94 protein-coding genes and 1 pseudogene (2 of these 95 cut by a window edge) are annotated in these 115,343 nt (G+C 38.8%); 40 read left to right on the top strand and 55 right to left on the bottom strand.

The features are described from left to right. From J8L73_RS03490 to J8L73_RS03460, 7 genes are all read right to left on the bottom strand, one after another. Positions 1 to 1,386 carry the 5' portion of a sigma-54 dependent transcriptional regulator gene (locus J8L73_RS03490; protein WP_211014852.1) on the bottom strand. It extends 12 nt beyond the left edge of the window, so the window shows 1,386 of its 1,398 coding nt (coding positions 1–1,386); its start codon is at positions 1,384 to 1,386; its stop codon lies beyond the left edge, outside the window. 9 nt (positions 1,387 to 1,395) lie between these two features. Beyond that, positions 1,396 to 1,770, bottom strand: coding sequence for an Hpt domain-containing protein (locus J8L73_RS03485; protein ID WP_210999986.1), 375 nt, complete (start codon positions 1,768 to 1,770; stop codon positions 1,396 to 1,398). 126 nt (positions 1,771 to 1,896) lie between these two features. Further along, positions 1,897 to 2,709 carry an EAL domain-containing protein gene (locus J8L73_RS03480; RefSeq protein WP_247659554.1) on the bottom strand — a complete coding sequence of 271 codons (813 nt, stop codon included), beginning with the start codon at positions 2,707 to 2,709 and terminating at the stop codon, positions 1,897 to 1,899. Positions 2,710 to 3,052: 343 nt separating this feature from the next. Further along, positions 3,053 to 3,343, bottom strand: a complete 291-nt coding sequence (locus tag J8L73_RS03475) for a hypothetical protein (protein ID WP_211014850.1) — start codon at positions 3,341 to 3,343, stop codon at positions 3,053 to 3,055. Positions 3,344 to 3,669: 326 nt separating this feature from the next. Continuing rightward, entirely contained in the window at positions 3,670 to 6,480 is a 2,811-nt protein-coding gene (locus J8L73_RS03470; protein WP_211014848.1) for a PAS domain S-box protein, read from the bottom strand. A 10-nt stretch (positions 6,481 to 6,490) separates the two neighbouring features. After that, positions 6,491 to 7,084 carry an isochorismatase family cysteine hydrolase gene (locus J8L73_RS03465; protein WP_210999989.1) on the bottom strand — a complete coding sequence of 198 codons (594 nt, stop codon included), beginning with the start codon at positions 7,082 to 7,084 and terminating at the stop codon, positions 6,491 to 6,493. Between the two features lie 21 nt (positions 7,085 to 7,105). After that, on the bottom strand, positions 7,106 to 8,143 hold the full coding sequence (locus J8L73_RS03460) for a response regulator (RefSeq protein ID WP_211014845.1): 1,038 nt from the start codon (positions 8,141 to 8,143) through the stop codon (positions 7,106 to 7,108). Between the two features lie 255 nt (positions 8,144 to 8,398). On the opposite strand from J8L73_RS03460, the gene J8L73_RS03455 reads away from it, so the two are divergent. Together J8L73_RS03455 and J8L73_RS03450 are read left to right on the top strand one after the other, a co-directional pair. Beyond that, entirely contained in the window at positions 8,399 to 8,662 is a 264-nt protein-coding gene (locus J8L73_RS03455; protein ID WP_004587283.1) for a GrxA family glutaredoxin, read from the top strand. A 161-nt stretch (positions 8,663 to 8,823) separates the two neighbouring features. After that, a complete protein-coding gene (locus J8L73_RS03450) occupies positions 8,824 to 10,656 on the top strand; it encodes a DEAD/DEAH box helicase (protein ID WP_210999991.1) in 1,833 nt (610 codons plus the stop codon). An 802-nt stretch (positions 10,657 to 11,458) separates the two neighbouring features. Here J8L73_RS03450 and J8L73_RS03445 read toward each other — a convergent pair. From J8L73_RS03445 to prmB, 7 genes are all read right to left on the bottom strand, one after another. Beyond that, positions 11,459 to 13,015, bottom strand: coding sequence for an AbgT family transporter (locus J8L73_RS03445; protein WP_211014844.1), 1,557 nt, complete (start codon positions 13,013 to 13,015; stop codon positions 11,459 to 11,461). Positions 13,016 to 13,150: 135 nt separating this feature from the next. Continuing rightward, entirely contained in the window at positions 13,151 to 13,426 is a 276-nt protein-coding gene (locus tag J8L73_RS03440) for a YfcL family protein (protein WP_211014841.1), read from the bottom strand. 4 nt (positions 13,427 to 13,430) lie between these two features. Continuing rightward, entirely contained in the window at positions 13,431 to 14,561 is a 1,131-nt protein-coding gene (locus tag J8L73_RS03435; protein ID WP_211014840.1) for an ATP-NAD kinase family protein, read from the bottom strand. Beyond that, entirely contained in the window at positions 14,551 to 15,105 is a 555-nt protein-coding gene (locus tag J8L73_RS03430; protein ID WP_211014838.1) for an elongation factor P hydroxylase, read from the bottom strand. Before J8L73_RS03430 ends, J8L73_RS03435 begins: the two co-directional genes overlap by 11 nt. A gap of 308 nt (positions 15,106 to 15,413) precedes the next feature. Then, on the bottom strand, positions 15,414 to 15,797 hold the full coding sequence (locus J8L73_RS03425; protein ID WP_211014836.1) for a DUF4112 domain-containing protein: 384 nt from the start codon (positions 15,795 to 15,797) through the stop codon (positions 15,414 to 15,416). A gap of 121 nt (positions 15,798 to 15,918) precedes the next feature. Continuing rightward, positions 15,919 to 17,016 carry a chorismate synthase gene (gene aroC / locus J8L73_RS03420; RefSeq protein WP_211014834.1) on the bottom strand — a complete coding sequence of 366 codons (1,098 nt, stop codon included), beginning with the start codon at positions 17,014 to 17,016 and terminating at the stop codon, positions 15,919 to 15,921. A 61-nt stretch (positions 17,017 to 17,077) separates the two neighbouring features. After that, positions 17,078 to 18,013 (bottom strand): 50S ribosomal protein L3 N(5)-glutamine methyltransferase, encoded by a 936-nt coding sequence (gene prmB / locus J8L73_RS03415; protein WP_211014832.1) that lies wholly within the window; start codon positions 18,011 to 18,013, stop codon positions 17,078 to 17,080. A 149-nt stretch (positions 18,014 to 18,162) separates the two neighbouring features. Between prmB and smrB the strand changes: the two genes are divergently transcribed. Beyond that, a complete protein-coding gene (gene smrB / locus J8L73_RS03410) occupies positions 18,163 to 18,720 on the top strand; it encodes an endonuclease SmrB (protein WP_058547383.1) in 558 nt (185 codons plus the stop codon). Positions 18,721 to 18,735: 15 nt separating this feature from the next. Continuing rightward, positions 18,736 to 19,677 (top strand): AEC family transporter, encoded by a 942-nt coding sequence (locus J8L73_RS03405; RefSeq protein WP_211014830.1) that lies wholly within the window; start codon positions 18,736 to 18,738, stop codon positions 19,675 to 19,677. 2 nt (positions 19,678 to 19,679) lie between these two features. Here J8L73_RS03405 and J8L73_RS03400 read toward each other — a convergent pair whose 3' ends face one another. Genes J8L73_RS03400 through sixA form a run of 3 tightly spaced genes read right to left on the bottom strand, consistent with a single transcriptional unit; the run spans position 19,680 to position 21,270 of the window. Next, positions 19,680 to 20,417 (bottom strand): SDR family oxidoreductase, encoded by a 738-nt coding sequence (locus J8L73_RS03400; protein ID WP_211014828.1) that lies wholly within the window; start codon positions 20,415 to 20,417, stop codon positions 19,680 to 19,682. A gap of 5 nt (positions 20,418 to 20,422) precedes the next feature. Next, positions 20,423 to 20,776, bottom strand: coding sequence for a RidA family protein (locus J8L73_RS03395; protein WP_211014826.1), 354 nt, complete (start codon positions 20,774 to 20,776; stop codon positions 20,423 to 20,425). A gap of 23 nt (positions 20,777 to 20,799) precedes the next feature. Further along, a complete protein-coding gene (sixA, locus tag J8L73_RS03390) occupies positions 20,800 to 21,270 on the bottom strand; it encodes a phosphohistidine phosphatase SixA (protein WP_211000002.1) in 471 nt (156 codons plus the stop codon). 192 nt (positions 21,271 to 21,462) lie between these two features. Here sixA and J8L73_RS03385 point away from each other — a divergent pair, with 192 nt between their 5' ends. Then, positions 21,463 to 24,186 carry an insulinase family protein gene (locus J8L73_RS03385; RefSeq protein ID WP_211014824.1) on the top strand — a complete coding sequence of 908 codons (2,724 nt, stop codon included), beginning with the start codon at positions 21,463 to 21,465 and terminating at the stop codon, positions 24,184 to 24,186. A 54-nt stretch (positions 24,187 to 24,240) separates the two neighbouring features. Beyond that, a complete protein-coding gene (locus J8L73_RS03380; protein WP_211014822.1) occupies positions 24,241 to 26,502 on the top strand; it encodes an EAL domain-containing protein in 2,262 nt (753 codons plus the stop codon). Positions 26,503 to 26,994: 492 nt separating this feature from the next. Here the strand turns inward: J8L73_RS03380 and putP are convergent, their stop codons facing one another. Then, on the bottom strand, positions 26,995 to 28,473 hold the full coding sequence (gene putP, locus J8L73_RS03375; RefSeq protein ID WP_211000005.1) for a sodium/proline symporter PutP: 1,479 nt from the start codon (positions 28,471 to 28,473) through the stop codon (positions 26,995 to 26,997). A 334-nt stretch (positions 28,474 to 28,807) separates the two neighbouring features. Between putP and J8L73_RS03370 the strand changes: the two genes are divergently transcribed. Then, positions 28,808 to 30,031, top strand: coding sequence for an HDOD domain-containing protein (locus tag J8L73_RS03370; RefSeq protein ID WP_211014820.1), 1,224 nt, complete (start codon positions 28,808 to 28,810; stop codon positions 30,029 to 30,031). An 83-nt stretch (positions 30,032 to 30,114) separates the two neighbouring features. Here the strand turns inward: J8L73_RS03370 and J8L73_RS03365 are convergent, their stop codons facing one another. Genes J8L73_RS03365 through ccmA form a run of 10 tightly spaced genes read right to left on the bottom strand, consistent with a single transcriptional unit; the run spans position 30,115 to position 37,830 of the window. Next, positions 30,115 to 30,846: a VacJ family lipoprotein gene (locus J8L73_RS03365; protein ID WP_211000007.1), complete on the bottom strand. Its 732-nt coding sequence runs from the start codon at positions 30,844 to 30,846 to the stop codon at positions 30,115 to 30,117. Between the two features lie 9 nt (positions 30,847 to 30,855). Continuing rightward, positions 30,856 to 32,106 carry a c-type cytochrome biogenesis protein CcmI gene (gene ccmI / locus J8L73_RS03360; RefSeq protein WP_211014818.1) on the bottom strand — a complete coding sequence of 417 codons (1,251 nt, stop codon included), beginning with the start codon at positions 32,104 to 32,106 and terminating at the stop codon, positions 30,856 to 30,858. Beyond that, positions 32,106 to 32,567 carry a cytochrome c-type biogenesis protein gene (locus J8L73_RS03355; RefSeq protein WP_211000009.1) on the bottom strand — a complete coding sequence of 154 codons (462 nt, stop codon included), beginning with the start codon at positions 32,565 to 32,567 and terminating at the stop codon, positions 32,106 to 32,108. The genes ccmI and J8L73_RS03355 overlap by 1 nt, the downstream gene beginning before the upstream one ends. Then, the gene (locus J8L73_RS03350) at positions 32,567 to 33,136 is read right to left on the bottom strand and encodes a redoxin family protein (RefSeq protein WP_211000010.1); all 570 of its coding nucleotides are present in this window, start codon (positions 33,134 to 33,136) and stop codon (positions 32,567 to 32,569) included. The genes J8L73_RS03355 and J8L73_RS03350 overlap by 1 nt, the downstream gene beginning before the upstream one ends. Next, positions 33,133 to 35,103: a heme lyase CcmF/NrfE family subunit gene (locus tag J8L73_RS03345; RefSeq protein ID WP_211014816.1), complete on the bottom strand. Its 1,971-nt coding sequence runs from the start codon at positions 35,101 to 35,103 to the stop codon at positions 33,133 to 33,135. Before J8L73_RS03345 ends, J8L73_RS03350 begins: the two co-directional genes overlap by 4 nt. A gap of 1 nt (position 35,104) precedes the next feature. Beyond that, entirely contained in the window at positions 35,105 to 35,584 is a 480-nt protein-coding gene (gene ccmE, locus J8L73_RS03340; RefSeq protein WP_058547368.1) for a cytochrome c maturation protein CcmE, read from the bottom strand. Then, positions 35,581 to 35,784, bottom strand: a complete 204-nt coding sequence (gene ccmD / locus J8L73_RS03335; RefSeq protein ID WP_211000012.1) for a heme exporter protein CcmD — start codon at positions 35,782 to 35,784, stop codon at positions 35,581 to 35,583. The genes ccmE and ccmD overlap by 4 nt, the downstream gene beginning before the upstream one ends. Positions 35,785 to 35,786: 2 nt before the next feature. Beyond that, entirely contained in the window at positions 35,787 to 36,524 is a 738-nt protein-coding gene (locus J8L73_RS03330) for a heme ABC transporter permease (protein ID WP_058547366.1), read from the bottom strand. Next, entirely contained in the window at positions 36,524 to 37,210 is a 687-nt protein-coding gene (ccmB, locus tag J8L73_RS03325; RefSeq protein ID WP_104642252.1) for a heme exporter protein CcmB, read from the bottom strand. The genes J8L73_RS03330 and ccmB overlap by 1 nt, the downstream gene beginning before the upstream one ends. Beyond that, the gene (ccmA, locus tag J8L73_RS03320; RefSeq protein ID WP_104642251.1) at positions 37,210 to 37,830 is read right to left on the bottom strand and encodes a cytochrome c biogenesis heme-transporting ATPase CcmA; all 621 of its coding nucleotides are present in this window, start codon (positions 37,828 to 37,830) and stop codon (positions 37,210 to 37,212) included. Before ccmA ends, ccmB begins: the two co-directional genes overlap by 1 nt. Positions 37,831 to 37,933: 103 nt before the next feature. On the opposite strand from ccmA, the gene J8L73_RS03315 reads away from it, so the two are divergent. Further along, positions 37,934 to 40,138: a flagellar hook-length control protein FliK gene (locus tag J8L73_RS03315; protein WP_211014814.1), complete on the top strand. Its 2,205-nt coding sequence runs from the start codon at positions 37,934 to 37,936 to the stop codon at positions 40,136 to 40,138. A 2-nt stretch (positions 40,139 to 40,140) separates the two neighbouring features. Then, positions 40,141 to 40,449, top strand: a complete 309-nt coding sequence (locus J8L73_RS03310) for an EscU/YscU/HrcU family type III secretion system export apparatus switch protein (protein ID WP_211014812.1) — start codon at positions 40,141 to 40,143, stop codon at positions 40,447 to 40,449. A gap of 30 nt (positions 40,450 to 40,479) precedes the next feature. Here J8L73_RS03310 and J8L73_RS03305 read toward each other — a convergent pair whose 3' ends face one another. The 4 genes from J8L73_RS03305 to bcsE all read right to left on the bottom strand — a co-directional run bounded on the left by J8L73_RS03305 (position 40,480) and on the right by bcsE (position 46,714). Beyond that, positions 40,480 to 41,016 carry an acyl-CoA thioesterase gene (locus J8L73_RS03305; protein WP_211000016.1) on the bottom strand — a complete coding sequence of 179 codons (537 nt, stop codon included), beginning with the start codon at positions 41,014 to 41,016 and terminating at the stop codon, positions 40,480 to 40,482. Between the two features lie 605 nt (positions 41,017 to 41,621). Next, positions 41,622 to 43,178 carry a transcriptional regulator TyrR gene (tyrR, locus tag J8L73_RS03295; protein WP_211014810.1) on the bottom strand — a complete coding sequence of 519 codons (1,557 nt, stop codon included), beginning with the start codon at positions 43,176 to 43,178 and terminating at the stop codon, positions 41,622 to 41,624. 163 nt (positions 43,179 to 43,341) lie between these two features. Continuing rightward, positions 43,342 to 44,922, bottom strand: coding sequence for a cellulose biosynthesis protein BcsG (gene bcsG / locus J8L73_RS03290; RefSeq protein ID WP_211000018.1), 1,581 nt, complete (start codon positions 44,920 to 44,922; stop codon positions 43,342 to 43,344). Between the two features lie 169 nt (positions 44,923 to 45,091). Beyond that, the gene (gene bcsE / locus J8L73_RS03285; RefSeq protein ID WP_211014808.1) at positions 45,092 to 46,714 is read right to left on the bottom strand and encodes a cellulose biosynthesis protein BcsE; all 1,623 of its coding nucleotides are present in this window, start codon (positions 46,712 to 46,714) and stop codon (positions 45,092 to 45,094) included. Between the two features lie 116 nt (positions 46,715 to 46,830). Here bcsE and bcsR point away from each other — a divergent pair, with 116 nt between their 5' ends. The 12 genes from bcsR to J8L73_RS03225 all read left to right on the top strand — a co-directional run bounded on the left by bcsR (position 46,831) and on the right by J8L73_RS03225 (position 67,090). Next, a complete protein-coding gene (bcsR, locus tag J8L73_RS03280) occupies positions 46,831 to 47,034 on the top strand; it encodes a BcsR/BcsP family cellulose biosynthesis protein (RefSeq protein WP_211000020.1) in 204 nt (67 codons plus the stop codon). Positions 47,035 to 47,041: 7 nt separating this feature from the next. Further along, positions 47,042 to 47,755 carry a cellulose biosynthesis protein BcsQ gene (gene bcsQ / locus J8L73_RS03275; RefSeq protein WP_211014806.1) on the top strand — a complete coding sequence of 238 codons (714 nt, stop codon included), beginning with the start codon at positions 47,042 to 47,044 and terminating at the stop codon, positions 47,753 to 47,755. 2 nt (positions 47,756 to 47,757) lie between these two features. Then, entirely contained in the window at positions 47,758 to 50,433 is a 2,676-nt protein-coding gene (bcsA, locus tag J8L73_RS03270; protein WP_211000022.1) for a UDP-forming cellulose synthase catalytic subunit, read from the top strand. After that, positions 50,426 to 52,672, top strand: coding sequence for a cellulose biosynthesis cyclic di-GMP-binding regulatory protein BcsB (gene bcsB / locus J8L73_RS03265; RefSeq protein WP_211014804.1), 2,247 nt, complete (start codon positions 50,426 to 50,428; stop codon positions 52,670 to 52,672). The genes bcsA and bcsB overlap by 8 nt, the downstream gene beginning before the upstream one ends. After that, the gene (gene bcsZ / locus J8L73_RS03260) at positions 52,672 to 53,802 is read left to right on the top strand and encodes a cellulose synthase complex periplasmic endoglucanase BcsZ (RefSeq protein ID WP_211014801.1); all 1,131 of its coding nucleotides are present in this window, start codon (positions 52,672 to 52,674) and stop codon (positions 53,800 to 53,802) included. Before bcsB ends, bcsZ begins: the two co-directional genes overlap by 1 nt. Next, positions 53,793 to 57,611, top strand: coding sequence for a cellulose synthase subunit BcsC-related outer membrane protein (locus tag J8L73_RS03255; RefSeq protein WP_211014800.1), 3,819 nt, complete (start codon positions 53,793 to 53,795; stop codon positions 57,609 to 57,611). The genes bcsZ and J8L73_RS03255 overlap by 10 nt, the downstream gene beginning before the upstream one ends. A gap of 246 nt (positions 57,612 to 57,857) precedes the next feature. After that, positions 57,858 to 59,351, top strand: coding sequence for a peptide MFS transporter (locus J8L73_RS03250; protein WP_211014797.1), 1,494 nt, complete (start codon positions 57,858 to 57,860; stop codon positions 59,349 to 59,351). A 145-nt stretch (positions 59,352 to 59,496) separates the two neighbouring features. Then, a complete protein-coding gene (locus J8L73_RS03245; RefSeq protein ID WP_211014796.1) occupies positions 59,497 to 62,229 on the top strand; it encodes a metallophosphoesterase in 2,733 nt (910 codons plus the stop codon). 323 nt (positions 62,230 to 62,552) lie between these two features. Then, positions 62,553 to 63,599: a 4-hydroxyphenylpyruvate dioxygenase gene (gene hppD, locus J8L73_RS03240; protein ID WP_211014794.1), complete on the top strand. Its 1,047-nt coding sequence runs from the start codon at positions 62,553 to 62,555 to the stop codon at positions 63,597 to 63,599. A 129-nt stretch (positions 63,600 to 63,728) separates the two neighbouring features. Then, positions 63,729 to 65,042, top strand: coding sequence for a fumarylacetoacetase (gene fahA / locus J8L73_RS03235; RefSeq protein WP_211000029.1), 1,314 nt, complete (start codon positions 63,729 to 63,731; stop codon positions 65,040 to 65,042). Positions 65,043 to 65,451: 409 nt separating this feature from the next. After that, positions 65,452 to 66,615: a M23 family metallopeptidase gene (locus J8L73_RS03230; RefSeq protein WP_211000030.1), complete on the top strand. Its 1,164-nt coding sequence runs from the start codon at positions 65,452 to 65,454 to the stop codon at positions 66,613 to 66,615. Beyond that, on the top strand, positions 66,605 to 67,090 hold the full coding sequence (locus J8L73_RS03225; RefSeq protein ID WP_211000031.1) for a polymer-forming cytoskeletal protein: 486 nt from the start codon (positions 66,605 to 66,607) through the stop codon (positions 67,088 to 67,090). Before J8L73_RS03230 ends, J8L73_RS03225 begins: the two co-directional genes overlap by 11 nt. 9 nt (positions 67,091 to 67,099) lie before the next feature. Here J8L73_RS03225 and J8L73_RS03220 read toward each other — a convergent pair whose 3' ends face one another. Then, on the bottom strand, positions 67,100 to 67,573 hold the full coding sequence (locus J8L73_RS03220) for a hotdog fold domain-containing protein (protein WP_211014792.1): 474 nt from the start codon (positions 67,571 to 67,573) through the stop codon (positions 67,100 to 67,102). Between the two features lie 182 nt (positions 67,574 to 67,755). Here J8L73_RS03220 and J8L73_RS03215 point away from each other — a divergent pair, with 182 nt between their 5' ends. The 3 genes from J8L73_RS03215 to J8L73_RS03205 are packed head-to-tail and all read left to right on the top strand — an operon-like array spanning position 67,756 to position 70,097. After that, entirely contained in the window at positions 67,756 to 68,949 is a 1,194-nt protein-coding gene (locus J8L73_RS03215) for a multidrug effflux MFS transporter (protein ID WP_211000033.1), read from the top strand. Then, positions 68,946 to 69,590 carry a LysE family translocator gene (locus J8L73_RS03210; RefSeq protein ID WP_211014790.1) on the top strand — a complete coding sequence of 215 codons (645 nt, stop codon included), beginning with the start codon at positions 68,946 to 68,948 and terminating at the stop codon, positions 69,588 to 69,590. Before J8L73_RS03215 ends, J8L73_RS03210 begins: the two co-directional genes overlap by 4 nt. 42 nt (positions 69,591 to 69,632) lie before the next feature. Next, positions 69,633 to 70,097: a methylglyoxal synthase gene (locus J8L73_RS03205; protein WP_058547341.1), complete on the top strand. Its 465-nt coding sequence runs from the start codon at positions 69,633 to 69,635 to the stop codon at positions 70,095 to 70,097. A gap of 12 nt (positions 70,098 to 70,109) precedes the next feature. On the opposite strand, the gene yegD is transcribed toward J8L73_RS03205, so the two are convergent. The 6 genes from yegD to J8L73_RS03175 all read right to left on the bottom strand — a co-directional run bounded on the left by yegD (position 70,110) and on the right by J8L73_RS03175 (position 77,088). After that, positions 70,110 to 71,474 carry a molecular chaperone gene (gene yegD, locus J8L73_RS03200; RefSeq protein ID WP_211014788.1) on the bottom strand — a complete coding sequence of 455 codons (1,365 nt, stop codon included), beginning with the start codon at positions 71,472 to 71,474 and terminating at the stop codon, positions 70,110 to 70,112. 62 nt (positions 71,475 to 71,536) lie between these two features. After that, the gene (locus J8L73_RS03195) at positions 71,537 to 72,379 is read right to left on the bottom strand and encodes a DNA ligase (protein ID WP_211014786.1); all 843 of its coding nucleotides are present in this window, start codon (positions 72,377 to 72,379) and stop codon (positions 71,537 to 71,539) included. A gap of 33 nt (positions 72,380 to 72,412) precedes the next feature. After that, a complete protein-coding gene (locus tag J8L73_RS03190; RefSeq protein ID WP_211014784.1) occupies positions 72,413 to 73,069 on the bottom strand; it encodes an HAD family phosphatase in 657 nt (218 codons plus the stop codon). A 53-nt stretch (positions 73,070 to 73,122) separates the two neighbouring features. After that, positions 73,123 to 73,422, bottom strand: coding sequence for a hypothetical protein (locus J8L73_RS03185; protein WP_211000038.1), 300 nt, complete (start codon positions 73,420 to 73,422; stop codon positions 73,123 to 73,125). 105 nt (positions 73,423 to 73,527) lie between these two features. Next, the gene (locus J8L73_RS03180) at positions 73,528 to 75,807 is read right to left on the bottom strand and encodes a TonB-dependent receptor (RefSeq protein WP_211014782.1); all 2,280 of its coding nucleotides are present in this window, start codon (positions 75,805 to 75,807) and stop codon (positions 73,528 to 73,530) included. 420 nt (positions 75,808 to 76,227) lie between these two features. After that, positions 76,228 to 77,088: a mechanosensitive ion channel domain-containing protein gene (locus tag J8L73_RS03175; RefSeq protein WP_211014780.1), complete on the bottom strand. Its 861-nt coding sequence runs from the start codon at positions 77,086 to 77,088 to the stop codon at positions 76,228 to 76,230. A 194-nt stretch (positions 77,089 to 77,282) separates the two neighbouring features. On the opposite strand from J8L73_RS03175, the gene J8L73_RS03170 reads away from it, so the two are divergent. The 5 genes from J8L73_RS03170 (at position 77,283) to J8L73_RS03150 (ending at position 83,017) form a co-directional block, all read left to right on the top strand. Next, positions 77,283 to 77,489 carry a hypothetical protein gene (locus J8L73_RS03170; RefSeq protein ID WP_211014778.1) on the top strand — a complete coding sequence of 69 codons (207 nt, stop codon included), beginning with the start codon at positions 77,283 to 77,285 and terminating at the stop codon, positions 77,487 to 77,489. 214 nt (positions 77,490 to 77,703) lie between these two features. Then, complete coding sequence (locus J8L73_RS03165) at positions 77,704 to 79,839, top strand: M3 family metallopeptidase (RefSeq protein WP_211014776.1); 2,136 nt, start codon at positions 77,704 to 77,706, stop codon at positions 79,837 to 79,839. Between the two features lie 115 nt (positions 79,840 to 79,954). Further along, a complete protein-coding gene (locus J8L73_RS03160) occupies positions 79,955 to 80,818 on the top strand; it encodes a carboxylate/amino acid/amine transporter (protein ID WP_211014774.1) in 864 nt (287 codons plus the stop codon). A gap of 55 nt (positions 80,819 to 80,873) precedes the next feature. Then, positions 80,874 to 82,205, top strand: coding sequence for a glycerophosphodiester phosphodiesterase family protein (locus J8L73_RS03155; protein WP_211014772.1), 1,332 nt, complete (start codon positions 80,874 to 80,876; stop codon positions 82,203 to 82,205). Positions 82,206 to 82,282: 77 nt separating this feature from the next. After that, positions 82,283 to 83,017 (top strand): dienelactone hydrolase family protein, encoded by a 735-nt coding sequence (locus tag J8L73_RS03150; protein ID WP_211014770.1) that lies wholly within the window; start codon positions 82,283 to 82,285, stop codon positions 83,015 to 83,017. Positions 83,018 to 83,028: 11 nt separating this feature from the next. Here J8L73_RS03150 and J8L73_RS03145 read toward each other — a convergent pair whose 3' ends face one another. Further along, positions 83,029 to 83,952: a LysR family transcriptional regulator gene (locus J8L73_RS03145; RefSeq protein WP_211014768.1), complete on the bottom strand. Its 924-nt coding sequence runs from the start codon at positions 83,950 to 83,952 to the stop codon at positions 83,029 to 83,031. Positions 83,953 to 84,120: 168 nt separating this feature from the next. Between J8L73_RS03145 and J8L73_RS03140 the strand changes: the two genes are divergently transcribed. The 5 genes and pseudogenes from J8L73_RS03140 to J8L73_RS03120 all read left to right on the top strand — a co-directional run bounded on the left by J8L73_RS03140 (position 84,121) and on the right by J8L73_RS03120 (position 90,126). Continuing rightward, the gene (locus tag J8L73_RS03140; protein WP_211014766.1) at positions 84,121 to 84,804 is read left to right on the top strand and encodes a type 1 glutamine amidotransferase domain-containing protein; all 684 of its coding nucleotides are present in this window, start codon (positions 84,121 to 84,123) and stop codon (positions 84,802 to 84,804) included. A 122-nt stretch (positions 84,805 to 84,926) separates the two neighbouring features. Then, positions 84,927 to 85,508 (top strand): annotated as a pseudogene (locus J8L73_RS03135) (rhomboid family intramembrane serine protease). A gap of 73 nt (positions 85,509 to 85,581) precedes the next feature. Continuing rightward, positions 85,582 to 86,421 (top strand): glutathione-dependent disulfide-bond oxidoreductase, encoded by an 840-nt coding sequence (yghU, locus tag J8L73_RS03130; RefSeq protein ID WP_211014763.1) that lies wholly within the window; start codon positions 85,582 to 85,584, stop codon positions 86,419 to 86,421. Between the two features lie 222 nt (positions 86,422 to 86,643). Continuing rightward, positions 86,644 to 88,584 (top strand): bifunctional diguanylate cyclase/phosphodiesterase, encoded by a 1,941-nt coding sequence (locus J8L73_RS03125; RefSeq protein ID WP_211014761.1) that lies wholly within the window; start codon positions 86,644 to 86,646, stop codon positions 88,582 to 88,584. A 162-nt stretch (positions 88,585 to 88,746) separates the two neighbouring features. Next, complete coding sequence (locus J8L73_RS03120) at positions 88,747 to 90,126, top strand: VCBS repeat-containing protein (protein ID WP_211014760.1); 1,380 nt, start codon at positions 88,747 to 88,749, stop codon at positions 90,124 to 90,126. Between the two features lie 106 nt (positions 90,127 to 90,232). Here the strand turns inward: J8L73_RS03120 and J8L73_RS03115 are convergent, their stop codons facing one another. Continuing rightward, positions 90,233 to 90,685 (bottom strand): hypothetical protein, encoded by a 453-nt coding sequence (locus J8L73_RS03115; protein ID WP_211014758.1) that lies wholly within the window; start codon positions 90,683 to 90,685, stop codon positions 90,233 to 90,235. A 12-nt stretch (positions 90,686 to 90,697) separates the two neighbouring features. Beyond that, positions 90,698 to 90,973, bottom strand: coding sequence for an EF-hand domain-containing protein (locus J8L73_RS03110; protein ID WP_211000052.1), 276 nt, complete (start codon positions 90,971 to 90,973; stop codon positions 90,698 to 90,700). A 249-nt stretch (positions 90,974 to 91,222) separates the two neighbouring features. Between J8L73_RS03110 and J8L73_RS03105 the strand changes: the two genes are divergently transcribed. Next, entirely contained in the window at positions 91,223 to 92,077 is an 855-nt protein-coding gene (locus tag J8L73_RS03105; protein ID WP_211014756.1) for a PA4780 family RIO1-like protein kinase, read from the top strand. Positions 92,078 to 92,094: 17 nt separating this feature from the next. Here J8L73_RS03105 and J8L73_RS03100 read toward each other — a convergent pair whose 3' ends face one another. The 5 genes from J8L73_RS03100 to J8L73_RS03080 form a co-directional block, all read right to left on the bottom strand. Further along, entirely contained in the window at positions 92,095 to 92,769 is a 675-nt protein-coding gene (locus J8L73_RS03100; RefSeq protein ID WP_138612212.1) for a response regulator, read from the bottom strand. Positions 92,770 to 92,777: 8 nt separating this feature from the next. Continuing rightward, positions 92,778 to 94,232 carry an ATP-binding protein gene (locus J8L73_RS03095; RefSeq protein ID WP_211000055.1) on the bottom strand — a complete coding sequence of 485 codons (1,455 nt, stop codon included), beginning with the start codon at positions 94,230 to 94,232 and terminating at the stop codon, positions 92,778 to 92,780. Next, on the bottom strand, positions 94,232 to 94,762 hold the full coding sequence (locus J8L73_RS03090; protein ID WP_211000056.1) for a hypothetical protein: 531 nt from the start codon (positions 94,760 to 94,762) through the stop codon (positions 94,232 to 94,234). Before J8L73_RS03090 ends, J8L73_RS03095 begins: the two co-directional genes overlap by 1 nt. A gap of 9 nt (positions 94,763 to 94,771) precedes the next feature. Continuing rightward, entirely contained in the window at positions 94,772 to 96,361 is a 1,590-nt protein-coding gene (locus tag J8L73_RS03085; protein ID WP_211014754.1) for a YHYH protein, read from the bottom strand. 93 nt (positions 96,362 to 96,454) lie between these two features. Continuing rightward, positions 96,455 to 97,060 carry a flavin reductase family protein gene (locus J8L73_RS03080; protein ID WP_211014752.1) on the bottom strand — a complete coding sequence of 202 codons (606 nt, stop codon included), beginning with the start codon at positions 97,058 to 97,060 and terminating at the stop codon, positions 96,455 to 96,457. A gap of 189 nt (positions 97,061 to 97,249) precedes the next feature. On the opposite strand from J8L73_RS03080, the gene J8L73_RS03075 reads away from it, so the two are divergent. The 3 genes from J8L73_RS03075 to J8L73_RS03065 all read left to right on the top strand — a co-directional run bounded on the left by J8L73_RS03075 (position 97,250) and on the right by J8L73_RS03065 (position 99,487). Beyond that, positions 97,250 to 98,764 carry a deoxyribodipyrimidine photo-lyase gene (locus J8L73_RS03075; RefSeq protein ID WP_211014750.1) on the top strand — a complete coding sequence of 505 codons (1,515 nt, stop codon included), beginning with the start codon at positions 97,250 to 97,252 and terminating at the stop codon, positions 98,762 to 98,764. Then, positions 98,754 to 98,891: a DUF2256 domain-containing protein gene (locus tag J8L73_RS03070; protein WP_138540660.1), complete on the top strand. Its 138-nt coding sequence runs from the start codon at positions 98,754 to 98,756 to the stop codon at positions 98,889 to 98,891. The genes J8L73_RS03075 and J8L73_RS03070 overlap by 11 nt, the downstream gene beginning before the upstream one ends. A 158-nt stretch (positions 98,892 to 99,049) precedes the next feature. Beyond that, positions 99,050 to 99,487, top strand: a complete 438-nt coding sequence (locus J8L73_RS03065) for an OsmC family protein (protein ID WP_211000097.1) — start codon at positions 99,050 to 99,052, stop codon at positions 99,485 to 99,487. 69 nt (positions 99,488 to 99,556) lie between these two features. On the opposite strand, the gene J8L73_RS03060 is transcribed toward J8L73_RS03065, so the two are convergent. The 4 genes from J8L73_RS03060 to J8L73_RS03045 all read right to left on the bottom strand — a co-directional run bounded on the left by J8L73_RS03060 (position 99,557) and on the right by J8L73_RS03045 (position 108,178). Continuing rightward, entirely contained in the window at positions 99,557 to 99,736 is a 180-nt protein-coding gene (locus J8L73_RS03060) for a 2TM domain-containing protein (RefSeq protein ID WP_211014748.1), read from the bottom strand. Positions 99,737 to 99,981: 245 nt separating this feature from the next. Continuing rightward, on the bottom strand, positions 99,982 to 105,309 hold the full coding sequence (locus J8L73_RS03055; RefSeq protein ID WP_211014746.1) for a DNA repair ATPase: 5,328 nt from the start codon (positions 105,307 to 105,309) through the stop codon (positions 99,982 to 99,984). Between the two features lie 84 nt (positions 105,310 to 105,393). Beyond that, positions 105,394 to 107,496, bottom strand: coding sequence for a hypothetical protein (locus tag J8L73_RS03050; protein WP_138681258.1), 2,103 nt, complete (start codon positions 107,494 to 107,496; stop codon positions 105,394 to 105,396). A 61-nt stretch (positions 107,497 to 107,557) separates the two neighbouring features. After that, positions 107,558 to 108,178 carry a DUF1449 domain-containing protein gene (locus J8L73_RS03045; protein ID WP_211014744.1) on the bottom strand — a complete coding sequence of 207 codons (621 nt, stop codon included), beginning with the start codon at positions 108,176 to 108,178 and terminating at the stop codon, positions 107,558 to 107,560. A 255-nt stretch (positions 108,179 to 108,433) separates the two neighbouring features. On the opposite strand from J8L73_RS03045, the gene J8L73_RS03040 reads away from it, so the two are divergent. Then, positions 108,434 to 109,219, top strand: a complete 786-nt coding sequence (locus J8L73_RS03040; protein ID WP_211014742.1) for a putative porin — start codon at positions 108,434 to 108,436, stop codon at positions 109,217 to 109,219. Positions 109,220 to 109,294: 75 nt separating this feature from the next. On the opposite strand, the gene J8L73_RS03035 is transcribed toward J8L73_RS03040, so the two are convergent. After that, on the bottom strand, positions 109,295 to 110,782 hold the full coding sequence (locus J8L73_RS03035) for a dipeptidase (protein ID WP_211014740.1): 1,488 nt from the start codon (positions 110,780 to 110,782) through the stop codon (positions 109,295 to 109,297). Between the two features lie 176 nt (positions 110,783 to 110,958). Between J8L73_RS03035 and J8L73_RS03030 the strand changes: the two genes are divergently transcribed. After that, positions 110,959 to 111,117, top strand: coding sequence for a DUF2986 domain-containing protein (locus J8L73_RS03030; RefSeq protein ID WP_211014738.1), 159 nt, complete (start codon positions 110,959 to 110,961; stop codon positions 111,115 to 111,117). Positions 111,118 to 111,124: 7 nt separating this feature from the next. On the opposite strand, the gene J8L73_RS03025 is transcribed toward J8L73_RS03030, so the two are convergent. From J8L73_RS03025 to J8L73_RS03015, 3 genes are all read right to left on the bottom strand, one after another. Next, positions 111,125 to 112,081 carry a TDT family transporter gene (locus J8L73_RS03025; RefSeq protein WP_211014736.1) on the bottom strand — a complete coding sequence of 319 codons (957 nt, stop codon included), beginning with the start codon at positions 112,079 to 112,081 and terminating at the stop codon, positions 111,125 to 111,127. A 199-nt stretch (positions 112,082 to 112,280) separates the two neighbouring features. Continuing rightward, positions 112,281 to 114,446 carry a TonB-dependent receptor gene (locus tag J8L73_RS03020; protein ID WP_211014734.1) on the bottom strand — a complete coding sequence of 722 codons (2,166 nt, stop codon included), beginning with the start codon at positions 114,444 to 114,446 and terminating at the stop codon, positions 112,281 to 112,283. Positions 114,447 to 114,545: 99 nt separating this feature from the next. After that, positions 114,546 to 115,343, bottom strand: the 3' portion of a protein-coding gene (locus tag J8L73_RS03015; RefSeq protein ID WP_211000065.1) for a PAS domain-containing methyl-accepting chemotaxis protein. The gene runs 501 nt beyond the window's last position; the window shows 798 of its 1,299 coding nt (coding positions 502–1,299); its start codon lies off the right edge, out of view — the gene reads right to left on this strand; its stop codon occupies positions 114,546 to 114,548.

The following is a 115,343-nucleotide window of genomic DNA, read 5'->3' as shown; positions in this document are numbered from 1 at the left end:
CTTTATTTTTCTATAAATGGTTGAGGCACTCACTCCTAAATAAGCCGCGGCAAGAGGAATATTATCATCGCACACCTGAATTGCATTCTCGATGGCCCTTTTTTCTACCTGCCATAATGGTTCTATATCATGCACAGCCATAGGTGAAGGCATTGAGTTTGAAGAGCTCATATTCGCAGATGGCATTGACTTAGTTGATGGTACAGAAGCAGTTAAGCCAAATGAGCTTGGTAGCATCTCTCTTTCTATTACTTGAGCATCATTTATGACAACCGTATTTTCTATTACATTTTGCAGCTCTCGGATATTTCCTGGCCAATCATAATTACAAAACAAGGATTTAACGTCTTCAGAAAAGCTAATGAAACTTTTAGCGTTACTGTCACTTTTTTGTTTAAGTATGTAATCAGCTAAAAGCAATATATCGTTGCCACGTTCTCTCAGTGGTGGCAGTTTTACAGGTATAACGTTCAGACGGTAATATAGATCTTCCCTAAAACGCCCTTCTGCCACTTCAATAATGGGGTTTCTGTTTGTAGCACACACTAAACGTACATCACTGTGCAACACCTCACTACTACCTACGCGGCTAAAGATACCTGTTTGCAAAAAGCGTAATAATTTTGCTTGTAAATTAAGCTCCATTTCACACAGTTCATCTAAAAATAAAGTCCCTCCATTGGCAACTTCTACAGCACCTTTTCTGTCACTTAGAGCACCACTAAATGCCCCTTTAACATGGCCAAAAAACTCAGATTCAAATAATTCTGCAGGAATAGCCGCACAGTTAATTGCGATAAAAGGGCCTTTATTTCTGGGGCTTGCATCGTGCAAGGTTTGTGCACAGACTTCTTTACCTGTGCCACTTTCTCCCGTTATAAATACACATGCTTTACTTCTTGCTGCACTGTCAAGAAGCCTAAAAACAGTCTTCATTGCTAAAGACTCACCAACAAAGTCTTGATTTTTAGTGTTTTTATCCACAGATGGCTTTGTCTTTACATGCTCTTTTGGAGTTAACGCGCTCTCTACTGAGCTAATTAATCGCTGTCCTGTAAAAGGCTTTTCCAAAAAGTCAAAACCGCCTAATCTCATAGCTTCTACAGCTACATCAATAGAACTGTTTGAGGTGATCATTACCACATTCGCTGGGGTTTTCTGTTTGTTAACGAACTGAAGTACTTCTAGACCACTAATATCGGGTAAACATACATCTTGCACTATTACCGCTGGCATCTCTTCTTTTATACCGACTAAAGCGGAATAACCATCAGTGAAATGCTTGCATTCATACCCAGCTTGTTCAAGCTGACTCGCATAAAGAGCCCCACTTGCAATGCTATCTTCAACAATATATACAAGCCTTTTATCATTTATATTATTCATGGTAGCTCCTTAAATCCCTATATTGTTAATGATGATTTGATACGCATCGTGGGTTTTATCTAAATTGTGCTGAATAATAAGTGCTAAGTGAAGGTTTTCTGCCGTGGTGGCGGGCGGTGAGTCGTGAAGTTGAGTTGCTAATGCTGCTAAAGGAGCTGCCCCATATAAAGCAGCTGAATTTTTTAATATATGGGTTATTTCTTTAATCTTAACAGTATCTTCGTTATCAATTGCTATTTTTATTTGTTCACTCATGGTGATTAATTCATCAATAAATAGCTTTATTAATTTAGCTAAAACCTCAACCCCGACATCTTTCTCAAGCTGAGCTAATACATTGAGCTCTGTGATACTTTTATCAACAAATTTCTCTGATATGGGCATAAAAGTCCTTTAATTTTTATTATAATAAGCTTAACTAATACACTCTATTAGCTGATAAATTTAAATATTTATATTATAAGAGTAATTTGTTTTTTGCATTTTGCAAATCACAATGAGTGCTATATTTCATGGAGCCCAAATTTCTATACTTTTAGATAAGGTTTGCGGCCTATCAAGTAGGTAACCTTGAGCTATATCACACCCTAATTGCTCTAATATTTGTAACTGCTCATTCTCCTCTATGCCTTCTGCTACAGTTTCTAAACCTAACCTTTGGGCCATCGCAATAATTGCGCTGCATAGAGTAAAATCTTCATTGTTAATAGCAATACCACTTACAAAACTACGGTCTATTTTTAAACCATCAATATCAAACTGACGCAGTAAACCAAGTGACGCATAACCAGTACCAAAATCATCTATCCATACTTTCACGCCCTCTTTGTGAAAATTCTCGAATGCTTTTGCTATTTTGGTAGGACTATGAATTAGCGCAGTCTCTGTTAACTCAACTTTTATAGCTTGTGGAGGTATGCTATGTTTCTCAAGCAGCCCCATCACTTTTGAAAACACGTCTCCATCTAAAATTTGTACTGGTGAAATATTTAATGAAATAGTCAGATCGGTCATACCTAGTTGTCGCATTTGATTTAAGTCAGATAAGCTTTGTTCAAAAATCCAATCGCCTAAATCTAATATCATGCCAGACTGCTCTACATGAGGTATAAATTCGTCTGGTCCAACAATGCCAAACCGAGGTGAATCACATCTAACCAAGGATTCAAACCCTACGAGCTTACCTGATGCAAGTGAAACTAAGGGCTGGTAAACCATTTTAAAATAATTATTTTGCATTGCATCAGTCATGATTTGCTCAAGCTCATGCCACCTAGCTAAGTTTATTGGGTTTGTGGGTTCTAGGGTATTAAATGCATTCATTATTTGCTCCATAGTTCGACTGATATTCTACTTTAAATAGAGCAAGTTACAGACCATATTCACTGCATACAGGTGCAATTAAAAGCCATACAAATCAAACACTTAACTTATTAAAAGTAAAAACAAACTTATATCAATCTACATTTGCATTTTGCAATTCACATTGCAATGCAGTAAATCTGTTAACTGTATTGCTACCTAGGGGCTTATTAAAGAATGCTTAGAACAACAGATGAATCATATTAATTTTTTAGCAAATGATTGCGGCGACTTTATGTGCGGAGGGAGGAGATATCAGAGAGGTAAAAAAAACGCAGGCAACATAGTTACCTGCGCAAAAGTCTCAGTTTGAAAAAGTTACGTTTTCATCTCTTTTTGGAGTATCTAGGTGCTGTGCATAATTTATGTTTTTAGCGTCAAATGTTTCGCTTACAAGTTGGGTATTGTCAATGTCAGATTGTAAAAACGACGTTGAATTCACATCGACTAACGGCTCAAGTGAACTTGAATCTCTCAGTATAGTAATCGTTACAACCAAGGCTGCTACAAGCAGAAAAGATAAAACCATAATCTCCGGGGTTAAAACCCAGCTGATACTTTTAGGCTGTTGTTTAGCTTTTGTATTTGTTTGCATTGCGCACCTCTTAAAATGTAAAACATTTAAATCATATTTACTTAATAGGTATATTGCGAAAGCCATACCAACTAGTGCGGATAAAACACAAAAATAATTTAACCCTTTAAATCAGGAGCTTAGTGTGAATTAAGTATTAATAAAATTTCATACTAACAATATTATCAATACTACCTCCATATTGAATTGCAATATGCAATTCAATATGAAAATTCAAATGAAAATACAGCCTTTAAATACTACATAAACACTTTAATTAATTCAAAAGGATTAGTTTTTAAGGCTTAGAGAGTATGCTCACACATTGTGGATGTGACTCTGTATGCTTATTTTAGCTTTTCCCATACCTCAGCTAATCGAACAAGTTTTAAATGCTTTGATTCAGATACATGGTGCGGTGTGTACTTCTCGAGTAAAGAGAAAAGAGTGCCACTAACTATTGGCTTAGCTAAGTAGTCATTCATTCCGGCATTGATAAATCGCTCTTTATCACCATGAATAGCATTCGCAGTAAGCGCAATAATAGGCGTTAAAATACCAAGATCTCTTATCGCTTTTGTTGCGGAAATACCATCTAGAATAGGCATTTGAATATCCATAAAAATAAGATCTATTTTTTTACTTTTAACCATGGTAATTGCTTCTTGGCCATCATTTGCAATACTTACTTTGCAACCCTTTTGCTCCAAAAACTGCCTAATCACAATCTGATTATTAGTGTTATCTTCTGCTACGAGTACATTAAGGCCATTGAGTTCTGCAGGCTTGTTATTAAATTGAATAACCTCTTTATCTTCGCGGTTTGTATATATTATATCTAAATGAAATAGCTGCTCTTCGAGTAAACTCATAGCACGTGGTAAGTGCGATACTTTAAATGGCCCATTTATAGTTAGTACACTGTCACTTGCACTTTTTGGTAATAAACTTTTACCTTTTAAATCGATGTTAAGTAAACATGGGGTATGGAGAAAATTATACGAATCAATGCATTCACGTGTTTGAGTTAAAATTTTTGGTTCTATCAGCACAATAGCATCAGGTGGATCGTCAAATTTAGGTGTACTAGGAAATAACGCGTAGCAATCGAAAGAGATTGAGAATCGAGTTAAGGTATGTTTAAGAGCTGATTGTAGTAGTTTATTAGTGCCTATAATCCACACCTTAGGCTTTTTGCTTCTCGCTGCAAACCCTTCTCTTAAAATTGAATCAGTGGTATCTATTTTAAGTGGGTAGTTAACCACAAACTCACTCCCTTTAGTAAGCTCGGAAGTAACAGAAATATCACCTTTAACAACATCACAAATTTGCTTACAAATAGCAAGCCCTAGCCCGCTTCCACCATGTTGTCGGGTTATTGAGTTGTCAGATTGTATAAAGGGCATAAACATACTTTCTATTTTACTTTTTGCTATGCCGATCCCTGTATCTTTAACCGATAGCTGAAGAGTTAGGTCATCACCCGTAATATGCGTACACCTTAGCGTAACAGTAATAACACCCTGCTCTGTAAATTTAATCGCATTAGCTAATAAATTTATCGCTATTTGTCTTATACGTGCGTGATCACCAACTACCTGAGTTGGCACATCAGGGTAAAAATCAAAAATAACTTCAAGCCCTTTTTGCAAAGCACTTTCGGTGACAATATCTATCGCTTCTTCTATACATGTATCAATACTAAATGGTTGGTTGTCTAAAGAAATTGCCTGTGCTTCAAAGCGCGAATAGGTGAGTACGTCATCAAGAACACTAAGTAAAGCGTCAGAGCTTGTTTTAATCATTTGCGTATAACGCATCTGCTCGCTTGTTAAGCCTGTATTATGCAAAATATCAGCCGAGCCAATTACAGCATTTAACGGTGTTCGAATTTCATGGCTTATATTAGCCATAAAACGGCTTTTGGATTCGGCGAGCATTTCTGCTTGGTTTTTAGCCTCTAGCAAAATTTTTTCACCCTCAATACGCTCTTGTATATCAACAAGGGTCGCTGCGATGGAAGACAAGCTATTGTCGTAATCATTAAAGATAGGAGTTAGTGTTATTTCAGCCCAATTGTCACTGCCCTGAGCATTAATTAAACGCACATCAAAGCGGCAGATGTCGCGTTTACCCGTTTTATAGTTTGCCAAAATGCTTGATATTTTTTCTATATCGTCTTTAGCGATAAAGTTTATTAGTGGTAAACCTATGCTTTGCTTTACCTGAGAATTTAAAACCTTCTGCCATGCTTTGTTGATAAATAATAGTTTGCCATCAGTATCAAGGCGCAAAACAATATCAGGAATGTTATCAACAACAGAATGATAGTTATCTTCTGTTTCTGCCATAGCCTGCTCTGCTTTGACACGTTGTGTGATGTTGGTTTCAATTGCAATGAAATGTTTTATATCGCCAGCATCATCTCGAACTGGGTTAGCATCAATAGCCACCCAATAGAGATTTCCGTTTTTATCATAGTTAACTGTTTCAACCTGAAAAGGTAAACCATTAGTAATTGCATGAGACATTACTTTACAGCTCTCTTTACAGGTTTTTGGGCCCTGTAATAATTTACCAGGAGAAATGCCAATTACTTCATCACAAGTGTAACCTGTAAGCCTTTCAAAACTATTATTAACCCACTCTATTGAACCAAATTTATCAGTAATAATTACTAAGTTATTAGTGTGACTTGCTACAAGCGATAATCGCTTTACATATTTTTGTTGTTGGGTAAGTAGCAACTGAAAGTCTTTATGACGCTGAATATCGTATAGGGAACCAATAAATCCACTCGTTCCATCATAAACTAACCTAAGTTCAAACCAATTTGTTAATCCTGCTTTATTTTTGATTTGTATTTCTGTGCTTGGCGGCAACTTTCCTTCAAGTAAGCTACAACTATAGGCAACAAAATGCATAATATCTTCGCTATTCATTAGCTTAGTTATATTTGAGCCTATTAATTCATCCACTGAATAGTTGAGCTTGTTTTGCCAAGCCTCATTGATATAGGTAAGGTTTAAGTGTTTATCACATTCAAAAATACACTCGTCTAATATAGCTAATAGCTTTGCTTGTCGGCGATTACTATTAGACAGTTTTTCAACTAGTGCATATTGAATTTGTACTTGGAGTTCGTCATTTTTATCCATACCCTCTCCATTATTTTGTAAAAGCATGACTACTACTCACTCGCGCATACAAAGGAAAAACTTCTTCACAGTAAAACGTTTGCTCAAATGGAGTACGGCTCGATGTGCAGTCGCTTAAAATAGTAACGTTAAAGCCTAAATCAACAGCAGAACGCGCCGTAGAATCTATACAAATAGAAGTCACGGTTCCTGCTAATATAATTTCATTTACGTTATTGTTTATAAGCGTTTGAGCTAGGTGTGTATGAGTAAAAGCATTAAGTCCTCGTTTTCCTGGGATCTCATTAATTACATGTTTGTACTCTTTTAATTGATCGATAGTTTGCGCACCATAAGACCCTGATTTGAATGCTCCGGCATCAACAATTGATTTTAGTATGCCAATTGGATTCTTAAGCTCACTGTAATCTTGTGTAAAGTGGATTGGAGTATTTATAACTATCGCGAACTTTTCTGCGCAATGACTCAGTAAAGAAAGCGTATTCTCTACTACGCCAGTGACTCGTGACGACTCTTCCACCACGTCATACAAAACACCCTTAGGTGAAAAATAATCGTTTTGAAAACCTATTAACACAAGCGCGCTTTTAGATAAATCGTGCATAGTATCTCCCTATAGAGCCATTTATGAGGCAAGCTGCCAAGGTTTAATAAATTTTTCAAGTACCGCTTTTGTTACTGGTTTTTGTAAGTAATGCGTTATCCCTTTTTTAAATAACTCAGCTATTTGATCATCTCCAGTAATCCCCGTTAAAATTACTTTAGGTGTATCGTTATTGGGTGTGTTTTGACTAATTAATTGCTCAGCTACGTCACTGCCAAACATACCAGGCATACGCTCATCTAGCAGTAGTAAATCAAATGTCTCCTTTTGGGCAAGAGATAATGCACTCGCACCATTTTCAGCACACGTTACCGAGCACCCAAGCATTTCTAGCATTACCTTAGTTGCTATCTGGCTTGGCAGGCTATCGTCAGCAACTAAAATTGATAAACGCGTTTGTGTATGTAGCGTGGCTAAAATAGCAATTAAGTCAGTATCAAAAAAAGGCCAGCCAAGGACTCTTTTAGAGAACTTATGTTCCTGGCTTAAATTGTTAATATCATCTATGGAACAAAGCTTGATATGATTATTTAAACTGTCATTGTTTAGCTTATTTATTAAATCATCGCCATGTAAATGTCTCAAATCCTCTAGCTGTATCGACTCTCTCGTCATACTGTTAAATAATTTAAAATTTAAGCCAAATCGGTCATGAGTGTACGCTGACATTTTTAAGCAACTCTTAAATAAAAGTTCACAAAGAGTTAAAACATCTACATTTTGATTAATATCAAGCGCTAAATTTACTGACTCTTTAGTTGCTAAAAGGCCATGCACATCTAATGACGTGACTTGCTGATCATCATCAACCCAGTAATGAAAGCTTACACCTTGAATGTTAGCTTCCACTGTAAGCAAAAAGCTATTTTTTGCTGATGTTAAACCAGGTGTTAAAAACTCTTCACATTGCGCTATTATCTGCTCAGGAGAGACTTGCAAACACACATAATTGCATTGCAGCTTATTAATTAGAGTCACCGAGAAATTGCGTTTTTGGGTTACACAATATTTACCTATTACCGCTTGGATAATTTCTAAAACGTGACTGTTATTATTCATAAAGTACTCTACCTAAAATATCTATGAATATTATTCATCAAGTTATGTGCCACAAATGTACCTTTATAAAGTCGCTTATTTTCATAAGCTTAATTATCAAGAGTGTGAAATGCGCCTGTTTATTTGCATATTGCAAATCAGATTGCGAGGCATAACTTAATTAATGAATTTATTAGAATGGTCTAATCGCTTTTTTTGTCTTTTAATAATTTTTTAATCGCTTAAAATGATACTAATTAAATTGAGGAGACAACTATGCTTACAGTAATTTTTGGCCGTGAAGGCTGTCCATTTTGTGTACGTGCTAAAGACGTTGCCGAGCAACTATCAAATGAACGCGACGATTTTAAATTTCGCTATATCGATATCATCAAAGAAGGTATCAGCAAAGCTGACCTTGAAAAATCAGCAGGCAAACCTTGCCCAACTGTCCCACAGATTTTTGTAGACCAAACTCACATCGGTGGATTTACAGAATTTGAAGCATACGCTAAAGAAAACCTAGGTCTTTATAAATAAGGTTTGTAGCCAACCTGTTAACCAGTTTAATAAATCAAATAATTAAACTGGTTAAATTTCGACCAACATCAATCACATACAAATTAGTTGTAATTTATACAAGCATTTGCCTCGTGAATCCTATATAATGCGCGCCTCTTTAAATTCGTTGAGGCGTATTAATGTCAGAACCAGTCACGTTTGAATCTCTAAATCTTTCTCCTGCAATTTTGAAGGCAGTTGAAGAGTTGGGTTACAAGACACCATCTGAAATCCAAGCTCAATGTATACCGTTATTGCTAGAAAGAAAGGACGTACTGGGACTAGCACAAACGGGTACAGGTAAAACAGCAGCATTTGCACTGCCATTACTAAACAATATTGACCCGTCTGTGAAACAGCCACAGATCCTTGTACTCACTCCAACACGTGAGCTTGCGATCCAAGTTGCTGAGGCATTTGAACAATATGCAAAACACACTCGTGGTGTAGAAGTATTGGCACTTTATGGTGGCCAAAGCTACAGCATTCAATTAAGCGCACTTCGTCGTGGCGCACAAATTATTGTTGCGACACCTGGTCGCTTAATTGATCACATTAACCGTGGCACTATCAAGTTTGATGCTTTACAAGCACTTGTACTTGATGAAGCCGATGAAATGTTACGTATGGGCTTTATCGATGATGTCGAAAACATCATGGAAAAAACGCCGCGTGAAAAGCAAACATGTCTTTTCTCTGCAACCATGCCTAAGCAAATTCAAAACATCAGCAGCAAATATATGAATAACCCTGAACAGGTTCATATTTCTGCGCGTAACTCTACAGTATCATCTGTTGAGCAAGTGTTTTGGAATGCACACGTACACAAAAACAAAGCGATTGTTCGTTTCTTAGAAGCTGAGCAATATGAAGGTGCTATTGTTTTCGTACGTACTCGTAACGATACAGTTCAACTTGCTGAATTATTAGAGCGCGAAGGTTTCTCTGCTGCTCCACTTAACGGTGACATGAACCAGCAAGCGCGTGAGCGCACTGTAGATCGCTTAAAAAATGGCATGCTAAACGTTGTTATTGCAACAGACGTAGCAGCACGTGGTCTTGATGTAGACCGCTTAAGCTTAGTTATCAACTACGATATCCCACAAGATTCTGAAGCCTACGTCCACCGTATTGGCCGTACAGGTCGTGCAGGTCGTACTGGTAAAGCAATTTTATTCGTTAAGCATAACGAACGTTATTTACTTAAAAATATCATTCGTCATACTAAATCTGAAATTGCTCAGGTTGAATTACCTACAGCTAAAGTAGTTGAAGAAAAACGTATCAATGCATTACAAGAAAAGCTTACGCTTGCACTTGAAAACAAAGATATTACGTTCTTCAACGAAGTAGCTGCAAATATGGCTCAAAAACTTGAGCTTGCTCCTGAAGACTTAGCGGGTGCGTTATTGTGTTTAGCACAGCAACAATCACCAATTAAAGTTGAAGAAGTTAAAATTCAACCTCGCGAACGTAATGACCGCAACTCACGCAATGACCGTGGAGATCGCGGACGTCGTAACGAGCGCGGTGGCGAACGTGGTGGTGAGCGTGCAGAACGCAAACCTCGTGAACGCAACAGTCGTGATGCTGGGCCTATGGATACTTACCGTATCGAAGTGGGTCGCGAGCATGGCGTACAGGTTAAAAACATTGTTGGCGCTATTGCTAACGAAGCTGACATCTCGAGCAAGTTTATTGGTGACATCCGTCTTCACGACAGTCACAGTACGGTACAGTTACCGCAAAACATGCCTAAAGATGTACTTGATCACTTCCAAAAAGTGTTTATTTGTAAACGCCCTATGGGTATGACAATTACACAAGATCAAGGCCCTGCTGAGCCACGTGGCGAGCGTTCTGAACGCCCAAGTGGTGATAAAAAGCGTAGTTTTAACAAAGACAACCAACGCGGTGATAAGCGTGGCGGTCCTCGTAAAGAACGTCGCCCAGTGAGCTTCACATCTAACTAAGCTTTATAGCTTATGTTGTAAAAAACCTTGTCATGAAAGTGCCAAGGTTTTTTTGTTTTAAAGCCACTGCTTCAGTAAAAACAAAAATTCTATAAACTAAGCAAATGCTATAATTCACGGACGAATTAAAATTGAAAAAGATTTACGACAATTTGCTATTTGTAGCAATAGTACTCCCCATTTTATTATGCATCACTATACCTATTTTAATGGACTTTACAGACCCACCATTCATCTCAAATGGACTATACGACGTTGTTTGCTTTATAGTCTTTCCTGTTATGTCTGGTGCAGTATTTATCTACTTAAATATACTTATATTCAATAAATATAGACGCTGCAGTAAATACAGAGAGCATATTAAATATAGTGTTTCAGATACAAAAACAAAGTTATCTCTAATCTTCGCGTACCCATTATTCCCTTTGTTAATCTATGCAAGCCTCTATTTTTTATTCTCTGTTCCTATTAAATTATGGGCTTACTACACGCAAGGCGACTATTGGTATAAGGAATATATCCTCACAGATGTACAAGAGTGTGGCACTGAGTATGAAGATAGTTGTACTCGTTTATACTTTAAAGATCCTAAAACGAATGAAATTCACGATTTTAGATGGTACGACGATAAGTCTACAATAATGAACAACAAAAACGATTATGTGTATATCGTTGGTGAGGCCAGTTTGTTTGGCTATATAGTGAGAGATTTAGAAAGGTAATTAAAACTTCCTTTTACATTGTAGTATTTTTATATAAAAACCTCACTCAAGTGAGTGAGGTTCATAAATTAAGGTTTAAGTTAAAGTAACGCCGGATAAACGTAACTCGCATCTAACCCTAACGGAATACCGAGTGCCCAATACCCTAGCAAGAAAATACTCCAACCAATCATAAACGCGATTGAGTAGGGGATCATAAGCGCGATAAGCGTGCCTATACCGGTGGCTTTTACATACTTTTGGCAGTACACCACAACCAATGGGAAGTACGGCATGAGTGGGGTGATAATGTTTGAGCTAGAATCTCCTATTCTGTAAGCAGCTTGGGTTAAATCGGGTGATATACCTAGTTGCATTAACATTGGTACAAAAATAGGCCCGAGTAACGCCCATTTTGCTGAGCTTGAGCCAACAAATAAATTTACAAAGCCGGTTAGAAATATAATACCCACAACAGTTACAGCGCTAGGCAGCTCCATTGCTTTTAAAAGCTGTGCCCCTTCAATGGCCATTAACGCCCCTAAGTTAGACTTAGAAAACGCAGCAATAAACAGCGCACAAAAGAACGCCATAACAATGTAATAAGCCATACCACTCATCGCGGTGCTCATGGCGTCTATCATATCTTTAGACGTTTTAAAGGTACCGACGGTAAAACCATACACGGCACCAGGTATCCAAAATAATAAAAAGATTAACGGCACAATAGATTGCATAAGGGGCGATCTAAAATTAGTTAGTGAGCCATCGGCGCTGCGCATTGCTGAATCGGCTGGGGCAGACACAAATGCAAGTAATACAAGCCCTGCGATCATTACGCTACTGGCTATAAAAAAGGCGCGCTTTTCATCACTTTTAGCTTCATCAAACGCGGGTAAGTTTTGAGTATCTTCATTAAGCGGTGTATTTTTTAAACGTGGCTCAATTATTTTGTCAGTAATATACCAGCCTAATAACACAATAAATAAGCTCGACGCAGAGGTAAATGCCCAATTATTAAGGGGGTTAATCGACATATCGGGGTTAATAATTTGCGCCGCGCTTTGCGTAAAGCTTTGCAGTAATGGGTCTATCCCTGATGGAATAAAGTTAGCACCAAACCCGCCGCTTACGCCGGCAAATGCGGCAGCAATACCTGCTAATGGGTGTCGTCCAGCGGCAAAAAATATAACTCCCGCTAAAGGGATCACTAAAACATAGCCTGCATCGGTTGCTGTATGGCTTACAATAGCAACTAAAATTACTGACGGTGTTAGTAACTGTTTAGGCGTTACCTTTAGCATGAGCTTAAGGCCTGTATTGATATAACCCGAGTGCTCAGCTACACCAACACCTAACATAGCAACCAGTACCACGCCTAATGGAGCAAAGCCTGTAAATGTTTTTACCATAGAGGATAAAAACGAAGCGAGTGAGTCGCCCTCTAATAAGTTATTTACAACGATGGCTTGGCCTGTACGTGGATCAAGAGCTTCAAAACTTACACCTGATAACCACCACGAGCATAACCAAATAAGTAACATTGCAAATAAAAAGATAATAGCGGGATCGGGGAGCTTGTTACCTACTCGCTCCACAAAATTTAAAAAGCGAGCAATGAGCCCCGAAGGTACTGCAGCTTGATTATTGTTATTCATTAATAGCTCCCAAAATAGATTTCCGTAACAATATACCATTAAGATGCAACAGTAAATTAACCAATAAATCTATTTTGGGCACAAAAAGCGGCTTAATATATTAAGCCGCTCTAATGGATATTAGATGGATTTTAGTTAAGCAAGTGCTTTTACTTCTTCCCACAGGCGCACAACTAGTGTTTTATCTTCTTCATTGAGTTCACCATTACGGTAAGCTTTAACTAAGCTGTGCTCTACGGTTTCATTGAGCTCATCAATAGAAATTGTAAGCTCTTCTACTTCTGCATAACCTACGGCAAGGTCAAAATGACCTCGTAAATAACCGCCAGCAAACAGCTCATCATCGGTTGCTTTTGTTACTAAATCATCAAAGTATTGCTGCGCAGCATCAATATAATTCACTAAACTCATTGTGTTACTTCTCCTGGTTATCATAACCGACAGCATACATAATATGGTCGTTATAGCCGGTGGTTACTTTAATGTAACCTGTTAATTCGTCGTCTAAAGTGCTGTCGCCTGTATCACAAATAAGTGGACGGCCATTCAGCGCTTGTAATTTGGTTTTAGTAGCCACTACGATAATATTGTCTTTACCTATGCTGCGAATAAGCTCAGGGCTTAATTGCTGATTGCCTCGGCCAAAAATATGCCCTTGCCCACCAATAAGCGTAATAACAAGTTGAGTAGCGTGACTGCGGGTGTAATCAAGTAGTTGGTCAGCCGTTAAATCTTGCGCTATAAGGGTTTGATCTTTAATTAAATCTACGCCCAATAAAGTATTATCCAGCCCCATTTCTTGCATTATTGCTTCAACAGTTGAGCCACTACCCATAATGTAATAAGCGTCTTCATCCATTTCGCTAACCACATGCGCTGCAATATCGGCAAGCACTAATTCGTCTGTTTCTTTACCACCATTTTTAACTGCTTGTACATAACGTACCTCGCTTGGTATTTGCATTTCACCATAGCGTTTAGCTTTTACGGTGCCTTGCCTAAACGCCTCTTCGTCAATATCCATTACGTCAGCATCTGCAAGCGTAACAAGCTCGCCTTCTACTAGCATTTCTACTACGCGACCAGCAGCTTTAGGTGTAATAGCATATACTCCAGAGTGAATTTTACAGCCTGCGGGTATGCCAAGCACGGGGACAGTATCTTCTATCGCGTGGCAAATATTGCGTGCAGTACCATCGCCACCAGCAAAGAGTAATAGGTCTACGCCTAAGCTTTTGAGTACTTTGGCTGCTGTTTCAGTGTCATTAGGCGTTGTTATTGTATTTGCGTTATAAACAACTTCAACATTGAAACCCAGCGCTTTTGCTGCGTGCTCGCCCATATCGCCATTTACGGTGTAAATTGTAAGCAGACTTTTATAAGGTAATAGCACCTCAAGCGCAGCTTGAGTACGGCTGTTGGCCTTAGCTTGCGCGCCTAACTCAATAGCCTTTGCAGCTGTATTTTCACCGTCACTACCTTTTAAGGCAACACTGCCGCCAAGGCCTGCTACAGGGTTAATAATTAAGCCTAACTTAAACTGCATTTTTCAACTCCTGAGGGTGATGCCAATTAAATTGCTGAGCAGTTAATGGCCAAGGCGTGTTATAAAAATTACTTAGCGCTTTTAACAGTGTATGAGTGCGTGCGTTAACACCTTGCTCTATAAATATTAAAACCTGCTGATGGACCCTAGCCTGAAAATCAAATCGGCAAGTTTGCTCACCATTTAAATTATCTACCGATACATTAAATTCAAACCCTGCGGCCTTACTGAGTAACCACTCAATGGCTTGTGGTTTTACTTCTACGTTTTCAAACTCAGCTTGCTTTTGTTTGTCTCGCCCATCTGGGCAATACCAATAACCATAATCTTCACGCTTTCTACGCTCAGCCCCTGCAATAAGCCAATGGGCTATTTCATGCAAAGCACTCGCGTAAAAGCCATGGGCAAACACCACCTGATTAAATGTAATTGTATTATTGGCAGGTAAATAAATAGGCTCATCATCGCCTTTAACTAAGCGAGTGTTATGGCTTTGGTAAAAAGCAGTATCAAAAATTGAAATTAGATCAGCTATTTGGTGCATAAAATTTGATTAATTCGTCTCGGTTATAGCGCTAAAATAGCGCACTAAAAACGAAACGAATTGTACGGGCTTTTACCTTTAAAGTAAAAGTGGTGGGACTGTTAAATATCTTTCTTTGAATCAAGCAAACTAATATGCAGCCTTCGGTTTATGCCTGAGTAAACCATGCTAGCAATACACGTCAGCGCAACACAAAATGATAATATTGCTGTGCCTATAGTGAAAACGTAATTTGATAAGTTTTAATGCAGTAACCAAATACACATTGCATATACAATACTAAAATTTAAAGAACTAAAGAATAAATTTTAGTATTGGCTAACAAGTTGGCTATTCAAGTGCTTTTTTAAAAGCCGCGTGTTACGGGTATTGGCTTTAAAAAATGCATCGAATATATCACCAAAAAATGGCACTAAGCCGCCTACAAAATCAATGAGCATATTGATAATCATTTTACTCTTTATACGTTTACTCACGCCTAAACGCTGCGCTTCTACCAGTACATAGCTTGATAAAATAAACCCTGCCACATCTCCTATTACGGGTATTAAGCCAATCACCGCCTCTAGGCCTATGTTAAATTTAGTAAATGGAATACCAATGCTGCTATCGGTTAATTTACTAAAGCGCTCTAATCGCGCTATTGCTGCTTGAGTTTTAAGTTGTGAGTGTTCATTTATATTATCGTTCATGATTATTACCCTCCATGCTTACAGTATATAGGGCTTAGTTGAACAACTACTGAAAGGCTTTAAAGCAAATTACAGACATAAAAAAACGCGGTAGTCCGCGCTTTTTTATAATCATAAACAATTAAACAGAACCGTTAATTGGGCCATGTTCGTGGTTTACATGCGGGTTTTGCCCGCGCTGGCGCAGTAAGTGGTCCATTAATGTAATAGCCATCATTGCCTCAGCAATAGGAATTGCACGAATACCAACACACGGATCGTGACGCCCTTTGGTGATCATCTCTACTGCTTCGTTTTCAGTATTAATGCTTTTACCTGGGATAGTGATACTTGATGTAGGCTTAAGCGCAATTGAGGCAATAATATCCTGCCCTGTAGAAATGCCCGCTAAAACACCACCCGCATGGTTTGATGTAAAACCTTCTGGGGTTAACTCATCGCGATGCTCTGAGCCTTTTTGCTCTACTACATCAAAGCCATCACCAATTTCAACGCCTTTCACTGCGTTAATGCTCATTAGTGAATGTGCAATTTCAGCATCTAATCGGTCAAATACTGGCTCGCCTAACCCTACAGGTACATTGCTTGCCACTACTTTTACTTTAGCGCCTACAGAGTCACCTTGTTTTTTTAGATCGCGCATGTACTCGTCAAGTGCTTCTAGTTTGCTTGCATCAGGGAAAAAGAATAAGTTGTTTTCAACTTCATCCCAGTCGTAACTTTCTGCTTTAATAGGACCAAGCTGGCTTAAGCATGCTTTTACTTCAATACCATGAAACTGCTTTAAATACTTTTTAGCAATTGCACCTGCCGCTACACGGATTGCGGTTTCACGAGCGGATGAGCGACCCCCACCGCGATAATCGCGCAGACCGTATTTATGCCAATAGGTGTAATCGCCATGACCTGGGCGAAATACGTCTTTAATTTTGCCGTAATCTTGCGAGCGTTGATCGGTATTTTCAATCAGTAAACCAATACTAGTGCCTGTGGTTTTACCTTCAAAAACGCCTGCTAATATTTTTATTTGATCGCTCTCACGGCGCTGCGTTGTATAACGGCTTTGCCCTGGTTTTCTGCGATCTAAATCAATTTGTAAGTCAGCCTCTGTGATCTCAAGGCCTGCGGGAGTACCATCAACTACGCCGCCTAATGCAACGCCGTGGCTCTCACCAAAGGTGGACACTTTAAATAACTGCCCTATGCTATTACCTGCCATTAACTTTCCTCATTCCTAATGACTACCAAGTAGCCGAGCACATTTGGCTCGGCCTTAAAGTTTATTTTGCAAAATACGCGTCAAGCTGTACTTTAGTAATTACAAAAACACCTAACCCGCCTTGTTCAAACTCAACCCACTCAAACGGCGCACCTGGATATAGTGCATCCATATGTACCATAGAGTTACCAACTTCTACAAATAACAAACCGTTATCAGTTAGATGCTCGCTTGCTTCGCTTAAAATTGTGCGAGTAACATCGAGACCATCGTGCCCCGATGCTAAACCAAGCTCTGGCTCATGATGAAATTCACGCGGTAAATCAGCCATATCTTCGGCATCAACGTACGGTGGGTTTGCCACTATTAGGTCATATTTTTGACCTGGTACACCGCTAAATACATCTGATTGAATAGGCAATACGCGTTCACTTAACATGTAATCGCTAATATTTATATCAGCTACTTCAAGTGCTTCATATGAAATATCGACAGCGTCTACTTGCGCGTCTTCAAATGCTTGTGCAAGCGCGATAGCAATACATGCAGAGCCCGTACATAAGTCTAAAATTCTATTTACCGATTGCGGCTCTTCAAGCCAAGGTGCAAATCTGTTAGCAATTAATTCTGCAAAAGGCGAGCGTGGGATCAATACACGTTCATCAACATAAAATGGCATACCCGCAAACCATGCTATGTTTGTTAAATAAGGTACTGGGGTACAATCGTTAATACGCTCGGCTATTAGCCTTGCAAGTTGATTTTTTTCTGTACTTGTTAAACGCGCGTGCATTAATTCTTTTGGCGCATCTACAGGTAAACTAAGCGCAGGAAGTAACAAACTTACCGCTTCGTCCCATGCGTTATCGGTACCATGTCCAAAAAATATACCACTACTTGCAAATTGGCTTGTAGTCCAACGTAACCAGTCATGTAAAGTTGACAGTTCTGCAACAGCTTCTTCAAGTGTTGCTTCTTCTATTTGTAAATCACTCATATATTTTACCTGTTTTAGCTTACTGACTGTTTTAATCTTTAAGACGATTGCATTGCCTATATTGGCTTGGCAAATTACAATTGCACTTCATTTGATATTGTACCGCCTTTTGCGCTGCGTTTTTACGTTTTTTTGTTTAGGTAATAGTTATGAAAAAAGACACACCATCACAATCTTCCCTAAGCAACGACGACATAGACTTATTTCGTCAAACAATCACAGGCGCTAAGGTATTTAAACAAGATACTCATCGTTTTGATACAAAGCCTAAGGTGTCACAAGCAAAGCAATTTGCCCAGCAAAAAAAACAGGCACAATCTGAATTTTATTTCTCAGATGAGTATATTCCCGATATTGATACCCATGGCACTGTAAATTACGTAAAAGAAGGTGAAGATACCTTTTTACCTAAACAGTTACGCCGTGGTGATTTTGCTCCCGACTTGACCCTTGATTTACATGGATTAAATAAAGAAATAGCCAAAGATGAACTTGCTGGGTTAATACACGAATGTAAAAAACGCCATTATTACTGCGCTTGTGTAGTGCATGGTATTGGAGGCGGCATATTAAAGCATAAGATTCCTCAATATTTAGTGCAGCACCCTGATGTAATTGCAATGCACCAAGCACCATTAGAATACGGCGGTAAAGGCGCTGTACTTATTTTAATTAATTTACCGCAAAGCGATGAATTTAGACGCTAAATAAGGACTTAACCGGTGCATATTTTTTCAATTATATTCCCATTAATTTTTATAGTTGCACTGGGTTATAGCTGTTGCCGACTTAAATTTTTTAACGAGCAACATATAGCAGGGCTAAGTAAGTTCACTTTTTATGTCAGTTTACCCGCATTTTTAATATTAAACATGTCGCAAATAAACTTGCAGCAGAGCATTAGCCCGAGCGCATTTTTAAGCTTTTATATCCCTGTTTTATGCATATTTGGGCTCGGCATTTTAATTGACCGCTTCTACTTAAATAAGCCATCCCGTAATAATGAAGTCATAAACTATCAACAGCATAGCGTATTTGGTTTAGCAGGTAGTTATTCGAATATGGTATTGGTGGGCATTCCCATTGTAATAGCATCGCTTGGTAAAGAAATGATAGCGGTTGCATTTATGATCATTACCTTTCACAGCACATTATTATTTGCCCTTACCTTTTTAATTGGCGCAAAAGGAAATGCCAAAGACTTCTCATGGTATAACTTTGCAAAAAGTATGGTACTAAATCCTATTGTACTGAGTATTGGCTGTGGTTTAGTTATAAATGTATCGGGGATAACGCTGTTTGATGATCTAGCCAAGGGCATCGATTTATTAGCAAAACCAGCTATTCCATGTGCGTTATTTGTATTAGGTGCCAATTTAGTATTTTATACAATTGCCTCAAATTGGCTGCCTGCACTTATATCTTCCATATTAAAAATACTTATTTTGCCTGCAGGTGTATTTATTGTCGCAACCTATATTTTTCAATTAGATGAACAAATAAGAAATGTACTCGTGTTACTTAGTGCATCACCCGTAGGGGTTAATGCATACCTTATTGCGAGTCAGTTAAAGCAGCATCAAGCAACACTTGCAGGAACTGTCGTGCTATCTACTATATTATGTATGTTTAGCTTTACCTTTTGGTTAGCCATACTCTTGTAGTTTTACAAACCGCCAGAGACATCAATAAAGCTTCCCGTTGTAAATGAGGCATCATTAGAAGCTAAAAAGTAAATTGCTTTAGCAACTTCCTCTGCCTTACCACCTCTACCAAGCGGTAGTTTATGCTTTAAATTGTCAACTCTGTTGGGCTCACCGCCATCTGCGTGCATATCTGTATAAATCAGTCCAGGACGAACGCAGTTAACTCTTATATTTCGCGTAGCAACTTCTTTTGCTAAACCAATTGTCAATGTATCTATAGCGCCTTTTGAAGCGGCATAATCTATATACTCATAAGGTGCACCTGTTTTAGCAGCTCCCGATGATACATTTACTATACTAGCGCCACTATTCATTCTTTTAAGCGCTTCTCGACTACATAAAAATGCGCTTGTAATGTTTGTACTCAGGATATGATTTATACGCTCTGCATCCATTTCCAGTAACGTCATCTGACTTTTTAATATACCTGCATTGTTTATGAGTACATCAAGTCGTCCAAAGGTTTTATCTATAAATAAGAATAAAGCCAACACATCAGGCTCATACGATACATCAGCTTTAAATATCTCGGCTTTTGCGCCAAACATCCTTATTTTTTCTGCAATTAATAGTGCACTTGCTTGATCAGTTTTATAGTTTATACAAACACTATACCCTTGCTCTGCAAAATATAATGCTGTTGCAGCACCTATCCCACGGCTTGCTCCGGTTATAAGTACTACAGGCGGTTTCGTCATTTAGATTAAGCTTTTAAAGCCGCTACAACAGATATTTCAACGAGTAAGGCATCGCGTGCCATTTTAGCTTCTACACATGCTCGTGCTGGTGCATATCCTTCTGGTACCCACGCATCCCAGACAGCGTTCATATCGGCAAAATATTCCATGCTTTTTACATAAATAGTCGCACTTAACATATGCGCTTTTGAGCTACCTGCTTCATTTAATAACAGTTCTACTTTGTCGAGCATGGTTTGTGTTTGCTCTTTAATATCTTTTTGCGCATCTGCACATACTTGCCCGCACAAATATACGGTTCCATTATGTTTTACAATGCGGCTCATACGCGCACCTGTTTGAAGGCGTTCAATAGTCATTTTTACTTTACTCAATTATTTATTTAGACGTTTGCAGGGGCATTAATACTTAAATAACTACTGCGCCGGGTTTCCTCATCGTAGTTAATTACAGCAACTGCACCTGTATTAAAAATTGGCATATTACCTGGGCTCAACTGGTCAACTAAATAGCTAACAATTGGCATATGAGAAACTACAAGCCACGTATTACACTCAGGGTGTGTAGCGATAAGGGTTTCGAGATAATCTGCGGCAACTTGCGGCTTCCCTTGTGGAATAACATCAGATGTTGTTTCGCTAAATGTAAAAGCATTATTTTTAGCTACGCCATTTGCCGTTTGCTGTGCACGAATGTAAGGGCTAACTAACAGCGCATCTGGGTGGTAATTTCTACTGAGCCAAATACCCATTTTTTCGGCTTCGTCATGCCCTATCTGGGTTAAATTTCTAGCCGCATCATCAGCCTGCATTGGAGCTGCTTCACCGTGGCGCATAATTAGGATTGTTTTCATAAAAAATCAACCGATTAAAGAATATAAAACAGTAGCCAGTTTGCCCATTTGTCCGCTATATTAACAACATAAACCTATTTATTTCTTAAATAGTTCTTTCATGAGATTCAGGTAATTCTTTAAGCTGCATTTCGCTTTCCTGAAGCCATCATCTGTTGTTAACAAGTAAACGTTTAGTTTCAGGAGCATCATTTGAATATCAGTCGCAATGATAACAGAGCATACCGCGCCATTACACTGGACAATGGTCTAAAAGTACTATTAGTGCAAGATAAAGATGCAACAAAAGCGGCTGCCTCTATGGCAGTAAATGCCGGACACTTTGACGATCCCCTTGATAGGCAAGGCTTAGCACACTTTTTAGAGCACATGCTTTTTTTAGGCACAGACCAATACCCTGATTCAGGTAGTTTTAATAATTTTGTCTCTCAAGCCGGCGGCAACACGAATGCATGGACTGGTACAGAGCACACTTGTTACTTTTTTGATATTAATAACCAGAAGCTTGAAGAAGCGCTTGAACAATTTAGCCGCTTTTTTATTGCACCTTTATTAAACCCCGCAGAAACAGAAAAAGAACGCAACGCGATTGAGGCCGAGTTTAAGCTAAAAATAAAAGATGATGGCCGCCGCATCTACCAAGCACATAAAGAAACAGTCAATCCTGCACATCCATTTGCTAAGTTTTCGGTCGGTAACCTGCAAACCTTAGCTGATAGAGAGCGTTGTATTAGCGATGAGCTGCGTGACTTTTTTAATAATCATTACCAAGCCCAGTGGATGACACTAGTCATATGTGCAAATGAAGCACTAGACACACTACAAAGTTGGACGCAAACCTATTTTGCCGCAATCAGCGGTAATAAAAAGCTCGAAAAGCCGGAGATAAGCGAGCCACTTTATCGTAAACAAGATTTAGGTAAGGTATTACACATTGAACCTCACAAACATATGCAAAAGCTTATTGTTAGTTTTGCTATGCCAAATATTGACGACTTTTATCGCCATAAAACAGTAAGCTTTATTGCTCACCTACTTGGCTATGAAGGAGCGGGTTCCCTTTATTCAATTTTAAAAGAGCAAGGCTGGATCAATGCACTTTCAGCTGGTGGTGGTATTAATGGTAGCAACTTTAAAGATTTTAATATTAGTTTAGCCCTTACTGATGAGGGCATTGAGTACTTTGAAGATATTATTGAAATGGTATTTGAATACATTTGCCTAATTAATAACAACACTGAAAAGCTACCGCGCTTATACCAAGACAAAAAAAATCTTTTACAAATCGCATTCGATAACCAAGAAAAATCGCGTTTAATTGACTGGGTAAGTAATTTAAGCATTAACATGCAGCATTACGACGAAGCTAATTACGTGCAAGGCGATTACCTAATGGAAGGCTTTAATAAGCGTACCCATGAAATGGCCATGCAATGGTTAACACCATACAACATGCGTATTGTGCTGATTCATCCAGATGTAGAGCCGGAGCACAAAACGGCTTGGTACAATACCCCATACAAAGTTGAGCAAGTATCGCAAAGTTGGCTTGATGCATTAAGCGATATTAATACGCCCCTGAGTGAAATGCTGTTGCCTACAGCCAACCCTTATTTAACCAAAGAAGTGGTGCTTTACGATGTCGATAAGCCACAAGAAAAGCCTGAATTACTTGTTAAAGAGCCCGGCTTTGAGTTTTGGTTCAAACAAGACAACACCTTTCGTGTAGCTAAGGGGCACTTTTATTTAGCTATGGATTCAGATTTCGCGGTGAAAGACGTAAAACACATGGCGCTTACTCGGCTATTCACGGATTTATTTATGGATAGTGTTGGCGAGCAATTTTATCAGGCAGAATTAGCTGGACTTAGTTACCATTTAACATCCCATCAAGGCGGCTTGACGCTACATACAGCAGGACTTTCATCAAGCCAACTAGAGCTTGTTGATCAATTAATAGACGCTCTATTTAATGTAGAGATTTGTGCTAAAAGATTTGCTGAATATAAAAAGCAGCTAGTAAGACATTGGCGCAATAGCAATCAAAATAAACCAGTGAGTGAGCTATTTAGTATTATAGGCGCTAAAATTATGCCTTGGAACCCAAGGCCAAGTGAACTTGCATCGGCTTTAAAAAACACATGTTTTCAGCAGTTTAATGAATTTAGAACAGACTTTTTCAAAGCCCTGCACGTAGAGTCTTTTTTGCACGGTAACTGGCAGCAAAGCGATGCTATTGAATTTCAAAAAAAGGTCGCTGATCACTTAAAACATGCCACTATTATAGAAGATTTGCGCCGCCCACTATTTGAAATAAAAAAAGTGACACGGTACGAATTAGAACTCCCATGTAGCGACCACGCAATGGTTATTTACTACCAAGCGCAAACAGACAGCGTAGCCGAAAAAGTAAAGATGATGGCACTCAATCACTTAATTAATCAAGATTACTTTAATGAACTACGAACAACACAACAGCTTGGCTATTTAGTGGGGGCAGGCTACGCCCCTTTTAACACTCGAGCTGGTATAGCGTTTTACGTACAGTCGCCTAAATTTGATGCTAAAACATTATTACATCGACATAATAACTTCATTAACAATTACCTTGAAAATATTGATGCGCTTGATGAGCAAGACTGGCAACAACAAAAGCACGGATTAAGTACGCATATTGCCGAAAAAGATAAAAACCTGCGCTTGAGATCGCAGCGTCTATGGCTAGCTATTTGTAACCGAGATCATGAGTTTCATATGCAGCAACGTCTATTAGAGGCACTAAACGCATTAACTCTAAAAGATTTAAAATCATATGCGCTTACATTATTTAATGAAGATAGGCCAAGGTATGAGCTATTAAGCTCAGCAAAAGTGAATAAATCTCAAAATATGCCCCTTTACTCGCAATCTCTTTGACTCTCGGTCGAGCTTGTTTTAAATTATCATTTGTAAATTAGAAGTAATTAATAAATGATAAAAACAACAATAATAAAATTAAGCATGCTTGTAGTACTTGCTAGCTCATTTAAGCTTTTTGCCTTTGAGTCTTCACTTCATTACAACCCAAACGATACTCTTGTATTAGCAAGCGCCATTATTGCGCTTGCTTTGCCGTACCTGTTATTTATTATTTATAAGCTTAGACGTTCACGCCGCCAACTTCGACTGTCTGAAAAGCGCCTTAAAAGCACCGTAGAAGGCAGCGGTGACACGCTGTGGGACTGGAACATTAAAACAGGCGAAGTGATACGTATAAACGATAAATACTTAATGGACTCAACAACGTTAATGGGCTTTCCACCAAATAAAGGCCTTATACACCCCCATGACACTAATCAGGTTGAACATTTATTAAAAGTGCACTTTGCTGAACAATCAGCTTTTTTTGAAGCCACTTATCGTATAAAAGATACATTTGGTCGCTGGCATTGGGTTCTTGATCGCGGGAAAATAATTGAAAAAGATGCCAATTTGTCCCCTTTAAGGATGACTGGCACGGTACGCGATATTTCTCAGTTAAAATCCACAGAGGAACGTCTCAACCTCTTTGCTAAATGTGTAGAGTCATTGACGGATGCGCTTGCCATTTATGACAAAAACTTTAAATTAGTCGATATAAATCCCAGCTTTTTGACTTTATTTGGTGGCGTGCGCGAACAGTATTTAGGCAAAGATTTTAACCTATCTGGATATGAGCAAAGCTATACAGATAAAGTGATTGAAATTGTTAAAGAGCATGAGCATATTCAACAAGAAGTAAAACTACGTAACAGCGAGCGAATTTTATTGCCTGTTGAAATTTCTATAGATGAAATTAAAAATAATCAAAACCAAATAACTAACTATGTTGTTGTTTATTCAGATTTAACTGAACGCAAAAAAGCAGAGTCACAGCTACATAACTTATCTAACCGAGATCGTACTACAAGCCTTCCAAACCGAAATTTATTTTTTACTGACTTGCAAAAGCTTGTAAAACTGAATTCTCATCATGCCCTTTTAGTGTTTGATTTAGATAACTTTAAAAAAATAAACGACTCGTTAGGCCACCAACTTGGTGACAGTTTGTTAGCTAAATTAGCAATGCGATTAAACAAGCTCACACGTGAAAACGATGTGTTTTATCGCTTAGGGGGAGATGAGTTTGCACTCGTTATGTCAGATACAAACGATATACATGTAATCACGCGTATGGCAAAACAGTTTTTAGCTGCCATTGCTACCCCATTTAAAATGGCTGGTCACGAACTAGCAATTACCTCAAGCGTAGGCATCGTTTTGTTTCCCGAGGATGGCAATACACCAGAGCTTTTATTAAAAAATGCCGATACTGCGATGTATCACGCGAAAAAGAAGGGCAATAGCTACTTATTTTTCAACGACACCATGAACCGCCAAGCAGTTAAGCGCCTACAAATAGAAAACTTAATGCGCTTTGGTTTGAAAGAAGACCATTTTGAAGTGTATTACCAACCAAAAATGAATATCCGTACCGGAAAACTAACTGGCATGGAAGCGTTGGTGCGCTTTATCACGCCTAAAAAAGGTATTATCAGCCCAGGTGTATTTATACCTATAGCCGAAGAAACCGGACAAATAATTGAAATTGGTGAAGTCGTTTTAAATAAAGCATGTAGAGATGTAAAAAAGTGGCTAGATGATGGCTTATTTAGCGGCCGAGTCGCTGTTAACTTATCCGCAAAGCAATTTAGCTTACCTGATTTAACCTCACGTATTGATGTCATTTTACAAAAAAATGAATTGCCTTCATATTTTTTAGAGCTTGAAATAACCGAAGGTACAGTAATGGACGACCCTAAAGATGCTATTGCTATTATGCGCTCATTAAGCGCTCGTGGTATTCACTTAGCGATGGATGACTTTGGCACAGGATACTCATCTTTAGCATATTTAAAGCAGTTTCCGCTTAATACTTTAAAAGTAGACAAAGCATTTATTGATGATATGAAAACCGAGCGTGGCCGCAATATGGTTGACTCTATAGTCACCATTGCGCATAACTTAGATTTACATGTTGTTGCCGAGGGTGTTGAGCAAGCAGCTCAAATAGAAGTACTTAAAAAACTACATTGTGAAACAGTTCAAGGTTATTACTACTCTAAACCATTATCAAAAGACGAATTTACTGAGTTTTTAAAACAACAACAAACCAAAGCAGCGCCTAGTTTAATTTCAAAGCCCAAACAAAAAGCAATTTCAATTGTTAATTAAGGGCGCCAAACACACGCACTAAAACCAACAATACGCATCAGAACTCTTCTTTAGTGTAGGTCAAACAAACACCAAATTATTGGGTTTATAGCACCTGCTAAAAAGAACTAACGCTTTACAGGCATACCTTTTCTAATGACTTCAAAATACATTACAGCAATAAATAAACAGCTTATTAAAGCGAATAGTAAAGCTAAACCTCTTGTTTAATAGCTCAAAATAGGTGTTATTTAGTCGTTCTAGACAATTGCTTCTGAATTGTTCTACTTCCTATATCCATACAGTCGAATATCAAAGATGTTTAACGCAATTAGCGTCAGATTTAATCACTCAGATTGACTAAATATTTATTGCGGATTGGAATTAATTGAGCAAGTAAGTATCAATATTTCGCAGATTGATATTAGCAAATATTGAGTATAAAAAAGGCCAGAAGTTTTCACTTCTGGCCTTTCGTTTGTTCTATAAAAAACTAGACAAATTAGCTAATTATTAAAGCTCTTTTTCAACTTCATCAAATAAAGCAGTGATATTTTGCTCAGGCTCTTTGGTCGCTAAGCTTACAACAACAATTGCAATACTTGCTAAAATAAAGCCAGGTACAATTTCGTACATGTAGCTACTTAAACTTTGACCATCAATAGTAAATGGCGAGTATATCCAAAATAGTACTGTACCAGCACCCACTAACATTCCTGCTAGTGCACCTTCAAAGTTCATACGCTTCCAGTAAAGGCTAAATAGTACAAGTGGACCAAACGCAGCACCAAAACCTGCCCATGCATTACTTACTAAACTTAAGATTGAGCTGTCTCTATCGTATGCAAGGTAAATTGCACACAAGGCAACTGCAGCAACACTAATACGCCCTACAGTTACAAGTTCTGTGTCACTTGCCTCTTTACGTAGAAATGTTTTATAAAAATCTTCTGTTAATGAACTTGAACTAACCAGTAATTGCGAAGAAATTGTACTCATGATTGCGGCTAAAATTGCGGCCAGTAAAAAGCCTGCAATTAATGGGTGGAATAAAAGCTCTGAAAGAATTAAGAAGATTGTCTCAGGATCGTCAACCACAATGTTATTTTCGTACGTGTAAGCTGCCCCAAATAAACCAGTGCCTACAGCACCGATAGCGGCTACTATCATCCACGTCATACCTATACGACGTGCTGTTGGCATATCTTTAACACTGCGCACAGACATGAAACGTACAATTATATGCGGCTGACCGAAATAACCTAAGCCCCAAGCCATTGCTGAAATAATACCTAGCGCAGAGCCTGCACCTATCCAATCAAGCATATCAGGATTTACACTATGTAAAGTAGATTCAAGAGGTTGATCAAGTAAAGAGTATGCAACGGTTGGCACTAAAATAAGTGCAACAAACATAATACAACCTTGCACAAAGTCAGTTAAGCTCACAGCTAAAAAGCCGCCAAATAAAGTGTATAAAACCACAACACCTGTTGTGATATAGAGGCCCATCTCGTAGCTCAAGCCAAATGAACTTTCGAACAGTTTACCACCGGCTACAACACCCGATGAAGTATAAAGAGTGAAAAAAACGATAATAACAACTGCAGATACAACACGTAATAAGTTAGATTTATCGTTAAAACGATTTGAGAAGTAATCTGGGATAGTGATAGAGTCGTTGGCTTTTTCTGTGTATACACGCAACCTAGGAGCAACCAGTAAATAGTTGAGCCAAGCACCAATTACCAAGCCTATAGCAATCCAAGTACTACTAAAGCCAGTAACAAACATCGCACCTGGTAGACCCATTAAAATCCAGCCACTCATATCTGAAGCACCAGCTGATAGCGCTGCAACACTCGGTGAAAGGCTTCGTCCACCTAACATATAACCAGAGACATCACTTGTTGATTGTTTATATGCATATAGTCCTATACCTAACATTACAATAAAGTATAACGCTAGTGAAATAATCATTCCTGTTTCCAAATTAGCCTCCGCACAATAATTAAATAATAGGCTTTTAATCCGAATAATGACTCTTAAAGTTTTATAGTTAAGACACTATTGGGGTAAAAACCATTCTCGATGACTATATCATGCCTTTTGAGCAGATCTCCAACTAGTTACATTTTCTTGATTTAAAAATATTCATATTGCATATTTTTACATCAAAATAACAAAAAAAAATGATAATACGCAAACAAAACGCCAAATTATTAATGATAACTTCTTAATCTTACTAATATTAGTAATGCTATTTTGAATCTTTTGCCATATATTATTACAATGCCCACTGACATTACTTCTAACGGAACTGTTTATGTATTTTTACGCTGCGCGCCAACCTATATTAAATCGAGAAAAAGAACTCATCGGTTATGAGCTTTTATTTCGTGATGGCGTTGATAACGTATTCCCTGACATAGACGGAGATCAAGCAACAACTCGATTAATTGAAGGTAGTCAATTTAATTTTGGCCTAGAAGATTTAACCGATAGCAAGCCTGCTTATATTAACTTTACCTTAGATACCTTACTTAAAGGTTACCCTAGCATGTTAAGTAAAGAGTCTGTTGTAGTAGAAATACTCGAGACTGTACAGCCAGGTAAACGCTTATTAGCAATAGTCAAAGACTTAAAAGACAAAGGCTATACGATTGCACTAGATGATTACATGCATCAACCTGTATGGCGTCATTTTTATCCATTTATAGATATTATTAAAATAGACTTTTTATCGTGCGATGTAGATGCAATAAAAACCATAATTAACGATTTAAAACCGCACCCACACATTAAGCTACTTGCAGAAAAAGTAGAAACCTACGACATTTATAAACAAGCATTAGATCTTGGGTTTGATTATTTTCAAGGGTTCTTTTTCTCAAAACCTGAAATGGTACAAAGTAAAACACTGCCGCCTTCTGAGATGGCCTTAGCCGAGCTTTTATACGAAACCTCCAACGTTGATATAGATCTGCAAAAAATTACAGATGTGTTTGAGCGAGATGTAAACCTATCTTACAAGTTACTTCGTTATTCTAATTCAGCGGCGTTTGTTCGACGTGCAGAAATAAGCACGATAAAACAAGCCCTTATTGTTTTAGGCGCGAACGAAATAAAAAAATTATTATCGCTACTATTTGCAGCACAAGTGTCTGCCAACAAACCTGTAGAGCTAATTAGGTTATCACTCACGCGCGCTCGTTTTGCAGAGCTACTTGCAATATCTCATGGTCAATTTAAAGATACAGGCATGGCGTTTTTAACCGGCATGATGTCGCTAATGGACGCTATTTTAGATGAAAGCATGGAAAGCGTTATGAAAAAACTTCCTTTGTCGAACGACATTAAAGCGGCGTTATTAGAAGACGAAGGGCTATTAGCTAAATATTTAAACTTAGTTAAATATTATGAACAAGCAGATTGGGATGCCGCTAATGCGCTTACTAAAGAGCTTAACCTTGGAAATAAAGTACCCGATGCCTATCACGAAGCCTTAGGTTGGGTAAGTGAGCAAATGCAGTTAATGGTTAACGAATAATAACCTCTAATAAAAAACTAAAAATGCCAGCATATTTGCTGGCATTTTTTATGTTGGCTTAACGCTTATGTCACAATCACCTTTTATAGACTTTCTAAAAAATCTTCATCAAAGTCTTCAGGCTCTTCTTTAATCGGCGGGTTACCATCATACAGCTCATAAATTTGACGTTGAAAGTAAATATCTTTTACAAAAAGGTACGGATCAAGTGAATCATTTAATAAACCTTCTTGAGGGATTAGCGACGCTCTCGCTTCTACTGCTTTTAATACAAATACTAAAATAGTTTGCGGTGTAGTAAGCGCAATTTCCGGTAAAACAAAGTTATCGACAACATCACCTGTTAAATTACGTGCAGTCGTCGGGCCCATTGCTGGCAGCATTAAATAAGCGCCATCTCCTACGCCCCACACACCTAACGTTTGTCCAAAGTCTTCATCTACATGATTCAAACCTAGTGAGCTGGCTACATCAAATATACCAAATATACCTACAGTTGAGTTCACTAAAAAGCGGGCGAGGCTCACACTTGCATTGCCTGGTTTACCTTGAAGTCCAGCGTTAATCATGTCCACTGGTGCTGAAATATTATCAGTGAAGTTTACAATTGAATTTCTAACCGGGGCAGGCGTTACTTCAACGTACCCTACAGCGACAGGACGTAGAATATAGGCATCAAGTACATCCATATTAAAGTCGTACAACGGACGGTTAATATTTTGTAGTGGATCTCGTTCATCCACTTTATTTTCTGGTACTTGCGCACACCCTGCAAGTATCAGTAAACACAAAAAAGTAAAACTATGCTTTAACATCTAATGTCCTTAAGGTATTAATGTATCAATTGTAAGCGTGTAGTCACTTACATTTTCACGTGTTAGTTTATCTGAATGCCCTTCAAGCTCACCCGAGCTTGGCATAACCGATTCGTCTTTAGATATTCGCGCTGATATAACGATATCTTGTGCACTTGATAAGTTTAGCCCAGCCACCATTGCATTGGCATCTGTTAATTTAACACTCACAGGAAAGCTATACTCTTCAAGCTTTACAACAGCAAGCGGCATGGGCGAGCCCTGCGCAGCTTTTGCAAATACAAACAAAACACCATTTTGTGGTTGTTGCGCTTTAAGCTCATCTGCAAGCTTAACTGTTACATTAATAACGCTTTGTGAAGTAACGGGTAAAACAGAGCCCTCGGCTTGCATTTGCTGATTGATATCTGCAATGCGCTCTGAAATCATTTCATAACGCGTATCATTTTTCTGCATGCTAGCAAGAAGTACTTCAAATGCAGCTTTCGCTTGCGGCCAATCTTTGCGCTCATAAGCTATTAAGGCCAACAAAGATATTGCATCTAAGTTAGTTGGCTCAACTTTTAATACTTTTGAAAGCATACCTGCTGCACGAGTCATATTAGCTTCACTGCCCTCTAATAATAAAACTTGGCTGTAGCTTATTAGTACTTGCATATTATCAGGGTTCATTTGCAGTGCTTTATCAAACGACTGCTGCGCCATATCAAACTCATTTAGTGACATTGCAACGCGGCCTAATAACATCCATGCAACCTCATCATCGCCTGTTTCGCTAAGCTTTGTTCTAAGTGCTAAAGCAAATGCTTGCAGCTCATTTTGGCTAAGAGGCTCGCCTTTTTGCATAACAGCACGCTCACCATAATCAGCAAGGTTGTCCATGGCATCATGCCATGCAGCAATTTGTTGCTCACTTCCGGTAAACGTGTAAAACACACTAGTTAAAGCAATAACAAAAGCAGCGCCTGTTAATGCGAATATACGGTTATTGCCTTTACTGTTTAGCGATTTTTCAGGTGATAACTCATTAAGCAAACGACGTTTTAACTCTATAACCGATTCATTATGATTTTTTAAATCTATACGTTGGTTATCTAGATCAGTTTGTAATTCAACTAAACGCTGCTCATATATGCTGATAAGCTCAGCATTAGCATTGTGCGTAATCGTTTGCACTCGCTCTTTTTGTAAAAAAGGTAACGCCACAAATGCAATAGCAATTAGTGTGAGTAAAGCAAAACACGCCCACATTAAAATCATTAACTTTGCTCCTGACGTTTATTATCAGCAATAAGCTTTGCAAGCAACGCTTCATCGTTACTGCTCCACGTTTGCTTTACAGACGCTTTACGCTGACGAATTACAATAAAGCCAAAACCAATAATGACTATCAGTACTGGTAACACCCAAAGCACCAGCGTAGCTGGCGTAACCGGAGGGTCGTAGTGAACAAAGTAGCCATATCTATCAATCATATAGTCAATTACTTCGTCTTTTGTTTTGCCCTCTTTTACAAGTACTAACACTTTGTCACGTAAATCTTTAGCAACAACAGCATCCGAATCAGCAATATTCTGATTTTGGCATTTAGGGCAGCGAAGCTCTTTTGTTAACTCTTCAAAACGCACGGCTTGATCATTATTATCAAACTGATAACGATCTTGCTCAGCGCTTACAGCCATGCTTATAAAAAAACTAAGGCTTAATAAAAAAATTCTCATTAATTTAGCTCCTGCATAACGGGTGCAAATTTAGCGCGCCATACTCGAGGATTTATATCACCCGTATGATGCAGTAAAATCTTGCCGTTTTTATCAACTAAAAATGTTTCTGGCGCGCCCGATACACCTAAATCAAGCGAAAGCGTACGGTGCAAGTCTAAAATATTAAATTGATACGGATCACCCGCGCGACCAAGCATATCTGTTACGTCTGTGCGCAGAGCCTGCATATCGAATGGCCCATCAAAATCAGCGTCGTAACCTTGCACATAGTAAAGACCAATAATTTTAACGCCTTGCTCACGTAACTTAGTTAAATAGCCAAGCTCTACTAAACATGTTGGGCACCATGTCCCCCAGACATTAAGTAAATACACCTCGCCTTTTAACGACTCGTTAGTCCAGCGTTTGCCGTCTTGCATTAAATCAGGCAGGTTAAACGCTGGCATATCTTGGCCTAGTCGCCCAGTTTGGATTTCTCTTGGGTTTGCAAATAGCCCTTGGTATAAAAACACACAGACAAAAGCGAACACTAAAAGCGGTGCAATAGCTAAAAGTTTACGGTTCATAAAGCACTCTCCGATGTAGCCTTACGCACTGTTTTAGCTGATGTACGATAGCGTTTATCAAATAAAATCATAAAGCCTGCAAATGACATAAGTACACCACCAATCCAAATCCAGCGAACATACGGCTTATGGTAAATTCGAAGCGACCATGCATCGCCACTAAGCTGCTCACCTAACGCTAAATATAAATCACGTTTAAAACCGGCATCTATTGCAGCCTCGGTCATAAATTGCATTCCGATATCGTATTTACGTTTTTCTGCGTGTAAGCGTGTTACTAGCTCATTATTTTTAAGAACTGATACAACGCCTGCATGACCACTGTAGTTTGGCCCTCTAATAGTTTTAACACCATCAAAGCGATATTCATATTCGTTAAGCTGGGCAATATCACCTGGTTTCATAGATACATCGCGTTCAACTGAATAAGCAGATGTAAGTGATACACCCGCAATAATAAATGCAATACCAATATGTCCAAGTACCATAGCCCAATAACTTACAGTAAAGCGTTTTAACCCTTCTGTTAAGGTGCCATGCACAGCTGCTTTGGTGTAAATATCAATCCCTGTTGATAAAGCAACCCAAACAGCAAGCGTTGTCGCTAGTAGCGTAAGCGGCTTTACGATCTCGTAACTTGAGAATAACCAAGTGCAGGTTATTACTACACTTGCTAATACACCCATTAAAATTTTGTTTTGCAAAAAAGCCCATTTATTTTGCTTCCAGCGTAAAAATGGCCCTATGCCCATTAAAATTGCAAAAGGCACTAATAAAATGGCAAACATTTTATTAAAAAACGGTTCGCCAATAGAAATACTACCTAAGCCCATTTCTTTATGCACCATAGGTAATAGCGTACCTAGCATAACAATTAATGTAGCAACCACTAAAAATATATTATTGAGCCACAACGCCACTTCGCGCGATACAAACTTGTATCGACCTTCGCTGTATACCTGCGATACACGCAGTGCATACAAAGCTAAGCCGCCACCGACAACCACACCTAAAAAGGCGAGTATGAATAAGCCCCTATCAGGATCGGTAGCAAACGCATGCACCGATACAATAATGCCCGAGCGCACAATAAAGGTGCCTAACAAGCTTAATGAAAAACCAGCTATGGCCAATAATACCGTCCACGACTTAAAAATACCGCGTTTTTCGGTTACGCTTAAGGAGTGCAGTAATGCGGTGGCGACAAGCCAAGGCATTAGCGCTGCATTTTCTACTGGATCCCAAAACCACCAGCCGCCCCAGCCAAGCTCTGAATAAGCCCACCAACTGCCAATAGTAAGACCTAGGCCTAAGAAACCCCAGGCGGTCATTGTCCATGGGCGTGACCATTTAGCCCACGTGTTATCAAGTTTACCTGTTAAAAGTGCGGCAATAGCAAAAGAAAAAGCAACCGATAGCCCAACATAACCCATGTACAGTAGTGGAGGATGAATAATCATTCCTGGGTCTTGAAGTAGCGGGTTTAAGTCGCGCCCTTCAACCGGAAAATAAGGTAATAAACGCTCAAAAGGACTTGAAAGTAATAAGGTATACATCATAAAACCTACACCTAAAAACCCAAGCACGCCTAATACACGCGCACGTAGTACCCACGGCAGCGATTTAGATCGCACAGCGACCGCTGCGGTCCACCCTGCTTGCATAACTAGCCACAATAAAATGGCGCCTTCATGGCCACCCCAGGTGGAGGTAACTTTATAATACCAAGGTAATGTACTACTAGAATGATACGCCACATACGATACGGTAAAATCATCCGTTAAACTGGCATAAATAAGCGCTGCAAACGAAAGCAGTACAAAAGCAAATTGCCCAATGGCTAATGAAGGGGCTGCACGCATTAAACGAAGATTACCGGTATGCGCGCCCCAAAGCGGAAAAATACACAGTAAAACACTAAGCACCATGGCAAGCGTTAAAGAAAAATAACCAAGTTCTGGGATCATATTAACTACCGCTATCTAGGTTGTATTTTGGTTTTTCGTGTTTGATGCCTTTTACTGCTTCAGCAACTTCTGCTGGCATGTATTCTTCATCATGCTTTGCAAGCACCTCAAAGGCCTCAATTACATTTGGTTCCACTAAAACACCTTGCGCTACAATCCCTTGCCCTTCGCGAAATAAGTCTGGCAAAATGCCCTGATAGCGAACCGTTACTAATGGGCCTGTATCAATGAGCTTAAAGCTTACTTGTAAACTTTGCTCGTTTCGCTCAACAGTGCCAGGCACGACCATACCACCAATTCTTAACTTTTGACCTATGTGTGGTTTTTCTTTATTTGGGCCTTTACCGTCAATTAGTTCGCTTGGTGTGTAAAACAAGTTTATGTTTTCTTGTAGTGCATACAACACAAGACCAATAGAAGTACCAATACCAAACAGTACTGCAATAATCACTAATAGGCGTTTTTTACGTCGTGGGTTCATGATGTTTGTTCCTGCTTAGCTTTTTTAATTCTTTCTTCACGTATTATTTGTTGCTCTACAGAGGCCATAATACGTTTAGTGTCTCTAAGTGAGCTTATTAAAATACCGAGTAAAATGAGTGCGCATGTACCAAAAGAAAGCCATACATAAAATCCATAGCCTCCCATAGCAATAAAATCTGAAAAAGAGTCAAACTGCATAACTACCCCTTATTTAACAACGCTCGCACCCAAGGGCGATGCTTTTCACGTTGTAAAATTTCATTTTTAAGACGAATTAAAGTCACAGTACCTACAAATGCTGCAAACGCTAAAATGTTCACCATGAGTGGCCAAAACATACTAGGGTCAATGGCTTTTGTGTCGAGTTTTGTAATAGTTGCACCTTGGTGTAGGGTGTTCCACCACTCTACTGAGTAATGAATAATAGGTAAGTTAATAACCCCTACAATTGCTAAAATTGAAGCCGCACGACCAGCTGATTTTTTATCTTCAAAAGCGTGGTAAAGCGAAAGCACTCCCAAGTATAAAAACAATAAAATAAGCTCTGAAGTTAAACGTGCATCCCATACCCACCATGCTCCCCACATAGGTTTACCCCATGCGGCACCGGTAATAAGTGCAATGGCAGTTATACATGCCCCTACTGGCGCAATAGCAATAACTGCAAGTTCTGCATTACGTAACTGCCAAACAAGTGCAACAATTGCGGCTATCGCCATTGAGGAATACGCGCCCATGGATAAAATAGCTGAAGGCACATGAATAAAAATAATACGGTAACTATCTTTTTGTTGGTAATCGGCAGGCGCAAAACCTAAACCCCAAACCCAACCAACAATCATAGTAATAACCGTAACGACGGCAAAATAAGGCAGTAACGTATTGCATAGCTGATATGCACGCTCCGCTTTAGCATAGGGATGTAACCACTTCCACATTAACTTACACTCACTTTTAAAGCTGACGATATGGCAATTGGCGCACTTATAATAGCAATAACTAACATGGCACCAAGGATGGCAAGCTGCCCACTATAATCCAGCGACATGGAGCTGGTATCGATAGCAGACGTTGCAAAAATTAAAACAGGAATATACAAAGGCAATACCAGTAAACTCATTAAAATGCCGCCTTTTTGTAGTCCTACAGTCAGGCCCGCACCTATTGCGCCTATAAAGCTTAATAATGGCGTACCTAATAATAAGGTTAATACGGTTGCGAGTAATGATTGGCTTTCTAAATTTAGTAATAAGGCAAAAAGCGGAGTCATCAATACCAGTGGTAGCCCTGTTACAACCCAATGCGCAGCCACTTTGCCTAAAACTGATAAAGATAGCGGGTAAGAAGAGGCAATTAACTGCTCTAATGAGCCATCGTTATAGTCATCTCTAAATAATTTATCGAGTCCAAGCATAGTAGAAAGTAGCGCTGCAACCCAGATAATACCTGGCGCCATTCTCGCAAGTAGACCGGGCTCAGGCCCAATTGCTAACGGAAATAATGAAATAACGATCAAAAAGAATAAAATAGGATTAACTATTTCGGCACGCTGGCGAAATGCAAGCTTTACATCTTTACTAAATACCGCGCTAAATAGCTGCCAGTAAGAATGTTGACGAGTCATTAGTGACGATACTCCAACGTAACCGTTTGCAAGTTATCAAAGTGAGTGGTTAGGTCTTGATGGGTCGTTAATAAAATAGCGCCGCCGGTTTTTAAATGCTCACCAAAGCGTTGCTGCAAGTAAGCTACGCCGCTTTTATCAAGAGCAGTAAATGGCTCATCTAATACCCAAAGTTTGCAATCACTTAGCCATAACCTCACCAATGCCACGCGCCTTTGCTGCCCTGCAGAGAGCATTCTTACCGGCACGTCTTCAAGGCCAACCAAGCCAAGCTTAGCTAAAATAGGGTATAAATCAGGAGTGTCTTGATAGCCATTAATTTGCAACCAATATTGTACATTCTCGATTGCGGTGAGCTGCGTGTTAACCCCTGTTTTATGACCTATGAATAGCAGCTCTTGTGCGTACTCTTCATAGTACTTATTAATAGGCTGCTGATTAAATAAAACAGCGCCTTCGTCAGGCACAGAAAAGCCCGCTACAATACGCAATAATGATGTCTTACCAGCCCCATTAGGACCCGCTAATTGCATGATTTGACCGCTATTAAGGCTAAAATTAAGATCCGCAAACAAACAACGGTCTTGCTTGATGCAGGTGACGGACTTAATGTGTAACAAGATGACGATTCTCTATGCCAAAAATTAGGCGTTAGTCTACCATAATGATAGGGTAATACGAATATTGCTTTATAATCGATTAACGAAAACTTGATTTAAAATAATGAATACACCAACGCAAATAACATTATCTAATTCATTGGTTAACAATCAAACGACCAACAAGCACACTAATGAATTAACACAATTACCCGATGAGGTTATTGCGGCCAAAAACATTCAATTTAATAAAGGCTCAATCACGCTTGATGTATTTGTAGATAAACATTGGCAAACAATTAGATTGGGCACCTCAAGTGAAGCATCAAGTACGCAAAAAATAGCAAGTGCAAATATTCAATTAAGCCCCGATGGTAAACAACTCACTATAACGCCAAATAATACAACAGTGTCATTAAACCAGCCGGCGCAATTACAGCGTTTACTTAATTACATAAATACAGGCACTGAGGTAGAGAGCAAACCTATGCCAGCACAAATAGTGCTTTCGCCTTCACCTAAGCTAGTTATTGAAAAACTCAATGCCAGTATTGCTATAAATAAAGATGTGGCGCAAATACTTTCATCGGAGCAACCTTTAAAAGTAATCGTGAGTACAAATAATAAAGGCGCTCAACTTGATGTTGTAAATCGATTTGCAGATACCGTGCATTCACAGCCCTTAGCGCAAACAAAATTAACTAAACTACTTACGGCTTTATTACCAAGTGCTGAGCTAAAAACAACACCCAAACTTGCTATTTTAACGCATCCACAAAAACAGGGCTCATTCACAATACCTTTAAACAACAAACAAGTGAGCGAACTGCCAAACACCGCTTTAAAAGTAGGCTTAACGAGTCAAGCCGACAAAATTTTAATAAAAACACAAATAAACACAATGCAAGTAACCCTTAATAACTCATTTACTAAGGCGTTTAACAACATTGTGAGTGCTCAGCCAATCGCTTTACCTTCTGAAACTTTAAACAATACGCCAAGCCCTTTAATTAGTACTAACAGCCCTATAAAGTCGTGGTTACAAACAAGCTTTAGTGATTTTAAAACTCGCATTAACGACGCTGTTAAATATTTTGAAAGCAAACCTTTTACTGACAGTTCAAAATCCTCATTAGTCGCGAGTACCACTGAGCAAAACCAAAGCACATTAACTCAAGCTTTAAATAAAATTAAAAACCCAGATACAGCATTACAAAAACACTTTAATCAACTGCCTGCTTTAATGCAGTTAACACAGTTAGTTAAAGCAAGTGTAAATGTTTGGCAATCCTCTACGCACAACGCTCAACAAATCCAGATATCTCTAATTCCAAAAGACTCTGAACTTCAGCTTAAAACAGTAAAAGGCGTGCAAAATCAGTTACCCAGTGAAATACCTTCACGAAGCCAAATGTTGCAGCCTATTGAAGCTAAGCTTTTCAGTAAATTATTAAGCTTACCAGTAACAGCACCAAACATAGTAACTGAGAAACCTTTGCTAAGTAGTCAAATTGCAGAAATAGCACATAAAGCCACACAAAACACTCCCGATTTAACTCGCCTAGTTAACCAGGCATTTAATAGAATGGTATCGAGTAGCAATATAAACCCTACTACAGTTCAACGTGAGATATTAGCAACGATACAGCCGACACTGCTTTCAAGCGAATCATTACAAAGTAGCTTTAGTAAAGGGCTTGAGCAAGTAGCGGTTAGTATCTTAGCAGCCCCTATTATTAGCCAATCAGTCACGCCTTTGACCTTTAATAATCAAACTGGTTTAGATGCCCTACTTCAAGTACTTATTCCTACATTTAAAACAGGCAATTCAGGTCCCAAAATACTCGAGCAATTACAACAAGCTCAAGTACAAGCATTGGCAAGCGAAATAGTACAAGTAAAAAACACGCTTACTCAAGTAAGTGCGCTTACTCCTAATCAACAAATTGATACAAACCCGCTAGCGCAGTTTTTGTTTCCTATGAAACTGCCACCTGAAGCAGGGCAAACCGAAATAACTCTGGGGCAATATAAAAAACCAAGTGCAGATAAATTAGAAGATAAAAATGTATGGTTTGTAAGGCTAAATTTTGATTACGCTCAACTTGGCCAGCTACAAATTACGGCAGAGTTAATGGATAAAGCACTTGATTGCCAACTACTCGCCTCAAGCCAAGAAGTAAGTGCTATTGCTCACCCGCATTTAGATAACCTTCGTTCAAAACTGGCTAAGCACGGCTTACAAGTTGGTGAGCTAAATTTAAAAAGAGGCGATGCTAAGCACAGCGATTTTTATAAATCTCACGCCATTATTAACATTAAGGTTTAATTATGAATAATGCACCTAATGATAAATCAGCCATCGGCCTTTTATACGAAGCAGGCAACTCGCCCACAGTCAGTGTAAAAGGTTTTGGTGAATTAGCAGATGAAATAATAGCAGCCGCTGAGCAAAAAGGGATTATGATCCACCAAGATGAGGCGCTCGCTAAAACACTGTCACACTTAAAGCTTGGCGAAGAAATCCCCAAAGAGCTGTATTATGTGATTGCCGAGTTAATTGCTTTTTCGTATGTATTAAGAGGGCAATTTCCACCTGGGTGGCAAGACTTTCAAGGTAAGTTAAACATAAAAGCATAAATAGGCGCTAAGCGCCTATATGAGTTAGTGTTATTTAGGTAAGTTAGTTATCTTTTTCTGCTCTAGCATTTCTTTCCAGTGCATAACTTCGCTTGGTAAAATAGGTGTTTGACCTTCAAAGCCAGCTACTTCGAGCATTTCTTCAATACTCACAATCCCCTTTTTACTTTTAAACACACCACGTACGTATGCAACAGCATGTAGGCCTCGCTCTGAATGGAACTTTTGTTCTATATAAAAATATTTATGATCCCAACCCACTAATTTAGTACTTATTGTATAGCGCTGCATAGGCTTAATATCACGAATATAAGTAATAGCTGTAGCATTCACTATAGGAAACCAACGACGTTTCATTACTTGTTTTAATAAGCCAATTCTTTCGATCATCCACGTACGAGATAAATCCATCATCGCAAGATAGCGAGAATTTGTTAGATGCATATTAATATCGCAATCCGTAGGCAACGCTTTGTAATCAATATCTACTGTATCGAGTAAATCTTGATAATGCTGATTGCGTTTAATTTTAAAAAATAATAATAAAAGTCGAATATATAGGTTCACAACAAAGGTCTTACCAGCTAATTTTACACGAGTGTAGCACAGCCATTTACTAACACGAATTTTCTAATTTAATCTTAAATCATTATTATAATAAAAGTAAAATCATGAAATTAAATAATGTTATTCCTGCCCTTATTTTGATAACACCTAGTTATAGTGCGTTTGCCGACTTTTCGTTGCCAAGCAAAGGGACGTTTACCTACCCAACAGGTGTAATTAAGGAGTTGGGTTTAAATGACAACAGGAAGCTGAAAAGTTCACTATAGCCTCAAATAGCTACAATATGGGCAAATACCTAGCGCTTACTTTGTTGCAATCACACTTGCTAAAGATAATAGTCAAGTGTGGTGGCTGGCGTTTAATAACGGCTTTATTAAAGAGTTTGAATGACACATTGACGATCATAACGTTGTAGTAAAAAGCAGCCGTTTATCGTTCCGATAAAAGGTGGCTATGTTATATGAACTCAATGGTCGTAGTTACTTTTACTCATAACAAAGCAAGTATAGTAATGAACTTTAATGAAGACGGTATAGAAACAATAGCTATCGATGGGGTTACTAAAAAATATGGGCACTAAAAACGAGTGCCCTTAAAACTTATTATTACACCTTTACAGTTTTACGGTTAATACCGTAATCACGCAATTTATTTGCCACTGCGGTATGACTTAAGCCTAAACGCTTGGCCAACTGTCGTGAACTAGGATAAGCAGGATAAAGCTTACGAAGTAAAGTAGCTTCAAATCGTTTCACAGCTTGATCTAAGGAGCCTTCAAAGTCTGATTCTAAATACCCTAAGTCATGAGTAAAAGTAGGTAACTGCAAATGCTCTACACGTAGCTCACTGTCATCCAACAATGATACTGCACGGTAAATTGCATTTTCGAGCTGGCGTACATTCCCAGGCCAAGGGTATTGCTGTAAAAAGCTTAAACACTCTTGTGAAAGCAATGGAATTGCATGACCATTTTGCTGTGCGTACTTTTGAATAAAGTGTTCAGCCAGCGGCCCAACATCAGCTTTTCGGTCTCTTAATGGCGCTATTTCAAGGGTTAACACATTGATGCGATAATATAAGTCTTCCCTAAAGACGCCCTCTTGTACCATTGCTGGTAAGTCTTTTTGAGTCGCTGCAATAATACGTACATTTACTTTAACTTCGTTTTCATCGCCCACTTTTCTAAACGTACCATCTTGCAAAAAACGCAGTAACTTAGTTTGTAATTGAGTCGACATTTCGCCAACTTCATCTAAAAACACGGTACCACCATCAGCCTGCTCCAATACACCACGTTTAGGCGCTGTATTTTCTTCATATCCGGCATAGCCAAATAATTCAGACTCAGCAACATCATCAGGAAGCGACGCACAAGAAAGCGCAATAAAAGGCTTAACAGAACGATTCGATGCATAGTGGCAAGCTCGAGCGAGTAACTCTTTACCCGTACCAGTCTCGCCAGTAATTAAAATAGGCGCTTCTAATTGCGCCATTTTACGTGCTTCGCGCACAACTCGGCGCATCGCGGTACTAAAATTGTGAATAGTTGCAAAGCTTTCTTGCCCGTAGCGTCTAAAGGCACTTACTTGCTGCCCTAGTCGGCTTTGCGATTTAATATTAATAACGGCACCTGCAAGCACATCACCTTCGCCACCTTGCGGCACTGCGATAGGTAAAATGTCGGCAATAAAGTCTTCACCAGCAACTTCAACACGTGTAGTTTGGCCAAGCACTTCTTTGCCTTCTAACCAGCGCGTAAAGTTAAACCCTTTGAGCAAGTTATTAATGTTTGCTCCAATAACGTCTTTTTCGATAAGTTGTAGGTCTTTACATGCAGCATCGTTACATAAACGTACCCAACCTTTAGCATCAATTGATATAACACCATCGGGTAATGCACGTAGTAATGTATTTAGTTCGTTATGTTCACGCTCTGAGGGCAAAAATGCGGTCGTACGCACATCATGAACGCCATCTATTAAACGTATCGAAGGCATGATTTTTTGAAATTGTTCAAATTCAATTTCAGGAAAGCTCACGTACATACGGCAATTAACAGAATCGACTTCAATCCCTTTTAAATCAACGCTGTAGTTAACTAATATATTAAGGATTTCTTGGGCAATACCCATTCGATCAGCACAGTGAATATCTAGACGCATACATCCTCAAAGAAGGAAAAACTATATTAGTGGAATAATACGCTAAGTCGCATTGAGAAGGTAGCTCAATGTAAACATTTTTGGACAAATGGCTTTTGTATAATAAATGTGACCTTGAGCAATACTTGTCTACAGCAAGTATTGCTCAAGGTTTAGCGATTACTTAATTATCTTGAGGGTAGGCAGACCAGTCTCCACCATCTAATTGGATATAAGGCCGCTTATTAACATACATCATTATTGTGCCTTCGTTTTCAGCGACTTTAGGGGCTACGGGTAGGTTTTCTAATAGGTTCGCCACACTATTATTCCCACCGAATACATCGGTTTGTAATGCCTTACTAATTAGCTCAGAAAGAGCAAAGTAACTAGTAGAATCATCCACCACAATTTGCGAATAATTTTGTACATCAGGGCCTATAAATTTAATAGCAACGGGCACTGAAACAATTGCAGGACTAGGAATTTCACGTAAACCCGCAAATTGAACTTTATCACCTTTTAAATTAGCGCCGTGCTCAGGCACTACCATTAACATAACATTACGACCGCGCTTTTCTAATTTTTTAATAAAGCGATTGATATCGGCAAATAAGTTTTTATGTCTGATTGGATAGGTTTCTTTACTGTTTACCCTTGGTTGATTTTCAAGTTGATTACCGTCATGCAAGCTTGTTGTATTGTAATACATAGCACAAGGCTTACAGTCCTTTGACTGCTCTAACCACCCATCTAGCACAGCCTCATCTGAGTATATTGGGCTGTCATCAAAACCTCTAAGTGCAACAGGCATTGAGTCTATATTTAATGGTGTGCCGTCTAAGCCACCATATCTATTTATCAACCCTTTGAACTCATCAAAATGACCGTCGTGATTCATTACTACATTATTTTCATAGCCTAACTTTTCTAGATTTTTAAATAGGTAGCATTGCTCAGGAGCATCTTCAAATAAGGCTGTTTGACTAGTTTGCCCACAACTTGCACGTAACAACCTAACAGCAGCAGGGCCACTGTAAGAAGTCGCTGAGTTAAAGTCAGAAAAAACTACGTCAAAATCTTTATACATATCTGTAATATCTACGCCAATCGCCTTTAAATCAGCAACAGCCATCGAGCACACATTTAATATAATTACATCAAACAACTCGCCATTCACTTGAGCAGGAAAGTTGCTCATTAATAAACTTTGTTGCTGGTAGAAGTCAGCTAACTTTTGATCCGGAGACTGTGTCGCTTCTGTAACGATAGGTGATGAAGTACTGCTCTGGCTTCTCGCTATTGCGGCAGTATTAGGGGCTGTGCTTACTACCTGAACCTGTGCATTAGTGCCTTGCCAACCTACAACTAATAGCCCTACCACTGTCATTGTTGTGAAGCGTATCCACTGCGATGTATACCAAAAGCACACACTCATTACGAACAAAGCCAACAACATATCAACATTCACAACACGAGTAAGCAACTCAATAAAATAACCAAAGCTAAAATCTTGAACATTTCCTGCTTGTTTAGTTAATCGGTTAATTGGTGGAAGCCAAGAGTCCTGATAAAGTAATACAACCGCGAGTACACTACCTAATGCATGTTTTGCTTTTTCTATTAACGGCTTTTTGAATTCAATAGCTAACATGGCTGCAAAAGCGGCATTAGTGAGCACGTTAAAATCAATGGCGCCATAATAATAGAGCGCGAATTTAACTAAAAAATAAAGGTTCCACACCCCTAAGCCTGACAATTTCACTGCTTATCCTTTTTTGTTTTATTTGGTGTATAAGGCTCTAGTACTTCATGTTTAAAAGTAAGCTTATAATAATATTGTTTTACACGGGTTAATAAGTACGTACCAAACATACACAGTACAACACCTAATATCATCGCAAAAAAAGCGGTCAAAAAAAGTTGATTAACACTCATACATTGCCCTTTAGTTTCATTGTAAAAGGCTTAGCATCGGCTCGAGCTTTATTAATGAGCTCAGGTGCCTCTAAGTTATCAATAACACTCTCTGGCATATCGGGGGCAAATTTATAACTCTCATTCTCTGACAATTGTTTAGAGAAATCTACAAGCTTCTTACCCGCATAAAAACGCCTAAGCTGCTTACATTCTTGTTGAATGTAAAAATGATCTGATATTACGTTTTGTTGTGCAAAAAAATCACTCGTTGTTAATTTAAATAAATGCTTTATTGCATTATTAACATCATTCTCTCTACAGGCATGTAAATATAAGTACACTGTATTTTCTGCGATACTAAAGACATCTCCTTCACGCTTGATATGAAATAAATGAAGGGGATGGATTGGATCTATTCTTGGTAAAAGCTCTAATTTGACTAATACCCCGCTAACACCGAGGTTTACGGCAGAATCACTGTGAACTTCTACTTGTTTTGTAAAATCGTTAAAAGGTAAATACCCTTTAGAAAACGTGTTTTCAGTGTATTTAAGTACATGCTCAACCGATGGAGGTAATGGTCTTGTATATTGAAACCCTTGTATTGATTGTACTTGTGACAACAACCTAGATGGTTCTGTGGAGCTATACAAAATAAGGTTTACACCCAATGTTAAAAGTAAGCACTCATCTTGATGGCGAATAACACCATCAACGTTTTGAATAACTAACTTTAACCAACGTCCACAGTTTTTTCTTAATTCGAAACACTGCTTACCTAATAGCGATAAATCGGTATAACGTGTTACTGAAAAAATTAATGTAGCAGCCTCGACTTTTGGCCCTTTATTAAATAAAGCATTGTTATCTTTTAGCGTTTTGTAGTGTGCTGGTAGTTTAGTACCCTCTGGTACTACATTTTGAACTAGCCAAACTTCGTTCTCATCGGCAATAGCCGACTCTTGAAGTGATTTACTTTCTTTATTTAAAGCCTCTTGCACGACAAACTGATCACCACTTATTGATAATTGAAAATGCTCACTCGCGATTATGCCTTTACTGTGACCCCAGTAGTCATATTCGAGCACTCGCATAGCCGAGTCGTTATCAACAAACATTAAACCATCTAAATACTTATTGAGGCATCTGAATAAAAAACGATAGTTAGCAATATCAGGGCCTGATATCAAAAATAATAGGGTAACGCCTGTTTTTTGGGAAAAGTCATTATATTCCCTCATAATCAATTTTAAACTTGCATCATCGACACTATTAATTTGCGCTGTGTTAAAGTGAATCAAAACAAGTGCATTGTTTAGTCGCTTATAAGCACTGATCTCTCTTATTATATTTTGATTTAATTGCCTAGCAGTAAATTGCTGTGTACCCGAGGAAAGAGAAAAAGGATGCACTCTACTTTGTTCATACGCTAAATTTAATGCATGAGAGAAAGAAGAATCAAAAAATGATTCAATCTCTTGAGAAACTATAAATATATCATTATTCAAACTTGCGTTAACTGAATGTAACGACACTTCAATAACAAAATTGTCCAAAGGAGCCAAAACAGCATAACTTGAAGCCGGTTTTAACTCTTTTGCTGCAGGCTCTAATCCCGTTATGTTAAAGTTATGCACTTAAAACGCCCTATAAAAAAATACTTTTTTACTAGTTTTAACCGTTATTCTATATATAATAGCCAAATATTGTCCACCTATAATAAAAATAATTAAAACGTTACCCAAAGGCCACGATGAACAGTTTAACTTATAAAGATTCACAAACGTTAACATCTAGTGACATAGAAAACCTAGCGCTTCGCTTTGGTGGTAAACGTGAAGACTACATTGAAATTGTAAATAAACAAAAAAATATTCAAACAATCAATAAATATGCTTTATTAAAAGAAATAAATAATGAACTAAACGCAGCAATCAATCCCTGTCATAGCGAGTAAATTAACGTTGCAAAGAATTTTTGTTAAAGGTATCAAAGGTGGGTTAGGTAGCACGTCTATTGTTGCCAATCTCGCGTGCGTGTTAAAAAAGTCTCATGTTAATGTCATTGCAATAGATTTAGATCCTAAAAGTGACTTGGGTTTACATTTTGGTCTGCCCTGGAAGTCGACCAAAGGTTGGAGTAACGAAGTCAATTTCGAAGATGTACTTTTACACTTCCATCAAGATAGTGACGGTGTCATTTTTTTACCTTTTGGTGACATTAATGTTGATCAAAACGACATTGCCCACATTGTTAACAATTGCAAAAAGCTGGATTGCCCACAAAATTCATGGTTTCTATTCGATTGTCCCTCTTATATCGACTTAGCACACTTACCTTTGGAACCGAATGATATAGTTATAGAGCTCATAAATTGCGATGCGACTTGCCACAGCTTAATATATAAACGCCTTAAAAAGCTAAAAAGTACTGATTCTAGTTGGAAACACTACTTTTTAGTTAATCGCTATAACTCTGCCTCTGTTTTAGAATTTGACTTGTTCTCACTTTGGCAATCAACCCTTCCCTTGATGGCACCGTTTTTTATTAACAGCGATGAAGTCATCAAGGAATCCACGGCTTATAGAAACGTCGCCCTTAACTGCGCGCCGTATAGTATTGCTAATGATGACTTTGAAACACTCGCAGGCTGGCTTGTTAGTAAAGCTGCGTTGTAACTATGAGCTTTACCATTTTTTACAATCGTCCAATTCACAGTACTTTATATATACTGTTGAGCATTTTATTTACCGATAAACTTGTTCGCTATATTCTATTTAAATTTCATAGCTACTTTAATCAGCATAAAGTAAATGTAATTGAAGCCTTCTTAATGCCTTTTATTACTTTATTCAGTTCATTATTTATAAATATTAAAAAAAACAAACTTGATTTTGAACTGGTGCTTTACAGCTACTACCCGCACCTAAGGCTTCCTTATAGAACATATGTTTATTCAAATATAATACGCTTTATTATTCAGAGCCTATTTTTAATGTTTTTTAAAAATAGGCTTAAAGAAAGCTCATACTCTATAAAAGAAACCGCTGTCGATTACTTTTATAATCGGGTTAGCTACGTGCTAAGGCAGCTACGTTGGTTCGATTTGAAATTAGGGAAATTAATTAGACGCTTACTATCAAAAAATAAAAAAGCTCCAAAAAAAAGTGCCTTCAAAGCTATGTCTGAAGCGCGAATTTGGCAAAATAAGCTTATTAAATATTTAACGCTGGCATTTATTTTTTTCTTATTAGCGATCTTTATAACCATTCCGTTTAGCCTAGAAGCACAAGCTGTCTTTATCAGCTTTATATTAATCGTAGCGTATGCACTTAAACGTGTAAAAGGGCAAATGGCTACCATTGTCATGATCACCCTCTCTGTAACTACTTCTTCTCGCTATTTGTGGTGGCGCTATACCGAAACCTTAAATTGGGGTGACCCTGTTGCACTTACGTTAGGTGCGGGATTATTACTTGCAGAAACTTATGCGTGGCTTGTGCTTATTTTAGGCTTTTTTCAAACAATAAATCCGCTTGAACGTAAACCTATTCCGCTCCCCAAAAATACAGATTTATGGCCCACGGTGGATGTTTATATACCCACTTATAACGAGCCTTTAAGTGTTGTCAAACCGACCACACTTGCGGCATTAAGCATTGACTGGCCAGCAGATAAATTAAACGTTTATATACTTGATGATGGTAAACGCCCTGAATTTGGTGAATTTGCTAAAGAGGTTGGTGTTGGCTATTTAACACGTCCAGATAACAATCATGCAAAAGCGGGTAACATGAATAGCGCTATGCGTTATACCGATGGCGAATACATCGCTATTTTTGATTGCGATCACGTCCCCGCTCGTTCATTTCTACAAATGACAATGGGACAATTTTTAAAAGATAGTAAAGTATGTTTAGTTCAAACACCGCATCACTTTTTCTCCGCGGACCCATTCGAGCGAAACCTTAACAATCACAGTCAGATCCCCAACGAAAACATGCTATTTTATGGGCTTATCCAAGATGGTAACGACATGTGGGATGCCACCTTCTTTTGTGGTTCTTGTGCGGTTTTAAAACGAGAAGCACTTGAGGACATTGGCGGCTTTGCTTTTGAAACGGTAACTGAGGATGCGCATACAGCTCTTCGTATGCAGCGTGCTGGCTATAAAACAGCCTATATTAATATCCCGCAAGCAGCGGGTCTTGCTACCGATAGCCTTTCAGCCCATATAGGTCAACGTATCCGTTGGGCTCGTGGTATGGCGCAAATTTTTAGACTCGATAACCCGTTAATGGGAAAAGGCTTAAGTGTTCCTCAGCGCTTATGTTACATAAATGCTATGCTGCATTTTTTATCGGGTATTCCACGTATAGTGTTTCTAACAGCCCCTTTGGCGCTTATATACTTTAATGCATATATTATTTACGCTCCATTTTTGGCCATCTTTATATATGTCGTGCCAACGCTTATCCAAATAAAAGCGACCAATTCACGTATTCAAGGTAAGTACAGGTACTCATTTTGGGGAGAAGTCTACGAATCAGTACTTGCTTGGTATATATTAAAACCAACCACCGTGGCTTTATTTAACCCTAATAAAGGTAAGTTTAACGTGACAGAAAAAGGTGGTCTAAACGATGAAGAGCATTACGACTGGGGAATTTCTAAGCCTTATCTAATTCTCTTAATCATTAACTTATTAAGTATACTCGTAGGTGTTTCAAGACTCGTTCTGGGCGATCCTAGCCAAATAGGCGTACTGATAATAAGTATGGGTTGGGCTATTTATAATATTATAATCCTTGGCGCTGCAGTTGCTGTAGCGGCAGAAGCCCGACAAGTAAGGCACTCACATCGTATTAAAGCTAATTTCCCGGCAGGTATTCGATTAGCTAACGGACATACCCTAAAGGTTAAAATTACAGATTATTCCGATAATGGGGTAGGTATCGAAACTGAACATGCACACTTATGTCGTGTAAACGATAAAATAGAACTCTTAATGAGCCGTGGTAATAAACAGTTTTCGTTTACCACACATGTATGTAATACCCGTAAAAAACAAATAGGTTTAACCATAAAAGATTTGTCGCTTGAAAAGCAACGTGCTTTCATTCAGTGTACATTTTCAAGAGCAGATGCATGGCTAGATTGGCAGAATAACTTTAGACACGATCGCCCTTCGTATAGCTTTAAAGAAGTACAAAAAACAAGTTTAAGGGGGTTTAGTAATCTATTATTTCATGCGCCTAGGCCATTACAACCTATTATTAAATTTATGACCAATATTGTCATTTACGTAAACTCATTCACTCCAAAAAAACCGATAGTGCATAATAATTATGATTAAAAAGCTACTTAATACATTTCTGACATTGTTACTCATTAGTATTGCTCATCAGGTGATGGCTATAGAGCCCATACATGATAAATCTATATTTATAAATGGGTATCCCGAGAGTGCACAGGTTTCAAGCCTACGTTTAGATTTTGAAGCTTTAGGATTTAATGACTACAAGTTAGATGGTATAAATAATAATTCACGCGTCGATTTTACAAATAGAATTGATAAATTGAGTACAAATTTAAAGCTTAATTTTTCATACACTAATTCGCCTTCATTAATCGCTAATGTGTCGCATTTAAAAGTTTATTTTAACGATAACCTAGTTACTGTTTTACCTATAAACGATGAGTTAAGCGTTGTTAAGAATACGGTTAACCACAGCTTAAGCCTTAACGCAAAATACGTTCAAGACTTCAACCAGGTTCGCTTTGAGTTAGTTGGCTATTATGATTTACAATGCCAAGACTATTTTAACCGCTCTATTTGGACTGAAATAAATAAGTCGAGCAACATCACACTTGACCAAAAGCAATTAGCTATCGATAGCCGCCTGGAGTATTTGCCCGAACCATTTTTTGATACCAAAGACTACGGTAAATTAAATTTGCCATTTATATTTGCAACAACACCAGGCACAAAAGCAATTGAAGCAGCTACGACTTTATCTAGCTGGTTTGGTGCACAAGCAGATTGGCGCGGTGCAGACTTCCCAGTAATCTTAAATAAAGCACCAGAGCAGCATAGCATCGTATTTATTACTAACGATTCTAAACCTGATTTTTTAATAGACTACCCAGATGTTGAAAAGCCAACCATAGAGCTTATCTCAAGCCCTATCCATAGATATAACAAAATGTTGTTAATACTTGGCCGTGATGAAGAAGACTTGAAAACAGCAGTAACTGGGCTTGTGTTTGGGCACAAAATAATGACAGGCAGAAGCGCAAGTATAGAAGCAATTAATAAACTTCCCTTGCGCAAAGCATACGATGCCCCGCGCTGGCTACGAGGTGATCGCCCTGTTCACTTTGATGAATTAATCGACTACCCAACTCAATTACAAGCACAAGGCCTAAATAATGGCCCGATTAAATTAAATATTCGTTTTGCGCCCGATTTATTTACATGGCGTGAAAAAGGCATTCCTATTACGTTGCAATACAGAAACACTCCAGAAAGTGAAACGTTAGATTCACGCTTAAATATGCTTATCAACCAAGAGTTTATTAGTGGTTTTTTGTTAAAAAAAGACGATTCATCACCCTCAACAACAAAAACATTACTGCCATTGATAGCCAATACAGATACAACGCAAAGTGCTGAAGATTTTTCGTTAGACGGTATTAAGCTCGCTAACAGAAACGAGCTTAACTTTGACTTTAGATTTGCAGTGCTGCAAAAAGGAGAATGTCCAGCCGCCCCTCCTGGTGGTGAGTTTGGCGTAATAGATGGAAACTCTAATATAGACGTAAGTGGGTTTGACCATTACATCGCATTGCCTGATTTAAACGTATTTGCTAATAGTGGCTTTCCATTTACTAAATATGCTGATTTACAACAAACTTTAGTGCTTATTGACGAAAAACCAACAACCCAAGTAATTTCGGTACTGCTTAACTTAACTGGGCATTTTGGTGCAATTACAGGCTACCCAACTCACAGAATGAGTGTTGCTCATTTAAATCAAAATGCTGACTTGGATGATAAAGACATTTTAGTGATTGCCAACGCTAGCACCGCAGCTAAAGAACTTGATGAAAACTCGCAAACTAATATTTTATTAAATGGTAATCAACGCGCTATAAAACAAGCTATATACAACGGCGCTTATGATGAAAGTGAATCTGAAAAAGTACAAGTGAGCATAACAAGCACCGGCGATATGGCTGTAATTACAGGCTTTCAGTCTCCGTTTGATTCCGAGCGCTCTATAGTTTCCCTTAGTGCGACGTCTCTAAATGGATTTAACTTATTAGATAGTGCACTAATGAATTCAGAATCCCTTGCACAAATTAAAGGCAGTGCAGTTGTTATTAACTCGCAAGGAATTAAAACAATAAAAACCGACGAGCAGTATTTTATTGGCCATATTCCAGTGCATACCTTAATTTGGTTCCACTTATCGGATCACCCATTCGTGCTTGCACTACTGTCTATTTTAACCCTGCTATTGATCTCATTTATTATATGGCGATTACTACAAGCGCTTACATACAAACGCTTAGCTGAAGGAGATAAATAATGAAATCACTCATTAATGTATTTTTAACTGTGATTGCATTAATTACTTTTAATGCCAGCGCACAGATTGAACAATGTAAACCATGGGGCGCGTGGCAAACATTTAAAAGTAATTTTATAAGCCAAGATGGACGAGTTATAGACTTAGGCAGTGAGCAAAACATTACTACTTCTGAAGGACAATCTTATGCATTATTTTTTGCAGTTGTTGCAAATGATAAAGCAACATTTGATTTAGTGCTTAACTGGACTCAAGAACACTTATCTGAGGGCGACTTAAGTACGCGTTTACCGGCATGGCAATGGGGAACTAATAAAAACAAAGAAAGCGGAATTTTAGATTCTAACCCAGCCTCAGATTCTGACCTGTGGATAGCTTATAGCTTATCGCAAGCGGCAAAGCTCTGGGATGACCGCCGCTACGGTATTTTAGCCGCAGTCCTTGCACAGCGTATAATGCGTGAAGAAACAGCATATATTTCAGGCCTTGGTTTATCACTTTTACCCGCTCCATCAGGTTTTGAATTTGATAAAGAACGCTTTAAGTTAAACCCGAGCTACTCACCTTTGTTTATTTACCAGCAATTTAAAAAGCTATACCCACATTCTCCTTGGCATCAGTTGCATGAAGGCTCAGCAAAGCTTATTTTAGATACCGCAAATAAAGGGGTTAGCCCTGACTGGGTGATGTATGATGCTAATAACGGGTTTTACTATGATAGAAAAACAACTGACTTAGGTAGCTATAACGCAATTAGAGTCTATTTGTGGGCCAGCATGATGGCAAACGATGCACCTTACAAAAAAGAACTTTTAGCACAGTTTAAGCCTTTTATAGAGACAGTTAATGATAGAGGGTATGTACCATTAAATACTTTTGCAAAAACTGGAAAGTCTGAAAAAAGAGGCCCTGTTGGCTTTAACTCAGCGCTACTACCTTTACTTGCAGAAAATACAGATAGCGCTGTTGTAATGGCTATTCAACAAAAGCTAATGGTCGATCAATCATTTACCCGAACTCGTTATTACGACAGTGTACTTAATCTATTTGGTACTAGTGCATTCAATAAACGTTTTTCAATAACAGCAGATGGGACGCTACAACCAGCATGGAGCACTGAATGCCGTTAAGGTTTGCCCTAGCTTGTACATTGGCCCTTAGCTCAGGGTTAAGTGCCAATACAATCAATGATATTGATACACAGTCTGTTGATTGGCTATTAAGCCAAATAAATATTGGCGAAGCACAGCAAAATAAAAAGCTTATTGAAGACAGCTTAGAGAAACTGTTGGCGATTGCCCCTTCCAGAATAGAAACGCAGTGTGCATTAGCGCGATACGACTTTGCTAATAAACAATACAGCAAGGCAAATCAGCTACTTAATAAAATAAATACAGGGGGGTCAATACAACATCCCTGTGTTGCTCAGCTCAGTGCACTTTCAAAAGCCGAAGGTGTTGATAAAGCACGCATTCAGGAGGCTAAGTTATTAGCTCGAGCTGGTAGGTATGAACAAGCAAGAGCTATTTATAATTCATTGTTTAAAGGTGTATACCCTTCTTTGAGCTACGAACTAGAACACTTAAGTTGGTACTCACAAGATGATACACAATGGCAAAGCGTAACAAGGGGTTATAAAACCTTACTAAAAGCTTATTCGAATATAGGTCAAGTAGAAGTTCCGTATGCACGGCACTTACTGAAAAAAAGCCCTACAAATAAAAAAGCGATAGATATTTTAAGCAAATACGGAGCAAGTCCTAATTTTATTAATGAAGTCGAATTTATTTGGCTTGCAACTTTAAAAAGTATGGAGCTTACTCAAAATACAGTTAAGCAGTACCAGCGTTACTTCACTGTTTATCCGTTTAGTAGTAAAGGTAAGCTACAATATGAAGACTTCCAAAGAGATTTAAAAGTAAGACAAGCCTTACTTGCTGATCCTGCATATCAGCTTTGGCGTAAGGGTGACCGCTTACTCAATGCAAAAAAATTAAAAGAAGCTGAACCCCTGCTACTAAAGGCTTTAAAAGGTCGGCCAACCGATAAAGAAGTGATGCGTAGCTTGGGGTATTTATATTTAGCCAAAAGCGACTATAAAAAATCGTATTACTATTTTTTTACCGCTCAAAAATATACACCTAACTTTGATGAGCGTGAAGGACTTAAAGAACTCGCAACTGTTGCGAAGTTTTGGCAGTACATGGCTGAAATGGAAGACGCTATAGAGCAATCCGACTTTGAAACTGCACAGTTAAAACTAAACCTAGCTGAGCAATTAAATTATGACCAAGAAGCTTTCCTTTATAACAAAGGCTTATTGCTAGTTGCTCAAGGAAACTACACACAAGCAGCGGCGGCCTATCAAGGCGCACTAAAAACAAACCCTTTATATGAAAATGCTTTACTTGGCTTATTGAATATTGCGCAGCTTGATCAAAACCAAAAATCAATTCGCAATTTTTATAACTCATTAAATGCTAAGCAGCGAAATTTAATATACCCTTCTTATGCAACTGCAATTAGTAATACTCTAAGAGATAAAGCAAGTGAGTATACTAATGAGGGTGATCTAGAAAAAGCAGAAGAATTACTTAAACAGGCAATTGAACTTTCACCAGAGCAACCTTGGCTTTATTACGATTTAGCCTTTATATACCAACAAAAAGGTCTTACCCAGCAAGCACGTAATTTGTTTAATAATGTATTATGGCAATTCCCGTTAAACTCCCAAATAAGATATAGCCATGCTTTATTTTTACGCTCTATAAATGATTATGAAGGGGCTTTAGATACACTTAAATACATTCCTTTTAAAAACCGAGATGCCGATATTATTGCCCTAGAGCAGCAATTATTGCTCAATGAGTCTCTTACACAAAGTCAGCAATATCTTGATTTAAAAAATAAATCTGTCGCTATTTATCACTTAAGTAACTTAGAAGCGAGAGAGCTAACACCCGAAATGCAAGCCGAGCTTTCAAATAGTTGGTACAAAATTGATGAAAAACTACACGCACTTAAATTACTTTCAAGTGCCCTGTCATCTGATCCATTATTGTCGCCTTATTGGCATATTTTACAAGGCCAATGGTTATTAGAACAAGGTAACAAAGTTGAAATCAAAAGCTGGTTTGAGGATTACGTGTTACCAGAGAGCGCCTCTGAAACCGACACAATTCAATATGTTCAGTTGCAAAATAACTATCTAAACCAGTTTTATACTGGTAGTGATTTGATTGCTAAGCTCAATCAGCTAGATCAAAAATATAAAAATATCCCAGCAACAACTACCGCACTTATTAATGCAAACCTGGCACTAGAACAATATGAAGCAGCTGTGATTTTGTATCAGCGAAAAGTGCAAAGCAATCAAACAATCGAGCCGCAAGCAATGCTTGCTATTGCAAATGCATACAAAGAACTTGGTAACGACTTTCAGGCAAAAGAAGTAACAGAACAAGCAATAACACAAACCACCTCACAAGAGGGTTACTTGCAGCGCCAAATCATGTCATCTTTAAATGAATTAAATTATTCAGGAGATGCGCTTTATTTAGCTAAACAACTTATTGATAAGTCACCAAACGATCAAGAGCTACGTTATTTAGGCGCTCAAGTTGCAAGCAACTTTAATGAATCAGAGCAAGCAAAATCTTGGTATGCACAAACGCTTTCGCCTGAGCGCACCTTAAATGATAAAGAGCTTTACAGCTCACTTTTAAAAATATACGAAACCGACCCCTGGTACATAAATGGTGCTAAGCGTGAGCTAATAAATGAGCAAAACAAAAACCAAGCTTACATTGCTATTGGCGTTAACTTTAGCGGCCAAACAAGTACAGAAAGTGATGCTACACTTGGCGCCGGCTCAGTACCTATTGAAGCTTACTTTCCACTTTGGCAAGGGCAAGGGTTTATAAAAATAGACCCCACAAGTATTAGTGCACAAACAACACGTTTTGATGAACAATTTGCTGGTAGTCGTTATGGCCAAGGTGCCTTATGTATTTTTACCTGTGCAATAGATGAGGTTACCCCGGAAGAAAAAGGTGTTGATGTTGGTATAGGTTGGCAAAATGAAAACTGGCGTGTAGATGTAGGTACAACGCCACTTGGTTTTTTAATTGAAGACATTGTTTGGGGCGTAAATTATGCTGATAGTCTTGGCGACTTTAATTATAGTTTAGAGCTTGAAAAGCGACCTGTAACAAATTCGGTTCTCTCTTATGCTGGCCTTGAGGACATAAACACAGGTGAAATTTGGGGCGGAGTTCGCTCTACAGGCCTTACGGCCAACTTATCACATGACTTGGGTGGCAATTGGGGCTTTTGGTCCAGCGCCGATTTTACCTTATATAGAGGTCAAAATGTCAAAGATAATCAACGCTATAGAGTTATGGGTGGAACATATTACCGAGCAATTAGTAATCAAAAGCGTGAATTAACTATTGGCGCAAGTTTATTGCATTGGGCATATAAGTTTAATCTAAGTCAAGAAACATGGGGACATGGTGGTTATTACAGTCCACAAAACTATGTAGGCTTATCGGTCCCTGTTAGCTATGACGCACGCTGGGGCGATGACTTTGTATACCGCTTAAAAACAGGTTTATCGTATTCACAAACGAGAACCCAAGCCATTGACTTTTTTCCAAATGATACCGATCTTCAACTTCAAGCCTACGATAGAGAGTCGATTACCGGCGTTGACCCCGTATTTGAGGGTGACGACAGTTCTGGCGTATCGTACAACATCGAAGGTAGCTTTGAATATCGTGTAACTCCACACTGGTTCTTTGGCGGCTACTTAGCTATTGATCGCTCAGATTTTTACGAGCCAAACTTTGGCCAGCTTTATATCCGCTATTATTTCAACCCTGTGTACGGCACATTAGAGTTTCCGGGAACGCCAATTATCCCTTACGCTGACTTTTAACGCGGTGGACGGTGATACACCGCGAATACTTCCCCTAGCACTTAGGTATATGTATACTTGAGCGCAATTGTAACTAGGATAAGGGTGTGTCTCTTACCTTGTGGTGTTACAACCATATAGCAAATCATTATCTTAGCTACAAATAATATACTGTTGGTCGAGCATTTTAGTATTTACAAATCCTAAAATAGCTAAAGCAAAAAATTATAAGGCCATCATAACAATACTTAAAGTTAGGAAGTAAATATGAGTTCAGCTCCAGATAGTGGCTGGTTTGGTCACCCTAAAGGACTTTCAACATTGTTCTTCACTGAAATGTGGGAACGAATGAGTTATTACGGTATGCGAGCGATGCTCGTGTTATTTATGACAGCAAGCTTACAAGAGGAAGGCCTTGCCTTTACTGTTGCATCAGCTGCTGCAATTTATGGTTTATACACAGGCGCGGTATACTTTTTAGGTTTACCTGGTGGCTGGCTTGCCGATAGATTGTTCGGTGGCCAAAAAGCCGTTTGGTATGGCGGTATAATCATTATGATTGGTCATATTATTTTGGCTATCCCACATGATTATTCATTTTTTATTGGTTTAATATTTGTAGCAACTGGTACTGGTTTACTTAAACCAAATATCAGTGCAATGGTAGGCCAGTTATACAGTGATGCTGATGAGCGTCGTGATGGCGGTTACGCTATTTACTACATGGGTATTAACATGGGTTCTTTAATAGGTTACTACGTTTGTGGTTACTTTATGGAGAACGTAGGCTGGCACTGGGCATTTGGTGCTGCAGCTGTAGGTATGGCTATTGGCTTAATCCAATATAAACGTACATTAAATAACTTACCAGAGCACAGCGCACTACCTGCTAACCCATTAAGCCCTCAAGGTATTACACGCACATGGGGTGCAATTGCATTATTTGTCGCTATTGTTACTGGCGTAACAATAGCTGCAATGACTGGTGTAATAGTTATAAACCCATCGATTGTAGCCGGTTACACAGCCGTTATATTCACAATTATATTCTTTGTGTATTTCGGTCTTATCTATTTTAAAGGTAAATTAACTGGCGAAGAAAAACAAAGAATGTGGGCACTATTTTTAGTGTGTGTTGCCTCTGCGTGTTTTTGGTCTGGTTTTGAGCAAGCGGGTTCATCACTAAACTTATTTGCCCGTGATTACACTGACCGCCTAATTGGTACGTTTGAAATTCCAACAACATGGTTTCAATCTTTAAACTCACTATTCATTATTGCTTTATCACCATTTTTTGCTGCTCTTTGGATTAATTTATCAAAGAAAATGGTATCACCTACTTACAGCGTAAAATGTGCAATGGGCTTAATTATTATGGCTTCGGGCTTTTTAGTAATGTTCATGGCGGCTCATTACGCTGCTGAAGGTTTAAAAGTGGCACCTTACTGGTTGGTTACTACCTACTTTTTACATACTGTGGGTGAGCTATGTTTAAGCCCTGTAGCATTAAGTGCGGTAAGTAAACTATCGCCTAAGCGCTACACAGGTCAAATGATGGGTGTGTTTGTATTAACTTACTCGATTGGCAACATCATCGCAGGCTTACTCGCTGGTAACTTTGATCCGAATAACGTTCAAGAAATCCCTAACCTATACTTACAAATCGCATTATTTAGCATTGGTGTTGGTATTGTTTTAGTACTTATGAGCTTTAAAGCGAGAGTATGGGAAAAACAAGGGTTAGAAGAAAAAGTAGCTTAAAATTTATTTTTAAAATAAATAAATTTTATTAAAAATCGTCCCCCATAGCCTCTATGGGGGATTTTTCGTCAATTTTCTATGTCACAGCCATGTAAACTGGTATTATCTCCTGATTGATTTTTAACTAATCTTTAGGAAGCAGTACATGCGCTTGTTAACTTTATCTCGCACCACGCTATTAACCTTCTGTATTCTATTTTTGTCTGCCTGTGGTGGTTCAGGCGATCAAGTTACAACTAATCCTAATGATCCAGTAGAGCCTGAGCCAAGCGAATTTACCGTATTTGTAAGTGCTGGTTTAGACGTGAGCCTTGACGAGGGAAGCTTTTTGTTAACGGTACCCGCAAGTGCTGTTTCACAAAATACAGATCTTACTTATGAAAAAGCACTTTTAGATGATGCCAACGCACTGCTAAATATTATTTCTGATATACATGCACTCACTCCAAATACGCTTTCTTTTAGTAATCCAATTACAGTAACCATAAAAATACCCGATGACTATCAACTAGGCGGACAACTCTTTATTGCTCGCCAGTCAGGAGAGTCTTGGACAGTTATTGAAAATTCAATTGTAGAGGATGGTTTTGTAAGCGCTGAAGTTTCTACTCTTGGGACGTTTGCAATAATAATGCAGCGCAACGAAGCTTTTGCTGATATTGGACCTACTTGTGATATTAGTGCAGCTGAGCAATCAGTTAGGTTTATTCATGTTGCCGACTTACATGCAAGATTTGGCTATGAGGAGCAATACTTTAGCCGTATTAAAGCCTACTATAACCAAGCCGCAGCACAAACTCCCCACACATTATTTACTAATGGTGGTGATGACTACGAAAAAGGCACTGTTGCTGAACAGTTATCACAAGGCAGCGCAACTGAGGAAGCAGTAAAAGCAATGCAATTTGACCTGCGAGTGGTAGGTAATCACGACTATGCTTGGGGACCTGAAAAATTATTGAGTTACTCTCAAGATGACAGCGCCATTGTACTTGCAAGTAATACGCGCTACGAGGGTGAACAATTACAAGACTTTGCAGCTGTGGGCTTTGCAAAAGTGCAAGTTGGCTGTATTACCTTGGGTGTATTTGGCATGACCTCTGTACCGTGGAACGAACTAGATGAACCAATAGATCTTGAGCCCATACCTGATTTTATCAAACAGTTCAAAATGAGCTGGCAGTGGCAACAAATAGCGCAAAGTATAGTAAGCCAGTATCAAGACGACGTTGATTACATGGTTATGCTAAGCCATTTAGGTGAAGGCCTTGATATTGATATGGCCACTGATGTGAGTGGCATTGATTTAGTTCTTGGCGGCCACACTCATGGCGGAGAAAGCTATAATACTCTCGATAACGGCGCTGTGGTTATTCAGCCAGATTTTTACGCTAAAGGTATTACCGATGTAACACTTACCTTTAACTTACAAGATAAAACATCGCCCTTAATTAACTATAACACCATTGATACCGACAGTGTGGCTGAGCGTGATGAAGCAACCAAACTCGCAATCGATGAAATTATGGGTCGTTATGCTCCCGATGCTGATACTGAAATTGCTATTTCTGAAAACTACCCTAGCAATTTAGAATTAGCAGAAATAACAGCGTTAGCAGCAGCACATACAAGTGATGTTACCGCAGCACTGCTAAACCCAGATTTAGTACAAAAACGCTGGACCCCAGGTACGCTTACACAGGAAGACTTTCACAAAGCCTATTACGTTGAGAGACAACCTTCTAATACGCCAGGCTTTAACTCCGTATATACAGTTACAGTATCTGGTACTGACTTAAACAATATGTTTGCCAGTCAACCTGATTGGTTTTTACTTAAACCAGATGAAATACAAGCCGATAGCAATTACCAGGTAGCTTTATTTAAGGGTGCTGCGCTCAATCCTGATCTATTTTTTAATGGTGTGACATTCTCGAATGTAGAAGTTATCAACGAAGCATGGTGGCTTCTTGATCAATATGCGCGCTTCAGAACGAGCCAATGCTTATACCTAGATACAGATAATCGTTTGTTTTCATGTGATGATCAAAACGACATTACAGTGTGGAATTTTGATGACGAAAACAACCCACTAACCGCAGACTACGGCCCTTCAGTGTTAAGTTATTTTGATCCTGAAAATACTCTATGGGGGCCAAATAAGACCCAATATAAAACAACAACAGCATTTTCTATTGCAGATTTAAATGATGGACCTTCTGGAGTGATGGCCTTTACTGATCATTCACCTACGCAAGGGCTATTACTAACTTTAAATACTCAAGCTAATGGTGATTACGCCGAGCAAGGCATGGTATCAGACTACACTATAATTATGGACTTATACTGGCCTATTGAAGGGAAGGATATATATCGTCCAATTATTCAAGCAAATACCACTGATTACTTAACTGATGATGCTGACATTTTTATTGACCCCTCTGGTGGCTACGGTCAAGCAACTAGCGACAGCGGTTACTTTGGCACTACCGAGCCTGAAACATGGCATCGCGTAGCATTTGTTTTTTATGCAGCGCCAATAAATGGGGTATACGAAATATACATTGATGGTGAGCTTGTAGGAGTTAAAGAAGATGGCGAAATAAATAGCCGCTGGGCGCTTACGCAAGCCGCATTATTGTTTGCTGATAACAATTTTGAAACAGAGCCAGGCTATTTAAATGCACTTTTATACGCTGGCCACGCAATGACCAGAGATGAAATTAAAAGCATTGGCGGGGCACAATCAAAGCTCATGTTTGAACCTACGACACGCGTTTTAAACCAAACTATTGAACGTCACTATCAAGCAGCCCCTACAGTACAGCCCAATGTATGGTTAGAGCAACGAAACAAGTTTTTTAACAAATACAAGTAATATGTAAACAATTTAATACATGAAAACAAAAAATGCAGTAATATTCAAAGAGGTTTTAATTATTTAAAACCTCTTTTTTATTTATATTAAACAAAAAGTTAAATATTAAGACGTCTATTTAAGCCGACCAATTAAGTCTCTATATATCCAAAGTGTATTGTTAAAAACTAACATTTAAATAAACGTCTTATTTAATTTACAGTTTAACTAATTTCTAAATGCCTCCCTACTCTTTCACAAATTAAAAATCTGGTTGATTATCTAGCCCAACACGCAAACAACACATAGCCGCAGTAGCAATATTTATTGCAGGAGTAATAAAAATGAGTGAAGCAAATAATCCACTAGGTTTAGTTGGTATTGAATTTACTGAGTACGCCACACCCGATGCAGACTATATGGATAAAGTGTTTACTGATTTTGGTTTTTCAAAACTAAAAAAATTCAAAGGCAAAGATATTGTTTACTACAACCAAAACGACATTCACTTTTTACTAAATAACGAACGCGATGGTTTTTCTGCTGAGTTCGCGAAAAACCATGGCCCGGCAATCTGTTCTATGGGCTGGCGTGTTAACGATGCGCAGCACGCATTTGAAACTGCTGTGGCGCGTGGTGCAAAACCAGCAACCAACTCTACATATAAAGATTTACCTTACCCTGCTATTTACGGTATTGGTGACAGCCTGATTTATTTTATTGAGCAATTTGGTGACAAAGGCACTATTTATGAAAGTGACTTTGAAGATTTAGCCAACGCTAATATTGTTGAGGACAAAGGGTTTATACGCATCGACCATTTAACTAATAATGTTTATAAAGGCACAATGGAAACATGGGCTAACTTTTATAAAGATGTTTTTGGCTTTACAGAAGTCCGTTATTTTGACATTAAAGGTCAAAAAACAGCGCTAGTTTCGTATGCACTAAAATCACCGTGCGGTACCTTCTCAATTCCAATCAATGAAGGTAAAGGCAACGACAATAATCAAATTGATGAATACTTAGGCGAATATAACGGGCCAGGTGTGCAACATTTAGCCTTTTTAACAGATGATTTAGTTAGCTCTCTTGATAAGCTTGATAAATCGACCATTGCGACTTTAGATATTATCCCTGAGTACTACGACACTATTTTTGACCGTGTACCTTGGGTTGCTGAAGATAAAGAAAAAATTCGTAAGCACCAAATATTAGTCGATAGCCAAAGTGAAAATTGTTACTTATTACAAATATTTTCTAAGAACCTATTTGGGCCAATTTTCATTGAAATGATTCAGCGTGTTGATGACGGTGGCTTTGGCGAAGGGAATTTTCAAGCGCTGTTTGAATCAATTGAACGCGATCAAGAGCGCCGCGGCGTTTTATAATTATTTGAGTAATTTAAAAGCAGCGATTTTCGCTGCTTTTGTCGTTTCAAATTTAAAATTACAGCGGCAGATTCTACTAAATTCAATAAATTATATCTGTCGCCATGTAGAAAATAAAAAGGAAATGTAATGAGCCTTATTAACGAAACCCATGATATTAATTTAACGAGCTGGGTCAGCTCGGCAAATAATACGGGATCTGATTTCCCTATTCAAAATTTACCTTTTGCAGAGTTTCGTACTAAGGGCACTGATGAGGCGTTTCGTGGCGGTGTTGCTATTGGCGATCAGGTTATTGATTTAGCAAAATTGAGCGTCTTAAATATTTTTACCGGTGATGCTAAAACTGCGCTTGATGCGGCAAGCGAATCAACGTTAAATACATTGATGGGCCTTGGCCAACAATATTGGTCTGCACTGCGTTTAGCGCTTTCAAAAGTACTTCGCGAAGGCGCACAGCAACAAAAAGAAATTGAAAGTACATTACTATCCCAAGCTGATATAGAGTTTTCACTGCCGTGTCGCATTGGTGATTACACTGACTTTTATACCTCGATTTACCATGCAACAGCCGTTGGCAGTTTATTCCGCCCAGATAACCCGTTACTGCCTAACTATAAATGGGTACCCATTGGGTATCATGGCCGATCATCATCTATTGATGTATCAGGACAAAAGTTTCATCGCCCTAAAGGGCAAACAAAGGCACCTGATGCAGAGGCCCCTTCTTTTGGTCCATGTAAACGCCTAGATTATGAGTTAGAACTTGGTATTTACTTGGGTAAAGGCAACGCACTTGGCGATGCTATTGCCATTGAAAATGCTGAAAATCATGTATTTGGTTTTTGTGTATTTAATGATTGGTCAGCACGTGATTTACAAGCCTGGGAATATCAGCCGTTAGGTCCATTTTTAGCAAAAAACTTTGCATCAACCGTATCGCCTTGGATTGTCACCACAGAAGCACTCGCCCCTTATAGAACAAGCTGGACACGTGATGAAAACGATCCGCAACCTATGGAGTACCTAGAATCTGCAGCTAACCGCGAGCAAGGTGCATTTGACATTCAAATGGATGTTAAAATTCAGACTGAAAAAATGCGCAGCGAAGGCCACTCACCTACCCACGTATCAACCTCTAGCTTTAAGCACTCTTACTGGACAGTGGCACAAATGGTCACGCACCACACAGTAAACGGTTGTAACTTTATGCCAGGTGATATGCTGGGCTCTGGTACGCAGTCAGGCCCAACACATGAAGAAGCAGGCTCTTTATTAGAGCTTTCTCGTGGTGGTAAAGAAAAAATAACACTCAGTAATGGCGAACAACGCAGTTTTTTAGAAGATGGCGATAACGTGATTATGCGCGGCTGGTGTGAAAAATCAGGTTTTGCACGAATTGGGTTCGGATCTGTAGAAAGCACTGTTTTAGCTGCAAAATAATTAAAACGTAAAAAATCACATTTTATAAGGGCTGCCTAGGGCGTGTTGATCTTTGCGGATTGAAATTTGTTCAATCTAGGGGCGATTAAATCGCGGCGCGAGGTTTGTAACCTAGTGGGCTAAGTAAAAACCGAGTAACAAAGAGTTTATCGCCCCTAGGCAGAACCCGAAGGGCAGCGCATGTTTGGCATTTATGCTGCGTTATCGCCTATTAATGGGGAATAACCACACTTCATAGGCTCCGCCTTGCCTAAAAACCAAACATGCTGCTGCAAATTCAACCATCACAGATCAACACGCCCTAATAAGCAGGCCTTTTTTATTAATTTTTGAACAGTTACAATTTTTTTCTGGCTTTTTAAACTCAGGTTGATACATTAATCCGGTTAACAGCCAGTATTTATATGCCATGTCATTATCTTTAAAGTCTTTTTATAAAAAATTATTCCCCGCTAGACAGCTTCTTATCCGCCAAAATGGCGAAGTTAAGCATGTTGTTTTAGCCTCTTGGTTGCAACTTTTCATAGTAACCCTGCTTTTAGCGACTGTAGTTTGGGTGAGTATTTCTAGCTTTCGTGTTTATACGCAAACAAATCAAATTTCAAACATCGAAAAGAGTCAATTAAGTAAACAAACTCTTTGGCAGCAAAAAGTCAGTGAGCAACAAGCCTTACATGCAAAACAATTAGAAAAACTGGCTGTGCTTGAGCAAAAGCAAGCGCTACTGCAAAGCATGATAGAGTCACTCCCTGCCTCAATTAGTAAAGAGACAATTAAAATTGAAGATGAGCTTGAGTCGCCAATTAACGATGATAATGGCGAATTTCATGAGCCATTAGTCGATGAAGAACAAAAAACTAAACATGCAAATTTGATTAATACCACTACATTTGCAGCACGCGCTAAGCAGTTAACACAACATTACGAAGAGAATTTTTCGCTTCTTGATAGCGAAATAGATAAACGCCACAACACTATTATTGCCATGCTTAAAGGCGCAGGGCTTGAGTCTGTCTTAGAGCAACATTTAACATTAAGCGCTAAAACAGCTGCGCAAGGTGGCCCACTTAATTTATTTGATGAAGCAAAAATTCCTACGCAATTTTTAGCCATTGCCGATAAGCTATTATTATTAAATAACCTAGAAAACTTTTTAACTGAGCTACCAAACTCACTACCGTTAGATGCTGCAAAATACTACATATCAAGTAATTTTGGACTTCGTAAAGATCCAATGAACAGCCGCAGAGCATTTCATAAAGGCGTTGATTTAGCAGGTTGGCACAAAACAAAAATATTTGCGCCTGCAGACGCTGTAGTCCTTCGTGCTGGTCGAAACGGCGGTTACGGTAACTTTATAGAGCTTGAGCACAAAAATGGCTTAGTAACTCGCTTTGGGCACTTAAATAAAATTAAAGTTAAAAAAGGTCAAACCATTACTAAAAATGATGTCATTGGCTTAATGGGCAGTACTGGCAGAAGTACAAGCACGCACTTACACTATGAAGTACTAATTGATGGCAAGCACGTCAACCCTCTAAAAATAACAAAGGCGCTTTCTCTTGTTCGGTAAAAAAAAGCAAAATACAAATAATACTAGCTTAAAAAGGGTTAACCACACACCTTCAATTATATCTGAAGACGTACGCTTAACAGGTACTCTAACTAGCCAAGGTGAAGTTCAGCTAGATGGACGTATTAACGGTGACATTAAAGCTGAACACTTAGTTATTGGCTCAACGGGTATAGTTGAAGGCATCGTTGAAGCTAAAAGTGTCATCGTAAAAGGTAAAATTATCGGCTCACTTAACGCAAGTGAAGTTAAAATTCAAAGTAGTGCACACGTACACGGAGATGTCTTTAACGATACGCTAAGCATAGACGCCGGTGCTATTATTGAAGGCAGTTTAAAACAACGATTTGAAAAAGAAGAGCCTGAGCTAATAAGTAATGATTCAAAACCTGCAAAAGAAGTAAAAACATTACTCGATGATAGCGATAGCGACTTATCGTTTGTTAATAAACAAGCCGCAGAAAAAAATAAGTAAAGTTAAGCGCTATTTTTTTTCAGTAATATACATTGTAATATCTGCTGTAAATACCAATTCATTGCGGGTATTATAAAGCTTGACCGGAACAACTAAATCTTCTTTATCTACCCACTCATGCGGTAAGTCAATCTCAGCAATTGCTGTCACATCAGTATCTACTTTCGCTAAATATTGAACAGTCATCCCTTTTGGGATCCACCGATGTGTTTTATAAGGAACAGTGGCATCAACCATTACGCCTGCACACAGTTCAGCTAAGTTACACTGTGCAATAGCATGAATAGTCCCAATATGATTGTGTACGCTGCGACGATTTTTTACTACCGCGCTACAGTGCCCTTCTTTTAAATCAAGTATATACGGTTTCATTGAGCCAAAATAAGGCGCTTTAAAACATACCGCTTTACTAAAGAGCCAATTCCCATATGGCAGGCTTTTAAATTTTTGCCATGTTTTTAAAAGTGCGGATTTATTACTCATTATTATTTCCAAACATTTATATATTTTTCAAAATTAACACATCAGACCAGTTTAAAAAAGATAATTAAAGCGTCTATTTGTAGCTAATTAAGTAAAAAATACGAATGACGACGTATGCAGGGGTCATAAGCCCTTTCTTTTTTATGGGTGGACACCTAAAATACCCAGCAAAAGGAGACTCAATGCAAACACGCCCAGCTAAACCAAATTTAGTTTTACTGCTCATCTTAGCGCTACTCGTTATTTTTTGCCCTATGGCAATCGATATTTATTTACCTGCCTTTCCTACTATCGCAGAGCAATTTGCTGTATCAGAGCAACAAGTACAACAAACCGTCGCTATTTTTATGTTAACCGTGGGCCTAGGGCAGCTAATTGCAGGGCCACTTGCTGATAAGTTTGGTCGAAAACCAGTCGCTATAGTTGGGGTTAGCCTTTATGCGGGTTCGGCATTGCTTGCCTACTTTACACCTTCGTTTGAAATATTAATGGTTGCACGTGCGCTACAGGGCTTAGGTGCGTGCGCCACATTTGTGGTTGCGTTCGCTATTGTGCGCGATAAATATGGCAGCGAACGCAGCGGGCAAATGATCACCTACTTAAATGGTATTGTGTGCTTTATACCCGCTATGGCCCCTATTTTAGGTGCTTGGTTAACCGTGCAATTTGGTTGGCGAATGAACTTTATGTTTTTAACTGCTTTTGCCATTGTCGGTTTACTCGTTACTTTACTTTTTTTTAGAGAGACACGCCCTGCCGATAGCCATTATCAAGGTCATATTTTAGATTTACGTCGCTTTAAACCAATTATTAAAACCCCAGTGTTTTTGTTTAATAGTTTACTGTGTATGGTCGCGATGTCAGCCATATTGGTATATGTGACACTCGCCCCTGGCTGGATCATTACCTATTTAGGTGGCACTGTTGGCGACTTTACCTTTTGGTTTACTCTAAATGCGGTACTGAGCATAGTGGCAAGTTTTATAACGCCTATGTATATTAAGCGCAATAGCCAACGAGCACTGCGTTTAGGGGTAAGCCTATTGGTTTTTTCAGGTATTTTAATGCTTGCATTAAGCCATATAGAAACCGCATTTGCTCTTATGTTACCCATTTTAATTTCAGCTTTAGGTTTTGCGTTAAGTTTAGGCTCTGCAGCAGGTATGGCTCTTTCAAGCTTTCCTAAGCAAGCTGGTACAGCGTCTGCATTACTTGGGGCAATGCAAATGAGTGGAGCAAGTATGCTGGTATTTTTAACTCAATTTTTGGGGCTGAGTACACCTTGGCTAATTGCATTTCATTTATTGCTGTTAGCACCGCTGTGGCTTATTTTAATGAGTAAAAAAGCCCATACGTTACACCCTGCTAAAACATGATCAATCCCGATTTTTTAGTTTCTTTTTTATTGGCTAGCTTTTTAATGGCTGTCGCACCTGGGCCATCAAATGCTTTTCTAATGGCGCAAACTTTTGCCAATGGTAGAGCGGCCGGCATGCAAAGTGCTTTTGGGTTTGCTTTAGGTGGGGTTGTACATACCTTTTTTGCCGTGATTGGTTTAAGCGCAGTGCTAAAAGCCTCTGCCATGGCTTATAGCGCAGTGCAATATGCTGGTGCTGTTTACTTATGTTATTTAGGGTTTATGATGATCAAGGGCACATTAAAGCGCCCGACTTCCATGGCCGACTGCGCTGGCGAAGAAAAACCGCACGTTAGTACAAGTAAAAAATCTAACGTAATGTTTCAGGCTATGATGACTGAAGTGTTAAACCCTAAAGTTGCGTTGTTTTTTATTGCGTTTATACCCCAATTTGTAGATCCAACTTTATCATCAGCTACTTTTCAGCTCGCTTTTTTTGGTTTGCTCTATCCTATTTTTGCTTTTCCGATTGACTGCACGTATATTTATTTTGGCGATAAAATTGCCCAGTTTTTCAGGAATCATCCAAACAGTCAGCTTTGGATTGATAGAGTCACCGGTATAGTGTTTATTGCGCTTGCCATAAATTTATTATATTAATTACAAATAATTAGTATTGCTTAACTAATAATAAGATGCAGCATGGAACAAAAAACACAGTCGTTACCAGCAAATAAAAATATTGCCTTAGTTGCCCATGACGGTAAAAAAGCCGCATTAAAACTATGGTGTGAAAAGCACAAAAACGCTCTTAGCAAACACACCCTTTATGGCACAGGTACTACAGGACATTTAATTGAAAAAACCACCGGGCTTGATGTCATTCAGTTATTAAGTGGCCCAATGGGCGGCGATCAACAGTTAGGTGCAAAAATTGCTGAGCATGAGATTCATGTATTAGTGTTTTTTTGGGATCCGTTGGCATCACAACCACATGACCCAGATGTGAAAGCTTTGCTACGTTTAGCGGCTGTTTGGAATATTCCGGTAGCGTGTAATGAAGTGAGTGCAGATATGCTATTAAGTTCACCACTGATGGATACTGAACTTGAGCGAACTTTGCCAGATTACGAAAAATACCTCGCAACCCGACAAATCAGTCTTTAAAATCTGTTAAAGCTACTTGTAAAGCATGCTGGCCCACTTTGTTAGGCCGGCTGTTACACTGCCAAAGTGATCCCCGTTCACCATTTTTATATCACCTAAGTGTTCGCTCAGCGCTGCTTTAATTAAGGGCGATTGTGCACTGCCACCTGTTAAATAAATAACATCTGGTGTCGTTGCTGCATCAGTAATTGCTTGTTTTGCTAACGTTACTATTTGGCTAATACTACTTTCTACCGCTAATGCTAAATCGCTTACTGATAAATTTTTATTAAGGCCATTATCTAAAAAGCTTAGATCACAATCAAAAGCAGCTGACGATGAAAGCGCTATTTTAGCCGCCTCACCTTGCTGTACAAGTTGATGCCCCTGTTTGTTTTGCTGTAAATGCATTAAACGTTTATAAAGCGCAGGTGCACTTACATCACGTAATTGGGCGCTTAATTCTCGGTAATGATTTTCGCTATAAAATTGGCTTTGTAAATTTACATCATTAATTTTACACGCTTGCCAAAATGGTTGATTAGGCAAAGGAAGGCCCGATTTAAACGTACTCCCTAAACCAAGTAATGGCATTAAGCCATGAAAGCTCAGCGCTATATCTAAATCGTTTCCGCCAACGCGTTTACCGCTGTGCGCCAAAAAGTCATTATCTCGCTCACTATTACCTCTAAAACTAGGCCCCATTTGTACAAACGAGCAATCGCTTGTACCGCCACCTATATCAATAACTAATACTTTTTGATCTTGGGTCAAATTACTTTCATAATCGATCCCTGCAGCCAATGGCTCATATAAAAACTCAACATCTTTAAAGCCTGCGCGTTTTGCTGCTCGCTCTAAAATACCGACAGCTTGCTGATTCGATTGCTCACCGCCAACAGCTTGAAAGTTTACTGGGCGACCAATCACGGTTTGTGTAAGTGTTTTACCTAAAGAGAGCTCAGCGCGTTGCTTAATTTTTAAAATCATTGCGGTTGCAATGTCTTCAAAAAAGTTAATTTGACCTTGCTTTAAACCTGTTGCGCCAAAAAATGATTTAGGAGATTTAACAAAGTAACCTTCCTCAGGAAACTGTACATACTCACTAATGGCTTCACGGCCAATAAAAAGCGTTTCGTCCGAGGGTTGTAAATCAAGGTCTGATTTAATACGAGGTAAGGTATTTAATAATGCTTGGCGCTGCGTTAAGAAGTCGTGCTCATGGGCTGTACCGTGTAAATGCTTAGCAACAAAATCAACAACCAAAGCACTATGATGGGTATAAAGCGTAGAAGGTAAGTAATGTTTTCCTTGCTCAAGTGGTACTAATTGAACCAGACCTTCGTCCATAACACCCATAGCACAATTAGAACTACCGTAATCAAAACCTACAAACATACTTCACCACACATTACCAAAAAGGCCGCGCAATTTAGCACACTTTATAATAATTATAAACGCTATAAAGGCTCTCTAACTCTTAAAAAGCTCACAAAGCGTGGTAAACCATTTTTTGTTAGGCCATGGTATCGGTACGTCACAGTACTGCCTATTAAAGGCGGACTTTTACGCTGCACATCGCTAAAGCCAGTACCTATTTTAAACTCAAGTCCGTCCGATGTTTTTACTTTTATAGCACCAAGCATACCTTGATACTTACCTTTACCAGGTAAATGCTCAATTACAACGGCCTCAGCGTCTAGGTAAGGCTTTAACTTTAATAACGCATCAGTGCGCCCGCTCTTATACTTAGCACTTGCAAGGTGAAGCATAACCCCTTCTGCGCCTTGTGTAGTTAGGCCTTTAAAATAGGTAGTTAATGATTGAAGGTTATTAAAGCGATGTTGTTTAACCGCTTTAATATGAGGTAAATCAAGCTTCTCAACTAATTGACTGTAATTTTGATAGCGAGTGCTAAAAGGAACACTCGGATCTGGCATATCAAATACTTGATAACTAATACCTTCCCAATCCGTGTTATTAGGAATTTTGGTTCTAATAATGCCGCTTACACGTGCAAATTGATTACGCTTTATCCAAAGCTCTCCATCAAGCCAAACCTGTGGCAATGCTTTAGTAAACCAACTAGGTGCATTAATAGTATTACCTTTACGAGTTACAAATTTATCACCTGTCCATATTGCTCTTACACCGTCAAACTTTTCACTGACTAAATAATCTTCAACATTGCCATGTTTAGACTCGTCATATACTTTTGCTAAAAGCACATCTGGCTGAACCGCATAAATAGCGGGTACAAAAACAACACTTAAGCATATTAAAAGGTATTTTGTGAAAGCCATTATTGCATTCCTGCAAAGTAAATAAGGCTTAAACTATAGTTGAGATTCTACCCATTGCCAAAACTCACCTAAGTCGCTCATTTTATATGTAGCTCGGCTAAAATCGTGATCTTGAGTATGACTGTTAGCAATAGCAACAACATCTAAAGACGCATTATTTGCAGCGGTTACACCTGTAAAAGTGTCCTCAACTGCTATTGCATTCTCAGCTGCTTCGTTAATATTTTTAAGCGCTAATAAATAAGGATCCCCTGCGGGTTTAGGGTTAATCACATCATCTTTAGTGACTACCGTATCAAATAATTCGTAAAAGCCTAACCCTTTTAAAATAGGCATAGCCTCAGCGCTTGCACTGCCCGTGACTAATGCCATTTTTAAGCCGCTGCGTTTAACTGCTTTAAGTGTTTGCTCAGCATAAGGCATAATAGGCGGTAAATTACTTTTTACGTACTCGCCAAATAAACGGTATTTTTCATCTGCTAAAAATTGCGCGCTTACTGATAAGTTATGCTCTTGCTTAATCTCTATTGCAGCTTCTAAAGTGGGTCGCCCTGAAAAGCGCTGACAAAAGTCATTTTCTAAATAGCTAACACCATAAGGCTTAAGTAGTTGACTCCAACATACGAAATGCATGCTTTCTGAATCTACTAATGTACCATCCATATCAAATAATACTGCATTTAAGCTCATTCTTACTCCTTAAATTTTAGCGTTTAAAAAAGGCGCCTGGGCGCCTTTTTGTATTACTCGCTCAAGCCTACTGGCGGCTCAGCATAAGCTTCTTCCCCAGTTTCAACATCAACCAGTTCATAACCACGCGTTTTGCGTACAACCTTTAATATAGGCTTTTCTAGGGCAGTTTTTAATCTATCAGCATCAGCCGATAACTCATCAAGCGTTGTACCAAAAGGTGCAGCACCGGTTTCTGACCAGTTAGTCACTTTACCATTTAGGTTATATTCTACTTCGTGTATTTGATATTGCGCTGCTTCATCTTTTGTTGCTTCACAAAAGATTACACGGTAATTCCAAAATCCAGCCATTTCTTTATCTCTTTAAATTAATTAACGCTACTTTACCAGCTTTATAAAAACATAAAAGCCTGCACAAGGCAGGCTTTTAAAAATTAATATAATTTAAGGTTATCTTTAGAAGAAGTTAACTTTAAATTCAGCGCCAATGTAACGCTCTTCATTAACAATACCCGTATTATTGTTGAAGTCTACTGCGCCAATTGCTTGCTGTTCATCAAACAAGTTACGAACAAAAGCAGACACTTGGTACTCGTAGTCACCTTCAGCCCACTCGTAACCTGCACGTAAACCTACCTCTGTTAATGCTTTGCCTTCAAATTCCACAGAATCGTAAAGGAACATATTAATCTCGCTGCGGTAAGAAATATCACCTAATGCAAAGAAATTACCGTCAGCAAGTTCTTTGTTATAACGAAGAGTAAAGTTAGAGATCCACTCTGGAGCATGCGGTAAGCTGTTGCCGTCAAGAAATACTTTACCGTCTACTACAGGGTCTGTAATGTTTAACGTTGAACGACTTGGGGCTGCAATACTTAGGTTATTATCTTTGATTTCAGTTTTGTTGTAGCTTAAGTTAAATGTTGCATTAAACTCATCGCTTAATACCCATTCAGTGTCTAGCTCAAAACCATAACCTGTAGTTTTATCAGCGTTAACTAAGCGGTTAAAGTTAGCACCACCGCCCACAGCTGTAAGTTGCTGGTCGTCCATTGTGTAATAAAAAACAGTTGCGTTAACGCGACCTTGACCGTCAAGAACATCCGACTTAATACCTGTTTCGAATGAAGTCACTGTTTCAGAGTCTGCAGTTGTTACCTCATCACCAAATAATATACGACCCTGCAAGCTAGGTGCACGGAATGTATTTGCTACACGGCTGTACCAGTTTACATCTTGGTTTACTTTGTAATTTGCAGATAAATCCCAGCTAACATGGCTGTCGCTAACTTCTCTTTCGATGAATAATGGACCAACACCAAATACACTAAGTGGACTAAGTGTACGGTCTGCCGAGAAATCTTTTTCATCATCAGAGTAACGCAGACCCGCTGTTACTTTTAACTTATCTGAAAAAACGTAATCAGCAGAACCGAATATAGCCCACGCTGTTGTATCTTGCTGTTGCTGAACGTAGCCATTTAGAACACCATTATTCGACGTGTCATAACTAAAGTTTTCAATTGTTAGTTCTTCATCAAAGTAAAAAAGACCAACTTGGTAGTTAAAATCACCACTAAAGTTACTTGCAAGGCGTAGCTCTTGCGTTAACTGATCGTGATCTGGGATCCCATCAGCACTTTCTGAAGAGAAAGGAATAACACCAGGCCCCATATCAACTGCAACACCATCTATTGTATAGCCGCCGTAACCACCATCAATATCTGCACGAGAGTAAATTTCTGCACTTTCCCAACCTGAAATAGAGGTTAGCGTGTACTCATCGCTAATATCCCACTCAAGCTTTAAGCTTGCGCCTTCTGATTCAACTTGTTGTGTTGAACGTGAAGCAGCATCTTGATAAACAACGTCATGTTCGTAGTTATCTACTAAATCATTTGAGCCTGCTTCAATAACGTTTGCGCGAAACGCAATTGGTGAGCCGTCTAAATCACGCGTGTGGTAGTTTAGTAAAGCAGTAAAATCATCGCCTTCGTATAAAAACTGAATACGCGCTGCTTTTTCTGTGTAACCACCTTGCTCATCTTTAGCTTCAAAACCTGGCGCTTGGTTATCAATGTAATCGTCTTTATCTTGCCATAGTAATGAAACACGTGCAGATAAACGATCTGTTAATGCGCCACCTACAGCACCTTCTGTATCTACAGCGCCACGGCTACCGTAAGAAACAGCACCGTAACCTTCAAATTCTTGACTAGGTTTAGCAGTATCAAATTTAACTAGGCCAGCCGGCGTGTTACGACCAAATAATGTACCTTGTGGGCCACGTAGTACTTCTACACGCTCAACATCAAATACTGGGAAACCTTTTAAAATGGCATTTTCTTGAACTACTTCATCAACAACTAATGAAACAGGCTGTGAAGCATTCAAATCGAAATCGGTATTACCCAGACCACGAACATAAAAACGAGGGAAAGAACGTCCAAACGAAGATTCGATTGAAAGACTTGGAATTTTCGCACTCATAAAGCGAATATCCATACCTGCTGAGCTGTATGCATCTAAGTTATCGCCTTGTAATGCAGAGACTGCTACAGGTACTTCTTGCGCATTTTCTACACGTTTACGGGCGGTAACTTGGATAACTTCTAGTTGATTGCTTTTTTTAGCGGTATCTTCCTCAGCAGAGAAGGCTGAAATAGATGTACCAGCAGCAGATAGTAGAGCAGCATTAATAATGGTCGCTATTGCAGTTTTTTTTAATGATTTCATGTCGGGTATTAACCTTTTGTATGCACTCTTGTTCAACGGTTTTTTGTGTTGCGCAATGTATTCATTGCGGGCTCGTACAATTTTTCGCGTCTTGCTTTATGGCGCGCGGACCTCATCACCGAGAGTACAAAAACGGAGTGATAAGGCTGAACGAACGGTTAATATTATACCATTGTGTAATAATATTACTGCATAAATATGTGTAAATTTAGAAACTTTTTTGCAACATTTAACTACAAAAACATGCATTTTTATCTGTTTTTAGATGTAAAAACCCAAGAATGAGGACATTTGTCCTTTGTTGAGGGTTGTAAATTCAAGTAGAAAATTTGGATTAGTTCACATATTATTTAAAAGCAACATTTTTTATATATATAAAAAAGTTACTCATTAGTGACTTTAAAGTTTGTGCTATTGACGCTAAGAACGCTTAAATGCAATTTCGCCATCAATGTGAATATCGCGCTGTGGAAATGCAATTAAAACATCGTGCTTTTTAAACACATCATAAAGGCTAAAGCGAATATCACTGCGTACTTTCCTAAGCATAGTTTCCGACTCGGCGCACACCCAAAAAATAGCATTAAACATTAAGGAGCTATCTGCAAAGTCATCAAACATCACTGACGACGTTGGATTAGCTAAAATAGCATCATGATCATCAAGTACTTGCTGAATGAGCTTTTTAACAAGTACAACATCAGAGCCATAAGCAACACCTACGCTTACTGACGAGCGTGCATTACCATCTATTAGCGTCCAGTTTGTTACAGTGTTTTCTAAAAGTTGGGAGTTAGGTATAAGCATATGGACGCCATCGTTTCGGCGAATACGTGTAGAGCGTGTATTAATCGTTTCAACAACGCCTTTTGCGTTACCTACTTCCAAAAAGTCACCAATGCGAATTGGGCGCTCCCACATGAGTATCCAACCACTAATAAAGTTATTAATAATGTTTTGTGCACCAAAACCTACACCTATTGCTATAGCCCCAGATACAAATGCAAATGCTGTTAGAGGAATACTTAATACCTCTAAAGAAGTAAAAATTAAAATAGCAATACTCAGAATAAAATAAATCCGTGTAAACAAATGCACGGCGTCTTGACTTATATTTTTAGCAAGCAGTGTTTTTTTAATAAGCTTGCCCATGCGCGTTACTAAAAACCACATAGCAAACAATATAAGCGGCACTTGGATTACTTTTGCAACCGTAATGTCCACATCGTTATAAGTGAATATTACAAAAGCGAGATAATGATTTATTTCATCAAAGGTCATAGTATTTCCAACATCGTTATTGTTTATTATTTATTCATTAAAAATAAGTATGGTTCAGTTTTCGCTAAGCTTAGCACGGCATAATAGTGTTAAACCGCCAAGTTAATAAATTCAGTATAAATTTTTCTGTAATTTATTAACTATGTATTGCACCGAGTGCTATATAAATAGTGTACAAGCACTGGAGAACACATATGACACAACTTACTTTAAATCAAAGACTCGCTACTTTGCAGCCGCAGGTAGATTTGAAATTGTTTGAAAGCAGCCTAGATTACCGAAATAAAGTGTTGTGCTTTCTGGCCGAACAAGAACAAACTCTAGCAACTATTAATAAAGAGTTTGGGCAGCAATCTAATAGCTTTGGCTCAGAGAAAAAATTTGTTTTGGGTTATAACTAACCCCCCTCTTAAACACACAATCGTATAATCTAGTAGCTCTAACGTATGATTTTAGAGCTACTTTTACCCAACCTACTCCCAATTATTAGCTAATTTGCGTTCAAATCCCGCTTAATACCGATAAACTTTATTGTATAAACCCCCAAATTTGATAAGTTAACTAGGTTTTTCGACTCGCAAAGCCTATTTCGGCTAATCTTTTTATGGAGTTATTATGCGTAAAACCCTGATCGCCACTACTATTGCTAGTGCTTTAATCCTATCAGCTTGTTCATCTAATGAGCCTACAGACATGGCAAAAGAAAGCGCAGCACAAGTGCAAGACATGAACGCAAACAATGTTTTATTCAAACCAAGCCCATTGCAATACATGGCACCAGAGTTTGATAAATTTGGTACAAAAGACTACGAAGCAGCATTTGATGCGGGTATTGCTCAGCATACTGCACAAGTACAAGCTATTGCTAACAACCCAGCGCCTGCAACTTTTAAAAATACATTAGTTGAAATGGAAATGTCTGGCGAGCTGCTAAATCGTGTATCGGCTGCATTTTATAACCTTTCAGGTTTAATTTCAGATGATGAATACCAGCGTATAAGTAAAAAAATGGCGCCAGTATTATCTGCTCACTCTGATGACATTTACCTAAATGGTGATTTATTTAAGCGCGTACAAACTATTTACGACAACAAAGACTCGCTTAACGCTGAAGATCAACGCCTTGTAGATTTTTACTACAAGCAATTTGTAAAAGCAGGCGCTAAATTAAGCGACGCTGAAAAAGCAAAAATGCGTGAAATTAACTCACAGCTTGCCGAGCTTTCTACTGCGTTTTCTCAAAACATTTTAAAGTCGTTTAAAGAAGATGTAATTGTAGTTACAGATAAATCAAAACTTGCAGGCCTTTCAGAAGGTGAAATCGCAGGCCTTGCAGCTGCGGCTAAAAAAGCCGGTAAAGACGGCTACATGATCACTTTAGTGAACACGACACAGCAGCCAATTTTATCAAGCCTTGAAAACCGTGACTTGCGTGAGCAAATTTTTACTGCATCAGCTAACCGTGCAGCCGAGACCAACGGTCCAATTATTATTGAAGAAACTAACTTACGCGCTCAAAAAGCAGAACTACTAGGCTTTAAAGATTGGGCATCGTATGTAATGACGTCGCGTATGGCTCAAACAACTGATAACGTGTACGGCATTTTAGATGACCTAGCACCAAAAGCAGTTGAAAAAGCTAAAATTGAAGCCGCTTCAATTCAAAAAGTGATTAACGATTCTGGCGAAAGCTTTGAGCTTAAACCATGGGATTGGGCTTTTTATGCAGAAAAAGTACGTGCTGAAAAATACGACCTAGATCCTGCGCTAGTTAAGCCATACTTTGAAATGAACTCTGTAATTCACGATGGTTTATTCTTTGCGATGAATAAACTTTACGGTATTACATTTAAAGAGCGCAAAGACCTTCCGGTTTATCACGAAGATGTAACAGCCTACGAAGTATTTAACGCTGACGGCAGTGCAATTGGTTTATTCTACATGGACCCATATGCACGTGAAGGTAAGCGTGGCGGTGCATGGATGAGTGCATACGTTAGCCAAAGTGGCTTAAAAGGCACTAAACCTGTAATTTACAACGCACAAAACATTCCAAAACCGGCGGCAGGCGAGCCAACGCTAATGACCTTCGATGAAGTGTCTACTATGTTCCATGAATTTGGTCATGCGGCGCACGGTTTATTCTCAGACGTTAAATACCCAAGCCTAGCGGGTACTGCAACAGCACGTGACTTTGTTGAGTTTCCATCGCAAGCACACGAAGATTGGATGATTGAACCTACGGTACTTGCTAACTACGCTAAGCACTACAAAACAGGTGAACCAATTCCACAAGCTTTACTTGATAAAGTACTCGCTTCGCAAAAATTCAACCAAGGCTTTGGTACCACTGAATATTTAGCAGCTGCTTTACTTGATATGGAATGGCACTCGTTTGGTTCAGATAAAAAAATTACTGATGTACAAAAGTTTGAAAGCGATGCGCTAAAAGCACATGGTATTGATTACTACCCTGTACCGCCGCGTTATAAGTCAAACTACTTTAGCCATACTTTTGCCGGTGGTTACTCTGCAGGTTACTACGCCTACCTTTGGACTGAAGTATTTGCAGCCGATGCCTTTGCTCACATGGAAAACAACGGTGGCTTAACGCGTGAAAACGGCGACAACTTCCGTAAAGAAATCCTATCTAAAGGTAATAGCCGCGATTTAATGCAAAGCTACATTGAGTTTAGAGGCCAAAAACCAACGACAGACGCGCTACTTAAGCGCCGTGGTCTAGTTGAGTAAAATAATTTAGCTTATTAAGCTCACTTTTATAAAAGCCCGCTTGCGGGCTTTTATTGTTTATACCCCTCTGCATAACAGATAAACTACCCCCAATATTTTTTTATAGATGATAGTTATGCGGTACTTATTTACAGTGACTTTGCTTTGGGCGTTTTCGTTTAGTTTAATTGGAGTGTACTTAGCAGGACAAGTGGATGCATGGTTTAGCGTTTTAATACGAGTAGCGTTGGCAACACTTATTTTTTTACCTTTTTTAAAACTCAAAAACACCTCAAAACCACTTGCTCTAAAGCTTATGCTAATAGGCGCTGTGCAACTAGGCGTTATGTACAGCTTTTACTACCATTCCTTTTTATATTTAACTGTGCCTGAAGTGCTGCTATTTACGGTAATGACGCCGCTTTACATTACACTTTTAAATGATGGCTTAAACAAACACTTTAACCCACGTTTTTTTATAGTCGCATTAATTGCCGTGCTAGGTGCTGTGACTATTCGCTGGGAAAACTTAAATAGTAATTTTATTATGGGGTTATTACTCGTTCAAGGCGCTAACCTTAGCTTTGCGACCGGGCAAGTTACTTACAAACGCTTAATGGCTAATAACAAACTTGATGATAAAACTGTGTTTGGCTGGTTTTTTATAGGCGCGCTTATTGTGGCTACAACGTGTTATGCGCTATTTGGCAATTCAAATAAATTACCAAGCACGTTTACACAATGGGGAATACTGATTTACTTAGGCGTTGTAGCATCGGGCCTTGGTTACTTTTTATGGAATAAAGGCGCAACCAAAGTGAACGTTGGCGCATTAGCGGTGATGAATAACTTGCTGATCCCAGCAGGAATTATAGTTAACGTACTCATTTGGAATAAAGATGCCGACATTTTTAGGTTAAGTGTTGGCGGGGCTATTATGCTTGCAGCCCTAATAATTAACCAAATAGGGTCAAATAAACAGAACGTCACATCAATGTAGCTAATTTGTCATTAAATTCGGTTAGGGTTGAGGAAAATAACGTTAAGGAATAAACATGAAACATCTCCCCCTAATAACAAGCTCTTTAGCATTTGTGCTTCTTAGCGGTTGCGATGACGATGTAGAAATCGTCGAAAAAGACGTTGTCGTAACCAATACCACAGTAAAAGTAATTGAAGTACCCACGCCTGTTATTGTTGAAGTGGCAAAAGGCGATGCGCCAGACATTCAGCTAGGCACTCGCGCCGATTATCTTATTGATGATATGGATGAGGGCGAATTAAAAACTAAATTAGAATCGTGTAAAGACGGCCCCTTTTATAGAACTGACTTTTCTATTGGGCATCGCGGCGCCCCTATGCAATACCCAGAGCACACTAAAGAGTCTTATACTGCTGCCGCGAGAATGGGCGCGGGTGTTATTGAGTGCGATGTAACATTTACAAGCGACAAAGAGCTAGTGTGTCGCCATTCACAATGCGATTTACACACCACTACTAATATTTTAGCCATTGATGAACTTGCTGCTAAATGTAGCGCCCCTTTTACACCCGCAGACTCAGCAAGTGGCACGCCGGCTTCAGCTAAATGTTGTACCAGTGATATAAGTTTAGCGGAGTTTTTAACACTTGAAGGCAAAATGGATGGGGCTAATCCACAAGCCACTTCAGTCGATGAATACATGCAAGGCACGCCCAGCTGGCGCACTGATTTATACGCCACAAGCGGTACTTTAATGACTCATAAGCAAAGTATTGAATTGTTTAAAGCCCTTGATGTAAAAATGACCCCGGAGCTTAAATCGCCGCAAGTAAGTATGCCTTTTGATGGCATGACGCAGCAGCAATATGCGCAAAAAATGCTTGATGAATACACCCAATTAGATGTACCGAGTAATCGTGTTTATCCGCAATCATTTAATCTAGATGATGTTAAATACTGGATAAATAACAACCCCGACCTTGCTAATCAAAGTGTTTATTTAGATGGGCGCGACAGCGAAGCGGGATTTGATCCAAGTAATCCAGATACGTGGCAGCCAAGTATGGAAGAACTGGTTACCGATGGCGTTAAAATTTTAGCGCCCCCTATTTGGATGATGCTAAGTATCGATAACAATAATAAAATTGTGCCTTCTCAATATGCTATTGATGCAAAAGCAGCGGGCCTTAAACTCATTGCATGGAGCCTTGAGCGCTCAGGACCGCTTAAAGAAGGCGGTGGTTATTACTATCAATCAATAGCGGATGTAATAGATAACGATGGCGATATGATGACAGTTGTTGATGTACTGGCAAAAGACGTAGGCGTTATGGCTATATTTTCTGACTGGCCAGCAACGGTAAGTTACTACGCTAGCTGTAATAAAATGCCAGCAAGCATTTAAAAAACCAGTATCAGTAGTCGTTTATTTTTCTGCGCTCAGTTACCATTACTTTATTAAATAATTTAACTGAGCGCGTTATGATAATCCAACACCATAATACCGACCTAAACACACCCACTGGTTTAATGCGAACCACCGTTTACCGCCCACAAGCACAGGGCCAATACCCCGCTATTATTTTTTACTCAGAAATTTTTCAGCAAACAGCGCCGATTGCACGCAGCGCCGCTATTTTAGCAAGCCATGGTTTTGTTGTGTTAGTGCCTGAGGTATTTCATGAGCTAAATCCTATCGGTACTGTACTTGCGTACGATGATGCAGGCAAAGATAAAGGTAATACCGATAAGTGGGAAAAGCCACTTGAGCACCACGATAGCGACACACAAGCGCTTATCAACTTTGTAAAACAGCAAGATTACTGTACAGGTACGCTAGGGGCTATGGGTGTATGTATTGGTGGGCATTTAGCTTACAGAGCTGCGTTAAACCCACACATAAAAGCCGCATTTTGCTTATACGCAACCGATATTCATAGTGATACCTTGCCTGCTCAAGCGGGTAATAACTCATTTGAACGCATGGCCGATATTCAAGGCGAAATACACTTTATTTGGGGTAAACAAGACCCACATGTACCCAAGGAAGGCCGTAGCAAAATTTATCAACAATGTGTAGCTACGGCTATTAACTACCAATGGCAAGAAGTAAACGCGCAGCATGCGTTTATGCGTGATGAGGGCGAACGCTACGATGCTGCGCTTGCAATCACTATGTATCAGCAAGCTGTTGCGTTATTTAGCCGCACGCTTTAACACAACGCTTTTTAAACGTTTTTCAGCATGCCCAACGCGGTGTGCTGTTTTACAAAATACGCTTTTAAGTAATCAATAAACAACCTAAGCTTTTTAGAGCCAGCAGCCCCAGGCGGAAACACGCCATAAAGCTCTATATCTTTACTTTTATAGTCATCAAGTATTATTTCGAGCAGCCCAGCTTGTACTTTAGGCCACGCGTCATAAAGCGGAATACGGCCAAGCCCGTGCCCAGCCTCTACAAATGCCGTACGAGCCGCCGCATTATTAGTGCTTAAGCCGCCTTGCATTGTAATGTCGTGTTTTTTGCCCTCTTTTTGAAGGGTTAATGTTTTACTGCCCAATTGATAAACGACCCATTTATGAGCAGCTAACGCCTGTGGAGTTTTAGGCTTACCAAAATATTCAAAATAATCTGGAGAGCCACATATGCACGTGCTCATTGTGGTTAATTTAGTCGCTTGTAAGTTAGAGTCACTTAAGGCAACACCACGTATGGCAAAATCAAAGCCATTTTTAATAATATCGACCACGTCATCACTTAGCTGTAAGTCTATGTCAATTTTAGGGTATTGGCGTTTAAACGTATTAATCGCGGGCACTATGAATTGCATACCAACATTAACCGGGCAGCTAATTTTTAATAAGCCCTGTGGTTCGCTTTTAATATTCTCTATTTGCTGGTTTGCCGCATTGGCTTGCTCTGTAATTACCCTACAACGCTCGTAATAAGCAACCCCAGCTTCGGTTAGCGCCATTGTGCGGGTTGAACGATTAAGCAATGTTACTTCTAACTGTGTTTCGAGCTTTTTTAAGTGGTAACTTGCCACTGCACGGGTTAACCCTAATTGTTTGGCGGCAGCTGTTAAACTGCCCTGCTCTACAATTTGTGCAAACACCACCATACTTTTAAGTTGCTCAAACGACACTTTCATAATAAAACCCGTTTTACCTATTCAATGCCAACATTGTATCAATTATTTAATCAATAAAGTTTAATTTATCAACGTTGTTTAAAGCTTTGTAAGTTCATATAGTAACTACAGCGCTTTGGTAAAAACCAAACATTAATTAATTTACTCAATAATCGAAGGAATATTGTCATGGCTAAAAAAATACTAATGGTACTTACGTCACATTCAGAACTTGGTAACACAGGTGAAAAAACAGGTTTTTGGGTAGAAGAGTTTGCAGCACCGTACTATGCATTTGTAGATGCGGGCGTAGAGGTAACACTTGCTTCACCTGCTGGCGGTCAACCTCCGATTGACCCAACAAGCACACTTGCTGATTTTGAAACAGATGCAACCAAACGCTACGATGCAGACAGCGCGGCACAAACCCTAATGGCAAACACTAAAGTGCTAAGTGAAGTAAATGCGAGCGACTTTGACGCGGTATTTTACCCAGGCGGCCACGGCCCACTTTGGGATTTAGTAGATAACACAAATTCAATTTCATTAATCGAAGACTTTGTAAAATCACAGAAACCAGTGGCAGCGGTATGTCACGCTAGTGCAGCCTTTTTAAATGTTAAAGATGCAGACGGCAACGCCTTAGTTGCAGGTAAAAAAGTAACAGGCTTTACTAATTCAGAAGAAGCAGCTGTGCAGCTTACCGATATCGTGCCATTTTTAGTTGAAGATGAGCTAATCAAAAAAGGTGGCGATTATCAAAAAACGGATGACTGGGGTGTACTAGCACTTGAAGACGGTTTAGTCATTACTGGACAAAATCCTGCAAGCTCTGAACAAGCTGCTAAAAAATTATTAGCTAAACTTAGCTAACTAAGTTTTAAAGAGCGGTACTTAGTACCGCTCTTATACTTTATAGCACTGACAGTAAATCGCTTTTAATAGCTAAACCTAACTCCTATACTGGGACAAAATAATTCCCTTAGGACGTTTAAATGACCACAAAACTTTCATCATCGTCATTAATTAAAAGTACTCGTTTTGCAATATTTAGTGTGGTGTTCGTTTGTTTAATATTACAGGTAATTAATAGTTTACCTGGTATTACGCTCAATGGATTAGGTATATATCCGCGCAGCATACAGGGCTTATTTGGTGTTTTATGCGCGCCATTTTTACACGGTAGTTGGTGGCACTTTGCAAGCAATATGCTTCCTTTTGCCGTTCTTAGTTGGTTGATTTGCCAATATAGTGTGAAACGTTTTTATACCGTGTTTATTTTTACTGCCTTAACTGGTGGTCTATTAGTATGGGCCTTTGGTCGCAGTAGTTATCATGTTGGTTTAAGTGGTGTTATATATGGTTTATGAGGCTTTATACTTTGCTATGGCATAGTAAGACGCTCCTTCAAATCGATTGTAATTGCTCTAGTAGTTGCAGTGCTTTACAGTGGATTTATCTGGGGAGTGCTACCGCAACGCTTCCACGTTTCATTTGAAAGCCATTTATTTGGTGCATTAAGCGGGTTCTTCTTAGGTTATAAGTTAGCAAAATCAGATCGGTTAAAGGGCGTTTAGTCACCCTTTAATTACTCTCTTTTGCCCTTATTTATTATTAATCAGTCAATATTTTTCAACAATTGAGGTTTATATGAGCAATGATAACGAATACACACCGGCAAAAGTCTGGACGTGGGAAAGTGAAAGTGGTGGTAAATTTGCAAATATTAACCGTCCTATTGCAGGTGCTACTCACGACAAAACGTTACCTAAAGGTGAGCATGCATTTCAGCTTTACTCATTAGCAACACCAAATGGTCAAAAAGCCACAATTATGTTTGAAGAGCTTTTACAGCTTGGCTGCACCGATGCTGATTACGATGCATATTTAATAAATATTAGTGAAGGTGATCAGTTTGGTTCTGACTTTGTTGATATTAATCCTAATTCAAAAATACCAGCATTAATGGATCATTCAACAACGCCTCCTACCCGTATTTTTGAATCAGGTTCAATACTTCAATACCTCGCAGAAAAATTTGATGTGCTTATTCCAAAAGACTTCCAAGCTAAAACGCAGTGTCGCAACTGGCTATTTTGGCAAATGGGATCTGCACCTTATTTAGGTGGCGGATTTGGCCACTTTTATAGTTATGCGCCGAGTAAAATGCAATACCCTATTGATCGTTTTACGATGGAAGTTAAGCGCCAACTTGATGTACTAAACCGCCATTTAAGCAAAAACGAATACATGGCGGGCGATGAGTACTCAATTGCCGATATTGCAATTTGGCCATGGTATGGCTCACTAGTACTGGGTGACTTGTACGATGCTGCCGAATTTTTAGATGTGGCTTCGTATACGCACGTTATGCGCTGGGCTAAACAAGTATCGCAGCGCCCTGCTGTTGAGCGCGGACGCCGTGTAAACCGCGTTTGGGGCCCCGAGGAAGAGCAAATGGCTGAGCGCCATAATGATAGCGATTTTTAATAACTAAATAGTATAGACAACCTTATTTAATAGGCCCATAATATTATTTTTGGGCCTATTCACTACCTGCACTTTTTTCTTTTAAGCTCATAAACTATATTTATACCAACAATTAGCACCTTGCGAGTAAGTGTGTTTAATGCATTCTTACCTGTAGCATTAGGTGTCTTTTCTTCAAAGCTACACATTATTAAACGTAGTTTTTGTATAAGGTTTTACTTAGTGCCATATAGAAATTTAAATAGTGAAGAACGCAGAGAAGCCGTTAAAATTTTATACTCTAATGCTATTTCAGGCATTGCTATTTCCGCTGTTGTAAGTTTTATACTGGTATTTGCATTTGATTTAAGCAACCAACAAACATCCTATGAAAAAGGGATGTGGCTAACTATCATGATTTCGTTATTAGCTGCGCGCGCTGTTGATGTCATTTGCTTCGTAAGGGATAAAAATAACAACCCATTATTTTATGCGAATAATTACCTAAAGCGCTTTTCATTAGGGTGTATTTTAACATCTATCTCATGGTGTGGTTATGCGCTTTGGTTTCATGAAAGATCATCTACAATAGAAATAACCACTACTATCGCTATTTTGTCTGCCTTTGCTGGAGGCTCTGCCAACCTACTTTCTGGCAGTAGAATTACCGCGGTTGTCTATAGCTTTATATTACTGGCACCTTACTCGTTTTTATTAATGTTGTCTGATGCTAACTATAACCACGTATTAGGCATTTTAGGACTGACATTTACTGCGATCATGATGGCTTCCTCTTATAAGTCGGCATCATTTACTCAAAGCGCTATAAAACTAAGAAATCAAAATAGAGAATTACTCGATGAAATGGAAGACAAAGTAGAGCAACGTACCGAAGAAATTTATCGCTTATCAAACACAGACCCTCTTACAAACCTTTTCAACAGAACCGCGTTTTTAAAAAATGCAAATAAGCGTTTAAACGAAAACCCAGACGAGCCATTTGCTTTATTATTTGTAGACCTAGACGGATTTAAACAAATAAATGACACTTTAGGGCATAAAGTAGGCGATAAAGTATTAAAAGAAGTCGCCCGTAGAATTAGTAACGTATGCGATCAGCACCTGTATAAATGCAGATGGGGTGGTGACGAATTTTTAATTTTAACGATGTACCAAAGTAAAGCTCAGCTATTAGAGTTTGCAAATAACGTACTACTAAGTATTGGTGCAGATCATGAAAAGTATAAATACCAAAAATGGGTTTCAGCCACTATCGGTATTGCCATGTATCCTGAGCATGGCAATGAACTAAATACATTGATTCGTTCTGCTGATATCTCTATGTACCATCAAAAGCGCATAGCAAAAAGTAACGTAAATATTTATAACGATTCCCTTAGACTCAAGCAGGAACGCGAGACTCTATTAAGTTACCGCTTAGCCAGTGCAATAAAAGAAAATAGTTTGAGGCTTGTTTTTCAACCAATTGTTGATAGTAAAACAAATAAAGTTACGTCATTTGAATCGCTATTACGCTGGCAACTTGATGGAGAAGATATTTTTCCTGACGAATTTATCGCTATTGCTGAGCAGTACGGTTTAATTACCGATTTAGGCATTTGGGTCATAGAACAAGCATGTATCCAAGCGCAAAAGTTTAATAACCTAAAACCTCAAATTGCAGTGAGTGTGAATGTGTCGGTTATTCAGCTACAAGACCCAGACTTTGTTAACAAAGTAGTTGAAATAGTCAATTTATATACTGTAGAACCTGAAAACTTACATATTGAAATAACCGAATCTGTATTCGCAGAAGACAAACTCACATTTTTAACTGCTGTTAAAGCACTACAAAAGCAAGGTTTTTGTATTTCAATTGATGATTTTGGAACAGGCTATTCATCACTCTCTAGTATGCTTGATATTGGTGTTGATATAGTAAAAATAGACAGAAGCTTTATTCAAAATATGGATAAACGCGGTTTAAGTATTATCCATGCAATCGTTCAGATGGCCTCTTCACTTGATTTTATGGTCGTAGCTGAGGGCGTAGAAACCATAGAGCAATCTAATACACTAACAGATATTGGCGTATCTCACTTACAAGGTTACTACTTTTCAAAACCTATGGAGCAAGCATTTGTAGACTCATATTTAAATGAGCAAAATAAGCTCTGTAGCTAGTTTTTTTAAATTTTGTTCCAAGTCCTTATAAACACATTTTATTAAATAAATTATTACAATTACTTACACTAAGAAAATCTTTTATAGCGTAGTCTAATTGCATCTTAATCACTACAGTTTCACTTATTTGTAGTGGTACTAATTTTTGTAAAAGGATTTAACATGCTAAAGCCTCTTTGTTACTCACTTACCATTTTACTTACACCAGCAAGCGTTTTTGCACAAACAATGGTAATAAAAACAACAGATAAATTGATCACTACCGATACCCCCACTCTATTCGCTTATAACAAAGAGTCAAAGCAACTAGAGGTAATAAACTTGCTGAGCTCGCAGAGCTATGAGCTTACCTTACCTAAAAATGCATTTGGTTTTGATATAGCTACCATTGCAAATACAACAGATAAACAAGCCCTTGTGTTAACTAATAACGGTGTTTATAAAAGTACAGCAAAAGAAGCTGAGCTTTTATTTAATTACAGTTCAGTGATTAGCCAATTAAAAGTCGATAAATTTGAAAAAATAAATTTTGTTATTGATGCCAATAACGATGGCCTTAGCGATATTTTAATTCCAGGATTATCAAGCAGTACCTTATATATTCAAAATAATGAGGGAGCATTCAAGCCACATAAATTTGAACAAGCAGCTGAGTATAATGGGCGATTTTCAAAAGAAGGGCTATCTCTTGAGGTTAATATAAACAACCAACCTGTCGTCATTGATTTTAATAAAGACGGTGTAAGCGACTTAGTTTTTGCCAGCGACTTTGGTGCTAATGTTTTGTTAGCGGATGCACAAGGCTATGTCGATGCCTTAACCCCTATTAATTTTAATATTGAACTAGGCGAGCTAAGTAACGGCGAAACCCGAAAAATTAAGCAGCTCTTAGATGTAAACAACGATGGTTTTTTAGATTTTACTACTAGGCAATTTAAACCTACGCAAGGCATGGATTCGCTTGATATTAAAATTGCACATACGTTGTATTTAGGAAATGCGACAGGCTTTGCTACTTCATCTATTAATCTATTTAATACCGAAGGGCCAAGCGAGCTAGTATTAAAAACAGATTTCAATAACGATGGGCTCATTGATTTACAAAAAATAGATTTAGATATTGGCCTAGGCACAATCGCCTCAATGGCCATGGGCGGCGGTAGTACCGATGTAGATGTAGAAATGAATTTATATAAACAGCAAAGCGATGGAACCTTTTCTAATGAATCTAACATTGAGCTCGATTTAGAAATGGAAGTAGATATGAATGGAAGTGAGTCTTCTCCGGCTCTTTATCTAGGTGATATAAATGGCGATGGTCATATTGATGCAGTGTATAAATACAGTAAAAAAACTCTGCATATCTACTATGGTGAGCAAAACTCACTGCTGGATAAAAAACGTAAAAAGTTAAAATTAGTACTGCCTAAACACAATAAAGATATTTTGTTAGTCGATGTAAACCAAGACGGAAAAAAAGACTTTGTTTTTAAATTTACACAAAAAGATGGCACCAACAAAATTGAAACACAGTTAAATTAATAGCCTTAAAAATGCATAAAAAAAGCTCGGTAATGTAAAAACATTAACCGAGCTTTGGACTTAAGACCTAAGGATAAACAGTCAGCTTTACCTCAAATTATAACACCTAAGCTGTTACATTTAGCAGTGAGTCGCCTTCACTTAAACCAAACTTTTCTTGTACAGAAGATAAGATGGACTCTTTATCTTCATCAGATAGCTGGTTTGAATATTCGCTAAGTAATTCATCTAAGTAACTTACTACTTCGTCAGTATCAACAGACTCTAATGAATTTTGTGGCGGTGGCGGCGGACGTTGACCTTCAGGACGACCTGCATCGCCAATACTCTTGGCATCAAATTCAAGTTCACCCATTAAATCGGCAAGCTCTTTAGTGGGAGAAATACCCTGCTCTTGAAAAGCCGCCTGAATGCTTTGTGCATCTTCTGCACTTAAGTTTTCTGCATCAAACTCAGCGAGCGTTTCCTCTACAAAGTCAGTTTGTTCTTGTGTTAAAGCACTCGCCTGACTACTTTGCTGAGTTACAAAATTAGATGAACTACCAATACTGTTGATCATTTAATATCTCCTTTAGCGGCTACGACGTGGTGGCTTATGTTCACTTAATTCTTGTTCGCTAATTTCGCCATTTCCATCTGCGTCTATTTCATCGAAAATAGTTTGTGCATCACCTTGTGGTGGTGCGCTCTCACTAAATTCGGCAAAGCTTATAACACCATCGCCATCTGCATCTATAGTTGAAAAGTCAGGTTTAGGTGGTGGATTATCACCGCCTCGAGCAGCCACATTGGCAGAAAAAGCCATTGATAATAATGCAGCAGCTGCAAAAATAGAAAAATGCTTCATAGTGGTAACCTTGCGTTTAATATTAATTAGGGTGTACTGATAGACTACGCTGAAAAATAGCAAACATTGTGCAAACAATAAGGAAGTGAAAAAAGTACGGTTTTTAGCATGTTATTTTTACCTTGCTCACTATTTCAGTTATTGTGCTAAATAATTATTGAAAACAGCCAACTGTTCAAACTTTCAACAAATATATAAAGGTTTATTTAATTACATGTTTAATCTTTCTCTTTTTCTAGTTGCATCACAGTGAAAATACCAAAGCGCCTACAGCCCCTCGTTGATGATGGCTTAATTGACGAAGTAATCAGCCGCTTAATGAGCGGTAAAGAAGCCGACGTATTTGTAGTACGCAGTAGCGGTGAAATTCGCTGTGCGAAGGTGTATAAGGATGCGGTAAAACGTAGCTTTAAAAAAGCAGCCCAATATCAAGAAGGTCGTAAAGTGCGAGGTGGTCGACAAGCCCGTGCAATGGGTAAACGTTCAAGCTATGGCCGTCAATTAGAAGAAGAAATTTGGCAAAATGCTGAAGTAGACGCCCTTTCACGTTTATCGCGTGCTGGGGTGAGAGTACCTGATACTTATTACTGTATTGATGGCGTGCTGTTAATGGAACTTGTGTGTGATGAAGAGGGTGATGTAGCGCCGCAATTAGGCCACGTTACGCTAACTCAAGAGCAAGCCATTGAACAATACAAAATAATGATCCACAACATCAAATTGATGCTTTGTACGGGCCTTATTCATGGCGATTTATCTGAATTCAACGTATTAGTAGATAGTAATGGCCCTGTTATTATCGACCTACCTCAGGCCGTTAATGCAGCAGCTAATAACAGCGCCCAAGCGATGTTTAGTCGCGATGTGAACAATATGCGCCGTTATTATGGGCAGTTTGCACCAAGCTTATTACAAACACAGTACGCAAAAGAAATGTGGGCTTTATTTGAAGAAGCAAATCTAACACCTAATACAGTGTTAAGCGGTACATTTGAAGAAAGTGATGAGCTTGCTGATGTTGATTCAGTTTTAGATGAAATTCAAGCGGCCGAATATGAAGAGTTCGACCGTTTAGAACGTATTAAAAACGCTGACGAAGAATAAAAATACTCAAAGCTTAACTATTGAGGATGAACAAATCGATAACCCACCCCATAAACCGATTGAATAACACTGTCGGTTTGGGTGACTTCATCTAATTTTTTACGTAACTTTTTAATATGACTATCAATAGTACGATGACTCACGATCCGTTGGTCAGCGTACATAGTATCCATTAAGCTATCACGCGAAAAAATACGATTAGGGTTATTAAATAGAGGTTTAAATAACTGAAACTCAAAATTTGTAAGCTCTATGCTACTCGCTTTGTATTGCACGCTGTAAGTACTTTCATTTAGTTTCATTGTTGATGAACTAAGCTCACCAACACTTGTTAAGCGCCTTAAAATTGCCTTTACGCGCGCCACCAGCTCCGCATAACTAAACGGCTTACAAATATAATCATCGGCTCCTAGCTCTAGGCCTAGTAAACGGTCTATTTCCTCTACTTTCGCCGATACCATAATGATAGGCACATTAGAGAACTTTCTTATCGCTTTACACAGTTCAATACCACTTTGTCCTGGTAACATTATATCGAGTAATATTAAACTTGGCCTATTGTGCTCAAGCCAAGGTAACACCTCATTCCCATGATGAATTTTATGCGTTGCGTAATGATGGCTTGTTAAAAAGTCGCTCATTAAGTTAGCTAATTTTATTTCATCTTCAACGATAAGTATTTGATCTTCCATTCTGTCCTCTAAACCTTTATTAAGGGCAGGCGAATAATAATCGCTAAACCGCCTAAGCTCGCTTTTTCTGCGGCTATTTCACCTTGGTGGCCTTTTACGATATGTTGGCAAATTGATAAGCCTAAACCAGAGCCACCTTCTTGACGATTACGCGCGCTATCTACTCGATATAAGTATTCAAATAAGTGTGATAAATGAGATTCATCAACACCTACGCCATTGTCTTCAATTGCGATTTCTAAATAAGGTTGATTTTTAACCTCTATATTACTCGCAGTTAAAGAAATAGTTGTGCACTGTGCGTAATGTACGGCATTCATTAAAATATTATCCAGTAATTGTAATATACGCGTTTTATCTGCTTCAACAATGGCATGTTTAGCACTATTTAATAAATAAAAATTTATTTTATGCTGTTCAAACAACACTTGATATTTGTGCTCAATAGAGTTTAACAATAGGCCAATATCTGTTGGCTCTATGGTGTAATGCATACCGCCAAGCTCAGCACTATTGAGCATATGTAAATCATCAATTAAGCGTTTTAAATGAAGCGCTTCATCATTAGCAGAGCTAATATTTTTACTATTGGGCTCGCGTATGCCAAGTAGCATAGCTTCAAGCTCACCAAGTAAAATGCTCATGGGTGTTCTTAGCTCATGTGAAATATTAGCAAGCCAACGCTTACGTACTTGCTCGTCTTTAGCAAGTGTAAACGCAAGTGTATTAAAGTCTTCACTTAGTTGGCCTAATTCGTCTTTTCGATCCAATGAAAGCTTAGTGCTGTATTGCCCTTTCGTGAGCTTATGCATACCGCTTGCTATTTGTTTAACCGGATCAACCAAGTGGCGTGAAAGTAAAAAGGATAATAAAAGTGTGAGTAATACCGCAGTTAACGCTATCAGCCAAACATAATTAGTTTGTTGCTCTAAAAAGTCGAGTTCATAACCATCAGCTAAACTATCTCTTTTAGACACTGCAAGATATGCAATAACCTTATCATCTACAACAATGGGGGTTTTTATATAGGTTAAGTCGTTAAAATATTTACCGAAAATACGCTGCCCATTTTCATCAAGCAAAGCATAATGTGCTGTATGTTCAGGTGGTGGTCGGCGCTCTCGTTGTTCAAAACGTTCGTGATTTCTAGGCCTTCTATCTTCTCGCATAAAAGGTCTTTGTGGTATATCGGGTAAATCAGATAAAAACTGGCTTGAGCGCAACTGAGATTCAACCAACCTCAAAAATTGCATATCACTGCCAATAATGTAATCCCACGATGGCTTTTTTTCGTATTTTTGAGCCAATGTCACAGTTAAAGGCTCAAGCGCTTTTACTTCTTTTGCGTTTACAAAATCAATAACGCCTTGGCCTATACTGTACTGTATAAGCCCAACCAATCCAGCAATAATACTGAATGTGAAACTAAATAAAATTAAAAAAAGTTTGTTATGAATTTTCATTAATCTTCGTCTTCAACCTTACTTGGGAAGCTTTCAAATCTGTACGTTATTAACTTTTCACTTTCGTCGTTAATATACAATGTAGCGACTATTTTTTTACCTTGTGCTGTCCAATACATATGCCCATGATTATTAAGGGTCACTGATATAGTATTTATACCACGTTTAAATAAAGACGAGGGTAAATGTAGTGCATGTCCGTATATTCGTTGTATTTTAACGCCATTAATATACAAATGTGCATGCCCTTGTAAAAACCCGTTATTAGGATTTATCGTAGCAGTCATCATTTGCTGCATATTCATCTTTCCCGCCGGCGGTACCGATAGGTCGTAACGTTGAGTGTCTAGTATTAAGTTATAGCCCGACATACTATCTTTTAATAACGCAAGACTCAGCGCCGGTGTAGGTGCATCATTTGGCACTGCGATAGGCATGTGGCTATGATCCATCATTTCCTGCTGCGCAAAGAGCTTAAAGCTCAATAGCGCAGTAGTAACAAGGATCAGTGCGTATTTAATATAACGCATAGAAACTCCTTAAACGCCTGGCGGCGGACCCATCGTTTCGCCAGTATCACAGCTACCAATAGAGTTATCAGCAAGCTCACCTTTAAAGCGCGGGCCTATTTGATAAGGAAATGAAGGTTGTAATTTACCGTCGCTATCTAGCGTGAGTGTTATATGGTAATGATAGCCCTTGCCATCATTTGTATCATGGCCATTATGCTCATCAAGTTGAGCGCCTGTTACCGTTTTATGGGCGTAATAATAGTCTTCAAAATAGTAACCATCGTCAGCATTAAGTGTATTTCCAGAAAGTGTTGTTACTTCTTCACCTATATCCGGACCTGCTTCACTTTCTTGCGTACCTTGGCTAATATCGTACTGTTCAACTAACGTACAGCTTCGCTCTCCTTCGCTATCACAGCCCCCTTCACTTGTAGGAGCACCATAGTCACGCATTTCCCATCCACTTAAAGCAAGCTCTCCATTACTTTCGTATGGGCCATAAAGAGGATAACCATCGGCTGCAAAACCATAAATAGGAGAATGTGCATCGCCATCATCTTCTAATAAATCAGCTAAACAACTTGTGTAAAAATGATGATGGTATTCCCCATTTGCAGCATGTCCACCACATATATCAACATCATATTGCTCTGCAATTGGGGCTAATGTGTACCACACATTATTGCCATAACTCATACCATCACCCCAGTTAAATATACTGGTACCATTTACCATTAAGCCAACAGTACCTAAACCTGTTTCACATGTATCGGTGTCTGATAAATCAGTAGGCGTAACGGGAAAGTAAGCTTCTACACTTTGCTCTGTAGGACAACTTGGTCCTGGCGGCCAATAACCTGCGCCACCAGTGTCATTACAGTTTTGGGTACTGCTTTTATAACCAATGTCTTCGCCAAACAAAACGGTTTGCCCTGCAACTGCAGAGGTAACCCCATTATAAAAGTCGCTTGCTGCGCGCGGGCGATTGTTTAACGCATCAACCTGATCTTGCGTAAGAGTAATATCATATTTTGGAATATCCGTTGCTTGCACATACATGTATTCAACATCAGTGCTTTGTTCAGATACAGTTACCAGTTCGACCGACTGCACATCTTCAACAACACCACCATTATTTTGAATATAAGTAGATGTGGTATCGTTGTTAATTATCCAGCTTGCAAGCTTTGCATCTGTATTTGATACAACCACAGAGGCAACAACATTAATAGTAACGGTGTCGATAACAGCGCTATTTACGCCATCATCTGCGCTTAACTCAAATACTAGCGATTCATCAGCGAGTACTTCTGGCGCGGTAAATTCGCTCGTTAATGTTGTACTTGATGTGAGAGTAACAGCAGTCCCCGATGTTTGCGACCAAGTTACAGATACGTCATCATCATCTTCAACGCTTGCATTTAAATAGACGGTATCGCCTGCGTTAACTGTTTGATCAATACCCGCATCAATGCTAGGTACACTATTACTAACGGTATCGCTGTCTGACGTTGTGTCTGCTGAGTCGCTGTTACATGCCGTTAAAGCTATACACAGTGTACTTAACGCAAATAATTTGGTGATGTTTGAGGTATTATTTTTAAATTGTACTTTCACTATTTAACCTTTTACATTAACGTTTAATAAAATAAAGTTAACAAGTAAAAGTGCAAACAATGTGCACGAATTATGAAAGATTAAACGCCCACACTATGATGGACGTTTAACAGCAAATTTATCCCTTGTGGTTGCGTAGTAATCTCCGCCCATGCGCCCTACTGAATCTAAATTAGTAGGATCGATATAGCCATCAACAAATGTTTCATCTTCAACGCAAATACCAACAATATCTAACAGTATCATTTGCCCACCACCGGGTTCGTTTGAAAAAGTAATCACTTCTCTAAGCTTACATTCATAGCGTACTTTTGAATCTGCAACCCCAGGGGCAGCAACCATTTCACTCGCTACTTTAGTAATATTAGCCGCATCAAATTCACTCACATCACTGGCGTAGTTTGCGCAGCTTTGATTCATTTTTTCAACCTGAGAATGGCTTACAATATTAACTACACACTCTTTAGTAGCTAATACATTCGCTAAAGTATCTTTGATTGCTTTATCTCGAGGGTTTACCTGCGTAACACTCAGTACTGGCGGGTTACAGCTCGCTACAGTAAAAAAAGAATATGGCGCAACATTTGCTACTCCATCTTCATTTAATGTACTTACCCATGCAATAGGACGAGGACTAATCCCTCCCACTAGGTATGAGTACACATTCAAATCTTTATTTTTAGTTAAATCTAAAAACATATTTTTCCTTTTTAATATTTAAAGCTAAATCGTAATTTTAATATCTTACGTATAGGTACTTACAAACTCGCGCTGGTTTAATTATTAATGTTAAAACTTAGACTAATTTAACCACAGCATAAGTTATAAACCTAGCAAACCTAAATTAGTAATGAGTTAATTTTATTATTTAAAGTTATAAACAAATACATGCCTAAAAAAATAAACATAGTGTGGTTTAAACGCGATTTACGCCTTAGCGATCATCAGCCACTTAAAAATGCATTTAGTAATGGTTTACCCACATTACTACTCTATAATTTTGAGCCACTCATGCTTGCAGATCCGCATTATAACGAGCGACATTGGCGATTTGTTTATCAATCTATAATGGAAATAAATACGCAGCTTAAGCGCTTTAATGCCACCCTTTATGTTTTTAACCAAGACATGCTTGAGCTATTGAGCACCTTAAACTCACAATACCGTATAGAAAATATATTTAGCCATCAAGAAATTGGCCTAAATAACACCTTTGATCGAGATAAGTTAGTTAGCCATTGGTGTCAAACACAAAATATTAACTGGTTTGAGTCACAAACGGGCGCTGTTATTCGTGGCAAAAAAAATCGCAGTCATTGGAACGAACGTTGGCAACAAACAATGCAAGCTGACCTCGCAACCCCTAATTGGAAAAACATAAATACCGTTGCGCTCAATAACTATGTCACTCCAGAGCTGCCAAAAAGCTATACGCAAGAAAATGACAACTTTCAAATAGGCGGGCCATTACAAGCCCATAGTGTATTACACAGTTTTTTTGCAGAGCGCGGCAAGGGGTATCAAAAAGGAATATCTAGCCCAAGTTTAAGCCGTACTCATTGCTCTAGGCTTTCGCCTTATTTAGCGTGGGGTAATATAAGCCTTAAACAGGTGTACCAAAAGGCTATTGATGAATACCATTCAAAACACCCCAATAAAAAAGGCTGGAAACGCCCGCTTGCTGCATTTGTATCGCGCTTGCATTGGCATTGCCATTTTATGCAAAAGTTTGAGAGCGAATGCACGATGGAATTTAAAGCATTAAACCCGGGTTATCATGTATTTCCGTATCGTACCGATGAGCATGTAGAACGCGATATTGAGCGCTGGGCACAAGGCCAAACGGGTATCCCCATTATTGACGCTTGCATGCGCTGCTTAAAAGCCACCGGTTATATCAACTTTAGAATGCGCGCTATGCTTGTAAGCTTTGTAACACATCATTTAAATATCAGTTGGCAGCAGGCAAGTTTACCGCTGGCAAATTACTTTTTAGACTTTGAACCTGGTATTCACTATCCGCAAATACAAATGCAGGCCTCTGTTACGGGTATTAATACTATTAGGCATTACAACCCGATTAAGCAATCTGAAGACCAAGATCCAACCGGCGCCTTTATTAAAAAGTGGTGCCCCGAACTTGAAAAACTACCAATAGAATATTTACACGAGCCTTGGCAACAAACACCAATGGAAGCATTATTTAACGACTTTAAATTAGGAGAAGATTACCCAGAACCCATGCTTGATTTAACCGATGCTTCAAAGCAAGCACGCGAACGCTTATGGCAATACCGCGAGCGAGCAGACGTTAAGCGTGCTATTCCTAATATATTAAAAAGACACGTGGGGTTTACTCGCACAGTAAAACAAAAAACAAAGAGTGCTCAACATGGCGCATAAAAAATTACATCTGCCACAAAAAATATGCCCTGTTTGTAATAAGCCATTTGCATGGCGTAAAAAATGGCAACGCGATTGGGATAACGTTATTTACTGCTCAGAGCGCTGTAAACGTAATAAAAATTAGCGCCTATTTATCCATCACTCCTCCACATCAGTATTTACAGACTGGCGCTTATTTTGCTGCGTTACTGCTAACAGTGCTTTACAGGGCCTTACCTAAGCTTCTATGTAAATAACGCTTATTAGGTCTGAAAAGCTTACATTCATAGCAAGGAGAAGATGATGACGATTAAAAAAACGGCAAACTCAACGTGGTCTGGTGATATTAAAACAGGCAAAGGCAGTATTTCTACACAAAGTGGCGCACTTGATAAACAACCGTATGGCTTTAATACCCGCTTTGAAGATGAGCCTGGGTCAAACCCTGAGGAGCTAGTAGGTGCGGCGCACAGTGCCTGTTTTAGTATGGCGTTGTCACTTGCATTAGGTGATGCTGGCTTTACAGCCGATAAAATTGATACCAAAGCCACAGTGAGCCTTGATGAAGTAGATGATGGCTTTGCAGTGACGCACATAGCACTTGAAGTAAACGCACGTATTAAAGATATTGCTAACGAGCAATTTCAGGCATTGTGTGAGCAAACTAAAAAAGAGTGCCCTATCTCAAAGCTGCTCAATACCGAAATATCACTTGATGCAACGCTCGAAAGCGCCTCATAGACCGCTAATACTTAAATCCTAAAATTAAGAAGCTTAAGCCAAGTAAATTATTACTTGGCTTACTATGCACTACCCACACCTTTTTGAAGTGGTTAAATCTAACATATCTTTAAGTAGCGCAATCCCCATACCCAACGCGGGCCAAACTACCCATAAATTATTTGGCGATGTAATTAAATTAATTGCTGTAAAAAATACTAATACAGCTAAGTAACGTTTTAGGTTTTCGAAAAATTTTGATGTATTCATGTTTACTCTCCTCTAAAAATGTAAGGTCATTATTGCCTTAATTTTTAAGCTTTGGAGGTGTTATTTGTCATCAGTTAATATGACACTTGTCACTTATTTATACCTGCCTGTTTTATCTTTAGTTTCTACTTTTATAATTAGTCAATCTCATCGCTGTAAGCGCAAAAAACTAACGTCAACACCATTACAATATTAAGCAAAACAGTTAAATGCCACTTATTAAAGTGACATTATTTAAGTTTAACTTATTGCTTACCAGACCATGCTTGCACTAGCTGTGTTAGTTGCTGCTTTACGTTATTGCTCGCAATTGCCTGAGTTAAAGATTGTGTTAGGACTTTAATTTCATCCTTATTATTATTTTGCGCAATTATCTCCCCTAGCTGTTGAGCAAGCATAGCAAGAGTATGGTTAACACTATTGGCCTCAAGTGTTTTATTAAGCTCGCTTAGTTGCGCTTGATTGCTATTTTTCTCAATTGCAGTAACTAACTGCGCAACACTGTTTTGATTTGGCGCCTGACTTAAAGCAGAGTTAAGCGTGTCATTGAGGGTATTAAACCAATGACGGCTGTCTAAATTGGTTAGATTTTTACCCACAGTACTAAGTGTCTCGCTATAATCGTAACTCAGGTTACTTTTACTGAGCTTATCTGCGATACCTTCTAACGATTCGTGCAAATAACCCATTTGCTCCACAGCCATCATTACTGGGCTACCAGCACCATCAAGTTTATTTAACCTAACAAAGTCAGCTTTAATTTGCTCATAGCGCGCTTGTTCATGCTCTGTTGCATTACCTCGCAGTTGAGCTAATTTAAGTAGGTTCTCTTCAGAACCTTTACTGAGTGTTTGCGCTTCACCTCGGTAATGATCGCAAATTAAATTCTCAAGCTCTTCGTCATTCATGGCTGCAACCACTTTTTCAGCCATTTTATTCATATTACGGTAACTACCTTGCAGCTTAAATGGCGGTTCTGTGCGGTAGTTGTTGTCTTGTGCAGCAGAAGCAATATATTGCGCATTGACTTTTAATACAGTGTCTCTGATAGTGATTAGCTTATTAATAACCGCTTTAATCTCGTTGGCTTCAGCTTGTGAGTAGCCATATTCAAGCTCGTTTAATGGTATACCCTCGCCTTGGCAAATACGCACGAATTTGTATAAGTCTTCCATATTTCTGTTTGCCAGCGGCGCAAGCACTGAGTTAGACGTAAGGGCGTTTTCTATAAAGCTCATTGCAAACTCTTGTTCGCACCCTGCCAACGTATCACCTAAGTTATAAATATCGGCACGGTTAGCAAGCATATCTGGTATTTTAAAACTCTCTCCTGATTCGGTATAGGGGTTACCCGCCATAACCACAGCAAACTTTTTACCGCGTAAGTCATACGTTTTACTTTTGCCATTCCACACGCCATCAATTCGGCGCGAGCCATCACATAACGAAATAAACTTTTGTAAAAACTCAGGGTTTGTATGCTGAATATCATCTAAATAAAGCATTACGTTATTGCCCATTTCAAAGCTTTGATTGATTTTAGCAATCTCTTTTTCGGCAGTTGCGTTAATGGCCTGAGATGGGTCGAGTGATACTTGGTCGTGCCCTATTGATGGACAATTCACTTTTACAAATGTTAAGCCTAAGCGGTTAGCTACATATTCAACTAACGTGGTTTTACCATACCCTGGCGGCGATATAAGTAATAGCATACCCATCAAATCGGTACGTTTATTTTTACCGGCTGAGCCAATTTGTTTTGCTAAGTTATCGCCAATAATTGGAAAGTACACTTTATTAATAAGCTGGTTTCGCACAAATGAGCTTAAAGGCCGCGCTTTAAATTCATCTAATTGTAGGCGCTCTTTTTGCTCTGCTAAAATTTCACTACGTAGAGAATGGTATTGCTCAAAGGCAGGCGCTTGCCCAGTAATATACTCACGCGTACGTGCATAAAACGACGCGTAATCAACTTGTAGGGTTTGCTCACTTATTTGCTTATGTTGCCCCATCAACCCACTAACAGTGTTATCAGTATCTACATCTAAAACATTGTATTTAAAAGAAGTAGTGGCTGTTAAATGAAGGTAATTCGCTGCTTCAGCTTGAACTTCAGCGCTAATATTACTGTGTTGTAAACAATAGGCATTTAGCCAACTTAAATAAAGTAGACCGCGCTCATCTGCGCTATTAAGTGTGGTGTTAGCCTGGGTTAGCTCTTTACTAAACCCCTTACTATTTGCATCACTATTAAACTGCTCGGCGAGTTTTTTAGCTTGCTGAGATACTATAAACAGAGGTTCATCTGCACTTTTTTGCTGCGCCAATTGCTTAATTAAATATGCTGCGCTGAGCTCACTTGATAAATCACTAAAGTGCACAAGCATACGAGGTATCGTATTTAAAAACTCGCTAATATGCTCACTCAGTTGAGATGTTAAAGCGCTAATAAAGTTAATTGCGCCAAAGTGCGTTTCCATCAACAATGCATTTTTTGCTTGGTGATAAAAAGTAGCTAACTGATCCACTGACAATTGCGCGCTGTATAGCTGCGCAACTACCCTACAACTTACTGGATAAATGAGTAAATCAAGAGTGCTTTTTTGATTAAGTAACGACTCTATTATTGCACTAGCGTCGTGATCGTGTATGCCCTTTTCGTAACCTTCTTGGTAACGAGGCTCTGCAAATTTTTGCACTACATTTAAAAGCGTACTGTCATCTTTAGCTTGCTGCAATTGTGTAAATGTAAGTGCATGCTCACTATTTTCGCAGGCTAATAAAATTTGCGCAGCTAAATATTCACCTCGATAAATAGTGCTGTTTTCAGACACTAGCGCTTGCTGCCACAAGTGACGGCTTTGCGCTAATGTTTCAACACTTTTTGCATCGGTAATTGGCTCAAAATAATCGGTGCCTGTTAAATGCAGCATTAGCTGCTCATCGCGAGGCAGTAACGTTAAATCAAGTAATTGCTTATTAACGCTAAATGCGTGCTTACCTATGCTTACCGTATTACCGCCATCGGTAAATATATCTTGCTTGTCACGTAATGAGCGAATGCCCTGATCTTTACTCGCTTTTAGTTTTGACTGAATATCATCGGCACGTATTTCATCGCCAATATCTTTTAACTCTTGCGTAAGTGCACGCAACTTACTGATCATCGGATCAGCTGCAAAGTAGGTGTTTAGCGCATCTAACTCAGTGAAACTTTGCGATCGTCGATTAACGCCCTGTAAAATACGCTCTGCGGCATTCGCTAAATTAAGTGCACGGCGCTGACGCGCATCTATTAAACTTTGCTTATGCGCTTCAAAGCTTTCGTAAACGTCGTCTCGCTTGGCTATTATTTCACTGAGGTATTCATCAAAGTCGCTAAATTGCGACTCTAGCTCTTCTAGCTGTATTAACAAACGCGATAATTGATCGTCACACGCCTCAGGGGTTTTTGCATTATTTAATGCATTAGTAATGCTTTGTGAGAATAACTTAAAGCGGGCGGCAAACTCAGCTTTAGCCTCAACACTGCCTAAGCTTTTTTGACGCATTTCTATGCCTGCTTTCGCCCTATTAACTAACGCATATACACCGCTAATATCTTCTAAAATTTGAGTACGAATACGGCTATCGTCTATGTCTAAATCAAGCATTGTGTGGTTAAGTAAATCAAGCTCCACACTTTGTTTATCAAGCTCGGCAATATAGGTCTTAAGTTCGGTTACGCTTTCACTCTTAGCACTTAGCTCTTCAAGTTCTTTTAATTTTTTATGATACGGTTCAAGTGCTGATGATTGCTGTAAAAAAGCAGCAGTAGCTTGGCTTACACCGCTCAAGTGCTCATCTACATCGCCCTGTAGCTGATTAAGCGCACCTATATCTATGTACTTGATATCTTCAAGGCTGATTATTTGCCCTTTTAGCACTTTTAACGAATCTATTGCTGTTACAAACTCTGATACCGCTTTAAAGCTATCGGGACGAACCTCTCGTGTTACTTCTGTGTACTGTTTAGTAATATCGGCAAGAGCTTGCTTAGCTTTGTTTTGTATTTCAGTTACTTTTTCAAATTCATCAAGTACTTGTTCAGCTGTCTCAAAAATACTGTGTAAGCTTTGTGCTATTTCTGCAAACTCACTTTCGTTAAGCCAGTGATAGCGGTCAAAAATATTACGGCTCAGCGATATCATGTCCTCGTAGTGAAACAAACTTGGGCTTTGCTCGTTAATCGCTTTGCATACGCTATATAAATCTGAAATACCGCGTACTAAATCTGGGTTACCAATTTTTCCAAAAAAACTTGTTAACGCAGGTGCGTTAGCAGCAAACTCAGCTGATACAAATGGGCTTTGCCATATTTGAATAGGGTGTACGCGCTCGGCTTGTTCTTTATCCGCCTTAAAAGTGAGTGTTACACCATCGTTGTAAATACCGTAACCGTGGCAGTAAATTGGGTTTTGTAAGTTTTTATCAATAATGTTGTAGGCAAATAAAGCATAGCGTCCTTCGCTTGGCTCATAAAATACATACAATACATCTTCGCCATTGGGCGATTTAACTTGTCGATGAAATTCTAAATCATCAATTTGTTCTTCAAATGAGCGAGCCTGCCCCGATTGTAAATAATAACCACCAGGGAAAATAATACCGTGATCTTCGGGTAAAGTAACACAGGCACTGCCAATGGCATCTTGGCGCATTACCTGTGAAGTACGGCTATTAAAAATAAAATAGCGCCATTGTTTTTCACGATACGGCAAAATTTTAAGTAAGATTAAATCGCCCACCTGCGCGTATTCAACTTCGCTATCAGCAAGTGATTGGTTTTTATCTTCAACGGGTTCTTGATGAATGCCTTCACCGGTTTCGGTGCTGTTTTCTATTTTTATGGTGAGCGTGCCACCAATGGTTTCTACAAATACGGTGTCGGCTATGCTTATATGCCCGTGACGCCCTTCAACGTGGTCGCTACGGTCTGTTTTTTGCCATTCAAAATCATAGTCGTGTGCGTGTTTAATATCGCGCTCACCACGGTTATCTATATAATTAATAGTATTGTCAGGGTGTATTTCCCACCTAAACACTCGCACATCAGAGAGTTTTTCACCGATTTGAAATAGCGCAAATAACTTACCGTTTTGTTGATATAAGTGCTGTAGCTTAGTTTGTTTGTAGTAAGTATAAAGCTCTTCGAAATCTCTAATAAAACGAGTATCGGTTAAAAATAATGTTTTTTCTGGGTATGGCTCAATTTCAAAGTGATCCTCTTGTTGAACCAATTTATGCACACTAAATACATCATCAATTGAGGTTTCTTTTTTCAGACCCAAAAACACGTTGTAAGCAAAAATAACTTTATCGCCAACAATCACAATATCGCGTGGCGTACAGTTTTGCTCAGTTCGCGCACGCACCCGCCCTTTTACTTGAAGCTCTGTACTACCAAACTCGCTAATACGCGAGGCATTAACCGTATCTGTTTGCGTTTTGAGTGTTGCACCAAAGTTATTTAATCGACGCTTAATTAAATCGTACGATCCCTGCTCTAAAGCATGTTGTGTTGAGTCCGTCATTAAACCTTTCCTACAGTATTACTTTTGTATGTGTGATCAAAAAAGCCGTAATGTTAACTATTACGGCTATAGATTGAGAGGGAGTTAGTCTTGCGGGTTGAGTTTAATTTTTTCGTCAAGCCCGCTGCCCATATTGCCCCCTAGCATACTTAGTAACTGGCTTTTTTCAGCCGCGGTGGTGTTACTCAATTGCTTTAATAGTTTACTCATATTAAGGTTTTTCATGGTTTCAGCTGAGCCGTTAGCGCCCGCTAATACTCCTTTCAAATCCTCAATTAAATTGCGATCCCCATTTAAGTGATCTTTGAATACAGTTTGTACTGTTTTGCTTTCATCTACTAAACCATCTATTGATTTACCTAAGCTAATAGCACTCATAAACTGGTTAAAGAACTGACCATCACCGCCCATAATATTAATATCGGCATCGCCAAGAGCTTTGCTCATCACTTGTGCTTGATGCTCTGCTATATCTTTACCCGCTTCAATTTTAGCCAGCACTAATTCTTTTTGCTGGTTTAGTTGAAGTGTAAAGCTTTCGTAATCACGGGCATCTTGGTCCATCGCATTAAGCGCCTGTAGTTTTTCTTCAAGGCCTTTGGCCTCAGCAAGCATTTTACGCTCTAGATTAATGGCTTCGACTTCACCTTGTTTCTCATTAGCATCAGCCATTGCTGTTTGCACTTGCGCTTCAGACAAGCCAATTTCACGGTTACCCTGCGCTTCTGCTTCTAATTTTTGGCGAAGTACCTTCGCATCCACTTCACCTTGCATTGCGTTTGCTTGTGCTTTAGCCGTAATTACGTCTGCCTCAGCTAAGCCCTGTGCTGCTGTTTCAACTTGTTGTGCTTGAGCCAGTATCTTTTTAGACTCTGCTTGCTGATTAGCAATGCGCAGCTCTGCATTGGCCATTGTTTCAAGTTCACGAGCTTTAAACTCAGCAGCTTGATCTTGCGCTTTAGCAGCTTCAATATCTTTAACCAATGCTTCTTCTGCTTCTGCTTTAGCTCGGATAATGATGGCGTCTTTTTCACGTTCTGCACCGGCTAAAACCTGCACATCTTTAATACGTTCTTGCTCTTCTGCTACCGATTTTTCTACTATTACGCGATCGCGCACTACATCAGCAATTTCTTTGCGCTCTACTTCAAGTGCTTTTTCTTTATTAATACGTAAAATTTCAGTTTCTCTTTCTCGTTCAATCACTTCTATTTCACGAGAACGTAAAACTTTCTCTTCCTCAATACCCAGTACACGCAGTCGATTTTGCTCTGCAATATCAAGCTCACGCTGCTTGTTTTGCTCGCTAATTCCAATTGACTCTTCAGATTGAATTCGAGCCTGCTCTGATTTTAAACGCTCTTCGTGGCGTACTTTTTCAGCTTCGGCGTGTTCGCGTGCTTTAACGGTTTCAATTTCACGAACCTGACGCGACATTGCATCTTGTTTTTGGCGTTCAATCTCGAGTGATTTTTCTGTGGCTTCTTGGTTTTGTATTTCTACTTTTGCGCGCTCATCACATTTTAATTGATTGGTTAATACATTTTGCGCTGCCGTCATTTCGGTAATACGACGGATCCCCTCGGCATCAAGAATGTTTTGTGAATCAAGCTTTTCAATCGACGTTTGTTCTAGGTAATCAATAGCAACATCTTCAAGCGTGTAGCCAGATAAATCTTGCCCTATCACTTCTTTAATATTGTCTCTAAATTCGTTTCGGTGAGTAAACAACTCAACGAAATCCATTCGTTTACCAACCGTTTTAAGTGCTTCTGAAAACTTAGCTTCAAATAACTCTTGTAGCGTTTCATGCTCTGACGCACGTGCACAGCCCACATGTTTAGCGACACGCAAAATATCGTCTTTATTTTCATTAACACGAATATAAAACGTAATGGCAATATCGGCGCGTATATTGTCTTTACAAATCAAGCCGCCTTTATCTTTACGCTCAAGCACCATGCGTTTAGTTGAAATATCCATGACTTCCATTTTATGGATAACAGGGTAAACAATGCCGCCTGTTGTGGTTACATCAGGTTCATTTTTCATCTTATTTATAATGAGCGCTTGGCCCTGTTCAACTTTGCGATAGAACTTGCCAATAATTAACAAAATAGCAAAAATGACCGCGATCGCTATACCTACAAACGTTAATATAGGTAGTAAGTTATCTAAAAATTCCATGTTATGTCCTAACGTAATTATCGATTTATTATGTGTTATTTACAGCAAAAACGGCGTTTAGTTACCAAGGTTTAGCAGTAACAATATAACAATGCTGCTTTTTTAAGTGCTCAAGCAATACAACCGTATCACCTGTGCTATAGGGGTGTTCGTCGTGTGATCTTATTTGAATTAATTGCTCGGTACCTTGAAAATTAATTCTTCCTTGCCCAAATGTAGGTGTCACTTTGCCAGTAACTACTATGCATTCGAGACCTAATAGGTCGCTACTACTAGAGGTTTCTACACTTGAAAAAAAGCCCTGTAATGGCTTTGAAATCATAATGGCAATAGGTAAAGCAATAATCGCGCTGGCTACTAACATCACTAAACCAAAAATATAAAATAAAATTCCATCGCCAAGTAGGTAAGCAAAAAACTTGTGTGCATAAATATTAATTAACCAGCTCAGCATAACCACTAAGCTAATTGATACTGTAATAGGGATACTGCCAAAGCCAAAACTCGATAATAGCCCAGTGCTGTTTGTATTTGATGAATTAGCTTCTATATCTAAATCAGACTCGAACATGTCGATATCAGCAAAACCCAGTAAAGTGATTGTCCAAAACAACACAACAACTAATAACAGGGCCGTGAATATAACGGTAGGAAACGTAAGCGCTAAGTTTAAAAATTCCATATTACAGCTATCCATTTGTATTAATACGTATATACAATAAGATTTTTACCACTTTGAAGAGAATTTGTTAAGTTTTTTATAACAATTACAGTCTGCTTTTATAAACAATTGTAAACAAACTACCTCCCGTTTTACCTATAGTATAAAGCACTAAGCATCAACACTTTCTTACAATCGTTTAATTGCCATGCAAAGTCCCCTCACTATAATACCCTTTCTGGATACAACTAATTAACTTTTTAAGAAAGGATACTTATGCGATTTTTAATGCCACTCTCTTTGCTTGCACTTAGCTGTGCAGCATCAGTAAACGCTGAACAATCAGCGTCAAAGCAATGGTTTAATACAATTAACTACGCAAAAATTGATTCACGCTATTACAGCGATAATGTGTACGGATTATCTACTCATTATTATTTTGAAGAACAACAAAGCTCTGGCGTGTGGGATGATTATGGCTACCTAGATACAGATAGTAACATAGGCTTAAATTACTTTAATTCAGATGGTTATAGCCAAAAAGGAATATTTGGAGAAGGCTTTTACGGTAATGTTTTTGCAACCGTAGAGCTGCCTAATGTTGGCGATAATGATACCTACTCGGTTGGTTTAGGTTACTTATTTGCTGATTCGTTAAAGGTATCCGCACGCATGGTAGATTATGAATATGGTGATACGGTTTATCTATTTAAAGCGCAATATAATCATCAAATTAATGACACCGATTACATTGGCTTTACGGTTGAAACTGATGATGAAATAGACTCGTGGGACTTATCATCACGTTACTTTTCCCATCTTTACGATGATAGCTACTTTACTATAAATATTGATTACCTAGATGCTGGCGATGACCCTTTTTTAAATGTGCTGGCAAATTATTACTTTAATAAACATGTCGCGGTCGGCGTTGGTTTAAATGACTCTGATTTGGTTATTGAGGGTAAATACTTTATTAACGATAGCTACTATTTCAGCGCTAATTACACAGATAACGATGACTACGATATATACAATCTTAGTTTTGTAGCTCAGTTTTAATAAATACAAAAAAGCCGCCTTGCTCGAGTCACTTCAGTTAAACAAGGCGGCTTTTATATTAAAAATATCTATAGCTTACATATTACCTAGCTCTATCATCATTGCGGTATACATGCGTAAATTAAGCTCTAATTGCTCAAGCGTGATAAATTCATGTTCTGAATGGCCTGTATAACGTTTACCTGGCATTGAAGGGCCAAATGACACGGCATTATCAAATAGTTTTGCGTTAGTACCGCCGCCAATTGATACAAAGTCAGCTTTTTTGTCGCCGGTAAAATGCTTAAATATATCGAGTAGCTTTTGCGCGTGCGGCGCGTTATCTAACAGCATAGGTGTACCAATAACCGTATCTACTTTACTAAGCATTACGTTATTTACCGTTTCCCATTCTTTAATAGCGCTATTTATTTGTTGTTTAAGTACATCTTCATCCTTGCCTACTGGGCGGCGCGCGTTAATAGCTAATGTTAATGCGTTACCATCACGTTCGATCACAGTAGGTGCTACTGTCATTGGGCCCATAAATTTATGCTCGTAGGCAATATTACCAAATTGCTTACCATGAATATCTAAGCCAATTAACTGGTTTACAAATTTTATAAGCTGGCCATCGCTATTATTTTCAAGTGCGACGTCTTTAAATAACTCGCTTAGGTGTGCAATAGCATTAACGCCCGACTCTGGCTCTGATGAATGCGCAGACATTCCTTTTACAGTTATTTTTAAGCCTTCACCTTGCTCTTTAAAACTAAACTCAACGTCACTAAGTGTTTTAGCTTTAGCTTTTAATGAGTCAATTAAGCTCTCGCTTGCATTGTGCAGTACTAAGCTTGCATCTTCTGGTATTTGGCTTTTAAACGCCCCACCAGCAACATCGCTTACATATACACCAGTTTGTTTTGAAGTAGCGCTAAATGTAGGTGCAATTAAGCTCCAGCCTTTTTCGGCAACAACTACTGGGTATGATGCATCAATGGTTACGGCATACTTTGGTTGATCGTAAGTTTTCATAAACTCGGTCAATGGGCCCCAGTCAGACTCCTCAGCTAGGTAAATCATCAGCTCTATGCGGTTATCAAGCTCTATGCCTTTATCTTTAATCGCTTTCATAGCGTAAAGCGCAGTGGCTATGGCGCCTTTGTCGTCTTCGGTACCGCGCCCAACTAATTTTCCAGGCTCTGAGGTATCAATAATAAATGGGCTTTGCTTCCACTTACTCGCATTAGCTGGTTGTACATCACCGTGGGTAACGACTGTTACTTTGTCTGTTTGTTTGCCCATACCAATAAGCACAGTGTAGCCAAGATCTTGGTAATCGAATCCCAGCTCTGCGGCTTTCATTTTTAATACAGATTTAAAGTTAATAAAGTCTGGGTTTTGTGGTGCAGGTATTGAATCTTTATTTACTGTAGGAAAGGCAACTAAGTTAGTTAGCGTATGTACTTGCGCATTTTGGTAGGTGTTTACAGCGTAATCGGCAACACTATCAATATTTTCATGTAACTGTGCATGCGTGCTAAACGCAAATAAAAGAGCACTGACTAAAGCTAACTTTTTCAAAACTGATCCTATTTTATTAATAACTAAGAGCTTTAATTATAACGCCCACACAGTATTGCAAACAATGCTTTGCGGCGGACTCACAACTTATTAGCGTAAAATATTTATATAGCGGGTTTGGTGTAGATAGCAGTATAATGCGCGACTTAAATTTATTTAGCTTAAAGGTTTTAGCTGTGAATCGTCGTAAAAAAATCGTCACTAAATTTCAAAAGAAAGATAAACGCGCTAATGCCAAATTACATAAAAGCGGCAAACCAGCTTATGTGTCAAAAGCTGAGCGCGAAAAATTAGCCGAACAAGAAAATAATGAGCCAAAAATAATTCAAGAGTAACTTTACGCTACCCTTTGTTTGATAATGTAAAGTGGCAAGAGTACCGAGTACTCACATATGCAACTACTGCCGTGGCAACTGTAAGTTCAAACGTAGCTAAATAATTAACTGTATCAATATATGGCATTGTGAAGTTTGTACTTTGCATCCAATCTTTCATTTTAAATAATGCTGTTGCTCCAATAACCATTGGAAACGTAAAAGCGGCGTAGCTAGCCGTAAAAGGTCTGCGTAATAACTTTATAAATAACACATAAACAATCAGTGTTTTTGTTATCGCTAATATAAATAATACGCCCACAATAAAGAATGATGGATTAGCTACAATATGAAAATACCCCGCTAACGTTAAGCTAGCTGGTGCTGCTAAAATAGCAAGTGTTGGTTGTATTTCGTAGTCACTTTTTAACGCTAGCAAAAAACGATAAAACATAATTGGCAGCATTATAGCGTATGTTGATATACCAATGATCAGGGCGCTGTAAGCTAACCACGCTAATATCGGATTTCCCGAAAAAGTAATATCTGCAATAATTATCCCTACAGGTGGCACAAACCAACTGGGCGCCATATCTTCAAAATTAAACTTTTTTGCTCGCTGGTATAAAAAACTCATCAAAAATATGAGATGCAGCACCAAAGCTAAAACCCAGATAATATCGCCAGCTAATGGATTAAATTGCCCAACTGAGTTTGAAATAACAAGATTAGCCATTGCAAATGTAGGGATCACACTTCCTGCAACTGGGTGAGCTAAATCGGCTTTTAATAAATGAGGGTGTAGTAAAAACTTAGCAGCCAAAAGTAAAACTAATACGCCAGCGAGTACCGCTCCCAAAAATTGCCCGTGATTATTTAAGTTAAAAACGTTTTCCCATGTCCACCCCATGCTCGCAATAGCTAAAGCTAAACCGCTCATGGCTGTTGGCGCACCCATAACCTTGTTTTTAAATTGCTTAAACACTTTATTTCCTAATCACTGGGTAATGCACCTTTACTGCATTACCTTAAAATAACGCTGCAAAATTAATACAAACGTGTTTAATAGAACGCTTTTTACATACAAATATTTCATAAAAATAAGTTTTCAGCTTAATTATTTAAGCGCGCAAAAAAGCCATAACATAGCTATGGCTTTTACTTTATTTTAAAATTTAGTTTAGTTAAAACGCGTAACTAACGCTTACATTAAATGAACGACCCTGCCCTGCAAGTTGTTCAAACCCGTTGCTGCTGTCTTGTTTAAGTGCTGCAATACTTACGCCCCCTAGTGGAAGTTGGTAGAACTCATCAAACACGTTACTCACTTCTGCGCTTAGCGTTAATGAATCCCATGTGGCTTTAGAGCTTAAATTAACCAAGCTGTAGCTGTCTGTTTGGTTTTCAAAACGATTATTATCTACACGGCTTTTAGTATCGACCCATTGCCAAGATAACTCATTTTCAAATCGACCTATTTGCTGGTTAATACCTAGCTGAGTTTGCAGTGGTTTAATTTGATAAAGCGGCTGGTTAGTATCGTCGCGCTTGCCTCTGGTATTAGTAACATTAGCGTGTAACTGCCAGTTACCTAAATTTTTAGATTCATAAATGTTGGCTGTTAAATCTATTTTTGCACCATACAAAATCGCATCTACATTAGTAAACTGAAAAATGTTACGCGCTGTATTGTCCATGTCATAACTATTGAAGCTTCTTACACTGTCAGCATCAATATAATCACTCACATCGGTATACCAAACATTGGTACTTAACCGCCAACGATCATCTTTTGCCGATTTAATATAAGTAGCACTTATTGTATGCGCTGTTTCAACATCTAAATCAGGGTTACCAATATAACCATTACCATCGCCGTACCAACCAATCATAGTGGTTGCCATGGTACTTACACCCCAACTGTATCGCTCATATAAATTAGGGGCACGGTTTTTACGGGCAAGGCCAAATTGTAGCTCATCATAATTTGTTATTTGGTAGTTTATTAATAAGTTAGCGTCAACTACAGTGTCGGTTTTATCCCTGTCGCCAGCATTAAAGTTCTGTGCAGCAATAGTATTATCTGTAGACGTATCGCTCATGGTCATACTTTGCATGCTACCCATGTCGCTCATATCGCCCATATCCATCATGCTCATACCGTCGTTATAAGATTGAACTTTTCCTACTTGGGTATTAACACTTTCAATACGTACGCCTGCGTTTAACCACAGTTTTGTATTTATTTGGCTCTCGTATTCAGCAAATGCAGCTATGCGCTCTCGTTTGCCGTTATTTATATTTACATAATCATTTGGCCCCATCATTATTGAGCCTTCAATAGCCGGCCACCAATCATCAATGCGGTAGTTATAGTATTCTTGACCAAGCAGTAATGTGCTATTTTTATCTAGATTAATGCGCCATTTAAGCTGTGTGCTTATATCTTGTGCATCGGTTTTCATAGGCATCATGCCAGTTTTTTCTTGGCTAAAAAAACCCATTTCGTGCTTTACACTGTGCCAATTAAACTGCCCTTCAAATTCGCTATTATCAAAAGAGCGTTTGTATTGAGCAATCGCACCGTAACTGGTGTTATCGGTCATATCCATGTATTGATTTGCAAATCCTTGGTACGGAATTTTTTGATGTGTGAGCTTTATAACTAATTGTTGTTTTTCATCGCGTATGGCACCCGTTAAGCTGTGATTTTGTGCTCGGTATAATGTATCAAGCACAACATTGCCATTTCCATCCTCGTAGCTATCAGCATCACTATACGACCCTTTGTAATTAAGGCTAAACGTGTCGCTTGCTAAGTGAGCTCCTGCGCCAAGTTTACGTCCATTATCCACACTGCTGTACTTAGCAGATACATAACCTGAGTGCCACGCTAAATCACTACTTTCACTGTATTGTGGTGCAATCGAGTTAACACTAATCACACCTGCTATGTTATCGCCCCCCGCGCTTACTGGTGAAACACCAGCTACTACATTGTAAGACGTTATTTGATTTGCAGATATATAAGAAAGAGGCGGATTCATATGATTAGCGCACGCCGCTGTTACATCGGCGCCATCAACAAGTACTTTTACTCTATCACCCATTAAACCATTTAAAATAGGTAAGTTAGACACCCCACCCGCAGCAGAAAAATTCACACCTAAGTCACTTAATAACGATTCTGACGAACCAAGTGCTAAGTGCTTATTTTGTGCATGCCCGTGCACTTCAATAACTTCTAAGTCGTTATCATTGGCAACAGCAACTGACGATATAAAGCCACTAATAATTATTGTTAAAGGAGAAAGTGAAAATATTTTATTTGGTTTGCTTTTATAAGTCATAGGAGGTTATGCCACTGTAATAATTGGCATAATTATATAACGAGAGAGTTTATGTAAAGCGCGACATAATGTCGCACTTTGTTAAGTAACCAGATATAACTAGCTATTAAGCTGTGCTACAGTTTGCGAAACCACATCTGCACCGCGTTCAATTTCTTTAATCACCTCAGACACATTAGATATTAATTCTCTACCTTGTTCAGATGAGTCTGACACTGAGGTAATTTGCTTAGAAATATCGTTTGTTAGTTCTTGGTTGTTTTTAACCACGGTCGCAATTTCGTTAGTCGATTTACTTGTACTTGCTGCAAGCTGCCTTACTTCGTCTGCAACCACAGCAAAACCTCTGCCATACTCACCTGCGCGAGCCGCTTCAATGGCGGCATTAAGCGCTAATAAATTGGTTTGATCGGCAATACTGCTAATGGTCGATACAATCGAACCAATAACGGCTGATTGCTCATTTAGGTTTTTAATTAAATCGACCGACTTAAGCACTTGGCTTACAATTGCATCTGAGTTAGTAATGGCGCTTTGTAGTATTTCAGAGCCTTGCTTAGCTGTTTCTACCGTAGCCACAGCCGACTCGTGTGCAATTGCTGCGGCATCGCTTACTGCGGTATTGTCGTTTATACGAGCGGTTATATCAGATGCAAATTTAATGATTTTAACAACATTGCCTTTACTATCTAATATGGGGTTATAGGTCGCTTCTAACCAAATTTCTGAGCCATTAGAGGTAATGCGCTTAAACTTACCAGACTTAAACTGGCCTTGTGCTAGCTCATTCCAAAATTGTGGATTTTTCTCATAAAATAATGAGGTACAAAACATCTTATGGTGCCGCCCAACAATATCCTTTAGGCTGTAACCAATTGTAGATAAGAAGTTTTGATT

Source organism: Pseudoalteromonas sp. MMG006, from assembly GCF_018101025.1.
GTDB lineage: Bacteria > Pseudomonadota > Gammaproteobacteria > Enterobacterales > Alteromonadaceae > Pseudoalteromonas.
This window is presented reverse-complemented; position numbering and strand designations above follow the sequence as displayed.

What these genes read in the sequence shown, in the direction of transcription:
- J8L73_RS03485 (WP_210999986.1), bottom strand. Translation starts at nt 1,770, where the DNA reads ATGCCCATATCAGAGAAATTTGTTGATAAAAGTATCACAGAGCTCAAT.
- J8L73_RS03480 (WP_247659554.1), bottom strand. Translation starts at nt 2,709, where the DNA reads ATGAATGCATTTAATACCCTAGAACCCACAAACCCAATAAACTTAGCT.
- J8L73_RS03475 (WP_211014850.1), bottom strand. Translation starts at nt 3,343, where the DNA reads ATGCAAACAAATACAAAAGCTAAACAACAGCCTAAAAGTATCAGCTGG.
- J8L73_RS03470 (WP_211014848.1), bottom strand. Translation starts at nt 6,480, where the DNA reads ATGGATAAAAATGACGAACTCCAAGTACAAATTCAATATGCACTAGTT.
- J8L73_RS03465 (WP_210999989.1), bottom strand. Translation starts at nt 7,084, where the DNA reads ATGCACGATTTATCTAAAAGCGCGCTTGTGTTAATAGGTTTTCAAAAC.
- J8L73_RS03460 (WP_211014845.1), bottom strand. Translation starts at nt 8,143, where the DNA reads ATGAATAATAACAGTCACGTTTTAGAAATTATCCAAGCGGTAATAGGT.
- J8L73_RS03455 (WP_004587283.1), top strand. Translation starts at nt 8,399, where the DNA reads ATGCTTACAGTAATTTTTGGCCGTGAAGGCTGTCCATTTTGTGTACGT.
- J8L73_RS03450 (WP_210999991.1), top strand. Translation starts at nt 8,824, where the DNA reads ATGTCAGAACCAGTCACGTTTGAATCTCTAAATCTTTCTCCTGCAATT.
- J8L73_RS03445 (WP_211014844.1), bottom strand. Translation starts at nt 13,015, where the DNA reads ATGAATAACAATAATCAAGCTGCAGTACCTTCGGGGCTCATTGCTCGC.
- J8L73_RS03440 (WP_211014841.1), bottom strand. Translation starts at nt 13,426, where the DNA reads ATGAGTTTAGTGAATTATATTGATGCTGCGCAGCAATACTTTGATGAT.
- J8L73_RS03435 (WP_211014840.1), bottom strand. Translation starts at nt 14,561, where the DNA reads ATGCAGTTTAAGTTAGGCTTAATTATTAACCCTGTAGCAGGCCTTGGC.
- J8L73_RS03430 (WP_211014838.1), bottom strand. Translation starts at nt 15,105, where the DNA reads ATGCACCAAATAGCTGATCTAATTTCAATTTTTGATACTGCTTTTTAC.
- J8L73_RS03425 (WP_211014836.1), bottom strand. Translation starts at nt 15,797, where the DNA reads ATGAACGATAATATAAATGAACACTCACAACTTAAAACTCAAGCAGCA.
- aroC (WP_211014834.1), bottom strand. Translation starts at nt 17,016, where the DNA reads ATGGCAGGTAATAGCATAGGGCAGTTATTTAAAGTGTCCACCTTTGGT.
- prmB (WP_211014832.1), bottom strand. Translation starts at nt 18,013, where the DNA reads ATGAGTGATTTACAAATAGAAGAAGCAACACTTGAAGAAGCTGTTGCA.
- smrB (WP_058547383.1), top strand. Translation starts at nt 18,163, where the DNA reads ATGAAAAAAGACACACCATCACAATCTTCCCTAAGCAACGACGACATA.
- J8L73_RS03400 (WP_211014828.1), bottom strand. Translation starts at nt 20,417, where the DNA reads ATGACGAAACCGCCTGTAGTACTTATAACCGGAGCAAGCCGTGGGATA.
- J8L73_RS03395 (WP_211014826.1), bottom strand. Translation starts at nt 20,776, where the DNA reads ATGACTATTGAACGCCTTCAAACAGGTGCGCGTATGAGCCGCATTGTA.
- sixA (WP_211000002.1), bottom strand. Translation starts at nt 21,270, where the DNA reads ATGAAAACAATCCTAATTATGCGCCACGGTGAAGCAGCTCCAATGCAG.
- J8L73_RS03380 (WP_211014822.1), top strand. Translation starts at nt 24,241, where the DNA reads ATGATAAAAACAACAATAATAAAATTAAGCATGCTTGTAGTACTTGCT.
- J8L73_RS03370 (WP_211014820.1), top strand. Translation starts at nt 28,808, where the DNA reads ATGTATTTTTACGCTGCGCGCCAACCTATATTAAATCGAGAAAAAGAA.
- J8L73_RS03365 (WP_211000007.1), bottom strand. Translation starts at nt 30,846, where the DNA reads ATGTTAAAGCATAGTTTTACTTTTTTGTGTTTACTGATACTTGCAGGG.
- ccmI (WP_211014818.1), bottom strand. Translation starts at nt 32,106, where the DNA reads ATGATTTTAATGTGGGCGTGTTTTGCTTTACTCACACTAATTGCTATT.
- J8L73_RS03355 (WP_211000009.1), bottom strand. Translation starts at nt 32,567, where the DNA reads ATGAGAATTTTTTTATTAAGCCTTAGTTTTTTTATAAGCATGGCTGTA.
- J8L73_RS03350 (WP_211000010.1), bottom strand. Translation starts at nt 33,136, where the DNA reads ATGAACCGTAAACTTTTAGCTATTGCACCGCTTTTAGTGTTCGCTTTT.
- J8L73_RS03345 (WP_211014816.1), bottom strand. Translation starts at nt 35,103, where the DNA reads ATGATCCCAGAACTTGGTTATTTTTCTTTAACGCTTGCCATGGTGCTT.
- ccmE (WP_058547368.1), bottom strand. Translation starts at nt 35,584, where the DNA reads ATGAACCCACGACGTAAAAAACGCCTATTAGTGATTATTGCAGTACTG.
- ccmD (WP_211000012.1), bottom strand. Translation starts at nt 35,784, where the DNA reads ATGCAGTTTGACTCTTTTTCAGATTTTATTGCTATGGGAGGCTATGGA.
- J8L73_RS03330 (WP_058547366.1), bottom strand. Translation starts at nt 36,524, where the DNA reads ATGTGGAAGTGGTTACATCCCTATGCTAAAGCGGAGCGTGCATATCAG.
- ccmB (WP_104642252.1), bottom strand. Translation starts at nt 37,210, where the DNA reads ATGACTCGTCAACATTCTTACTGGCAGCTATTTAGCGCGGTATTTAGT.
- J8L73_RS03315 (WP_211014814.1), top strand. Translation starts at nt 37,934, where the DNA reads ATGAATACACCAACGCAAATAACATTATCTAATTCATTGGTTAACAAT.
- J8L73_RS03310 (WP_211014812.1), top strand. Translation starts at nt 40,141, where the DNA reads ATGAATAATGCACCTAATGATAAATCAGCCATCGGCCTTTTATACGAA.
- tyrR (WP_211014810.1), bottom strand. Translation starts at nt 43,178, where the DNA reads ATGCGTCTAGATATTCACTGTGCTGATCGAATGGGTATTGCCCAAGAA.
- bcsR (WP_211000020.1), top strand. Translation starts at nt 46,831, where the DNA reads ATGAACAGTTTAACTTATAAAGATTCACAAACGTTAACATCTAGTGAC.
- bcsA (WP_211000022.1), top strand. Translation starts at nt 47,758, where the DNA reads ATGAGCTTTACCATTTTTTACAATCGTCCAATTCACAGTACTTTATAT.
- bcsB (WP_211014804.1), top strand. Translation starts at nt 50,426, where the DNA reads ATGATTAAAAAGCTACTTAATACATTTCTGACATTGTTACTCATTAGT.
- bcsZ (WP_211014801.1), top strand. Translation starts at nt 52,672, where the DNA reads ATGAAATCACTCATTAATGTATTTTTAACTGTGATTGCATTAATTACT.
- J8L73_RS03255 (WP_211014800.1), top strand. Translation starts at nt 53,793, where the DNA reads ATGCCGTTAAGGTTTGCCCTAGCTTGTACATTGGCCCTTAGCTCAGGG.
- J8L73_RS03250 (WP_211014797.1), top strand. Translation starts at nt 57,858, where the DNA reads ATGAGTTCAGCTCCAGATAGTGGCTGGTTTGGTCACCCTAAAGGACTT.
- J8L73_RS03245 (WP_211014796.1), top strand. Translation starts at nt 59,497, where the DNA reads ATGCGCTTGTTAACTTTATCTCGCACCACGCTATTAACCTTCTGTATT.
- hppD (WP_211014794.1), top strand. Translation starts at nt 62,553, where the DNA reads ATGAGTGAAGCAAATAATCCACTAGGTTTAGTTGGTATTGAATTTACT.
- fahA (WP_211000029.1), top strand. Translation starts at nt 63,729, where the DNA reads ATGAGCCTTATTAACGAAACCCATGATATTAATTTAACGAGCTGGGTC.
- J8L73_RS03230 (WP_211000030.1), top strand. Translation starts at nt 65,452, where the DNA reads ATGTCATTATCTTTAAAGTCTTTTTATAAAAAATTATTCCCCGCTAGA.
- J8L73_RS03220 (WP_211014792.1), bottom strand. Translation starts at nt 67,573, where the DNA reads ATGAGTAATAAATCCGCACTTTTAAAAACATGGCAAAAATTTAAAAGC.
- J8L73_RS03215 (WP_211000033.1), top strand. Translation starts at nt 67,756, where the DNA reads ATGCAAACACGCCCAGCTAAACCAAATTTAGTTTTACTGCTCATCTTA.
- J8L73_RS03210 (WP_211014790.1), top strand. Translation starts at nt 68,946, where the DNA reads ATGATCAATCCCGATTTTTTAGTTTCTTTTTTATTGGCTAGCTTTTTA.
- J8L73_RS03205 (WP_058547341.1), top strand. Translation starts at nt 69,633, where the DNA reads ATGGAACAAAAAACACAGTCGTTACCAGCAAATAAAAATATTGCCTTA.
- yegD (WP_211014788.1), bottom strand. Translation starts at nt 71,474, where the DNA reads ATGTTTGTAGGTTTTGATTACGGTAGTTCTAATTGTGCTATGGGTGTT.
- J8L73_RS03195 (WP_211014786.1), bottom strand. Translation starts at nt 72,379, where the DNA reads ATGGCTTTCACAAAATACCTTTTAATATGCTTAAGTGTTGTTTTTGTA.
- J8L73_RS03190 (WP_211014784.1), bottom strand. Translation starts at nt 73,069, where the DNA reads ATGAGCTTAAATGCAGTATTATTTGATATGGATGGTACATTAGTAGAT.
- J8L73_RS03185 (WP_211000038.1), bottom strand. Translation starts at nt 73,422, where the DNA reads ATGGCTGGATTTTGGAATTACCGTGTAATCTTTTGTGAAGCAACAAAA.
- J8L73_RS03180 (WP_211014782.1), bottom strand. Translation starts at nt 75,807, where the DNA reads ATGAAATCATTAAAAAAAACTGCAATAGCGACCATTATTAATGCTGCT.
- J8L73_RS03175 (WP_211014780.1), bottom strand. Translation starts at nt 77,088, where the DNA reads ATGACCTTTGATGAAATAAATCATTATCTCGCTTTTGTAATATTCACT.
- J8L73_RS03170 (WP_211014778.1), top strand. Translation starts at nt 77,283, where the DNA reads ATGACACAACTTACTTTAAATCAAAGACTCGCTACTTTGCAGCCGCAG.
- J8L73_RS03165 (WP_211014776.1), top strand. Translation starts at nt 77,704, where the DNA reads ATGCGTAAAACCCTGATCGCCACTACTATTGCTAGTGCTTTAATCCTA.
- J8L73_RS03160 (WP_211014774.1), top strand. Translation starts at nt 79,955, where the DNA reads ATGCGGTACTTATTTACAGTGACTTTGCTTTGGGCGTTTTCGTTTAGT.
- J8L73_RS03155 (WP_211014772.1), top strand. Translation starts at nt 80,874, where the DNA reads ATGAAACATCTCCCCCTAATAACAAGCTCTTTAGCATTTGTGCTTCTT.
- J8L73_RS03150 (WP_211014770.1), top strand. Translation starts at nt 82,283, where the DNA reads ATGATAATCCAACACCATAATACCGACCTAAACACACCCACTGGTTTA.
- J8L73_RS03145 (WP_211014768.1), bottom strand. Translation starts at nt 83,952, where the DNA reads ATGAAAGTGTCGTTTGAGCAACTTAAAAGTATGGTGGTGTTTGCACAA.
- J8L73_RS03140 (WP_211014766.1), top strand. Translation starts at nt 84,121, where the DNA reads ATGGCTAAAAAAATACTAATGGTACTTACGTCACATTCAGAACTTGGT.
- yghU (WP_211014763.1), top strand. Translation starts at nt 85,582, where the DNA reads ATGAGCAATGATAACGAATACACACCGGCAAAAGTCTGGACGTGGGAA.
- J8L73_RS03120 (WP_211014760.1), top strand. Translation starts at nt 88,747, where the DNA reads ATGCTAAAGCCTCTTTGTTACTCACTTACCATTTTACTTACACCAGCA.
- J8L73_RS03115 (WP_211014758.1), bottom strand. Translation starts at nt 90,685, where the DNA reads ATGATCAACAGTATTGGTAGTTCATCTAATTTTGTAACTCAGCAAAGT.
- J8L73_RS03110 (WP_211000052.1), bottom strand. Translation starts at nt 90,973, where the DNA reads ATGAAGCATTTTTCTATTTTTGCAGCTGCTGCATTATTATCAATGGCT.
- J8L73_RS03100 (WP_138612212.1), bottom strand. Translation starts at nt 92,769, where the DNA reads ATGGAAGATCAAATACTTATCGTTGAAGATGAAATAAAATTAGCTAAC.
- J8L73_RS03095 (WP_211000055.1), bottom strand. Translation starts at nt 94,232, where the DNA reads ATGAAAATTCATAACAAACTTTTTTTAATTTTATTTAGTTTCACATTC.
- J8L73_RS03090 (WP_211000056.1), bottom strand. Translation starts at nt 94,762, where the DNA reads ATGCGTTATATTAAATACGCACTGATCCTTGTTACTACTGCGCTATTG.
- J8L73_RS03080 (WP_211014752.1), bottom strand. Translation starts at nt 97,060, where the DNA reads ATGTTTTTAGATTTAACTAAAAATAAAGATTTGAATGTGTACTCATAC.
- J8L73_RS03075 (WP_211014750.1), top strand. Translation starts at nt 97,250, where the DNA reads ATGCCTAAAAAAATAAACATAGTGTGGTTTAAACGCGATTTACGCCTT.
- J8L73_RS03070 (WP_138540660.1), top strand. Translation starts at nt 98,754, where the DNA reads ATGGCGCATAAAAAATTACATCTGCCACAAAAAATATGCCCTGTTTGT.
- J8L73_RS03065 (WP_211000097.1), top strand. Translation starts at nt 99,050, where the DNA reads ATGACGATTAAAAAAACGGCAAACTCAACGTGGTCTGGTGATATTAAA.
- J8L73_RS03060 (WP_211014748.1), bottom strand. Translation starts at nt 99,736, where the DNA reads ATGAATACATCAAAATTTTTCGAAAACCTAAAACGTTACTTAGCTGTA.
- J8L73_RS03055 (WP_211014746.1), bottom strand. Translation starts at nt 105,309, where the DNA reads ATGACGGACTCAACACAACATGCTTTAGAGCAGGGATCGTACGATTTA.
- J8L73_RS03050 (WP_138681258.1), bottom strand. Translation starts at nt 107,496, where the DNA reads ATGGAATTTTTAGATAACTTACTACCTATATTAACGTTTGTAGGTATA.
- J8L73_RS03045 (WP_211014744.1), bottom strand. Translation starts at nt 108,178, where the DNA reads ATGGAATTTTTAAACTTAGCGCTTACGTTTCCTACCGTTATATTCACG.
- J8L73_RS03040 (WP_211014742.1), top strand. Translation starts at nt 108,434, where the DNA reads ATGCGATTTTTAATGCCACTCTCTTTGCTTGCACTTAGCTGTGCAGCA.
- J8L73_RS03020 (WP_211014734.1), bottom strand. Translation starts at nt 114,446, where the DNA reads ATGACTTATAAAAGCAAACCAAATAAAATATTTTCACTTTCTCCTTTA.